Source organism: Streptomyces sp. NPDC032161, assembly GCF_040636995.1.
Lineage (GTDB): Bacteria > Actinomycetota > Actinomycetes > Streptomycetales > Streptomycetaceae > Streptomyces.
In genome coordinates, this window is the sequence record NZ_JBEZVN010000002.1 from 1 (window position 1) to 113,432 (window position 113,432).

Below are 113,432 nucleotides of genomic sequence, written 5' to 3' on the forward strand. Positions count from 1 at the left end.
GTCCAGGCTTTCCTCCGGGCTTTTCCCTTCGGTCTTGCGTTTCCGACTCTATCAGACTCTTTCGCGTCCGATTCCCGGTCGAAGCGGGTTCGCCTTCCAGGTCCCACGATCTCGCGCTTTTCCCTTTCAGCAGTTCCAACCTTACCAGATTCTATCTCCGTTCCGTTTCCGGTCCGAATTTCAATTCTGGTGGCCGCTGGAGGACCTTCGCCTTTCGGCGTGGCCACTACGTTAACCGATTTCTCGGACCGCTCATAATCGAGCCAAATCAATCCGAATTACGGCATGACGAAAACGCACCCTGAGGGTGTGTGTCGTAGGTAGTGGTTTGCCGCTTCGAGTTGCTTCGGTCGACCCTATGGATCGCACCGACAACAGTGCCCGTTTCAAACGGCTCGGACTACATTAGGTGGTCCGCATGGGCGAGTCAAGTTGCGCGGCGACGTGGCACATGGGCCCGGTAGGGGCTCACCGTGGGGTCGCCGTCGATCCAGAACCGCCACGGATGTGTGGCTCCGTCGCCGCCGACTCCGGTACGCGGACCATTGCGTACCCGGTCGCGGGGCGGTGGGGTGCCGTGCAGCAGGTGCAGCGCGTTGCCGGGGTGGGCGATGGCATCGGTGCCGTCGAGCGCGCGGTCGATGTCGAGGGCGGTGGCCAGCCTGGCCGGTCCTTTGGCCAGTTCCTTGTCGTTGCGGGCTGACGTCCGGCGCACCCGGGTGAGTTCGGCGCCCACCTGGATCTCGCCCGCGCGGAGCAGGACACCGCCGGCCCTGCCCTCCGGGCCACACACCAGGTTGAGGCAGTGCCACATGCCGTACGTGAAGTAGACGTACGCGTGACCGGGCGGTCCGTACATGACGCTGTTGCGTGGAGTGCGGCCCCTGAAGGCGTGCGATCCGGGGTCGGCCTCGCCCGCGTACGCCTCGACCTCGGTGAGGCGGAGCTCGATGGGGCCGTCGGGTGTGGTGCGGACCAGGATCCGGCCCAGCAGGTCGGGGGCCACGTCCAGTACGGGGCGGTCGAAGAAGTCGCGGGTGAGCGGTGTACGTTCCAGACCCTCGGTCATGACGTTCGAGGGTACCGGGAACCGACCGCGGTCCTGGCGCGTATCTAGGGGTCAGGATCTAGGAGGAGAGAACATGGGCTTCAAACGGCTGCTCGCGAGCCTGGGTGCCGGCGGTGCTTCGGTGGAGACCGAGCTCAGCGAACTCAACGTCGTACCGGGCGGGGTCGTCCAGGGCGAGGTGCGGATCCAGGGCGGCAGCGTGGATCAGCAGATCGAGGGGCTCTCCGTGGGGCTGCAGGCCCGGGTCGAGGTCGAGGGGCAGGACACGGAGACCAAGCAGGACATCGAGTTCACCAAGCTCCGGCTCGGTGGCGCGTTCCAGGTGCAGGCCGGTGCGGTGCATGTCGTTCCGTTCGGGCTCGAGATCCCGTGGGAGACGCCGATCACGATGTTCGCCGGTCAGCACCTGCACGGCATGCACATCGGCGTGACCACGGAGCTGGAGATCGCCCGGGCGGTGGACTCCGGCGACCTGGACCCCGTCAATGTGCATCCGCTGCCGGCCCAGGAGGCGATTCTCGACGCCTTCGGGCGGCTCGGTTTCGGTTTCCGCAGCGCGGACATGGAGCGCGGCCACATTCGCGGTACGCGCCAGCGGCTGCCGTTCTATCAGGAGATCGAGTTCTACCCGCCGCAGCAGTACCGCGGGCTCAACCAGGTGGAACTGTCGTTCGTCGCGGACGACCGCGAGATGGACGTCGTCCTGGAGATGGACAAGAAGCCGGGACTCTTCAGCGAGGGCAGCGACACCTACCGTTCCTTCAAGGTCGGGCTGAACGACTTCCACACGACGGACTGGGCGGCGTACCTCAACCAGTGGCTCGCCGAGGTCGGCGGTCGGCGCAACTGGTTCTGACAATCCGGTTCCGGTGCCGTGGCCGGCGGTGTCCGCCCCGCGGACACCGCCGGCCACGGCACTAGGGTCGGGGAAAGACCTGCCGACGGCGGCAGGGCGATCAGGAGAGGTGCTGACGTGACCGAGCAGAAAAGGGCGCCGCTGCCGCACGACTTCCACCCCGAGGTGCCGTCGTTCACGGTGGTGAGCGACGATCTCGCCCCCGGGGCCGTGCTGGCCGACGCGCAGGTGCTGGCGGCCGGGAACGCTTCGCCGCAGCTGCGGTGGGAGGGCTTCCCCGCGGAGACCAAGAGTTTCGCCGTGACCTGCTTCGACCCCGACGCCCCCACGGGCAGCGGGTTCTGGCACTGGGTGCTCTTCGACATCCCGGCCTCGGTCACCGAGCTGCCGGCCGGTGCGGGCAGCGGGGAGTTCGCCGGACTGCCCGCCGGGGCCGTGCACGCCCGCAACGACTACGGGACGAAGGACTTCGGCGGCGCCGCGCCGCCGGCCGGCGAGAACCACCGCTACGTCTTCACCGTGTACGCCGTCGACAGCGAGAAGCTCGGGGTCGACAGCGACACGTCGCCCGCGGTCGTCGGGTTCAATCTGCGGTTCCACGCGCTGGGGCGTGCCCAGCTGATCGGTGAGTACGAGGCCCCGGCCGCGTAGCCGCCGAGCCGTCACCGGGAGACCGCCCCGGGCGGGCGGCCCGAGAGGTCGCCGAAACTCAGAGTTCCCCCGTTGTTCGCCCTGCCCTGGTCCTGAAGCGATCGGGGCAGGGCATTTTTTATTGCGTTGTCCCTCACAGCCTGCCCGGCCAGAGTTGTTCCGGGCCTGCCAGGGGGCGGGCGGCACACGGGAGGTGGGCGAGATGCGGGACACGCTGGTGCTGAACGCGAGCTTCGAGCCGCTGTCGACGGTGACGCTGAACCGTGCGGTGGTGCTGGTGCTGCAGGACAAGGCCGTCGTCGAGCAGTCCCACCCCGATCTCCGCATGCGTGGCGCCGCCGTGGACATCCCGGTGCCCAGGGTGATCAGGCTCTGCCGGTACGTACGGGTGCCGTTCCGAAGACAGGCGCCGTGGTCCAGGAGGGGCGTGCTGATACGGGACCAGCACCGGTGCGCGTACTGCGGACGGCGGGCGAGCACCGTCGACCACGTGGTGCCGCGGGCCCAGGGCGGTCAGGACACCTGGCTGAACACGGTGGCGTCCTGCGCCGAGGACAACCACCGCAAGGCGGCCCGGACGCCGGAGCAGGCCGGAATGCCGCTGCTGCGGCAGCCGTTCGTCCCCTCCCCCGCGGAGGCGATGCTGCTGGCGATGCGGACCGACGACCGGTCCGCGCTGCCGGAATGGCTGGATCACGCCGCCGCGTAGTCGGCGTACGCGCGGCACCCACCGGGACATACGCGTCGAAACGTGCGGAAGCCCGTCCTCCTGCGAGGGCGGGCTTCCCTTGTGGGGGCAGTCTCAGCGGAGCAGCAACTGGACGATGGCGACCGTGCCGACCACGACGATGAGGGTGCGCAGGACGGTGGGGCTGAGGCGGCGGCCGACCTTCGCACCGATCTGGCCGCCCAGGGCGGAGCCGACCGCTATCAGCACGACCGCCGTCCAGTCGAAGTCCGCGACGAAGAGGAAGAAGAGCGCGGCGATGCTGTTGACGACGGCTGCCAGGACGTTCTTGACGGCGTTGAGCCGCTGCATCGTGTCGTCGAGCAGCATCCCCATCAGGGAGAGGTAGATGATCCCCTGGGCGGCGGTGAAGTAGCCGCCGTAGACACTGGCGAGCATCAGCCCGGTGAAGAGGAGGGGGCCGCCGTCGGTGCGGGTGGGACCGCCGTTGTGCTCGCGTCGTCGCTGGACGGCCCTGCTGATGCGCGGTTGCAGGATGACCAGGATCAGGGCCAGCGTCACCAGGACCGGCACGATCGTCTCGAAGGCCGTGGAGGGCAGGGACAGCAGGAGCGTGGCCCCGGTGAGACCGCCGACCAGGGCCGCGACGGCCAGTTTGAGGACTCGGCGGCTCTGCCCCGCGAGCTCCGCGCGGTAGCCTATGGCGCCGCTGACCGAGCCGGGGATCAGGCCGAGCGCGTTGGAGACGGTCGCGGTGACCGGGGGCAGCCCGGTGGCGAGCAGCACCGGGAAGGTGATCAGCGTTCCGGATCCGACGATCGTGTTGATCGTGCCGGCGCCGATGCCCGCCGCGAAGACGGCGAGCATCTCCCAGATGGTCATGGCGACTCCCCCGTGCATGGTCGATGCGTCGTGCACCGATCATGCACGAGGGCATGTACGCATCATTCGACCGGGGGCTGTTCCCGCCGCTCCTTGCCGCCGGTGTCGAATCCGGGGGCGCCGTTGCCGAGGTTGCCGAAGGCGCCGCTGAGGCCCTTCAGTGCGTCACCGATCTCGCTGGGCACGATCCAGAGCTTGTTGGCATCGCCCTCGGCGATCTTCGGGAGCATCTGGAGATACTGGTACGAGAGGAGCTTCTGGTCCGGGTCACCGGCGTGGATGGACTCGAAGACCGTACGGATGGCCTGGGCCTCGCCCTCCGCCCGCAGGGCGGACGCCCTGGCCTCACCCTCGGCGCGCAGGATGGCGGACTGCTTCTCGCCCTCCGCGGTGAGGATCGCGGACTGACGGGTTCCTTCGGCCTGGAGGATCGCGGCGCGCTTGTCGCGGTCCGCGCGCATCTGCTTCTCCATCGAGTCCTGGATGGAGGTGGGCGGCTCGATCGCCTTGAGTTCGACGCGGTTGACGCGGATGCCCCACTTGCCGGTCGCCTCGTCGAGGACTCCGCGGAGCGCGGCATTGATCTCCTCGCGGGAGGTCAGCGTCCGTTCCAGGTCCATGCCACCGATGATGTTGCGGAGCGTGGTGACCGTCAGCTGCTCGATCGCCTGGATGTAGCTGGCGACTTCGTACGTGGCGGCCCTGGCGTCCGTCACCTGGTAGTAGATGACGGTGTCGATGTTGACGACCAGGTTGTCCTGGGTGATCACCGGCTGGGGCGGGAACGGGACGACCTGTTCACGCAGGTCGATGCGGTTCCTGATCGTGTCGATGAACGGAACGACGATGTTCAGGCCCGCGTTGAGCGTACGGGTGTAGCGGCCGAAGCGCTCCACGATGGCGGCGCTGGCCTGCGGAATGACCTGGATCGTCTTGATCAGGGCGATGAAGACGAGCACCACCAGAATGATCAGGACGATGATGATCGGTTGCATCGTGGTTCCTCATTGCCCTTCGGTTGCCGACGGATCGCGGGTGATCGAGGTCGAGATCGAGTGAAGAGATCGAAAACGGCTGCGCCCTCGATCTCGTGATGATCGACTTCGAGTCTGACAGAACGCGCGCTGCGGTGGGGGTGATTCGGTCACATGACGACTGCTGTTGCTCCGTCGATGTCGACGACATCGACCTGCTGGCCCGGATCGAAGCTCTGGTCCCCGTCGAGTGCCCGGGCGGACCAGATCTCGCCGGCCAGCTTGATCCTGCCGCCGTTGCCGTCGACCCGTTCCAGGACGACTGCCTGACGGCCTTTCAGCCCATCGATGCCCGTGGCGAGTTGGGGCCGGTCCGCGCGGTGCCTGGTGGCGATCGGGCGCACCACGGCGATGAGCGCCACGGAGACCACGAGGAACACCAGCACCTGGACCACGATGCCGCCGCCGAGCGCCGCGACGACCGCGGCGGCGACCGCTCCGACGGCGAACATGCCGAATTCGGGCATCGCGGTCAGGACGAGCGGGATGCCCAGCCCCGCCGCGCCGATCAGCCACCACACCCACGCGTCGATGTCCACGTGGTCATGGTAGGACCGCGAGTGCCCTCGCGGACAGTGCGCAAGCGAACAGGCTCGACGGCCTTACGGCCCGGGCGGCCCATGGCCGACGGCGGACGGTGGGCGATGGCAGCGGGGGCGATGACCGTCGGGCGGTCGGCGGCTTCCGCTCTCCCCGGGAACGACGTACCGGGAGAGACGTCTCAGGAGGGACGTCTCGGCGCGGACGCCCTCGATACGGACGCCTCGGCACGGACGCCTCAGGACAGCGGGAGTCCGTGGGCCGTGTAGCGGTCGCCCGTGTGCTCGACGACGAGCGGCAGGCCGAAGCAGAGCGAGAGGTTGCGCGAGGTGAGCTCGGTCTCCATGGGCCCGGCGGCGAGTACCTTGCCCTGGCGGATCATCAGGACGTGGGTGAAGCCCGGGGCGATCTCCTCGACGTGGTGGGTGACCATGATCATGGAGGGGGCGTAGGGGTCGCGGGCCAGTCGGCCGAGGCGGCGGACCAGGTCCTCGCGTCCGCCGAGGTCGAGTCCCGCCGCGGGCTCGTCGAGAAGCAGCAGTTCGGGGTCGGTCATCATGGCGCGGGCGATCAGCGTCCGCTTGCGCTCGCCCTCGGACAGGGTGCCGAACTTGCGGTCGAGGTACTCGTTCATGCCGAGGCGGTCGAGGAAGGCGCGGGCGCGCTCCTCATCGACGGCTTCGTAGTTCTCGTGCCAGGTGGCGGTCATGCCGTAGGCCGCGGTGAGCACGGTCTGCAGGACGGTCTGGCGCTTGGGCAGCTTCTCGGCCATGGCGACGCCCGCCATGCCGATGCGGGGACGGAGATCGAAGACGTCGGTGCCGACGCCGCCGAGTTGTTCGCCGAGGATGCTGACGGTGCCGGTGCTCGGGAAGAGGTAGCTGGACGCGATGTTGAGGAGGGTGGTCTTGCCCGCGCCGTTCGGGCCGAGGATGACCCAGCGCTCCCCCTCCTTGACCTGCCAGGAGACGTCTTCCACCAGAGCACGTCCGTCGCGGACCACGGATACGTCCACCAGCTCCAGTACATCGCTCATGGCGCGTTGTCTCCCCATGCAGTGTCGAGGTCGTCGCGTGCCTGTGGGCACAGCTCCCAGGGAAATCTACGCCACCGCGGGAGCGTGCCCGGCGCTGGGCCCGAGTGCCCCCGGGCCGCCCGCCTGTTCCCTAGGCTGTCCCCATGCTTTCGGAACCACGCTCAGGTTTGCTGGCCGCTTGGGGAAACGCGCTGCTCGCGGGACTCGTGTCCCCGGACGACGCGGTGCTCGCCATCGTCGGGGAGGACGCGGTGCACCGCGTGGAGGGGCTGCCGGGCGAAGCGGGGCCGGTGGGGCTGACGCTGGCGCTCGGGCGGTTGCGCGCCCTGGGGGTGAGCGGGTTCCGGGTCGCGCTGCCCGCCCCGGGGCATCCGCTGGGGCTGAGCGGTCCGCCGGAGTTCAACGCACGGGCGCTGGAGGCGGAGGAGGCGGTGATCGCCTCCGGTGCCCCCTACGGGCTGGTTCCCGAGGTGGGCGAGCGGGGCCCGGAGGGGGATCTTCACGTCGAGGTGGTGTGGCACTGTCTGCCGGTGCGGCAGGCTCCGCCGGCCGATGTGCCGTCGCTGGGCGAGGCGGAGCGGGAGCTCGCCGAGGCGCTGCGGGACGCGACGGAGGTGCTGTCGCGGCTGGACGTGGCCGGTTCCGGGCCGATGGCGGAGGCGGCGGTGGACGCGTACCGGGCGCGGGCGGAGCGGAGCCGCGAGGTGCTGGCTCCGGGGTATCCGCCGCGTGCGGTGCGGGTGCTGGAGCTGGCACAGCGGGTCGGGCTGCTGATCTCGGTGGCGTACGGGAACGAGCACGGCGGGGCGGTGAGCGCCTCGGAGATCGCGGCACGTGCGGAGGCGCTGCGGCCGGTCGAGCGGGTGGCCCGGAGGGCGCAGGTCGCCGCGTACAACGCCTGCGTGGAGGAGCGCGAGCGGGAACGGTAGGTCCGCCGGGCACCACGGCGGGGCAGGTCGGCGCCCGGCCCGGGGGCGCGGGAAGACCCGAGTGCGCGGGAGGGACGGTCGCGTCCGCGTGGCCGGGCCCCCCGCCGGACGGGCGGCGCGCGCACCGACCGGCGGTCTCATGTCGCGGCGCGCACCGTGCGACGGCGTCCGGTCGCGGCGCGCACACCGTCCGCGACGTGCGCATCGTCCGGGGTGCTCCCCTCCGACCGTGCCCGGTCGCGGGCGCGTGCGCCGTCGGGGTGCGCCCGGTCACGGTGCCGTTCCGCTCAGCCGGCCGGCACCGTCCGGGGTGCGCCCGGTAGCGGTGCCGCTCGGCTCAGCCGGCCGCCCCGTTCCGTACGGCCCAGAGGGCCGCCTGGGTCCGGTCCGAGAGGTCCAGCTTCATCAATATGTTCGAGACGTGGGTCTTGACGGTCTTTTCGGAGAGGACCAGGGCCCGTGCGATCTCGCGGTTGGAGCGGCCGTCGGCGATCAGGCCCAGTACCTCCCGTTCCCGTTCGGTGAGGGTGCTCCCCCGGCCCGTGCCGCCGCCTTCGTCCTGGGTGAGCAGGGCTCCCGCGACCTCCGGCTGGAGGAGCACGTGTCCGGCGTGCACCGAGCGGATCGCCCCTGCCAGGGCGTCGGGGTCGACGTCCTTGTACACATAGCCGGAGGCCCCGGCCCGGAGGGCGGGCACGACGGTGCGCTGTTCGGTGAAGCTGGTGACGATCAGGACCTTGGCCGGGTTCGCCAGCTCACGGAGTCTGCGCAGGGCCTCGATCCCGTCGGTTCCGGGCATCTTGATGTCCATCAGGACGACATCGGGACGGAGTTCCTCGGTCCTGGCCACGCCCTCGGCGCCGTCGGACGCCTCGCCCACCACCTCTATGTCGTCCTGGATCTCCAGGAACGTACGCAGACCGCGGCGGACCACCTGGTGGTCGTCGACCAGCAGCACCCTGATGATCTTGTCAGCCACCGGGTATCTCCATCTCGATCGTGGTGCCCTTGCCGGGCGCCGATTCAACGGTGAGCCTTCCGCCGACCCCGCTCGCGCGGTCCCGCATCGACACCAGGCCCAGATGGCGGCCCGCCTGCCTGGTCGCCGCGGGGTCGAAGCCGCCGCCGTCGTCGGTGATGCGCAGCCGTGCACCGTTGCCGTGCCGGGTCAGGGTGACGTCGACGTGTGCGGCGCCCGAGTGGCGCAGGGCGTTGTGCAGGGCTTCCTGGGAGACCCGGAGCAGCGCTTCCTCCTGGGCCGCGGGCAGGGCGCGTACGCCCTTGCCGGTGAAGGTGACCCGGGCCGTGTGGGCGCGGTCCAGGACCTGGATCTGGGTGCGCAGCGTGGCGACCAGGCCGTCCTCGTCGAGGGCGGCCGGGCGCAGTTCGACGACGGCCGCGCGCAGTTCGTCCACGGCTTCGGCGGCGAGCGCGGCCACCTGGTGGAGCTCTCCCTTGGCGCGGACAGGGTCGCGGTCGATCAGGGCGGTGGCCGCCTGGGCCGTGAGGCGCAGCGAGAACAGCTTCTGGCTGACGGCGTCGTGCAGCTCATGGGCGAGCCTGGAGCGCTCCTCGGCGATGGTCAGTTCCCGGCTGCGTTCGTACAGCCGGGCGTTGGTGAGGGCGATCGCCGCGTGCTGGGCGAGGATCGACAGCAGTTCCTCGTCCTCGGCGGTGAAACCGCAGCTGCCCTCCGGTTTCGGGCAGCGCTTGTTGGCGAGGAAGAGCGCGCCGAGGGTCGCGTCGCCGTCCCGGATGGGCAGGCCGAGGAAGTCGGACATGTCGGGGTGGGCGGCGGGCCAGCCCCCGAAGCGGGGGTCCTTCCGGACGTCGGCGAGGCGCTCGGGCCGCGCCTCGTGGAGCATCGCGGCGAGGACACCGTGCTGCCGGGGCAGCGGGCCGATGGCCCTCCACTGCTCGTCGCTGACGCCGTCGACGACGAACTGGGCGAAGCCTCCGTGGTCGTCGGGGACGCCCAGCGCGGCGTACTCGGCGTCCAGCAGTTCGCGGGCCGAGGCGACGATCGTCTTCAGGACGTCGCGTACTTCGAGTGGCCGGCTCATGGCGAGGAGTGCGGCACTCACCGCTGCGAGGCCCGACGGTGGGCGATGGCTCATGGCCTCACCGTACAAGCGGGACGCGTACGCCGTATCGGCCTGTGGACGGCTGCCGCTTAGGGCTCGGGGACTAGGCCCTGTCGTCGAAGTGCCGCCTGCCGTGCGACGCACGGCCTGGGCCCTTTCGTCGGACCGCCGCTGCCGCACGGCAGGGCCGGTGCGGGCGCTCTCGGGGGCTCGTGCCCCGACTCCTCACCCTCCGAATTGCTTGAGCAACGGTTGGTGAGTTTGCCGGACGGCCAATGTGAGGCCGGGCATAGGACCCACATCACTTACGAAGGATGCTAGTGGACGCATAAGCGCGGCATCACTGGGCAGGAGCGCGGGCCGCCCCGATCGAGATCCTCCCCGGTCCACTATCCGGGGTCGTACGTCACACCTTTGCCAGCGAATTTTGCTGGCGCTAAGAATTGCTCTCGTCCCCGACGGAGGTGCGCATCGCAGCGCTTCCCGTCTTCGTCCTCCGTGAGGACTTCCGCGATTCGAAGAGGTATCTCTGCATGACCGTGTCCAGCGTCCCCGCCCGTCGTAGTCGTCTGAACAAGGCCCAGAAGTTCTCCCTCGCAGGTATCGCAGCCGCTGCCGTCGCGTCCCTCTCGTTCTCGCTCGTCCCCGCCAACGCCGAGTCCAAGCCCGAGGCCGAGGCCGCCGCGTCCACCGCGCCCGTGGTGTTCGGTTCCGTCGTCGGCAACCCGCACGCCAAGACGCTGCAGGCCGGCCTCATCGAGCAGAACTCGACCGCCGAGAAGCTGGTGAAGGCCGCCGACCAGGCCCGCGCCAAGGAAGTCGCGGTCAAGAAGAAGGCCGAGGCCGCCGCCAGGGCGAAGGCCGCCGCCGTCGCCGAGGCCAAGGCCCGGAGCCAGGTCAAGGACGCCCCCGCGAGCCGCTCCACGGTCCGTACCCCGGTCTACGCGAACAACCTGGACGGGTGGATCCGGGAGGCGCTGGACGTCATGAGGGCGCACGGCATCCCCGGCAGCTACCACGGTCTGCACAAGAACATCATCCGGGAGTCCTCCGGCAACCCGTACGCGGTCAACGACTGGGACATCAACGCCCGCAACGGCGTCCCGTCCCGCGGCCTGCTCCAGGTCATCCAGCCCACGTTCGACGCGTACCACGTGCCCGGCACCTCGAAGAACATCTACGACCCGGTCGCCAACCTCACGGCCGCGGCCAACTACGCCGCAGACCGCTACGGCTCGATCGACAACGTCAACAGCGCGTACTGACCGGATCAAGGCGTACGGCGTACGTCCCCCGTCCGACGCGCATACGCCGGAGGGCGGCCCCCAGTGCTGGGGTGCCGCCCTCCGGCGTCGTGCGTGCCGATGCCCGGTGGCGGCCACGGCACGGCCGTCCGCGCACGGGCCCGTGGGGCTACTTGCGCATGACCTCCGGCTCGTGGCGGCGCAGCAGTCGCGCGACCGCGAAGCCGCAGACGATGCCGAGGAACAGCAGCACCGAGACGTCCATCGCCCACTGACCGGCCGTGTGCTCCCACAGCGGGTCCAGGTCGGTCGGGTCCTTGGGGTCCCACGGCGCCATGAGGTGCGAGAGGTCGAGGGTGGCACCCGCGCCGGCGATGGCCCAGCGGGACGGCATCAGCCAGGCGAACTGCTCCAGGCCCGGCGAGCCGTACACCTGGAAGAGGATGCCGGTGAAGACGACCTGGACGATCGCGAACATGACCAGCAGCGGCATGGTCTTCTCGGAGGTCTTCACCAGCGAGGAGATCACCAGGCCGAACATCATCGAGGTGAAGCCGAGCACGATGATGGTCACGCACAGCTCGACGGCGGGCGGCATGATCAGGCCCTCGGCGGGCAGCTTGCGGGTGGCGAAGCCGATGCCGCAGATGATGACGCCCTGGAGGGCCGTGATCATTCCGAGGACGATCACCTTGGACATCAGGTAGGCCGAGCGGGAGAGGCCGGTCGCCCGTTCCCGTTCGTAGATGACGCGTTCCTTGATCAGTTCTCGTACGGAGTTGGCCGCGCCGGAGAAGCACATGCCGACCGCGAGGATCAGCATGATCGTTCCGGCGGCTCCGTTGAACCGGGACGGCGGCTCCGGCGCCGCCAGGCCGAACTTGGCCGGGATGACCACGCTGACGAGGCCGAGCACGGCGGGCAGGATCACCATCAGACCCATGAAGCCCTTGTCGGACGCGATCACCGAGAGGTAGCGGCGGATCAGTGTCCACAGCTGGGCCGACCAGCTCTGCGGCTTGGGCGGGCGTATCTGCTGCGGGGTCGGCATGTGGACGGGCTGGGCGGCGACGGCGTCGATGTCCGCGGCGTACATCTGGTAGTGCTGGGAGCCGCGCCAGCGGCCCGCCCAGTCGTAGTCGCGGTAGTTCTCGAACGCGGAGAACACGTCGGCCCAGGTGGTGTAGCCGAAGAAGTTGAGCGCCTCCTCCGGCGGGCCGAAGTAGGCGACGGACCCGCCCGGCGCCATGACGAGCAGCTTGTCGCAGAGCGCCAGCTCGGCCACGGAGTGGGTGACGACGAGGACCGTGCGCCCGTCGTCGGCCAGACCGCGCAGCAGCTGCATGACGTCACGGTCCATGCCCGGGTCGAGGCCGGAGGTCGGCTCGTCCAGGAAGATCAGCGACGGCTTGGTCAGCAGCTCCAGCGCCACGGAGACGCGCTTGCGCTGGCCTCCGGAGAGCGAGGTGACCTTCTTGTCCTTGTGGATGTCGAGCTTGAGCTCGGCCAGCACCTCGTGGATGCGGGCCTCGCGCTCGGCCTCGGTGGTGTCCGCGGGGAAGCGGAGCTTGGCGGCGTACTTGAGGGCCTTGGTGACGGTGAGTTCCTTGTGCAGGATGTCGTCCTGCGGGACCAGACCGATGCGCTGGCGCAGCTCGGCGAACTGTTTGTACAGGTTCCGGTTGTCGTAGAGCACGTCGCCCTGGTTGGCGGGCCGGTAGCCGGTGAGCGCCTTGAGCAGGGTGGACTTGCCGGAACCGGACGGGCCGATGACCGCGACGAGCGACTTCTCCGGGACGCCGAACGAGACGTCCTTGAGGATCTGCTTCCCGCCGTCGACCGTCACGGTGAGGTGGCGGGCGGAGAACGTGACCTCACCGGTGTCGACGAACTCCTCCAGCCGGTCGCCGACCAGGCGGAACGTCGAGTGACCGACGCCGACGATGTCGTTCGGGCCGATGAGCGCGGAACCGGACTTGGGGAGCGGCTGACCGTTGACGTAGGTGCCGTTGTGCGAGCCGAGGTCACGGAGCTCGAAACGGCCGTCGGGCGTCGCGTGGAATTCGGCGTGGTGCCGCGAGACCTGGAGGTCGGAGACGACCAGTTCGTTCTCCAGCGCGCGGCCGATGCGCATCACGCGGCCGAGGGCCAGCTGGTGGAACGTGGTCGGGCTGCGGTCACCGCGCACCGACGGGGCCCCCGCGACACCGCCGGGCCCGGCCGCGCCGGGTGTGGGTCCCATGCCCTGCTGGTGCGGGACCTGGGGCTGCTGGGGTTGCACGGGCTGCTGCGGCTGGTGTCCCTGGGGAGCCTGGTGCCCCTGGGGGGCCTGCTGCCAGCCCTGGTGCGGCTGCTGCTGAGCGGGCGCCTGGCCGCCCTGCCAGCCCGCACCGGCCTGCTGGGGCTGGTGGGCGGGCGCCTGCTGGGGCTGCTGGGCGGGAGGCTGCTGCGCGCCCGCGCCCTGTCCGCCGTACGCACCGGCGTCCGCGGCGGCACCCGTGTCCGCGGCGGTGAAGCTCAGCCGCGGTCCGTCATTGGCGTTGCCCAGGTGCACGGCGACGCCGGGGCCGATCTCCAACTGCTGGATGCGACGGCCCTGGGCGTAGGTGCCGTTCGTGCTGCCGTGGTCCTCGATGAACCAGCCACGGCCTCCCCAGCTGATCGTGGCGTGCCGCCACGACACCCTGGCGTCCTCGATCGTCAGGTCCCCCTGCGGATCGCGCCCCACGGTGTACGGCCTGGACGGATCGAGCGTCCAGGTCCTGCCATTCAATTCAAGTACGAGTTCCGGCACTCCGCGCCCCACTTGTCGTCCCCCGATTGACCCCGTCGCAGGGGGTCTAGGGATGCTGAACATCGTGGGGAACTATTCCAGGAGCGGTCCCGGATACGAAAGCCGGGCGGGGTGAAGACCCTGCGGGGGCGCGGGGCGGCACCACCGGGCGGGACGAACGGTCCGGAGGACGGCAAGCCGCCATGAGTCCCCCGGACGTGAGCGAAATCCGCGTGAACGTCGGCGAAGTCCGCGTGAATCACGAGGGAACGGGGCCGGTCCGCGACCGGGCGGACGACGCCGGGTGCCGGGGCCCCGGCCCGGGGAAGCCGGGCCGCGTACGCGCTCCGTCGCGGTGCGCGTACGGCGGGTCCGAGGGCCGGGAACACGGGGCGGGGCCGCTGTCCGGTCCTCGGGACGGGCCGCCGGGGCGAGGAGGCGGACAGATACGGTGGAAGCACCATGAGCGCATCGCAGCCACCTCAGTCCTCGCCGTCTCCCGTGCCCGGGGAATCCCGCCAGGGCGCCGACACCCCCACCCTTCTCGTGAAGATCTTCGGGAAGGACCGCCCCGGAATCACCGCCGGGCTCTTCGACACTCTCGCGGCCTATTCGGTCGATGTCGTCGACATCGAGCAGGTCGTCACCCGCGGCCGCATCGTCCTGTGCGCGCTGATCACCACGCCGGACGCGGCCGGCACCACCGAGGGCGATCTGCGGGCGACCGTGCACAGCTGGGCGGAGTCGCTGAAGCTCCAGGCCGAGATCATCTCCGGCACGGGCGACAACCGTCCGCGCGGCTACGGACGCTCCCACGTGACGGTGCTCGGGCACCCGCTGACCGCGCAGTCGACCGCCGCCATAGCGGCCAGGATCACCTCGACGGGCGGCAACATCGACCGGATCTTCCGGCTCGCGAAGTACCCGGTGACGGCCGTCGAGTTCGCGGTCTCCGGAACGGGCACCGAGGAGCTGCGGACGGCCCTGGCGACACAGTCCGCCGAGATCGGTGTCGACGTCGCGGTGGTGTCGGCCGGGCTGAGCCGCAGGGCGCAGCGGCTGGTCGTCATGGACGTCGACTCGACGCTCATCCAGGACGAGGTCATCGAGCTGTTCGCCGCCCACGCGGGCTGCGAGGACAAGGTCGCCGAGGTGACCGGGCGGGCGATGCGCGGCGAGCTCGACTTCGAGCAGTCGCTGCACGCGCGGGTGGCCCTGCTGGCGGGGCTCGACGCGTCGGTGGTGGACAAGGTGCGGGCCGAGGTGCGGCTGACGCCGGGCGCCCGGACCCTGATCCGTACGCTGAAGCGGCTCGGTTACCAGGTGGGGGTGGTGTCGGGCGGCTTCACGCAGGTCACCGACGATCTGAAGGAACGGCTCGGGCTCGACTTCGCCTCCGCCAACACGCTGGAGGTGGCCGACGGCAAGCTCACCGGGCGGGTCGTCGGGGACATAGTCGACCGGGCCGGCAAGGCCCGTCTGCTGCGCAGTTTCGCCGCGCAGGCCGGGGTGCCGCTGGCGCAGACCGTCGCGATCGGTGACGGTGCCAACGACCTGGACATGCTGAACACGGCGGGGCTCGGGGTGGCCTTCAACGCCAAGCCGGTGGTCCGCGAGGCCGCCCATACCGCGGTGAACGTGCCGTTCCTGGACACCGTGCTGTATCTGCTGGGCATCACCCGCGAGGAGGTCGAGGCCGCCGACGGCCTGGTGGACTGACGCGTCCGTCGCGTCCGTCGCCCCGGATGCCCCGACGACGGGAAGGGCCCCGGTGCGGAAGCTCACCGCTTCCGCACCGGGGCCCTTCCCGTGAGGCGGCCCGGACGAACGGGGTGGGCCGGACGGCGGGTCAGTCGTTGGGGGTCCAGTACTCGACGAGCCTGCCCACGCCGTGCTCCACGCCCTTCCAGGAACCGGAGAACGCGACGACGGCGAACGCGGACGTCGGGAAACCGCCGCGGTGCATCCTCGCCAGGGCGTCTCCCTCGGCCGATGCCGAGAGTGCGTCGGCGACCGCGTGCATGCCGGGGTTGTGGCCGATGACCAGAAGATCGCGCACATCGTCGGGTGTCTCGTTGATCAGGGCGATCAGCTCGCCGGGAGAGGCCTCGTACAGCCGCTCCTCGTACACGGTCCGCGGTCGTCGCGGCATCTCGTGCACCGCGAGCTTCCACGTCTCGCGCGTCCTGGCGGCGGTGGAGCAGAGGGCCAGATCGAGGTTGATCCCGGAGTCGACGAGTTTGCGGCCCGCGACGGGGGCATCCCTGCGGCCGCGTTCCGCGAGCGGCCGCTCGTGGTCGGAGTCCTGCGACCATTCCGCCTTCGCGTGCCTGAGAAGGACGATCCTGCGAGGTGTATCGACGCTCATACACCTCAGCTTCGCATGAAACGTGCCGCCCGGCGCAGGGGGTTGACGGGCTCCCGCGCAGACCGCGGGCGACGTCAGCCGGTGAACAGGGCGAGGGCTCGCGCGAGCAGCCGGCCGACCGCGGGGTCGGCCGACGCCGCGTGGGCGTCACCGGATCCCACGATCATCAGCAGGAGCGCGGCGAACGCGACCGCGGGCAGCGCGACGGCCCACCACGGCAGCCGCACGTCGAGCCCGCCCGTGGGCGCGGCCGTGGGCCGGGTAGGTGCGGGAGCCGACATGTCCGCCTCCGTGGATCGTTGGTTCCGACAACCACGAACCTACGGACGCCGGGGCACCGGTCCCATCCGGCGATCCACCCACTTCACCCTGAGCCCAGCCCCCTAGGGGATGGTGGGGCAGGCCCCACCATCCCCCGGTTCGGCCGAGGAGTCGGGCCGCTCGGGACAGGCGCCGGTGCGGGCCCGTGCCGAGCGGTACGGGTCCGACCCGGTACGGGTGTGCGGCCCCGGACCGTCAGGGGGACGCGATCGAGGCGACCACCCCGATGATCACCGTGACGAGGAGCATCGCCCCGAGCACGAGGAGAAGCTTCTTCTGACCGTTCTGGGGATTGGGGTCGAGCACAGGAGACATGGGGTCAGTCTCGCACCTCAGCACTCGTCCTCTATCGTCCGGTCCCGCCCGGCCAGGAACCCGGCCGCCATCTGCGGCACCATCAGGCCCGCCATCAGCGCGAGCGGCAGCCCCCAGCCGCCGCTGTGCTGGTACAGGACGCCGATGAGCAACGGGCCGGGGATCGAGATGAGATAGCCGACGGACTGCGCGAACGCGGAGAGACGGACCACTCCGGCCCCGCTGCGCGACCGCATCCCGATCATGGTCAGGGCGAGCGGGAAGGCGCAGTTCGAGATGCCGAGGAGCAGCGCCCAGACCCAGGCCCCGCCGGCCGGTGCGAGGTGGAGGCCCGCGTATCCGGCGAGGCCGCAGCTGCCGAGGAAGAGGACGATGGGGCCCTGGTTCCTCATCCGGGAGGCGACCTTGGGGATGACGAAGGCCAGCGGCACGCCGAGCGCCATGGTGAGGGCGAGCAGCACTCCGGCGGTGCCGGCCGAGACCCCCGCGTCGCGGAAGATCTGCGGCATCCATCCCATGGTGATGTACGCGGCCGTGGCCTGGAGGCCGAAGAAGCAGGCGAGGGCCCAGGCGGTGCGGCTGCGGGTGATCCTGAGTTCCGCGGTGTCCCGGTGCTGGACCGCGGACCGTCCCGCGGCGCCGCGGTCCCTCAGCAGCGGGATCCAGGGCAGGACCGCGACGGCGGCCAGAACGGCCCAGACGCCGAGGCCCGTCCGCCAGTTTCCGCCCAGCGCGCTGGTCATGGGCACGGTCACCGCGGCGGCCAGCGAGGTGCCGAGGGCCAGCGCCATCGAGTAGAGCCCGGTCATGGAGCCGACGCGGTCCGGGAACCAGCGCTTGACGATCACCGGCATCAGGACGTTGCTGACGGCTATGCCCATGAGGGCGAGCGCGCTGGCGGCGAGGAAGCCGGCCGTGCCGCCGACCAGGGGCCGGATCACCAGACCGGCGGTGATGGCGACCATGCCGGCGCAGACGACGGCGGCAGGCCCGAAGCGACGGGCCAGGCGCGGGGCCGTGATGCCGAAGACCGCGAAACAGAGCGGCGGCACCGAGGTGAGGACACCGGCGACGCTGCCGCTCATGTGCAGTCCGTCGCGCACCTCTTCGAGGAGGGCGCCGAGGCTGGTGATGGCGGGGCGGAGGTTGAGCGCGGTGAGGACGAGCCCGACGGCGACCAGCGGGAGCAGCCGGTTGGCGGTCGGTGCGGTCCGCGAGGTGCGGGGGGCAGGGGTTCCGGTCGGGACCTCCGGGGCGGTGGGGCTCAGGGTCCGGGTTCGGTTCTGCGGCTGGGGCTCGTCAGGCATGAGCTCATCATAGAATCATGGGATGATTACTTGTCCAATGCTCTGAGAACAGCGGGGAACGGCCGGGAACATCCGGGATGCCCCGCGCGCGACACACGTCCCGGACGCCCCACGGACCCGGCCCCCCGGGAACGCCCCCGATCGACCGAGCGACCCGAGCAAGGAGCACCATGGCGCTGACGTCCCCCCGGCGTTCGGCACTCGCCGACCAGGTGATTGCCCAGTTGAGGAATCAGATCACCTCGGGCGAGTGGCCCGTGGGTTCGCGCATTCCCACCGAGCCCGAACTGGTGGAGCAGCTGGGGGTGGCGCGCAACACGGTCCGCGAGGCCGTGCGCGCGCTCGCGCACAACGGCCTGCTCGACATCCGGCAGGGCTCGGGCACCTATGTGGTCGCCACCAGTGAACTGGCCGGGGTGATGCACCGCCGTTTCGCCGACGCCGATCCGCGTCACATCGCCGAGCTGCGCTCCACCCTGGAGTCGTCCGCGGCCCGGCTGGCCGCCGCCCGGCGCACCGAGCGGGACCTGAAGCAGCTGGACACGCTCATGGAGCGCCGCGAGGAGACCTGGGCCGACGGCGACGCCGAGGCGTTCGTCGAGGCGGACGCGACGCTGCATCTGGCCGTCGTCGCGGCCTCGCACAACGACGTGCTGACCGGCCTGTACGCCGATCTGGGCAGCCTGCTGCGGGACCGTCTCAGGAGCAATGTCGGCCGGGAGCTGCGGCCGGAGAACCACATGGACCACGGCCGTCTGGTCGAGGCGATCCGGGCGGGGGACGCCGAGACGGCGGCGGCCGAGGCCGCGAGCCACGCACTGAGCTGCCTGGTGGACCGGGTCTGACGGAACCGGGCCGGCCGCGACCGAGGTGCCCGTCCGGGTCGACGCCCCCCGCGGCGGATCACCTGGGCGGATCATCCGGGGCCGCCGGCGCGTGGTGGGTGACCCAGGCCGACGCGGCCTCCTTCCAGCAACGGCCGTCGAGCCGCACGGTCCGCCCCGGACCGACGTCGACGGGCGCGGTGTCCGCGTCCACGTCCCACCAGCGGCGGCATTCGGTGTGCAGCTGGACGCGGTCGGTGGAGGGGTACGGGTTGTGGCAGTGGGCGACGACGCGCGATCCCCGGACCGAGGTGCGGCATTCCGCTCCGGAGGGCCCGGGGGTGGGCGTCGCGGGGGCCGCCTCGCCCCCGGGCCGCCCCACCGCGGACAGGCCCACGGGGACGGCGACACCGGCGGCGAGACCGGCGACGGCCAGGGAGACCGCCGGCAGGGTCCGGCTCCGGCGAGGTGTGGAGCGCACGGCGATCTCCTCCCGCAGTCCGCCCGAAAGTCCGATTCCTCCACATTCTGCGGTGGATCGGCCGTCTTCTCGACCTGAGCGGACCGGGACCGGCCCGGCACGCGCGACGGCCGCGTACCGCCTGTTCGCAGGTGGTACGCGGCCGTCGCGTTTCAGGGCCCTACGGGGTCAGGCACCCATCATGTGCACGCCGCCGTCGACATGGATGATCTCGCCCGTCGTCTTCGGGAAGAAGTCCGAGAGCAGGGCGACGATGCCACGGCCGGCCGGCTCCGGGTCCGCCATGTCCCAGGTCAGCGGGGAGCGGGTGTCCCACACCTTGGCGAGGTCGGAGAAGCCCGGGATGGACTTCGCGGCCATGGAGCCGAGCGGTCCGGCCGAGACCAGGTTGCAGCGGACGTCGTCCTTGCCCAGGTCGCGGGCGAGGTAGCGGGAGGTGGCCTCCAGCGCGGCCTTGGCCGGGCCCATCCAGTCGTACTGCGGCCAGGCGAACTGCGCGTCGAAGGTGAGGCCGACGATCGAGCCGCCCTCGTTCATCAACGGCTTGCACGCCATGGCGAGCGACTTCAGCGAGAACGCCGAGACGTGCATCGCGGTGGCGACGGACTCGAACGGGGTGTTCAGGAAGTTGCCGCCGAGCGCGTCCTGCGGCGCGAAGCCGATGGAGTGGACGACGCCGTCGAGCGAACCGAGCTCGGCACGGACCAGGCCCGCGAGCCGGTCCAGGTGCTCGGTGTTGGTCACGTCCAGCTCGATGACCTTGGCCGGCTTCGGCAGCTTCTTGGCGATGCGCTCGGTCAGCGTGGGCCGGGGGAAGGCGGTCAGGATGACTTCGGCGCCCTGTTCCTGGGCCACCTTGGCGGCGTGGAACGCGATGGACGACTCCATCAGCACGCCGGTGACGAGGATGCGCTTGCCGTCGAGAATTCCGCTCATGGTGATCAGTGACCCATGCCCAATCCGCCGTCAACGGGGATGACGGCTCCAGTGATGTACGAAGCGTCGTCGGAGGCGAGGAAGCGCACCGCGGCGGCGATCTCCTCGGGCTGCGCGTAGCGGCCGAGCGGCACCTGGGACACGATGCCCTTGCGCTGCTCCTCGCTGAGCACCTGGGTCATGTCGGTGTCGACGAAGCCGGGTGCGACGACGTTGAAGGTGATGTTCCGCGAGCCGAGTTCACGGGCCAGCGACCGGGCGAAGCCGACCAGACCCGCCTTGGAGGCGGCGTAGTTCGCCTGCCCCGCCGAGCCGAGCAGCCCGACGACGGAGGAGATGAGGACGACGCGGCCCTTCTTGGCCCGCAGCATGCCGCGGTTGGCGCGCTTGACGACCCGGAACGTGCCGGTGAGGTTGGTGTCGAGCACGGACGTGAAGTCGTCCTCGGACATCCGCATCAGCAACTGGTCCTTGGTGATACCGGCGTTGGCGACCAGAACCTCGACGGGGCCGTGCTTGTCCTCGATCTCCTTGTAGGCCTGCTCCACCTGTTCGGCGTCCGTGATGTCGCAACGGACCGCGAGGCAACCCGCCTCGGTGAGTTCCTGGGGGGGCTCGCCGGAGCGGAAGGTGATCGCGACCTTGTCGCCGTTGGCGGCGAAAGCGCGGGCGATGGCGAGGCCGATGCCCCGGTTTCCTCCGGTGACGAGAACCGAGCGGCTCAACGGATCACCCTTTCGATAGCGGTCTGGTACCTCGGAAACCTATCGGTACCACCCGCCCCGCGAGGAATCGGCCCCTGACAGCGCCTTCCCCCCGGCACTGTGGGGTTCCTACAGTCCCCTCGGGCCCGGCGGCCTCGTCCCGTCGATCCCGGGGCACGCGCGGGCAGGCCCTTTCCCCCGGCGGTCACCGATGCCCGTTTGTCGTACGTGGCCAGGGAGTCCGGGACCGCGTACGGTGCCGCGACACCACACGCGCCCCGTGGCCCGTCCGGCGGCGGCCCGCCGCATGATTCACTGCCAGGACGCGTCAGAGGACAGATCCCATCCGAGGAGGGGAGCCCTTCGTGGCCCACGAAGTAGATCAGTCGTTCCTGGCCCTGCCCCTGCGCTCCCTGGCCGACGCGGCGCTCGCCCGGGCCCGGGCGCTCGGGGCCGCGCACGCGGACTTCCGTTTCGAGCGGGTGCGCAGCGCGTCCTGGCGGCTGCGGGACGCCCGGCCCGCCGGGAGCTCCGACACCACCGACCTCGGGTACGCGGTACGGGTGGTGCACGGCGGGGCGTGGGGATTCGCCTCGGGCGTGGATCTCACGATGGACGCCGCGGCGAAGGTGGCCTCGCAGGCCGTCGCCATGGCGAAGCTGTCGGCGAAGGTGATCGCCGCGGCCGGGTCCGACGAGAGGGTGGAACTGGCCAACGAGCCGGTGCACGGCGAGCGGACCTGGGTCTCGTCGTACGAGATCGACCCGTTCTCCGTACCGGACGAGGAGAAGGCGGGACTGCTCGCCGAGTGGAGCGAGCGGCTGCTGCGGGCGGAGGGCGTCACGCACGTGGACGCCTCACTGACGACCGTCCACGAGAACAAGTTCTACGCGGACACGGCGGGCACCGTCACCACGCAGCAACGGGTGCGGCTGCACCCCGAGTTGACCGCGGTCGCCGTGGACGGGGCCACCGGCGAGTTCGACTCGATGCGGACGCTCGCCCCGCCGGTGGGCCGCGGCTGGGAGTACCTGACCGGGACCGGCTGGGACTGGGACGACGAGCTGGAGCGGATCCCCGGGCTGCTGGCGGAGAAGATGCGGGCGCCGGGCGTCGAGGCGGGGACGTACGACCTGGTCGTCGACCCGTCGAACCTGTGGCTGACCATCCACGAGTCGATCGGCCACGCCACCGAGCTGGACCGGGCGCTGGGGTACGAGGCGGCGTACGCGGGGACGTCGTTCGCCACCTTCGACCAGCTCGGCAGGCTGGCCTACGGCTCCCCCGTGATGAACGTGACCGGCGACCGGACCGCCGAGCACGGGCTGGCGACCATCGGGTACGACGACGAGGGCGTCGAGGCGCAGTCCTGGGACCTGATCAAGGACGGCACACTCGTCGGGTACCAGCTGGACCGGCGGATGGCGAAGCTGACGGGGCTGGGCCGCTCCAACGGCTGCGCGTACGCGGACTCGCCCGGCCACGTCCCCGTGCAGCGCATGGCGAACGTGTCGTTGCGGCCGGATCCGGGCGGGCTGTCCACGGAGGACCTGATCGGCGGGGTGGAGCGCGGGATCTACGTGGTCGGCGACCGGTCGTGGTCGATCGACATGCAGCGCTACAACTTCCAGTTCACCGGGCAGCGGTTCTTCCGCATCGAGAACGGCCGGCTGGCCGGCCAGCTGCGCGACGTCGCGTACCAGGCGACGACGACGGACTTCTGGGGCTCGATGGAGAAGGTCGGCGGTCCGCAGACGTACGTCCTGGGCGGCGCGTTCAACTGTGGCAAGGCCCAGCCGGGCCAGGTCGCGGCCGTCTCGCACGGGTGCCCCTCCGCCCTCTTCCGGGGCGTGAACATCCTCAACACGACGCAGGAGGCCGGGCGATGAGCCGCGTGACCAAGCCGCACGAGATCGTCGAACGGGCACTCGACCTGTCCACGGCCGACGGGTGTGTCGTCATCGCGGACGAGGAGTCGTCCGCGAATCTGCGCTGGGCCGGGAACGCGCTGACGACGAACGGGGTGACACGGGGGCGTAGCCTCACCGTCGTCGCGACCGTCGACGGCGCGCAGGGCACCGCGTCCGGTGTGGTGTCGCGGTCCGCTGTCACCGCCGACGACCTGGAGCCGCTGGTGCGGGCGGCCGAGGCCGCCGCGCGCGGGGCCGGTCCGGCGGAGGACGCGCAGCCGCTGGTCGAGGGGGTGCCGCCGTCCCCCGGTTTCACGGACGCGCCTGCCGAGACGGGTCCGGACGTCTTCGCGACGTTCGCCCCGGCACTCGGCGACGCGTTCGCCCGTGCCCGGTCGGGCGGCCGCGAGCTGTACGGCTTCGCCCACCACCAGATGACCTCCACCTACCTCGGCACGTCGACGGGGCTGCGCCTGCGCCACGACCAGCCGAACGGGACGCTGGAGCTGAACGCCAAGTCCCCCGACCGCACCCGGTCGGCCTGGGCGGGCCGCTCCACCCGCGACTTCCGGGACGTCGACCCCCTCGAACTCGACACGGAACTGGCCGGGCGGCTGCGCTGGGCCGAACGGCGCGTCGACCTGCCCGCCGGACGGTACGAGACGCTGCTGCCGCCGTCCGCCGTGGCCGACCTGCTGGTCTACCAGCTGTGGTCGTCGTCGGCACGGGACGCCGCGGAGGGCCGCACGGTGTTCTCCCTGCCCGGCGGCGGGACACGGCTCGGCGAGAAGCTGACCGAGCTGCCGCTGTCGCTGCGCAGCGACCCGCACGCGCCGGGGCTGGAGTCGGCGCCGTTCGTGATCGCCCACGCGTCCGGGGACAGCGCCTCCGTCTTCGACAACGGTCTGCCGCTGGCGTCGACGGACTGGATCCGGGACGGCCGGCTGGAACATCTGACGACCACCCGGCACACGGCGGGGCTGACCGGGCTGCCGGTCGCGCCGACGATCGACAACCTGCTGCTCGACGGCGGCGGGGAGCGGTCCCTGGAGGAGATGGTGGCCGCGACCACCGGCCGCGCCCTGCTGCTGACCTGCCTGTGGTACATCCGGGAGGTGGATCCTGCGACGCTGCTGCTGACCGGGCTGACCCGCGACGGGGTGTATCTCGTCGAGGACGGGGAGGTCGTCGGCGAGGTGAACAACTTCCGGTTCAACGAGTCGCCGGTGGACCTGCTGTCGCGGGCCGCGGAGGCGGGCCGTACCGAGAAGACGCTGCCGCGCGAGTGGAGCGACTGGTTCACCCGGGCCGCCATGCCCGCGCTGCGGATCCCGGACTTCAACATGAGTTCCGTGAGCCCCGGCGTCTGACCCGCCAGGGGTTGCGGGACGGCCCTTAGACTGGCTGGTGCCGTCCGGCGCGCCCGACGCGTCCGGACGCACATCCGATGCACATGCGAGGAGAGAAAGTACCGTGACGGACATCGTCGACGAGCTGAAGTGGCGTGGGCTGTTCGCCCAGTCCACCGATGAGGACGCACTGCGCAAGGCTCTCGCGGACGGCCCCGTCACGTTCTATTGCGGCTACGACCCCACCGCGGCGAGTCTGCACGTCGGCCACCTGGTGCAGGTGCTCACCATGCGCCGGCTCCAGCAGGCGGGGCTCCGGCCGCTCGCCCTGGTGGGCGGGGCCACCGGTCAGATCGGTGACCCGAGGCCGACCGCCGAGCGCACGCTGAACGACCCGGCAACGGTCGCCGAGTGGGTGTCGCGGCTGCGGAGGCAGATCGAGCCGTTCCTGTCCTTCGAGGGCGAGAACGCGGCGGTCATGGTGAACAACCTGGACTGGACCGCGGGCATGTCCGCGATCGAGTTCCTGCGCGACATCGGCAAGCACTTCCGCGTCAACAAGATGCTGACCAAGGACGCCATCGCCCGGCGCCTGGAGTCCGACGAGGGCATCAGCTACACCGAGTTCAGCTACCAGCTGCTCCAGAGCATGGACTTCCTGGAGCTGTACCGGCGCTACGGCTGCACCCTCCAGCAGGGCGGCAGCGACCAGTGGGGCAACCTCACCGCGGGTCTCGACCTGATCCACCGGCTGGAGCCGGGCGCCGAGGTGCACGCGCTGGCGACCCCGCTGATGACGAAGGCGGACGGGACCAAGTTCGGCAAGACCGAGGGCGGGGCCGTCTGGCTCGACCCGACGCTGACGACGCCGTACGCGTTCTACCAGTTCTGGCTGAACGTGGACGACCGGGACGTCTCCCGGTACATGCGCGTCCTCAGCTTCCGCACCCCTGCGGAGCTGGAGGAACTGGAGAAGGTCACCGAGGAGCGTCCGCAGGCCCGGACGGCGCAGCGCGCGCTGGCCGAGGAGCTGACGACGCTGGTGCACGGCGCCGACCAGTGTGCGGCGGTCGTCGCCGCGTCGAAGGCCCTCTTCGGCCAGGGCGACCTGGGCGAGCTGGACGAGGCGACGCTGGGCGCCGCCCTGTCCGAGGTCCCGCACGCGCGGGTCGCCGAGCTCGGCCCGCTGGTGGACCTCCTGGTGGAGGTCGGCCTGGCACCGAGCAAGTCCGGTGCCCGCCGCACGGTGAAGGAGGGCGGAGCGTACGTGAACAACGTCAAGGTCACGGACGGCGAGAGCGCACCGGACCGTGAGCTGCTGCTGCACGGACGGTGGCTGGTGCTGCGCCGGGGCAAGAAGAACCTCGCCGCCGTCGAGGTCACCGGCTGATCCCGCGCCGTCCGGGGGTCGGTGGACATCCGGGCTCGCCCGGACGACCGGCCCCGGACGGCCATGTGCCCCGGACCACCGGGGTTTCTGAATGCCGGCCCGCGGCCGGGTACGTGTTGACGCGTGCCCGGCCGCGGTGCGTCGTGGTCCGGGATCAGACCCTGTGGTCGCGGCTCGCGTGGGCGCGGCCCGCGCCTCTGTTCCCGGAGCCGCGGATCCTGGCCCACAGGCCGCTGCCGATACCGACGACGACCACCGCGCCGATCAGCTGGAGCAGATGGCGGATCCAGTCGATGCCCTTGGTGTCGTGGACTCCGATCCCGGTGGCGACGGCATTGCCCAGGATGCTGCCGATGAGACCCAGGAGCGCCGTCAGCCAGAGGGGGATGTTCTGTTTGCCGGGCAGGATCGCCCTCGCGATCAGGCCGAGCACGAGTCCCACGATGATTGCCCACAGCCAGCCCATGTCGCCTCCTCGTGCGACGCGATGTCGCATCTGCGCCCCAGTGTCGGGGCGGCTGCCCCGCGTCGCATGCCGGACGCGTCCGTATGCGCGATCGCGCGGACGGGACGCGCCCCGGCCTCGAAGCCTCCGGACACCGGGCGTACCGTGGATGCGGTCCGGACCGGGACATGTCCGGCTCGGGAACGAGGTGTCCCCCGGGTCGCCGGGCGCCGGGGGAAGGGTGGTGGAGACGTGATGCGGAAGCAGAACGCCGTCGAGGTCTTCCGGATCACGGGAGCCAGGCAGGGGCTCGCGGACGACGTGCGCGGCAGGCAGCGGCGCTATGTGATCTCGATGTCCGTACGGACGGTCTCGGTGATCCTGGCCGCGGCGCTGTGGAACGTCGAGCGGTACGTGGCGATCGTGGCCCTGGTCCTCGGAGCTCTGCTCCCGTACGTGGCGGTGGTCATCGCCAACGCGGGCCGGGAAACCACTCCCGCGCTCCCCCCGACGTTCATCCCCGCTCCGGTGCGCCCGGCGCTCGACGCCCCGTCCGTGTCCGGTACGACACCGTCGGGCCCCGTCGACGACGAAAAGCGTGGCGGAGACCCCGTGTGAACCACGAGAAACCGTAGTAACGCCCTGGAGGCCGGTTTCGGTCCCCGGGAAGTCCGCGTCGAACCCGGGATTCGCGAAAACGTCAGATCAATCCCGGAGTTACGGTGCACCGCACCCCGGTCTGCGTGACATACTTCGTACGCGCTCCGCATCCCCCGTCGGAGCGACGGACCGACGCCGGGCAGCTCCCCCCGTGGCTGCTCGGCGTCGTTTTTGTTCGTCGTGGCGGGATGCGCGACGGGCGGGATGCGTGGGGACACGCGACGGGCGGGTGCCGGTCGGACGCCGGGCCCCGGGCCATCTGTACCGGGCCCACTAGGGTTGATCACGTGAACTCCCCCGATACCGCGGCCGAGAACGCCGCACCCATCTGTTCCGCCAAGGGCTGTCGGGCCGCCGCCGTGTGGGTGCTGGCCTGGAACAATCCGAAGCTGCACACCCCGGAACGCCGCAAGACGTGGCTGGCCTGCGAGGAGCACCGCGAGCACCTCTCCTCGTTCCTGGGCGTCCGCGGGTTCCTCAAGGACGTCGTGACGCTGGCCGATTGGGAGTCCGGGGCCGCCGGTCGCTGAGGGCCGCCGTCAGCCGCCGATCGCCGACATCGGCCGGTCCGGTTGCAGGAAGGACGGGTCGTCCAGCCCGGAGCCGGCCTTCTTCCCCCACATCGCCCGCGTCCAGATCCGGGCGATCTCCTCGTCCGGCGCGTCCGAGCGCAGCGCGCCGCGCAGATCGGTCTCCTCACGGGCGAAGAGGCAGGTGCGCACCTGCCCGTCGGCGGTGAGCCTGGTCCGGTCGCAGGCCCGGCAGAAGGGCCGGGTGACGGAGGCGATGACACCGACGCGGTGGGGTCCGCCGTCGACGAGCCAGCGTTCGGCGGGCGCGGATCCGCGCGCGCTCCCGTCCTCCTCGGTGAGGGTGAAGCGGGTGCGCAGCGACCGGAGTATGTCACCGGCCGTGATCATGCCTTCGCGCTTCCAGCCGTGCTGGGCGTCGAGCGGCATCTGCTCGATGAAACGGAGCTCGTATCCGTGCTCGACGGCCCAGGCGAGCAGCTCGGGTGCCTCGTCGTCGTTGAGTCCCGGCATCAGGACCGTGTTGACCTTGACCGGCGCGAGTCCGGCGTCACGGGCGGCTTCGAGGCCGGTCAGTACGTCGTGGTGGCGGTCGCGGCGGGTGAGTGCCTTGAAGACGTCGGGGCGCAGGGTGTCCAGCGAGACGTTGACCCGGTCCAGCCCGGCTTCCTTGAGCGCGCCCGCGGTGCGTCCCAGCCCGATGCCGTTGGTGGTGAGCGAGAGCCCGGGGCGTGGGGCGAGGGCCGCGCAGCGTTCGACGACGGAGACGAGCCCGGGGCGCAGCAGCGGCTCGCCGCCGGTGAAGCGGACTTCCGTGACGCCGAGGCTGGTGACGGCGATGCGGACGAGCCGGACGATCTCGTCGTCGCTGAGCAGATCGGGCTTGGCCAGCCATTGCAGGCCCTCTTCGGGCATGCAATAGGTGCAGCGCAGATTGCACCGGTCGGTCAGCGACACGCGCAGGTCGGTGGCGACCCGGCCGTATGTGTCGATGAGCATGTGGGCCCCCTCCCCGTCGTTCTCCGGTTTCCGTTTCCGGACTGTCGCGGTATCGGCCGGGCTTCCCGGGCACCGCTCCGGCCGGTCGCCGGGCGGAGCCCGTCGGCGGGACGTCCGTCCCGGCCCTCGCGGCCGGCTCTTCCGAGACTACGCGAGACCTGGGACATCGGAGGGGTGCGCTCGGCACTCGTACGGCTCCGGGAGCATCGTGGCCGGGTCGCGGATCCTGCGACACGGCCACGACGGTACGACGGCGACGGGGTTGGTGTCCCGCCCGGCTCAGTGGGCTCCGACGCCGGTGAGGGACTTCACCTCCAGTTCGGCGTACTTGCCCTTGTCGGGTTCTTCCTTGGAGAGGAGGGAGCCGATCCAGCCGAGCAGGAAGCCCAGCGGGATGGAGATCAGCCCCGGGTTCTCCAGCGGGAACCAGGCGAAGTCGACCCCCTTGAACATGGACGTCTTCTCGTTGCCGGAGACGACCGGTGAGAACAGCACCAGGATCACCGAGGTGGCCAGGCCACCGTAGATCGACCAGAGCGCGCCCCGGGTGGTGAACCGCTTCCAGAAGAGGCTGTAGAGGATGGTCGGCAGGTTCGCCGAGGCGGCGACGGCGAAGGCGAGCGCGACCAGCCCGGCGACGTTCAGGTCGCGGGCGAAGACGCCCAGGACGATCGCGACCGCGCCGATGAGGACGGTGGCCCAGCGGGCGGCCCGCATCTCCTCCTTCTCGGTGGCCTTCCCCTTGCGGATGACGTTGGCGTAGATGTCGTGCGCGAAGGAGGACGAGGAGGCGAGGGTGAGGCCCGCGACCACGGCGAGGATGGTGGCGAAGGCGACGGCCGAGATCACCGCCAGCAGCACGGCGCCGCCGGTGGAGCCCACGCCTCCGAGGTATTCGGCGAGTTGTGGGGCGGCGGCGTTGCCGGCCGGGTTCTTCGCCTTGATCTCGGCCGGGCCGATCAGCGCCGCCGCACCGAAGCCGAGCGCGATCGTCATCAGGTAGAAGGCGCCGATGATGCCGATGGCCCAGTTGACCGACTTACGGGCGGCCTTGGCGGTCGGCACCGTGTAGAAGCGGATCAGGATGTGCGGCAGACCGGCGGTGCCGAGGACCAGCGCGATGCCGAGGGAGAGGAAGTCGAGCTTCGAGGTGCCGGTGGCGCCGTACTTGAGGCCGGGTTCCAGGAACGCGGCTCCGTGGCCGCTCTTCGCCGCGGCCGTGCCCAGCAGGTCGGAGACGTTGAAGTCGAACTTCAGCAGCACCAGGAACGTCATCAGCAGGGCACCGGCGATGAGCAGGACGGCCTTGACCATCTGGACCCAGGTGGTGCCCTTCATGCCGCCGATGGTGACGTACACGATCATCAGCACGCCGACCAGCGCGACGATGAGGATCTTGCCCGCGTCGCTGGTGATGCCGAGCAGCAGGGCGACCAGGACGCCCGCGCCCGCCATCTGAGCCAGCAGGTAGAAGATCGAGACGACGATGGTGGAGACGCCGGCCGCGGTGCGGACCGGGCGCTGCCGCATCCGGTAGGCGAGGACGTCGCCCATCGTGTAGCGGCCGGAGTTGCGCAGCGGCTCGGCGACCAGCAGCAGCGCCACGAGCCAGGCGACGAGGAAGCCGATGGAGTAGAGGAAGCCGTCGTAGCCGAAGAGGGCGATGGCTCCGGCGATACCGAGGAACGAGGCCGCCGACATGTAGTCGCCGGAGACCGCGAGCCCGTTCTGGAAGGCGGTGAACTGCCTGCCTCCCGCGTAGAAGTCGGAGGCGTTCCTGGTCTGTCGGCCGGCCCAGACGGTGATGCCGAGGGTCGCGGCGACGAACACCGCGAACAGCGTGATGATCAGTGGCCGGTGCTCGGCGGTCGAGGAGGCGGCGGCCAGGTCGAGGACGGCGGGCGAGGGGTGTGCGGCGCTCATGCGTCGGCCTCCAGACGGGACTTGATGGCCTCGGCCTTCGGGTCGAGCTTCGCGGCGGCGTGGCGCGAGTAGAGCCAGGCGATGAGGAAGGTGCTGACGAACTGGGCGAGGCCGAACACGAAGGCCACGTTGATGTTGCCGTACACCTTGGTGCCCATGAAGTCGCCCGCGTAGTTGGACAGCAGGACGTACAGGAGGTACCAGAGGACGAAGGCGACGGTCAGCGGGAAGGCGAACGAGCGGTGGGTGCGGCGCAGTTCACCGAACTCCGCGCTCTCCTGGGTCGCGACGAACGCCTCGGTCGTCGGTTCGGCGGGGCGGGTGTCCGTAACGCTCTCGGGCGGTGGTGCTGCATCGGTAGTCACGGAATCTCCTCGCGACGCGGGTGCGGTGAACGGGAACGGTGGGGTTTCGCCGGGGAACCACGGCCGGCCGGGGGCGCGTGGTGCGCTCTCCCGGGGTGACGGCGGGTGCCCCTGCCTACGACACGGACGGCGTGTGACGGTGGTTCACCGCCGGTTCACACTCCCCGGACGCGTCCGTGCGCGGCTGTCCGGTCAAATCGGTCGGTCTTACTCATTGATGAACGGGGATGATCAGCGATAACTTCACTGGTCATGTACGCGACCGGGTACGGCCGGTGTCCGGTCGCCCGGCACTGATGATGTGGAGACCCCATGGCTCAGCTGGGTTCCAGACGGACGCGCACCCTGACGATCTCCGTCGGACTGGCACTCACGGCTTCGCTCGGCTTCCTGCCGACGGGGGCCGCCTCCGCCGCTCCGGCGGACGCGCAGCCCTCGGCGGCGGTGTCGACGGACGGCCCGAAGCTCTCGTACGTGGTCAACACTCGGGCCAATCACGGCACCGTCAAGCAGGTGAAGAAGGCGATAGCCGCGGCCGGCGGCACGGTGGTGATCGCCTACGAGCAGATAGGCGTGATCGTCGTCCACTCGCAGAACCCGGACTTCGCCAAGACGATCCGCCGTGCCAAGGGCGTCGACTCGGCGGGAGCCACCCGTACCAACCCCATGGTTCCGCAGGCCACCACGGACACCGGGGTCGAGCAGCCGCTCACCGCCGCGCAGGCCGAGGCCGCGGCGGCGGAGGCGACCGCCGGGCAGGACCCGATGGAGCCGCTGCAGTGGGACCTGCCGGCCATCAAGGCGGACCAGGCGCACCGCGTATCGCTGGGCAGCAGCAAGGTCACGGTCGGTGTCATCGACACGGGCGTCGACGACACCCACCCCGACCTGGCGCCGAACTTCGACCGCGGGGCCTCGGCCAGCTGCGTGTCCGGGGCGCCGGACACGTCGGACGGCGCCTGGCGTCCGAAGACCGGGGAGAGCGACCATGGCACGCACGTGGCGGGCACCATCGCCGCCGCGAAGAACGGCGTCGGGGTCACGGGCGTCGCGCCGGGCGTGAAGGTCGCCGGCATCAAGGTGGCGAACCCGAACGGCTCCTTCTACACCGAGTCGATCGTCTGCGGCTTCGTCTGGGCCGCCGAGAACGGGATCGACGTCACCAACAACAGCTATTACACCGACCCGTGGATGTTCAACTGCAAGGACGACCTCGACCAGGGCGCGCTGGTCGAGGCCGTCGCCCGCGCCACCCGTTACGCGGAGCGCAGGGGCACGGTCAACGTGGCCTCGGCCGGCAACAGCGCCTTCGACCTGGCCGCCCCCACGATCGAGGACACGACCAGCCCGAACGACACCACGGCGGTCGACCGGACGATCGACCCGCGCCAGTGCCTCGACATCCCGGCGATGCTGCCCGGTGTCGTGACGGTCTCGGCGACCGGTGCCAAGGGACTGAAGTCCTCGTACTCGAACTACGGCAAGGGCATGATCGACGTCGCCGCCCCGGGCGGTGACTCGACGATCTACCAGAAGCCCGAGGCGCCCGCCACGAGCGGTCTGATCCTGTCCACGCTGCCGGGCGGCAAGTACGGCTACAAGGCCGGTACGTCGATGGCGTCCCCGCACGTCGCGGGCGTCGCGGCGCTGATCAAGTCCAAGCACCCGTACGCCTCGGCGGCCGCGGTGAAGGCGCTCCTGGCGGTCGAGGCCGACGCCACCGCGTGCGGCGCGCCGTACGACATCGACGGCGACGGCGAGATCGACGCCGTGTGCGAGGGCGGCAAGAAGGACAACGGCTTCTACGGGGCCGGGGTCGTCAACGCGCTGAACGCGGTCCGCTGGTAGCCACAGCGAGCATCCCGGGGCGGCGGCCGGCACCGGCCGCCGCCCTCCCTTCCCGGCCGGTGGCACTCGGTGCCATAGTGCGGAGATGAATCACGCACACGTGTCCGGAACGCGGCAGGCATGGGCGGCGCTGGGCGGGGACCCCGCGCTGCTCCCACACATCGTGACGGGCGGCCCGGCGGGGCTGCTGCCCGCCCGGCTGCCGGTCATGGAGCTGGCCCGTTCCTCGGTCGCGGTCTGTTCGCTGGCCGCCGCCGAACTGGCCGCGCTCCGCACCGCGCGCCCCGTGCCCCGGGTCCGGGTCGACGACGGCGCGGTCGCCGCGGCGTTCACCAGCGAACGCCATCTGCGGATCGACGGGCGCGCGCCGACCTCCTTCGCCCCGTTGTCCCGGTTCTGGCGCACGGCGGACGGCTGGGTCCGTACGCACGCCAACTACCCGCACCACCGGGCCCGGTTGCTCGGCACGCTGGGCCTGCCCGAGGACGTCCCGGATCCGGCCGCCGCGGACGCCGTCGCCGCCTCGTTCGCCGGACGCCGGGGCGACGAGATCGAGGAGACCGTGTACGCGGCGGGCGGCCTGGCCGTCGCCGCGCGTACGCCCGGCGAGTGGGCCGCCGGTCCCCAGGGCGCCGCGGTCCGGGACACGCCGCTGGTGGACCGGGTCCGCCTCGACGACGCGCCGGTGCGCCGCACCGCGCCGCTCACCGGCGAGAACCCCCTGCTGCCCCTGGCCGGGCTGCGCGTGCTGGACCTGACCAGGGTGATCGCGGGCCCCGTCGCCACCCGTACGCTCGCGCTGCTCGGCGCGGACGTGCTGCGGATCGACGCCCCGAAGCTGCCGGAGAGCCCGGACGCGCACAGCGACACCGGTTTCGGTAAGCGGTCCGTGGACCTGGACCTCGCCGACCGCAGCGGCTCGGCCGTCTTCGACGAACTGCTGGCCGGCGCGGACGTGGTGGTCATCGGCTACCGGCCCGGTTCGGTCGAGCGGTTCGGGCTGACTCCCGAGTCGCTGGCCGCCCGCAGGCCGGGGGTGGTGATCGGCAGGCTCTCGGCGTGGGGGCACGGTCCGTGGGCGGGGCGGCGCGGCTTCGACAGCCTGGTGCAGGTGGCGACCGGCATCGCCTCGGTCGAGGCCCCGGACGGGGCGGAGCACGCACCGGGCGCGCTGCCCGCCCAGGCACTGGACCACGGCACGGGCTACCTGCTGGCCGCCGCCGTGCTGCGCGCGTTGACCGGGCAGCACGAGGAGGGTGGCTCCCGGCTGGTCACCCTCTCGCTCGCCCGTACCGCCGCGTGGCTGCTCGACGAACTGCCCGCGGCCCCCCGGCCCGGGACCCGCGACGGAGCGGCGGATCCTTACGGTCCGGAGAAGTGGCTGACGGAGACGGACGGTCCGCTCGGCCGCCTGCGTCACGCCCTGCCGCCGGTCGGCTTCGACGGTTCGCCCGCCGACTGGTCGCGCCCGCCCGGCCCGCTGGGCTCGGACGCGCCGGTCTGGCTCGGCGCGGGCTGAACGGGCCGTACGCGTCCGCGGGGTGGTTCGTCCACCGCCCGGCGGCCCCGGTGACGGGGTCACGGCCGCGGGGTGCCCGGTGCCAGGGGGACGGCCGAGGCGCGTGCCCACGGCCGCGTACCGGGCGGGAGCGCCCCGCCCGCGAGCAGGAACTGCGCGGCGATGTACGTGAGCATGATCCAGAAGTCGTGCGCGGGCAGCCGCGGCCCGTCGGCGACCCCGACGGCGATCAGTGCGTCGGAGAGCAGGAAGAGAGCCCCGCCGACGGCCGCGTACCGGCCGAGGACAACGGCGCGGTACGCCACGGCCGTGAGCAGCAGGCTGTAGCCGACCATCGGGATCCGCAGGTCGGCGGGGAGCCCCGGCCAGAGCAGCACGAGGGCGCCGGCCAGCACGACGGCGTACGCGACCGCGGCGGACCACGGGCTCCGGGCTCGTCCGAACAGCCACAGGTAGCAGACGTGTCCGACGGCGAAGGAGCCCATCCCGAGGAGGAAGGCGGTGTCGGAGTCCACCAGCAGGAACACGTCGCCGCCCCAGCCGAACAACAGCGCGGCGACGAGCAGCCGGGGGCCGCGCCGGACGGCGGCGTACCCGGCCAGCAGCGGCATCAGCAGGGGCTTGGCGACGAGACGCGCGACCGGGACGTCGGCGAGCACGGCGACGAGGTCGACGGCAGCGGCCACCAGGAAGGCGGTGAGCAGCGCGCGGGCGAGGCGTTCCCGGCGGTCCGGTCCGGTGGTGGCGCTCATCCGGCACGCTCCTCGGTGCGATGGTTCATGGAGGTCGTCGGCACCTGCGCGGTGCGGGAGTCGGAGGCAGGGGGCGTCGCCCCGGTGGTACGGGTCCGGGGGCCCCGGGAGGCCGTCGCGGTCGCCGTCGGCTGCCAGCCCGGTCCGCGGAAGATCCGCCCGGCTCGCTCGCCCCAACTGCCCGCCGCCCGCACGTCGCGGGCGATGGCGGCGTACTCGTGGGTGGCGACCCGCAGCGGGTTGTAGGTGTCGATGTTCTTGGTGAGGCCGAACACGGGCCGCTGCGTCTCGGGGGTGAAGGTTCCGAAGAGCCGGTCCCAGAGGATGAGGATGCCGCCGAAGTTGCGGTCCAGGTAGCCGCCCTGCGAGGCGTGGTGCACCCGGTGGTGCGAGGGCGTGTTCAGTACGTACTCGAACGGCCCGGGAAGCCTGCCGACGCGTTCCGTGTGCACCCAGAACTGGTAGACGAGGTTCACCGACGAGCAGAAGGCGAGCGCGGCCGGGTGGACCCCGCAGGCCACCAGCGGCACGTAGAACGGCCAGACGCTCCATGACGTCCAGGGCTGGCGCAGCGCGGTGGTGAGGTTGAACTTCCGGCTGGAGTGGTGGACGACGTGGCAGGCCCACAGGATCCGGATGACGTGGTGGCCCCGGTGGGACCAGTAGTAGAGGAAGTCCTGGGCGAGCAGCATCAGCAGGACGGTCCACCACAGCACGGGGACCCGCAGCGGCGTCAGCTCGTAGACCGCGGTGTAGATCGCGACGATGGGCACTTTCCACAGCAGGTCGAAGCCCAGGCTGCCCACTCCCATGGTGACGCTGGTGACCGCGTCCTTCGCCTCGTACCCTGCGGCTTCCTCGTCGGGATGGAAGCGGTGGAGGGCCAGTTCCAGCACGGTGAGCAGGATGAAGGCCGGTATGGACCAGAGCACGACATCGGGCAGGTTCGACGGCATGCGAGCACCGTAGAGCCGCACGTCGCCGAGGACCAGACGTTGTTACCAACAAGTATGCGAGACACGATGTCAACAGTCTTTGGCGGCTTCCACCAAATCCTCCGTCACTCCCGTCGGCGCGGGCGTCGTACGATCCCTGTGAACGGAACCACCTCGGGGGAGGAACTGTCGTGCAGGGTCTGGACGTTGCGCTGCTCCGGCTGGCCACGACGGTGGCCGGCGCGGTCGCCAGGTCGTTGGTGCGGCCGAGGACCGGCGCGGGGCTGGTCCCGGATCCGGTGCGTCCGCTCCCCCGCCCGGCGAAGCCGGACCGCCTGGCGAAGGTGCTCGGGAAGCGTCTGACGGAGTCGTACGCGGATCTCCCCGAGCACGAGCGGCTGGCCGCCGTGGACGCGGTACGGGACGCGTTCGCGGCGGCGGACGGGCTGACGGCGGACCGGCTGTTCGCACTGGACCTGGATCCGGCACGGCTGCGCGCCGAACTGCCGGTGCCCGCCGCGGGCCTCGGGGAGCGCGCGACCGACCTGTACGAGGAACTGCTGGGCCGGTGCTGCGAGCACGTCGTGGAGCAGCTGACCGCCGAGCCGTCGTTCGCGGCGCGGGCGGCGGTGGAGCAGGTCCGTTCGGCCGCGCGGACGAGGGAGCTGATGGAGGACGTCCGTTCCCGGACGGGTCCGCGCCCGGAGGCGGCGGCCCTGGACTTCGAGCAGCGGTACGCGGACTTCGTGGCCACCACGCACAGCCGGATGGGACTGTTCGGGCTGACGCTGGGCCGCTCGGCGGGCGAATGGCCGCTGGAGACGGCCTACATCGGCCTGACGGTGAGTTCCCACGACTCCTGCGGCCCGGAGTGGTGGGAACTGCCCGCCCCGGACCGGGTGACGGTCAGGGTCGAACAGGCGCTCGCGGACACCGACCGGCTGCTGCTGCGCGGTCCGGCGGGGTCCGGGAAGAGCACGCTGGTGCAGTGGCTGGCGGTGAACGCCGCGTGCCGCACCTTCGCCGACGGGCTCGCGGACTGGAACCGCTGTGTGCCCTTCGTCCTACGGCTGCGCGCCTTCACCTCGTACGAGTCCCTGCCCGTGCCCGACGACTTCCTGCGCGCGACCGGCGTCCCGCTGCACGGCGCGGCGCCCCCGGGCTGGGCGGACCGGCTGCTGGCCGAGGGCCGGGCGCTGGTCCTGGTGGACGGGGTGGACGAGGTCCCCATGCGGCTGCGCAACCGGACCGAGCGCTGGCTCAAGGACCTGATCGCGGCCTATCCGCAGGCCCGCTACGTGGTGACGACCCGGCCCTCCGCCGTCCCGGACGGCTGGCTGGACCGGCAGGACTTCGTCGCGCACTCCCTGCAGCCGATGGAACGGGAGGACGTCCGCGCCTTCATCGGGCACTGGCACGACGCGGCACGGACGGAGTGCCCGTCCGGGGACGAGCGGACGAGGCTCGACACGTACGAGGAGGCGCTGCGCCGGGCGGTCGGGGCGCGCCGGGACCTGGGCCGGCTGGCGACGAACCCGCTGATGTGTGCGCTGCTGTGCGCCCTCAACCGGGACCGGCGGATGCAGCTCCCGCGCGCCCGCAAGGAGTTGTACGACGCCGCGCTGGACATGCTGCTGGTCCGCCGGGACACCGAGCGCGAGATCGTGGGCGTGGAGGGCGTCGACCTGACCCGCGAGGAGCAGACCGCGCTGTTGCAGCGGCTGGCGTACTGGCTGATCCGCAACGGCCGGGTGGAGACGGACCGCGCGCAGGCGGTGGCGCTGGTCGGGGACTGGCTGCGGGCCATGCCGCAGGTGCGGGGCACGGCGGAGCAGGTGTTCTCGCACCTGCTGATCCGCAGCGGCCTGCTGCGCGAACCGGCCCCGGGCGCCGTGGACTTCGTGCACCGGACGTTCCTGGACTACCTGGGCGCGAAGGCCGCGGTGGAGGCGCGGGACTTCGGGGTGCTGGTGCGCAACGCGCACGACGACGGCTGGGACGACGTGGTGCAGATGGCCGTGGGGCACGCCCGGGTGGACGAACGGACCGAACTCCTGCGCGGGTTGCTGCGCCGCGCGGACCAGGACCTCGGCCTCGGCCACCGGCTGGTGCTGCTCGCGGCGGCGAGCCTGGAGCACGCCCCGGAGCTGGACCCGGACGTCCGGGAGGAGGTGGAGCACCGGACCGCGAAGCTGCTGCCGCCGAGCACCCCCGAGGACACCGAGGAGCTCGCGAAGGTCGGTGAACTGGTGCTGGGACTGCTGCCGGGCCCGGACCAGGTGAACGAGCGCGAGGCGGCCGAGATCGTGCGGACGGCGGCGGAGATCAAGGGGGACGCGGCCTACGAGGTCATCGGCCGCTTCCGGTCGGACGACCGGTTCTTGGTGACTGACGCCCTCTCCGACGCGTGGAGTTCCTTCGACGCGGAGACCTACGCGCGCGAGATCCTGGCTGACCGGTCCTGGGACTCCGGACCACACGTCTACGTACGGACCGAAGCCCAGTTGGCCGCGCTGCGTCACATCCCCACCGCGCGAGGCGTGCATGTCCAGGGAGATCACGAATGCTTCCCCGACATCACCTCCCGGAGCGATGTGGAACGGCTGTTCGTCTTCCGCAACCAGGCCCTCGGCGAGCTGAGTCACATCGCGGCCATGCCCCGGCTGCGCGAGGTGGGCCTCAGCATGTGCCCGCGGATCAGGGACCTCGGTCCGCTGGCCCGCCCCGGTCTGGAATGGCTCTCTCTGGTCGAACTGCATCCTGACCTGGAACCCGGGCCCCTGCGCGACATGCCCGATCTGCGCAGACTCACCCTGGGGCACGCCCCCCTCATCGAGTGCATCGGCGAACTTCCCGTCGGCCAACGGATCACCAACCTGACGCTCCGCGTCCAGAACCGGCCCGTGCGCCTGGAGGGACTGGAGCGCTGGACGGCCCTGCGCACACTGTCCCTCTGGGACAACACGCATCTGCTCCAGCTCACCGGTGCGCCACCACTCTCCGGCCTGGAATCGCTCATGCTGAATCGGCTGTCACCGCTCGACCTCCGACTGCTGTCACCGCTCGCCGGACTGCGCATGCTGAGCCTGTCCGGGTGCGAGGTACCCGATGGGCTGGGCCCCCTGCGCGAGCTGACCCACCTCACCTCCCTCGATCTGACGGCGCTGCCCCACCCCGTCGACCTGTCCCCGTTGAGCGATCGGCACGAGCTGACCATCACCCTCTCGCACGACGCCCGGGTCAGCGGCACCGAACACTTCCCGCCCGAACGCATCGTCCGGCGTTCCTGATCTCGGCACGCACGCATCGGGCAGCTCTCGGGCGTACCGGAGGAACACCGGGCGCAGCCCGGCCATGAGCGCGTTGCCGGTGCGCCGGGCGCCGTGAGGCCCCTACACCCCCACCGCGCCCAGCAGCTCTCCCGCCGCATAGGTGACCGCCATGGCCAGCGCTCCCCCGCCCATGTTCCTCGCCACCGCCGGCCATGGCGCCGCGTCGCCCAGGCGGGCGCTCCACCAGCCCGTCAGCGCCAGGGCCGCCAGCACCGAGAGCACGGTCACGAGCAGGCGCAGCGACGCGGGCGGCAGCACGATCGCCAGCAGTGGAAGCAGCGCGCCCACCGTGAACGCGAGGAAGCTCGCGCCCGCCGCGTGCCACGGGTTCGTCAGCTCGTCCGGGTTGATGCCGAGTTCCACCTCCGCGTGGGCGCGCAGCGCGTCGCGGGCGGTGAGCTGGAGAGCGGCCTCGCGGGCGACCTCGTGGCTCAGCCCCTTGTCCTCCAACAGGCCGGTGAGTTCGACCAGTTCCGCCTCGGGAGCCTCTGCCAGCTCGTACTTCTCGGTGGCCAGCGCGGCCCGTTCCGAGTCGCGCTGGGTGGAGACCGACACGTACTCGCCCGCCGCCATCGACATGGAGCCGGCCAGCAGCCCGGCCAGACCCGCGGTGAGCAGGGTGCCCCGGTCGCCGGTGGCGCCTGCCACGCCGACGACGAGTCCCGCCGTGGAGACGACGCCGTCGTTGGCGCCGAGGACCGCGGCACGCAGCCAGTTCAGCCGGGCGCCGAGCCCGTTGCCGTGCGGTTCGTCATGCGTCCGGATATCCGTCATCGGGGGATGGTCTCACCCCGCCCGGCCGCCGGTCGCGCGCCGCCCCGGCCCGCCGTCGCACACCCGCAGGAATAGGAGACTGTCAGTCGCGGCCCGTATTCTCTGTGACCATGCTCGACGACCGCCAGACCGCAGCACCGTGGCCGACCGCGTACCCCCGGGGGTACGCGGTCGTCGACGTGGAGACCACCGGCCTCGCTCGTGACGACCGGATAGTCTCCGCCGCCGTCTACCGTCTGGACGAGCGGGGCGACGTCGAGGACCACTGGTACACCCTCGTCAACCCGCAGCGTGATCCCGGCCCCGTCTGGATCCACGGACTGACCAGCGATGTCCTCGAAGGCGCCCCGCTCTTCCCGGAGATCGCCGCCCAGCTGTCCGAACGGCTCGCGGGCCGTGTGCTCGTCGCGCACAACGCGGCCTTCGACTGGTCGATGCTGGCCCGGGAGTACGCACGTGCCGCGGTCACCGCCCCCGTCGAGCAGCGGCTGTGCACCATCGCGCTCGCCAAGGAACTGCGGCTGCCGCTGCCCAACCACAAACTGGAGTCGCTGGCCGCGCACTTCGGAGTCGTGCAACGGCGCGCCCACCACGCGCTGGACGACGCCCGGGTGCTGGCCGAGGCGTTCCGGCCGAGTCTGCACGCGGCGGCGCACGGCGGGGTGCGGCTGCCGTTGCTGGAGTGCCGCCCGTTGACCGAGTGGTCGGACTCCCCGGTCACGCCCCGGATCGGCTACCAGCCCTCGTACGGGCAGAACAGCTGGCGCCCCTCGCGCAAGCGCCCGGCGTGCCCGTATCCGAACCCCGGCCGGTACGAGAAGGACAAGCCGCTCATGCAGGGCATGCGGGTGGCGTTCTCCGGGGACACCTCCATAGACCGCGAGCTGCTGGAGGACCGCGCCGTCGAGGCCGGACTGCACGTGGCGACCAGCGTGTCCCGTCTGACGAGTCTGCTGGTGACCAACGACCCGGACGCGGCGACCTCGAAGACGGTGAAGGCCAAGTCGTTCGGCACGCCGATCCTGGACGAGAGCGCGTTCACCCATCTGCTGCGCGACGTGGCCCCGGCGGCGACGCGGCCGCACGCGCCGTCATCGGAGTGAACCGGGGACGACTCGCCCGTCCGCCGCTCGCCCACCGCCGCCCCCGCGTCCGACCCTGTGGCGCATGGCACGTTGTGAGGTTTGCGGAAACGACTACGGCATGTCCTTCGAGGTGCACGCGCAGGGCGCGGTGCACGTCTTCGACTGCTTCGCCTGCGCCATTCACCGCATGGCACCCATCTGTGAACACTGCCGGGTCCAGATCATCGGCCAGGGCGTCGAAGTCGGCGGCCACTGGTACTGCGGCGGTCACTGCTCCCGCGCCGAGGGGAGGGTGGGCATCATCGACAAGGTCTGACCACCGGCCGCCCTCCGCTCCCCGTCACCGGCCCCGCCCCCTCGTCCCCGGCCCGTCGGCCCTCCTCTCGTCCCCGGTTCCTCGTCCCCCGCCCCTTCGGCCCGCCCCTCTTCCCCACCCCTGCGCGTTGCGCCCCATGACGCAGTTGTACGGTCGTGGGGTGTACCGCTTCCTGTTGACCCGGCAGTGGCTGCTCCTCGCCCTCCTCGTCCTCGTCCTGATTCCCACGATGGTCGAGCTGGGCTTCTGGCAGCTGCACCGGCACGAGCACAGGGTCGCGCAGAACTCCCTGATCTCGCGCAACCTCGAGGCGGCCCCCGTTCCGGTCGCCTCGCTCACCTCGCCGGGGCACACGGTCCCGCGTTCCGACTACTGGCGCACGGTGACGGCCACCGGCACGTACGACACCGCGCACCAGGTGGTCGTGCGCCGCAGGACCTCCACCGAGGACCGGGTCGGCGTCCATGTGCTGACCCCGTTCGACCTCAAGGGCGGCGGCACGATCCTGGTCAACCGCGGCTGGGTGCCCGCCGCCGCCAGCCAGCGCGCCTTCCCCGAGGTCCCGCCCCCGCCGCGGGGCGAGGTGACCGTCACCGGACGGCTCAAGGCCGACGAGACGACGGGCACCAGCGGCATCAAGGACATCTCGGACCTGCCCGACCGCCAGGTGATGCTGATCAACAGCTCCCAGGAGGCCGAGCGGCTGTCCCGGCCGGTGCTCGGCGGCTACATCGAGCAGATCTCGCCCGAGCCGTCCGGCGGCTCCCCGGAACTGATCGCGGCCCCCGACGACAGCTCGATCGGCCCGCACATGGCGTACGCCGTGCAGTGGTGGCTGTTCGCCGCCGCCGTCCCGGTCGGATTCGTGATCCTCGCCCGCCGGGAGAAGCTCGACCGGGCCAAGGCCGCGGCGGCCGGGACCACCGAGGAGCGGTCGGCGTCCGAACCGGAGCGGACGGAACCCGCCACGGTCTGACGCCCGGGTCCGGCCCGGACCCGGGCGTCGCCGGCGGGCGGCGGAGCGTCGCTCGTGGGGCGGAACTGCTTAACGGGGCCCATGTCCGGGAACACGCCAGAACGTGACACCACGCATCGAGGACTACGCCCTGATCGGCGATCTGCAGACGGCCGCCCTGGTCGGCAGGAACGGTTCCGTCGACTGGCTCTGCCTGCCCCGCTTCGACTCGGGCGCCTGTTTCGCGGCCCTGCTCGGCGACGAGGAGAACGGCCACTGGCGGATCGCGCCGCAGGGTGCCGACGCCTGTACCCGACGCGGCTACGCGGGCGAGTCCCTCGTCCTGGAGACGTTCTGGGAGACCCGTACCGGCACGGTCAAGGTCATCGACTTCATGCCGCAGCGCGACCAGGAGCCCGAGGTCATGCGGATCATCGAGGGCCTCAGCGGCAGGGTCGAGATGAGTTCCGTGATCCGGCTGCGCTTCGACTTCGGCTCGGTCGTGCCGTGGATGCGCCGCTCGCAGGGGCACCGGGTGGCGGTCGCCGGACCCGACTCGGCCTGGCTGCGCAGCGAGCCGCCGGTCAAGACCTGGGGCCAGCAGTTCTCCACCTGCTCGTCGTTCACCGTCGCCGCGGGTGAACGGGTCGCGTTCGTGCTGACCTGGCACCCCTCGCACTCCCCGCGCCCCGACCTCGTCGACCCGTTCGAGGCGCTGGAGAACACCCTGGCCGACTGGACCGAGTGGTCGGCCACCTGCCGGTACCGGGGCCCGTACCGGGAGGCGGTGATCCGCTCGCTGATCACGCTGAAGGCGCTCACCTACGGCCCGACGGGCGGCATCGTGGCGGCGCCCACCACCTCGCTGCCCGAGGAGATCGGCGGCGTACGGAACTGGGACTACCGCTTCTGCTGGCTGCGGGATTCCACGCTGACCCTCGGTGCCCTCATCTCGGCCGGATACCTGGAGGAGGCCGCGGCCTGGCGGGACTGGCTGCTGCGGGCCGTGGCCGGTGACCCCGCCGACCTCCAGATCATGTACGGCCTGTCGGGCGAGCGCCGACTGCCCGAGGCGGAGCTGCCGTGGCTGCGCGGGTACGAGAACTCCGCTCCGGTACGGATCGGCAACGCCGCCGTCCGCCAGCGCCAGCTCGACGTGTACGGCGAGGTCATCGACTCGCTGCGGCTCGCCCGCGAGGCCGGTCTGGACGACCAGCCGCACGCCTGGAACCTCCAGCTGAGCCTGCTCGGCTTCCTGGAGTCCACCTGGCGCGAGCCGGACGAGGGGCTGTGGGAGATCCGTGGGCAGCGCCGCCACTTCGTGCACTCCAAGGTCATGGCCTGGGTCGCCGCCGACCGTGCCGTGCGCACCCTGGAGAAGAACCCGGCACTGGCCGGGGACGCGAACCGGTGGCGGGCGATGCGGGACGCCGTGCACCGGGAGGTGTGCGAGAAGGGCTTCGACCCGGTGCGCAACACCTTCACCCAGTCCTACGGCTCCCGGAACCTGGACGCCGCGACCCTGCTGATCCCCCGGACCGGCTTCCTGCCCCCGGACGACCCCCGGGTGATCGGCACGGTCGACGCGGTCCGGCGGGAGCTGGGCAGTGACTGCCTGGTCCGCCGCTACAGCACGGACGGGTCCTCGATCGACGGGCTGCCCGGCCGTGAGGGAGCGTTCCTGGCGTGCTCGTTCTGGCTGGCCGACGCCCTGACGATGATCGGACGGGCCGAGGAGGCCAGGGACCTCTTCGAACGCCTGCTGAATCTCCGCAACGACGTGGGGCTGCTCTCCGAGGAGTACGACACCGTCACGCACCGGCAGGTCGGCAACTTCCCGCAGGCGTTCAGCCACATCGGGCTGGTCAGCACCGCGATGGCCCTGGTCGGCGAGGACACGACGGAGACCGACACCCTGGGGCCCGACCAGGCAGGATAGGGCGCATGGATCTTGGATTGAAGGACCGTGTGTACATCGTCACCGGCGCGAGCCGGGGGCTGGGCAACGCCACGGCGCGTGCCCTGGCCGAGGACGGCGCCCGGGTGATCATCACCGGCCGGGACGAGAGGCGTGTCGAGGCGGCGGCCGCGGAGCTGGGGCCGGACGCCGTCGGAGTCGTCGCCGACAACGCCGACCCGTCCTCGGCGCAGCGCCTGGTCGACGGCGCGCACGAACGGTTCGGGCGGCTGGACGGCATCCTCATCAGCGTCGGCGGCCCGGCGCCCGGCTTCGCCGCCGACAACACCGACGAGCAGTGGCGGTCGGCCTTCGAGTCGGTGTTCCTGGGGGCGGTCCGGCTCGCCAGGGCCGCGGCGGCCTCCCTCGGCGAGGGCGGTGTCATCGGCTTCGTGCTCTCCGGCTCCGTGCACGAGCCGATCGCCGGGCTGACGATCTCCAACGGGCTGCGCCCCGGCCTCGCCGGTTTCGCCAAGTCCCTGGCCGACGAGCTCGGCCCCCGGGGGATCCGGGTGGTGGGCGTGCTGCCGGGCCGGATCGACACCGACCGGATCCGTGAACTCGACGCCCTGTCGGGTGACGCGGAGGCCGCCCGCGCCGCCGGCGCGGCGCTCATCCCGCTGCGCCGGTACGGGGCCCCGGAGGAGTTCGGCCGGACCGCGGCGTTCCTGCTCTCTCCCGCGGCGTCCTATCTGACGGGGGTCATGCTGCCGGTCGACGGCGGCTTCCGGCACGGCTTCTGACCCGGCGCGGTTCCTGCCCCGGTCCGCCCGTCCGGGCCGAAGCCGACGGCGGCCACCACGGCCGCCACCGTCAGCTCACCCGTTCCGGGCGGTGTCCGACCGCCCCGAGCCGGACCTCGGCGGGCAGCGCGGCCAGCCCCGCGGAGTCCCGTGCGTGCGCCAGCGCCTCGTCGGCGAGCCGGCCGAGGGCCTCGTGCGGTGTCGCGTGCGGCTCCAGCAGCAGCCGCACCGCCGCACGCGGCGCGTCGCGGCGGCCGGTCAGCGCCACCCGGGCGCGGGCCACGCCGCCCAGGGCCGCCGCCTCGTCGGCGAGCGCCGTCTCCAGGGCCCGGCCCCGCAGCAGCGCTCCCTCGCCGTCGCCACTGTCCACCAGCACCTCGGCGAGACGGGCGCGGCGCGCCTGGGCCAGCAGCCACCACAGGGCGAGGACGACCACGGCGGCGAGGGCCGCGATCACCGCGGGCCACCACCAGCCCTCGTCGCGCCGGCGGACCCGGTCAACCACGCCGAGCAGCACGTCGTCCCCGCCGTGCCAGGGCCACCAGGACGGCACGGACAGGCCGAGCCCGGCGGCGAGCACCGCGCCCCCACCGCAGATCAGCAGGAGTCCGGCCAGGCCGAGCAGTACCCGGTTGACGGTCCTGAGCAACGGGCTCACCCCTTCCTCGTCGTGGGACGGCGGACGGACAGGCTCACGCGCGGCGCCCCGGCCAGTCCCAGTTCCCCGATGCCGGTGCCGATGACGGTGTCCAGGTCGGCCCGTACGTCGTCGAGGCCCCGGAAGTGCGACACCGCGCGCACCCGTACCCGCCCGCGGCCCACCCGGACCCGGGCCGACCGCACCCCGGACACCTCAAGGGCCCGGTCGCGCAGGACCAGGGCCGCCGCCGAACGGTTGATGCCGGCCCGTACACCGTGGCGGTCCCGGCGCATCGGCAACAGGCCGCGCAGCCCCGGGGACAGCGCGAGCACGAGCAGCCACAGCCCGATCGCCACCGCGAGCGCCGCTCCGGTCAGCACCCACACGTCGTGCAGCGGCCGGTCCGCGAGTTCGCGGGCCAGCACCCGGCGCCATCGCATCGCGGGCCGGCCGGCCCGTACCGCCGCCACGTCGTAGAGCAGCAGGCCCGTACCGCCGAGGACCACCAGGGCGAGCAGCGCCGCAGGGACCCGGCGCACCGACCAGAAGCGGCCGGCCGGGGCACCGCGCCGGTGCCGCGCGCGCACCGGGTCGTGCGTGGCCGAAGAGGCGGACGCGCCTGACGGGTCGGGGGCGGGGACATCGCCCTCGTCACCGGGAAGGCCCTCGGGCGGGCGCCCGGTGCCGTACCGAGGGTCGGGGGGCCCGCTCATCGGACCCTCCCGCCCACCGCCGTCGGGTGCAGGCGCTCGACCCGCACGGCCACCTCCGGCACCTCCATCCCCGTCAACGCGCTCACCCGCTCGGTGACGTGTCTGCGCACGCCGCCGCACTGTCTGCCGATGTCCGTGGGGTACGCGAGTTCCAGGCCGATCCGGACCCGGGCGGCGCCCCGGCGCACCGTGACCGTGGCACGCGGCGGGGCACCCTGCTCCGGCGGCTCGTCGATCGCCTCCCTCGCCGCCCGCGCGGCGATCTTCGCGACCACCCGGTCGGCGATCCTGGTCTCCCCGCGCTCGCCCGCGGCCACCCGGCCGCCCGCCCCCGACGACATCGACGACACCGCCAACGCCGTCACCGCCGTCGGTCGCCGCGCTGGCGACCCCGGAGGAAGTCACCGGGCGCCAGGTCGCCCTCCAGGAGCCGGCCGATGACGAATCCGACCGCCCCCAGGGCCGCCACCAGCAGGAATGCCCCGAATCCGCCGAAGTATCCTGCGAATGCGAGTACCATGCCGGCCACCATGCCGACCATCGCCATGCTCATCGTGCGCTCCTCAACTGCCTCGGTGACCGCCCGGGCCTCTGCTCGGACTCTCCGCCCGGAGATCTACTGGAGACGTGGCTCGGGCTGCTCGTCATCGGGTTCGTCGGGCAGCTTCACGTCGCTCACGGCGATGTTGACCTCGACGACTTCCAGGCCGGTCATCCGCTCGACCGCGGCGATGACGTTCTCCCGCACGTCGCGGGCGACATCGGCGATCGCCACCCCGTAGTCGACGACGATCTCCAGGTCGAGCGCGGTCTGCGACTCGCCCACCTCCGCCTTCACTCCCCGGGTGACGGACCTGCCGCCGCCCGGTACCCGGTCGCGCACCGCCCCGATCGTGCGCGAGAGCCCGCTGCCCGTCGCATGGACACCGTCCACGTCCCGCGCCGCCATGCCCGCGATCTTCTCGACGACGCCGTCCGCGATGGTCGTGCGACCACGGGTGGCGGGGTCTCCCCCGCCGCGCTTGATGAGCGTGCCCGGTTCCTCGTCGGGGTTCCCGGGACGGACCCGTTGTGTGGTGTCGGTCATCGCCACTCTTCCCTTCGGGGGCGGATTGAGCCTCTTTGCCCACATTAGGCGTGCTTGCCCCGTCTCGCGCCATGGATACGGCAGTCTGGGCCAATGACGACGGCTGACGGCCCGCACGGGGACGACACATGGGCGGCGACGATCCGGCGGCGGACCGGACTGGGGCGGCTGCTTCCGCTGGGTGGCCCGGAGGACGGCGCCTGGATCGCGGAACGGGCGGCGGTCGCGGTGCTGCGGGAGGCGGCGAGCGGGCCCGGAACGGGGCCCACGCCCATGCCGGTGCTCGGGGAACTGAGGATCCGTTCGGCCGATCCGCGCCCGGTGTCGAAGGAGTGGGTGCAGCCGCCGCCGAGTGCGTTGCCCCCGGGCCCGCTGCGGATGGAGGCGACCATGGCGGCGTTCTCCGACCCGCCGCTGCCCGCCGCGGCGGGGGCACTGCGCACGGCGCTGCTCTCGGCGGCCGACCGGCACCTGGGCCTGGTGGTGTCCGGGGTGGACCTGCGGGTGACGGAGCTGCTGGAGGCGCCGCCCGCGCCGCGTGCGACCGCGGCGGTCGGGGCGGGCGAGGTGCGTCCGGCGAAGGCGGAAGGGGAGGTGGCGGCCGTCGCCGCGGGCGTGCCCGGTGTGGCGACGCTGACCGGGGTACTGGGTGCGGCCGTGCACACGACACCCGGGCGGGTACGGGTCGAGTTCGCAGCGGAGCGGGGCCACCGGGCGCTCGACGTGGCGCGTGCGGTGCGGGGCGCGGTGGCGGACGCCGCGCCGGGTCGGCCCTCGGTGACCGTGCTGGTCACGGCGGTGGTGACGGCCACGCCCGCCGACCCGTGACGGCCCGGCACGTGACGGTCCGACTCGTGATGGTCCGTGAACCGCTCGCGGACGGCTCATGCGCCCGTGGCCGTCGACGCATCCGGGCGGGCCGCAGGACCCGGCCCGCCCGGAACGCGTACGCCGGCGGTCAGTCGGTGATGCCCGCCAGGTCGCGCAGGCGGCGGCCCTGCGCGGCACGTTCGGCAGCGCGCTGCTCCTCGTAACCGCGGGAGACGGCACCACCCAGCAGCGTCTTGGTCTCCACCACCGCGTCGCGCGGAGCGGCCAGCAGCGCGGCGGCCAGGTCACGGGCCGCCGCCTCCAGCTCGTCGACGGGCACCACCAGATTGGCCAGACCGGTGCGTTCGGCCTCCTCGGCGTGCACGAAGCGGCCCGTGGCGCAGATCTCCAGCGCGCGGGCATACCCCACCAGATGCACCAGGGGGTGGGTGCCGGTGAGGTCGGGGACCAGGCCCAGACTGGTCTCGCGCATGGCGAACTGCACGTCCTGCGCGACGATCCGCAGATCGCAGGCGAGGGCGAGCTGGAATCCGGCACCGATCGCGTGCCCCTGTACCGCCGCGACGGACACGATGTCGTTGCGGCGCCACCAGGTGAAGGCCTCCTGGTACTCGGCGATGGTCGCGTCGAGCTCGGCGTCCGTGCCGCGCGCCATGTCGAAGAAGGACGGCTCGCCCTCGAACCCCTCGGGGGTGAACGCCTGACGGTCGAGGCCCGCGGAGAAGGACTTGCCCTCGCCGCGGAGCACGACGACCCGCACCGTGCCGGGCAGCGCCCGTCCGGCCTCCGTCAACGCCCGCCACAGAGCGGGAGACTGGGCGTTGCGCTTGGCCGGATTGGTGAGGGTCACCGTGGCGACCGCGTCGTCGACGGTGAGTCGTACGCCGTCCTTGTCGAGCACGGAGTCGAGCGAGGTCATGGGGGCCTCCGGATCGGTCAGTCAGCTTGCCGAGCAGCATGCCGAACTAAGTGACTGAACAGTAACCACCCGATCGACATCACGATCGACCGGGTGGCCACGGCCGAAGCCGGTGCCCCGGGGCAGGTCCGGACGGCCTGCCCCGATCCGTGAAGCCCCTCAGAGCCTGTCGGGTGACCCCTGACCGGGCGGCCACGCCGTGGCACGCACGCTTCCGGCGTTGCCGAAATGCCCTGGTAGCTCCACTACAAGGACACCCCGACGTCTTGGAATCGCACGCACCATGCCGCATCCGCCTTCCGGTCGGAGGTCACACGACGGGCCCTGAGGCCGCGGCGGCCTTCTTGCCTCGTGTCGCCCCGCCGCGTCCGCGCAGCGTGACTCCGGACTCGCTGAGCATCCGGTGGACGAATCCGTAGGAGCGGCCGGTCTCTTCGGCCAGCGCCCGGATGCTCGCACCGGAGTCGTACTTCTTCTTCAGGTCTGCCGCGAGCTTGTCGCGCGCGGCGCCGGTCACCCGGCTGCCCTTCTTCAGAGTCTCGGCCACCCGTGCCTCCTCATGGGAAGTGCGCTCTGGACTCTCATGATCACCCCTCGGGGGCTTCCTGGCCACCCATTCGACAAGGTCCGCGCAACGGGATTCCGGGCAGGGAAACGGCCCGGTACGTTCGGAATCCCGTATTCCTCAGGGCCGCGGAGCCGGGTGAGGACGGGTCTGGAAACGAACGACCAGGTCAGGGCCACACGGGGGGCGTACCCCCCAAATGGGTGCATCGGACAACTGTCCGCCGGGCTCCGCCGACGCGGTACGAGACGGACTCACGCAGATGACGGATCACACATGAGCCGAATGATCCAGGCGGAGTGGATCAGGGACGGGCCGCGCGGGCGGCCCGCCCTGGGTCAGGCCAGGGCGACCAGGTCCTGGTAGTCCGCTCCCCAGAGGTCCTCGACCCCGTCCGGCAGCAGGATGATGCGCTCCGGCTGGAGGGCCTCGACCGCGCCCTCGTCGTGCGTGACGAGGACGACGGCGCCCTTGTACGTGCGCAGCGCGCCGAGGATCTCCTCGCGGCTGGCCGGGTCGAGGTTGTTCGTCGGCTCGTCCAGGAGCAGCACGTTGGCGGAGGACACCACCAGCGTGGCCAGCGCGAGACGGGTCTTCTCGCCGCCGGAGAGCACGCCCGCGGGCTTGTCGACGTCGTCGCCGGAGAAGAGGAACGAGCCCAGTGTCTTGCGGACGTCGACGAGGTCGAGGTCGGGGGCCGCCGAGCGCATGTTCTCCAGGACCGTGCGCTCGGGGTCGAGGGTCTCGTGCTCCTGGGCGTAGTAGCCGAGCTTGAGTCCGTGGCCCTCGACGATCTGGCCGGTGTCGGGCTTCTCGGCGCCGCCGAGGAGCCGCAGCAGCGTGGTCTTGCCCGCGCCGTTGAGGCCGAGGATGACGACCCGGGAGCCCTTGTCGATGGCGAGGTCCACATCGGTGAAGATCTCCAGGGAGCCGTACGACTTGGACAGGCCCTCCGCCATCAGCGGGGTCTTGCCGCACGGCGCGGGCTCGGGGAAGCGCAGCTTGGCGACCTTGTCGGCGACCCGCACGGCCTCCAGGCCGGAGAGCAGCCGCTCGGCGCGCTTGGCCATGTTCTGCGCGGCGACGGTCTTGGTGGCCTTGGCGCGCATCTTGTCGGCCTGCGAGTTGAGGGCCGCGGCCTTCTTCTCGGCGTTCTGCCGTTCCCGCTTGCGGCGCTTCTCGTCGGCCTCGCGCTGCTGCTGGTAGAGCTTCCAGCCCATGTTGTAGACGTCGATCTGCGAGCGGTTGGCGTCGAGGTAGAAGACCTTGTTGACGACCGTCTCGACGAGCTCGACGTCGTGGGAGATCACGATGAAGCCGCCGCGGTAGTTCTTGAGGTAGTCGCGCAGCCAGACGATCGAGTCGGCGTCGAGGTGGTTCGTCGGCTCGTCGAGCAGCAGGATGTCGGCGTCCGAGAACAGGATGCGGGCCAGCTCCACGCGGCGGCGCTGACCGCCGGAGAGCGTGTGGAGCGGCTGTCCGAGCACCCGGTCGGGCAGGCTGAGCGCGGCGGCGATGGTGGCGGCCTCGGCCTCGGCCGCGTAACCGCCCTTGGTGAGGAACTCCGTCTCCAGGCGCTCGTACTTCTTCATCGCCTTCTCGCGGGTGGCGCCCTTGCCGTTCGCCATCCGGTCCTCGTTCTCCCGCATCTTGCGCAGGATCTCGTCGAGGCCGCGGGCGGAGAGGATGCGGTCACGGGCGAGCACGTCGAGGTCGCCGGTGCGCGGGTCCTGCGGGAGGTAGCCGACCTCGCCGGAGCGGGTGATGGTGCCGCCGGCCGGGGCGCCCTCGCCCGCGAGGCACTTGGTGAGGGTGGTCTTGCCCGCTCCGTTGCGGCCGACGAGGCCGATGCGGTCGCCCTTGGCGATGCGGAAGGAGGCGGACTCGATGAGGATGCGGGCGCCGGCGCGCAACTCGATGCCGGAAGCGGTGATCACGGTAAAACTCCAGGGCGGACGGACGGCGGACGGGGCGAGGGCGGAGTCGTCTCGACGCCGTTACTCATGCACGAGGAGAATTGCCATGCGGCTCATTCTACTGGCGGTGTGCAACCGCTTTTCCTCATGCGCCGGGGCGGACGCCCGCCGTCCGTCCGGCAGCCGCCCCGGCCCGCTCCCCCGCACGGTTCGACCGGGCGTGCTGGGATGATCTCTCCCATACTCGGCGGAGGCGGACGGACCACCACGGCCGGAGCGGAGGGCGACACCCATGCAGTTCGACGACGACGCCGATCTGGACACGTCCGATGTCCAGGACGTGCGCGGCAGCCGTATCCCCGGGGGCAGGGCCACCGTGGGGGCGGCATCGTCGGTCTGATCGCACTGCTGCTGGGGCTGTTCCTCGGGGTCGGCCCCGATCAGCTCGGGCTGTCCTCCGGTGATTCGGACAGCACGGCCACCGCGTCGTCGGCGGCGCAGGTGCAGGAGTCGTGCCGGACCGGGCGGGACGCGAACACCAGGGACGACTGCCGGACGGTCGCGGTGGTCAACAGCGTGCAGGACTTCTGGACGAGCGAGTTCCGGCGGCGCGGCGGGACGTACACGGACGCGAGGACGGTCCTGTTCACCGACCGGGTCGGCACCGCGTGCGGCTCCGCGACGTCGGCGGTCGGGCCCTTCTACTGCCCCGGCGACCAGAAGGTCTACCTGGACCTGGGGTTCTTCGACGAGCTGCGGACGAAGTTCGGTTCCAGCGGCGGGCCGTTCGCCCAGGCGTACGTCGTCGCCCACGAGTACGGACACCATGTGCAGGACCTGATGGGGACGCTGGGCCGGGCGCAGGACGGGCGCGTGGGCGCGAACAGCAACGCGGTCCGGGTGGAGCTGCAGGCGGACTGCTACGCCGGGGTCTGGGCGCACCACGCGACGACCACGCCCGACGAGGAGACGGGACGGCCGCTGATCACGTCGTTGACGCAGGCGGACATCCGGGACGGGATCGACGCGGCGGAGGCGGTCGGCGACGACCGGATCCAGGAGAAGTTCCAGGGGCGGGTCACGCCGGAGTCCTGGACGCACGGATCGGCCGCGCAGCGGCAGCAGTGGTTCACGACGGGCTACCGCACCGGCGACATGGGCACGTGCAACACCTTCCGGTGAGCGGGGCCCGCCCCGTCGGACGGCGCCTCCTCGAAGGCGCGCCGTTCTCGCGGGACGGCGGCCGGACGGCCTCCCCGGCGGACCGGGGAGGGCGTCCGCGTCAGACGCCGCCGGTGTGCACCTGGAACGCGGCCCGGCGCACGGCCTTGGCCAGGGCCGGGTCCGGGTGGGCGGCGGCCAGGGCGACCAGGACCTGCACGGTGCGCGGATGGCCGACGGCCCGTACCTCGTCGAGGAGGGCGGGCACGGTGCCCTGGACGGCCGAGTCGAGGTGGCGCACCAGCAGCCCGGTCTCGCCGTGGTCGGCGACCGCCGCCGCGGTGTCCACCCAGAGCCAGGTGGCCTCCTCCCGGCTGAGGACGTCCTGGGCGTCCTCGGGATCGGCGCCCTCGTACTCGGCCAGCCACAGCAGCGCGTAGGGGCGCAGCGAGGAATCGCCGAGGACGGAGCGGACCTCGGGTTCGGCGGGCGCGCCGACCACCCGGAGCGCCTCGAAGGCGAGCCCGCGCAGCAGGGCGTCCTCGCCGCGGGCGACGGCGAGGAGTTCGGCGACGGCGCTGCCGACGGGGCGGGCGGCGAGCCAGGCGCGGTACTCGTCGCGGGCCGGGCCCGGGGTGAGCCGGGCGCAGCCGTGCAGCATGTCTGCGGCGGACTGCTCGATGTTGCCCGCCGGGCTCTGGGCGGCGACGCAGATCTGTTCCAGTTTGACCCAGACCGCCCAGTTGCCGAGCGGGGTGAGGGTGGCGTGCCCGGTGCCGAGGGTGAGCGCGCCGACGGCGGCCAGTCCCTCCAGGGCCCAGTCGAGCAGCCGCGCGACCAGGGCGGCCGGGTGTGCGGCGGGAGCCGGGACGGCCGGTTCGGGCGACGGCTCGTACGGCACCAGGCAGCGCTCCTCGTGGAGTTCCGCGACGCGCTGTTCGAGGAGGTCCAGGAGGGCGGGCACGGCGACCGGGCCGGCCGACAACTGGAGGAGCGAGAGCACCTGGGGCACCGCCTCGACGGTCTCGGCGACCGCGGTGACCTCGACGTCGTCCGGCGCCGGGTGGACGAGGGACCAGGCGTCGAACAGCGCCACCCAGCCGCGCAGCACGGCGGAGTCGTCGCGGTCCCAGGCGCGCAGGCGCCAGCCGGGGCGCGCGGTGCCGCCGTGCAGTTCCACGAGACCGGCGAGGCGGGCCCGGTCCCAGCCGGAGCGCACCTGGGCCGGGGAGAGTTCCAGGGCCGTCGCGGCCCCTTCGAGGGCCTGGGCGGCCGGGGGCGGGGCGCCCGGGAGCGCACCGTCGGCCGCCCAGCGGGCGATCCGTACGGCGTCGGCGAGGACGACCCTCGCCTGGCGGGCCAGTTCCGCCCGGGGCGGGGTGCCCTCCGGGGGGCGGGGCGCCGGCCTGGTGCGCCGGGTGGTCACGGCCTTGCGAGCGGTGGCGAGGGGTCGCGGGCGGACAAGTCGGAGCCTGGAGTCGCGCGGGGTACGGGACGTCACGGAGAGCAGTCTTGCCCCTGACGGCCCGAAAGCCCAAACGGAACCCGGATTCCCGGTGGACGGGGTGGTGACGGGGCCCGGAACCAATCACCCGATCCCGCGCATCGGGTCACATGAGGGGCGTCAGGAAGCGCCGCAGGGTCTCCTCGTAGTGGTCCGGATCGGCGTTCCACATCGCCCCGTGCGGAGCCTGCGGCACGGTGCGCAGCGCGATCAGTTCCGGTCGGCGGGCGGCGAGCTCGCGGGACGGCTGCCAGGGCGCCAGGGTGTCGTCCGGGCCGTGGAAGATCAGTGTCGGGGCGCGCAGGGCCGACGCGAGGGAGCCGTCCAGGAGGCGGGCGCCGTGCAGTCCGGTCTGTCCCTGGGCGGCGCGGACGGCGAGCGGCAGCAGGGCGGCCGGGACGCCGCGGGCGGTGGCCAGGGCGCGCAGTGTGGTGGCCCAGTCCAGTACCGGGGAGTCGAGCACGAGGCCGCTGATCCGGTCGCGCAGCGCGGAGTCGACCGCCGCGTGCAGCGCCATCGAGGCGCCGGTGGACCAGCCGTGCAGGACGATGTTCTCCGCGCCGTAGCGGACGGCGAAGCGGATCGCCGCGTCCAGGTCGCGCCACTCGGACTCGCCGAGGTGGGCGAGTCCGTCCGGGGAGCGCGGGGCCCCGGGGTCGCCGCGGTAGGCCAGGTCGAGGACGGGCAGGTGCAGGTCGTGCAGGAACGCCATGAGGTTCATGGGGTGTTCCCTGGTGGTGCCGAGGCCGTGCACGGTGATGACCCAGGTGTCGCGGGCGCCCGGCACGAACCAGGCGGGCAGCGCTCCGAGTTCGCCGGGGATCTCGACCTCCTCGTGGTCGAGGCCGAGCGCCGAGGTGGGGTCCCCGCTGTACAGCTGGGGCGTGATCCGGACCTTGGCGCCGGGCTCCAGGCTTCCCCGGTCGACGCGTTCCAGTCGGCGCACGACGGTGTCGGGGGCATGGTGGGCGTGCTCGACCACCGGGCCGACGACGGCGTGCAGGCCGTCGCCCTCCAGTCCGTACGTACCGGGCCGCAGGGAGGTGAAGGAACGGGTCAGGGTGACCCGCCCGGCCGCCGTGGCGTGCACGGTCAGTCCCCGGTCGGCGGGCAGTGGCCGCCCGGGCGGTGCCTTGAGGGCGGCGTCGCCCGCGTACCGGCCGGCCGCGACCGCTGCCGCACCGAGGCCGAGGATCGTGGTGACGGCTGCTGCCGTGACTGTTGCCGGGCGCACCGTTCCAGTCTGGTGGGGCGGGTCGCGCCCTGCCACCCGGACGGGTCCGCACGGTGCCCGGCGAGGGACGGCACGGGCCCGGGGAGGGACGGCACGGGCCACCGTCGGGCGTGCGGGGGTAGACGGAAACGGAAGACGGAAACGGCCGCTCGCCGGTGCCCGGCCGGGGGCGGAACGGGCCGTTCGCCGGGCCCGGCGGGGTCAGCGTGCCTGTCCGTATCCCTTCAGCGCCTCCCGTACGTCGTCCAGCTGGGCCGGGGTGAGCAGGGCCGGGGACAGTCCGGGTACGGAGACGGCGGCGAGCCAGAGCCGGCAGAGCCATTCCAGCTGCGCGGTCCGGTCGTACGCCTCGTCCAGGGTGGCTCCGTGGGTGACGGTGCCGTGGTTGCGGAGCAGGCAGCCGGTGCGGTCGCGCAGGGCGTCCAGCATGTTGGCGGCCAGTTCCTCGGTCCCGTAGCGCGCGTAGGCCGCCACCCGCACGGGTCCCCCGAGCATGGCGGCGGCGTAGTGGATGGACGGGACCTCGGGGACCAGGGTGGAGACCGCCGTGGCGTGCACCGCGTGGGTGTGCACGACGGCGGCCGCGTCGGTGTTCCGGTAGACCGCGAGGTGGAGCGGGAGTTCGCTGGTGGGGGTCAGTACGCCGAGGACCTGGTTTCCTTCCGGATCGACGCCGACCACGTCCTGCGGGCGGAGCCGGTCGTAGGGCACGCCGCTCGGGGTGACCAGGATCGTGTCGCCGACCCGGGCCGACACGTTGCCCGACGTGCCGACGACCAGGCCGTCCGCCGCCGTCCTGCGGGCGGTGGTGAGGAGATCGGCCCAGGTTTGTTCGATCACACCTCGTTGCTGATCGCTCGCGTCCCGTCGCTGATCGCTCATGACCGTGATCCTGTCAGCCCGCCGGGCGTACGTACACACGACCGACCGAAGGAACCACGAAGAGTGACGACGGAGCGGGGGCGGCGGACACAGTGGCCGCGAACCGCCCCGCAGCGTCCCCCGGGGACACCATGAAGCCCCGCCCAGTTCATCTCCCGTTCACCAAAGTTGCCTACCGTCAACCTGCCAATGACGTCGAACGATTGCCTGGGTAAATGGAACACATCACGCTGCTTCTCGCGATTGTGATCGTGACAGCTCTAGTGTTCGATTTCACGAACGGTTTCCATGACACCGCCAACGCGATGGCCACCACCATCTCGACCGGCGCACTCAGACCGAAGACCGCGGTGGCCATGTCCGCCGTTCTCAACCTCGTCGGCGCGTTCCTGTCCGTGGAGGTCGCCAAGACGATCTCCGGTGGGATCATCAATGAGGACGGGCTGCGCACGGAGGTCATCTTCGCGGCACTCGTCGGCGCCATCCTGTGGAATCTGCTGACCTGGCTGGTCGGGCTGCCGTCCAGTTCCTCGCACGCCCTGTTCGGCGGGCTGATCGGCGCCGCGGTCATGTCGGCCGGCTGGTCCTCGGTCAACGGCGGCACGGTCGTCACCAAGGTGCTGATCCCCGCGGTCGCCGCCCCGATCGTCGCCGGGTTCGCCGCGCTGCTGGCCACGCGGCTGACGTACCGGATCGGCGGGAAGATCCGTGACGAGGCCCAGGAGAAGGCCACCGCCAAGGGCTACCGCGCCGGTCAGATCGCCTCGGCCGGACTGGTCTCCCTCGCCCACGGCACCAACGACGCGCAGAAGACCATGGGCATCATCACCCTGGCCCTGGTCACCGGTGGTGTGCTGCACCCCGGCGCCAACCCGCCGGTCTGGGTCATCGTCTCCGCCGGTACGGCCATCGCGCTCGGCACCTACCTGGGCGGCTGGCGCATCATCCGCACCATGGGCAGCGGCCTCACCGACCTCAGGCCGCCGCAGGGCTTCGCCGCCCAGACCAGCGCGGCCACGGTCATCCTCGCCTCCTCGCACCTCGGCTTCTCCCTGTCCACCACCCAGTCCTGCTCCGGCGCCGTGATGGGCGCGGGTCTCGGCCGCCAGGGCGGCGTGGTCCGCTGGTCCACCGCCACCCGGATGTTCGTCGCGTGGGGCCTGACCCTGCCGGCCGCGGGCCTGGTCGGCGCGGGCGCCGAGTTGCTGACCAAGCAGGGCACCTGGGGCGTCGTCGTGGTCGCGGCGCTGCTGGTCGTGGGTTCCGGCTCGATCTGGCTGGTCTCGCGCCGCAAGCCGGTCGGCCACGGGGACGTCGCCCCCTCGGAGAGCGCCGTCGAACCCGCGGGCGTCGTCACCACGGCCATCGCCGCCGTCAGCCCGCCGCCCACCGTCGCGGCCACCGCCGCGGCGCAGGACCTCATGACCATCATCCCGGCCACGCCCGCGGCCGCCGCCCCGACCGCCACCGCCCAGGACCCGGCGCGTCCCGCCGCCGTCTAGGACGTATTTCGAAAGCGCCGTGACCGGCACCGGACCGAACACGCGGACCGTCCGCAGACCGTCTAAGGAAGCAGCATGAAAATCGACTGGGCAGCCCTCGGCTCCGTCTTCGGCGTCTCCCTCGTCGTCACCGTCGCGCTGGTGGGCGTCTTCACCCTCGGCATCGTCGGTCTCGCCAAGCAGCCCGAGGCGGCGGCCCGGGGCGGCTCCGGCGGATCCCGGGAGCTGGCGCGCGCGGGCGCGTACGTCTGCTTCGCGCTGTGCGTGGCGGCGGTCGCGTACGGGATCTATCTGATCGTCGCCTGAGGCCCTCCCCTGGCACCTCCTTTTCGCAGCCCCGACGGGCCGGACGCACCTCGCGCGTCCGGCCCGTCGTCGTGTCCCCGTCCCGATGTGGGCCTCAGCACACTGCACCGCCGCAGGTCAACGGCAAGTTGACGGGCGTTCGCAGAGCGTGGTGGACTGCCGGAGCCATTTACGGCGACAGCAGAGGAAGCCGGTGCGAATCCGGCGCGGTCCCGCCACTGTCACCGGGGAGCGGTCCCCCACACCGGGAAGTCACGGCACGCGCGAGCGGGCTGGAAGGCCGGGGGAATCGCGGATCCGGGAGCCAGGAGACTCTGGTCGCCGGTCACGTCGAACCAGGGCGCGGACCCTGAGTGAGGACAAGTCGCCATGCCTGGCAGCCGTGCGTCCCTTGCCCCGGCGCTCTCCCCGAGAGCCGCCCGTACGAAGGTCCTCCGAGGCACGACGGCCGACTGAGCCATGCGTGCCGATCGCGTGTTCGCGTACGGCGCCACAGCCGGTCTGATCGGCGATCTGCTGCTCGGTGACCCCCGCAGGGGGCACCCGGTCGCCGCCTTCGGGCGGGCCGCGGCGGGCGTCGAACGCCGTCTGTGGCGCGACCACCGCGGGTGGGGCGCGCTGCACACCCTCGTCTGCGCCGGAGGCGCCGTGGGCGGTGCGGCGCTGCTCACCCGTGCCGTACGCCGTCACCCCGCCGCCTCCGTCGCGCTGACCGCGGCCGCCACCTGGTCCGTGGTCGGCGGCACCTCGCTGGGGCGGGAGGCACGGGCCGTCGGCGGCGCCCTGGCCGCCGGGGACGTCGCGGTGGCCCGGGAACGCCTGCCGCACCTGTGCGGCCGCGACCCGCACTCCCTGGACGGGCCGCAGATCGCCCGCGCCGTGGTGGAGTCCGTGGCCGAGAACACCTCGGACGCCGTGGTGGGCGCCCTGGTGTGGGGGGCGCTGGCCGGTGTGCCCGGCCTCGTCGGCTTCCGCGCGGTCAACACCCTGGACGCGATGGTCGGCCACAGGTCGCCCCGCCACCGGCGCTACGGCTGGGCCTCGGCCCGCCTCGACGACCTCGTGGGATGGCCCGGCGCCCGGCTGACCGCCGTGCTCGCCGTGGCCGCCGGCGGACGGCCGCGCGAGGCGGTACGGGCCTGGCGGGCCGACGCGGCGAAGCATCCGAGCCCCAACGCGGGCCCGGTGGAGGCGTCGTTCGCGGGCGCGCTGGGCGTGCGCCTGGGCGGAACGCTGGCGTACGGGGGCCGGGTGGAGCACCGCCCGGTACTGAACGGGGAGGCGGGCCGGGCGGTGGAGACCGCGGACATCGAACGCGCGGTGCGGCTCTCGCGCCGGGTGGGCGTGCTGGCCCTCGGCGTGTGCGTGGCCGCTCGGCTGGGCGCGGGTCTCGCCGCGCGACGGCTCGCGGACGTACGGGGCACGGGACGGGGACGGATCACGGGCACCCGGCCCGCAGGTGTGGGCGGCGCCGCCGCGGGGGCCGCGCGGCTCCTGACCGCGGGACGCCCGGACACAGGACGGAGACGGACATGAGCGGCGGACTCCTGGTCGCCGGGACCACCTCGGACGCGGGCAAGAGCGTCGTCACGGCGGGCATCTGCCGCTGGCTCGCGCGCCGGGGCGTGAAGGTGGCGCCCTTCAAGGCGCAGAACATGTCGCTGAACTCCTACGTCACCCGGGAGGGTGCCGAGATCGGCCGTGCCCAGGCCATGCAGGCCGCGGCCGCCCGGGTGGAGCCGTCCGCGCTGATGAACCCGGTGCTGCTCAAGCCCGGCGGGGACCGCTCCAGCCAGGTCGTCCTGATGGGCAGGCCGGTGGGCGAGATGAGCGCGCGCGGCTACCACGGCGGACGGCAGGAGGCCCTGCTCGGCACGGTCGTGGACTGCCTGGAGCGGCTGCGGAGCACGTACGACGCGGTGATCTGCGAGGGGGCCGGCAGCCCGGCCGAGATCAATCTGCGGCGCACGGACATCGTGAACATGGGCATCGCCCGGGCGGCGCGCTTCCCGGTGGTGGTGGTCGGGGACATCGACCGGGGCGGCGTCTTCGCGTCGTTCTTCGGTACGACGGCGTTGCTCTCCGCCGAGGACCAGGCGCTGGTCGCGGGCTATCTCGTGAACAAGTTCCGCGGCGACGTGTCGCTGCTGGAGCCGGGCCTGGAGATGCTGCGCGAGATCACCGGCCGCCCGACGTACGGGGTGCTGCCCTTCGCGCACGGCCTCGGCATCGACGAGGAGGACGGGCTCCGGGTCTCGCTGCGCGGCGCCGTGCGCGAGTCGGTGGTCGCGCCGCCGCACGGCGAGGACGTGCTGCGGGTCGCGGTGTGCGCCGTGCCCCTGATGTCGAACTTCACCGACGTGGACGCGCTGGCCGCCGAACCGGGCGTCGTCGTCCGCTTCGTGGACCGCGCCGAGGAGCTGGCCGACGCCGATCTCGTCGTCGTGCCCGGCACCCGGGGAACGGTCGGGGCGCTGGCCTGGCTGCGCGAGCGCGGGCTCGCCGACGCCCTGGCCCGGCGTGCCGCCGAGGGCCGGCCGGTCCTCGGCGTCTGCGGCGGCTACCAGGTCCTCGGCGAGCACATCGAGGACGAGGTCGAATCGCGGGCCGGGCACGTCGACGGGCTCGGACTGCTGCCGCTGCGCGTCCGGTTCGACCGCGAGAAGACCCTGGCCCGGCCCGTCGGGGAGGCGCTCGGCGCGCCGGTCGAGGGCTACGAGATCCACCACGGCGTCGCCGACGTGCGCGGCGGCGAGCCGTTCTTCACCGACGGCCGGGGCCGCGCCCTGGACGGCTGCCGGGCCGGAGCCGTGTGGGGCACCCACTGGCACGGCTCGCTGGAGAGCGACGCGTTCCGCCGCCGTTTCCTGACCGAGGTGGCGCGCGCCGCGGGCCGGCGTTTCGTCCCCGCCCCCGACACCCGTTTCGCCGAGCTGCGCGAGGAACAGCTCGACCGCCTCGGCGACCTGATCGAAGAACACGCCGACACCGGCGCGCTGCTCCGGCTCATCGAGTCGGGCGCGCCGTCCGGACTTCCCTTCATCGCCCCCGGAGCACCTGGAGCACGCGTATGAACGCCCCCACGAGCACCGTGCTGTTGCTGTCGACCGCCGACACGGACCTGCTCGCCGCCCGCGCCTCCGGCGCGCCCTACCGGATCGGCAACCCCACCCGTGTCGACGTCCACGAGGAACTGCCCGCGCTGATCGAGGGCGCCTCCGTCGCCGTCGTCCGGCTGCTCGGCGGCAAGCGCGCCTGGGAGGACGGCCTGGCCGTGCTGCGGGCGTCCGGCATCCCGACCGTGCTGCTGGGCGGCGAGACCGTGCCGGACGCGGAGCTGATGGCCGAGTCGTCCGTGCCCGCCGGGGTGGTCGCGGAGGCGCTGCGCTACCTGGTGGAGGGCGGTCCGGGGAACCTGGTGGAGCTGACCCGTTTCCTCTCCGACACGGTGCTGCTGACCGGTCACGGTTTCGCCGAGCCGCAGCGGATGCCGGAGTGGGGCGTGCGCGGCGACCGGGAGTTCGTCGAGGGCCGCCCGACCGTCGGGGTGCTGTTCTACCGGGCGCACGAACTGTCCGGGAACACCTCGTTCGTGGACGTGCTGTGCGAGGCCGTCGAGGAGCGCGGCGCCAACGCCCTGCCGGTGTACTGCGGTTCGCTGCGCGGCGCGGACGCCGGTCTGTACGAGCTGCTGGGCCGGGCGGACGCCCTGGTCGCCACCGTCCTGGCGGCGGGCGGCACCCGCGCCTCGGACGCCTCCGCCGGGGGCGACGAGGAGGCGTGGGACATCGGCGCGCTGGCGGAGCTGGACCTCCCGGTGCTCCAGGGGCTGTGCCTGACCTCGACGCGCGCCGCGTGGGAGGCGTCGGACGCCGCGCTGTCCCCGATGGACGCGGCGATGCAGGTGGCGATCCCCGAGTTCGACGGCCGGCTGATCACCGTGCCGTTCTCCTTCAAGGAGCAGGGCCCGGACGACGTGCCGGTGTACCGGGCCGACCCGGAACGGGCCGCGCGGGTCGCCGGGATCGCCGTGCGGCACGCCGCGCTGCGGCACAAGACGAACGCCGAGAAGAAGCTCGCCCTGGTCTTCACCGCCTATCCCACCAAGCACTCCCGGGTCGGCAACGCGGTCGGCCTGGACACGCCCGCGTCGGCGGTGCGGGTCCTGGACGCCCTGCGCGGCGCCGGGTACACGGTCGACGGATATCCGGACAACGGCGACGAGCTGATCCACCGTCTCATCGACGCGGGCGGTCACGACGTGGAGTGGCTGACCGAGGAGCAGCTCGCGGCCGCCCCCGCGCGGGTGCCGCTGGCCGACTACCGGGCCTGGTTCGCCACGCTGGACCCGGAGTTGCGGGATTCGATGCTGGAGCACTGGGGGGAACCGCCGGGCTCGCTGTACGTGGACGGCGACGAGATCGTCCTGGCCTCGCTCCGGTTCGGGAACGTGGTGGTGCTGATCCAGCCGCCGCGCGGCTTCGGGGAGAACCCGATCGCGATCTACCACGACCCGGACCTGCCGCCGTCGCACCACTACATGGCGACGTACCGCTGGCTGGAGAACTCGTTCGGCGCGGACGCCGTCGTGCACATGGGCAAGCACGGCACGATGGAGTGGCTGCCGGGCAAGGGCCTGGGCCTGTCCGCGGGCTGCGGACCGGACGCGGTGCTGGGCGAACTCCCGCTGGTCTACCCGTTCATCGTCAACGACCCCGGTGAGGGCACCCAGGCCAAGCGGCGCGGGCACGCCACGGTGGTGGACCACCTGGTGCCGCCGATGGCGCGTGCCGACACCTACGGCGACCTGGCCAAGCTGGAACAGCTGCTCGACGAGTACGCGCTGGTCAGCGATCTGGACCCGGCAAAGGCCCCGGCGGTGCGGGCGCAGATCTGGACGCTGGTGAAGGCCGCCGAGCTCCATCACGACCTGCATGTCGACGAGCAGCCGGACGACGACGCGTTCGACGAGTTCGTCATGCACATCGACGGCTACCTGTGCGAGATCAAGGACGTGCAGATCCGCGACGGCCTGCACGTCCTGGGCGGCGGCCCGGTGGGCGAGGCGCGGGTCAACCTGGTGCTGGCGGTGCTGCGCGCGTCCCAGGTCTGGGGCGGCACGGCGAACGCGCTGCCGGGTCTGCGGGCCTCGATCGCGGCCCACTTCGGGCTGAGCGAACGGGAGTTGCTGGCCGAGCCGGGCGCCCCGGTGAAGGTGCCGGCGGAGCTGACCGAGCTGGTCGACGGTCCGGCGCGCACCGGAGCGGACGCGATCGATCTGCTGGAGAAGCTGTGCCGCCGCCTCGCGGAGGGCATGGAGGAGCGCGGCTGGGACGTGGCGGGCGCGGCGGGGCTGGTGCGGGAGGCACTGGGCCGCGAACTCCCGGACGCCATCGCCGTGCTGGGCTTCGCGTGCGAGGAGGTCGTGCCCCGGCTGGCCCGGACGACGGACGAGATCGGTCACATCCTGCGGGCGCTGCGCGGCGGCTTCGTCCCGGCGGGCCCGTCCGGCTCGCCGACGCGCGGTCTGGTCAATGTGCTGCCGACGGGCCGGAACTTCTACTCGGTGGATCCGAAGGCGATTCCGTCCCGGCTGAGCTGGGAGGTCGGGCAGTCGCTCGCGGACTCGCTGATCGCCCGCTACCTCGCGGACACGGGCGAGTACCCGAAGTCGGTGGGTCTGACCGTGTGGGGCACGTCCGCGATGCGCACGCAGGGCGACGACATCGCGGAGATCCTGGCGCTGCTGGGCTGCCGTCCGGTGTGGGACGACGCCTCGCGCCGGGTGACCGGCTTCGAGGTGGTGCCCCTGAACGAGCTGGGGCGTCCGCGCATCGACGTGACGGTGCGCATCTCCGGGTTCTTCCGGGACGCCTTCCCGCACGTGGTGGGGCTGATCGACGACGCGGTGCGGACGGTGGCGGAGCTGGACGAGCCGACCGGGTCCAACTACGTGCGGGCGCACGCCGACGAGGACACCGCGGTCCACGGCGACCGGCGCCGGGCCACGGCCCGCGTCTTCGGTTCGAAGCCGGGGGCGTACGGGGCTGGGCTGCTGCCGCTGATCGACGCCCGGAACTGGCGCTCGGACGCGGATCTGGCCGAGGTGTACGCGGTGTGGGGCGGTTACGCGTACGGGCGCGGGCTCGACGGGCGGGCGGCGCGCGGGGACATGGAGACGGCGTTCCGGCGGATCGCGGTGGCGGCGAAGAACGTCGACACCCGCGAGCACGACCTGGTCGACGCGGACGACTACTTCCAGTACCACGGCGGCATGGTCGCCATGGTGCGGCACCTGACCGGCACCTCGCCCGAGGCGTACGTCGGGGACAGCGCCACGCCGGACCAGGTGCGCACACGGACGCTGGGCGAGGAGACGCACCGGGTGTTCCGGGCGCGGGTGGTGAACCCGCGCTGGATGGCGGCGATGCGGCGCCACGGGTACAAGGGCGCCTTCGAGATGGCCGCGACCGTGGACTACCTCTTCGGGTACGACGCCACGGCCGGCGTCGTCGACGACTGGATGTACGAGAAGCTGTCGGCCGAGTACGTCTTCGACGAGACCAACCGCGACTTCATGAAGAAGTCCAACCCCTGGGCGCTGCGCGGGATCTCGGAACGGCTGCTGGAGGCGGCCGAGCGCGGGCTGTGGGCGGAGCCGGACGCGAAGACCCTGGAGCGGCTGCGGGCCACGTACCTGGAGCTCGAAGGCGATCTGGAGGGCGACGAGTGAGCGCCCGCAGGTTTCCCGGAGCGCGGCACGCGGGAGCCCGGAGGCGGTCCGACGGGCCGTGGGCGAGCGCCCGGAGGCTCCCCGTCCCCGCGCCGGGGGCAGTGACATCACGCCGTTCGCCCAAGGAGGCATCGTGAACACGCCGTACCCTTTCACCGCCCTCGTCGGGCAGGACGATCTGCGGCTCGGGCTGCTGCTGAACGCGGTCTCGCCCGCGGTCGGCGGCGTGCTGGTGCGCGGCGAGAAGGGCACCGCCAAATCCACCGCCGTGCGGGCGCTCGCCGCGCTGATGCCCGAGGTCGACGTGGTTCCGGGCTGCCGGTTCTCCTGCGACCCCGCGGCGCCCGATCCGGCGTGCCCGGACGGCCCGCACGAGACCGGGTCCGGGGCGGCACGGGCCGCCCGGACGGTGGAGCTGCCGGTCGGCGCGTCGGAGGACCGGCTGGTCGGGGCGCTCGACATCGAGCGGGCGCTGTCCGAGGGCGTGAAGGCGTTCGAGCCGGGGCTGCTCGCCGACGCCCATCGCGGGATCCTGTACGTCGACGAGGTCAACCTGCTCCACGACCATCTCGTGGACCTGCTGCTGGACGCGGCGGCCATGGGCGCCTCGTACGTGGAGCGCGAGGGGGTCTCGGTCCGGCATGCCGCCCGGTTCCTGCTCGTCGGCACGATGAACCCCGAAGAGGGCGAGCTGCGGCCGCAGTTGCTGGACCGGTTCGGGCTGACCGTGGAGGTCGCCGCGTCCCGCGACACCGACCAGCGGGTCGAGGTGGTGCGCCGGCGCCTCGCGTACGACGCCGATCCCACCGCCTTCGCCGCGAAGTGGGCCGACGAGGAGGCGGCGCTGCGGGCGCGGATCGCCGCCGCGCGGGCACTGCTTCCCGGGGTGCGGCTCGGCGACGGGGCGTTGCGGCAGATCGCGGCGACCTGCGCGGCGTTCGAGGTGGACGGGATGCGCGCGGACATCGTGATGGCGCGGACCGCCACCGCGCTGGCCGCCTGGGCGGGGCGTACGGACGTGCTGGCCGAGGACGTGCGGCAGGCCGCCCTGCTCGCGCTCCCGCACCGCCGCAGGCGCAACCCGTTCGACGCTCCGGGCCTGGACGAGGACAAGCTCGACGAGGCGCTGGAGCAGCACGGCGGCGAGGACGACGACCCGGACCCGGACGGCCCCGACGGCGGCGGCCGGCCCCCGCGGGGCGACGGCCCGGACACTCCGCCGCGGCCCGACGCGGAGGCCGGTGACACGCCCGCCCCCGCCGTTCCCGAGCAGGGCGGCGAGCAGGAGCAGGGGCGGTCGTCCGGCGGCGGTGAGCAGCAGCCGGTACGGGCCGCCGAGCCGTTCCGCGCGAAGACGCTGAGCGTGCCCGGTCTGGGCGAGGGCGCGGCGGGGCGGCGCTCCCGGGCACGCACCGAGCACGGGCGCACCACCGGCGCGCGGCGTCCGCACGGGGCGCTGACCAAGCTGCACCTGTCGGCGACCGTACGGGCCGCGGCCCCGCACCAGCGGGCGCGCGGGCGGTCGGGGCCGGGGCTGGTGGTGCGGCGGGACGATCTGCGGCAGGCGACCCGGGAGGGGCGCGAGGGCAACCTGGTGCTGTTCGTGGTGGACGCCTCCGGGTCGATGGCCGCCCGGCAGCGGATGGGCGCCGTGAAGGGCGCGGTGCTGTCGCTGCTGCTGGACGCGTACCAGCGGCGGGACAAGGTCGGGCTGGTCACCTTCCGGGGCCGGGACGCCGAGGTGGCGCTGCCGCCGACGTCGTCGGTGGACGCGGCGGCGGCACGGCTGGAGGCGCTGCCGACCGGCGGGCGCACCCCCGTCGCGGCCGGGCTGCTGAAGGCCCATGAGGTGCTGCGCGTGGAGCGGATGCGCGATCCGTCGCGGCGTCCGCTGCTGGTCGTGGTGACCGACGGCCGGGCGACGGGCGGGCCGGAGCCGGTGGCGCTGGCGTCGCGGGCGGCGCGGCTGCACGCGGCGGAGGGCACCGCCTCCGTCGTCGTGGACTGCGAGTCGGGCCCGGTACGGCTCGGGCTCGCGGCGGATCTCGCCCGCGATCTGGGCTCGGTCGCCGTCACGCTCGACGAGCTGCGGGCCGACTCGATCGCGGGTCTGGTCAAGGACGTCAGGGGAACCGACAGGAGGGCGGCGTAATGCCGAAGGGACAGCCGGTCAGCGTGCCGGACGACGGGCTCACCACCCGTCAGCGCCGCAACCGTCCGCTGCTGGTGGTGCACACCGGCATCGGGAAGGGGAAGTCGACGGCGGCCTTCGGGCTCGCGCTGCGCGCCTGGAATCAGGGCTGGCCGATCGGGGTCTTCCAGTTCGTCAAGTCGGCGAAGTGGAAGGTCGGCGAGGAGAACGCGCTGAAGGTCCTCGGCGCCAGCGGCGAGGGCGGCACCGTCGCCTGGCACAAGATGGGCGAGGGCTGGTCGTGGGTGCAGCGCGACCGGCAGCTGAACAACGAGGAGGCGGCCCGCGAGGGCTGGGAGCAGGTCAAACGCGATCTGGCCGCCGAGACGTACCGGCTGTACGTCCTCGACGAGTTCGCGTACCCGATGCACTGGGGCTGGGTCGACACCGCCGAGGTGGTCGAGGTGCTGCGGAGCCGTCCCGGTACCCAGCACGTCGTCGTCACGGGTCGCAACGCGCCGCCGGAGCTGGTGGACGCCGCCGATCTGGTGACCGACATGTCGAAGGTCAAGCACCCGATGGACGCCGGTCAGAAGGGCCAGCGGGGCATCGAATGGTGACGGCCTCGCCCACGATCGGCCGTGGGAGAAGGAGCGGGCGCCGGGCGCGCGCCGGGCGAACCGTGAGTGGTGTCCGGTGAACGTTCCGCGTCTGGTGATCGCCGCGCCCGCGTCGGGGAGCGGCAAGACGACCGTGGCCACGGGACTGATGGCGGCCTTCGCGGGGCGGGGTCTGACCGTGTCCCCGCACAAGGTGGGGCCCGACTACATCGACCCCGGCTACCACGCCCTGGCCACGGGCCGGCCGGGTCGCAACCTCGACGCGTACCTGTGCGGCCCGGAGCTGGTGGCTCCGCTGTTCGCGCACGGGGCGCGCGGCTGCGACCTGGCGGTCGTCGAGGGCGTGATGGGCCTGTACGACGGCGCCGCGGGGAACGGCGAGCTGGCATCGACCGCGCAGGTGGCGAAACTGCTGCGGGCGCCGGTGGTGCTGGTCGTCGACGCCTCGTCGCAGTCCCGCTCGGTGGCCGCGCTGGTGCACGGCTTCGCCTCGTGGGATCCGGAGGTGCGGATCGGCGGGGTGGTCCTCAACAAGGTCGGTTCGCCGCGCCACGAGGCGCTGTTGCGGGAGGCGTTGGACGAGTCGGGCGTGCCGGTGCTGGGGGTGCTGCGGCGGACGGAGCAGGTGGCGGTGCCGTCACGGCATCTCGGGCTGGTGCCGGTGGCCGAGCGGCGGGGCGACGCGCTGGACGCGGTCGCGGCGATGGCGGACCGGGTGCGGGCGGGCTGCGACCTGGACGCGCTGTGGGCGCTGGCCCGCTCCGCGCCCGGCGTGCCCGGCGAGGCGTGGGACCCGGCGGCGGCGGTGGACGCGTGCGGCGGACCCGTCGCCCGGCCCGCCCCGGGTTCGCGCAGGGTCGCCGTCGCGTCCGGGGCCGCGTTCACGTTCTCGTACGCCGAGCACACCGAACTGCTCGCCGCCGCCGGTGCCGAGGTCGTCCCGTTCGACCCGCTGCGCGACGAGGCGCTGCCCGAGGGCGCGCGGGGGCTGGTGATCGGCGGGGGCTTCCCGGAGGTGTACGCCTCGGAGCTGTCCGCCAACGCGGCGCTGCGCGGGGCCGTCGCCGCGCTGGCACGGTCCGGGGCTCCGGTGGCCGCCGAGTGCGCGGGCCTGCTGTATCTGGCGCGTTCGCTCGACGGGCTGCCGATGTGCGGGGTGCTGGACGCCGAGGCACGGATGTCGGAGCGGCTGACGCTGGGCTACCGGGACGCCGTGGCGGTCTGCGACAGCGTGCTGGCGGCGTCCGGGACCCGGACGCGCGGGCACGAGTTCCACCGCACGGTCCTGGAGCCGGGCGCGGGAGAGCGTCCCGCGTGGGGCCTGCACCAGCCGGAGCGGCGCGTGGAGGGATTCGTACGGCGGGGCGTGCACGCGAGCTATCTGCATACGCACTGGGCCGCCACGCCCGCTGCGGCCCGTCGATTCGTCGAGAGGTGCGAGGGATGAACCACGGTCAGGGTGGAAGCAGGCTGATCGGCGTCGGTGTCGGGCCCGGTGACCCGGAGCTGGTGACCGTCAAGGGCGTGAACGCGCTGCGGGACGCCGCGGTCGTCGTCGTACCGGTGATGGACACCGGTGAGCGGGGGCGGGCCGAGGCGACCGTGCTGCACTACGTGCCCCCCGAGAAGGTCGTGCGCGTGGTGTTCGCGCTCAACGAGCGCAGCGACCGGGCACGCCGGGAGGCTGCGTGGGACGCGGCCGGTGAGCGGGTCGCGGAACTGCTGCGGACGCACGGCTCGGTGGCGTTCGCGACGATCGGCGACCCCAACGTGTACTCGACGTTCACGTATCTGGCCCAGACGATCGGCGCGCTGCTGCCGGGGACGGCCGTGGAGACGGTGCCCGGGATCACGGCCATGCAGGACCTGGCCGCCCGCAGCGGCGCGGTGCTGACGGAGGGCACGGAGCCGTTGACGCTGGTGCCGGTGACGGCGGGCGCGGCGGTGCTGAGGCGGGCGCTGGAGGGCCCGGGAACGGTCGTCGCGTACAAGTTCGGCCGACTGGCGGCGGAGGTGGCCGCGGCGCTGCGGGAGACCGGCCGCACCGAGGACGCGGTGTGGGGTTCGGCGCTCGGGCTGCCCGAGGAGTCGATCCGGCCGGCGGCGGACCTCGACGAGGGGCCGTTGCCGTATCTGTCGACGCTGATCGCGCCCGCGCCGCGCGACGGCGGGCGCGGCGGGAAGCTGTGAGGCGCGCGCGGGCGGTGTCGCGGTGTCCGGTCGGCGCCGGCGGGCGCCGCGCGCACCGCTCGCGGCCCTCGTCGGCCGGTCGACGCCCTGGGGCACGTCCCGGTGGACCCGCCCCGTCACCCGCCGCTCCTGCCCCGGCCTCTCCCCTCCGCCCCTGATCCCCCGCCGTCCCCCTGCCCCGCAGGCCCCGTACGCCCTGTGGGCCCCGCATGTTCCCCTTTCTGAAAGGACCCGTCCCATGTCCGAAGCAGCCGACGCGGCCACAGCCGTCGACACGGTCGACACGTCCGCAGCGGCCGACGCGCCCGCCCGGGGCCGGGTGACGTTCGTCGGTGCCGGACCCGGTGCCGCCGATCTGCTGACCTTCCGGGCGGCGCGGGCCATCGCGGACGCCGACGTCGTCATCTGGGCGGCGAGCCTGGTGCAGGCGGAGGTCCTGGAGCACGCCCGGGAGGGCGCGGAGATCCTCGACTCGGCGCGGATGTCGCTGGAACAGGTCGTCGCCGTGTACGAACGCGCCGCCGCCGAGGGGCTGAAGGTGGCCCGCATCCACTCCGGCGACCCGGCGCTGTGGGGCGGCACCCAGGAGCAGATCGACCGGTGCGCCGAGCTGGGCGTGGCGGTCGAGGTCGTGCCGGGGGTGTCGTCCTTCTCGGCGGTCGCGGCGATCGCGCAGCGGGAGCTGACAATCCCGGAGGTCGCGCAGTCGGTGATCCTGACCCGGCTCGGCGGCGGCAAGACGCCGATGCCGCCGGGCGAGGAGGTGCGGGAGTTCGCGCGCCACGGCACCACGATGGCGCTGTTCCTGTCGGCGGCCCGCTCCGGCCAGCTCACCCAGGAGCTGCTGGAGGGCGGATACCCGACGTCGACGCCGGTCGTGATCGCGTACCAGGCGACCTGGCCGGAGGAGCTGATCCTGCGCTGCACGGTCGGAACCCTGGAGGAGACGGTCAAGGAGCACAGGCTCTGGAAGCACACCCTCTTCCTCGTCGGCCCGGCGCTGTCGTCGTCGGGGACGCGCTCGCACCTCTACCACCCGGGCCACTTCCACGGCTTCCGCAAGGCCGACAGGGCGGCGCGGGCCGAGTTGCGCGCCCAGCGGTCCGGCTCGTGAGCGGCGCTCACGGTACGGGGACCGGCGCGCGGACGGCCGCGCCGATCCGGGTCTTCGGCACGGGGACGGGCGAGCCGCTCGGCCCCGAGGCCCGGGAGGCGCTGGAGGCGGCCACGCTGGTGCTCGGCGCCCGGCGCCACCTGGAGGCCGCGTACCCGGGCACGGGCACGCGGGACGCCGGGCATGTCGGGCGGATCGTGCTCGGTCCGCTGGCGCCCGCGCTCGACCGGGTCGCCGAACACCTGGCCCGGGACGAGGCACGGGTGGTCGTGCTGGCCTCCGGCGACCCGGGATTCTTCGGGATCGTGCGGGCGCTCGCCGAGCGGTTCGGGGCGGACGCGCTCGATGTCCGGCCGGGTGCGCCGTCCGTCGCGGTCGCCTTCGCCCGGCTCGGGCTGACGTGGGACGACGCGGTCGTGGTCAGCGCGCACGGACGGGACCCGCGCACCGCCGTCCACGCGTGTCTGGCGCACCCGAAGGTGGCCGTGCTGACCGGCCCCGGCGCCGGACCGGCGGAGCTCGCGGCCGGGCTGGTCCACGGGGCCGGGGGGCGCACGCTCGTCGTGGCGACGGCGCTCGGCGATCCGCGACGCGAGCGCGTCGAACGGCTCACCCCCGCCGAGGCGGTGGCCCGCGACTGGCCGGATCCGGTGAGCGTGGTGCTGTGCCTGGACGAGTCCCGGGTGCTGTCCCCGGCGCGGACCCTCGCGGGGCCGTCCGCGGGGCCGGGCCGATGGGCGCTGGAGGAGACCGAGTTCGAGCACCGCGACTCGATGATCACCAAGTTCGAGGTGCGGGCCCTGGCCCTGGCCCGGCTGGGCCCGCGCACCGGTGATCTGGTGTGGGACATCGGTGCCGGATCGGGTTCGGTGGCGGTGGAGTGCGCGCGGCTCGGCGCCGCGGCCGTCGCCGTGGAGAAGGCCGCGGACGGGGTCGGGCGGATCCGGGCGAACGCGTCCGCGCACGGGGTGTACGTCGACGTGGTGCACGGTTCGGCCCCGGCCGTGCTCGACGATCTGGCCGACCCGGACGCCGTGTTCGTCGGCGGTGGCGGGCGCGAACTGCCCGCCGTCGTGACGGCGTGCGCCCGGCGTGCGCGGCGCACGGTGGTGGTGGCGCTGGCCGCCCTGGACCGGGTGCCGCAGGTGCGTGCGGCGCTGGCCGGTGCCGGGCTGGAGCCCGAGGGCGTGCTGCTGCAGTCCTCCCGGCTGGCGCCGCTGCCCGGTGAGGTGACCCGGCTCGCCGCGACCAATCCGGTATTTCTGCTGTGGGGCAGTCGCCCCTCGGCCCAGGCAGGCGAGCGTGCGGGCATGGTTGCCGCGCGTGTCGGCGCAAGTGAAGGAGCGACCCAGTGATCGGCCTGATTTCCGCGACGGCGGCGGGCGCCGCCGCCCGCGACCGGCTGGCCGCGGCCTGGCCCGGCCGTGCCGTGGTCTACGAGGGGCCGGTGCGCGAGGCCGTGCACCGGGCGTTCGCCGAGTGCGAGCAGCTGGTCTGTTTCCTGGCGACGGGGGCCGTGGTGCGGCTGCTCGCGCCGCTGCTGTCCGACAAGTCCGCGGACCCGGGCGTCGTCTGTGTCGACGAGGCGGGCCGCCACGCGGTGGCGCTGCTGGGCGGGCACGCCGGCGGGGCGAACGCGCTGGCCGAGGCGGTCGGCGAGGTCCTGGGCGCGGCCCCGGTCGTGACGACCGCGACGGACGCGGCCGGACTTCCGGGCCTGGACATGCTGGGCCTCCCGGTGGAGGGCGATGTGGCCGGGGTGTCACGGGCGATGCTCGACGGCGCCCCGGTGGAACTGCGGGCGGACGCGGTGTGGCCGCTGCCCGCGCTGCCGCCGAACGTGGCTCCCGGTTCCGCGCTCCCGGACCCGGCGGACGTCGCGGTGCTGCACATCACCGACCGGGTCGTGGAGTCCGGGGCACGGCGGGCCGTGGTGCGGCCCGCGTCGCTCGCGGTCGGCGTCGGCGCGTCCAGGGGGGCGCCGGTGGACGAGGTCGTGGGCCTGGTCCACGACGCCCTGCGCGAGGCCGGGCTCTCGCCGCTGAGCATCGCCGAGCTGGTGACGGTCGACGCGAAGGCGGACGAACCCGGGATCGTCGCCGCCGCCGCGCGGCTGGGCGTTCCGCTGCGGACGTACGCGGCCGAGGCGTTGGCCCGGGTCGAGGTGCCCAACCCGTCGGGCGCGCCGCTCGCCGCCGTCGGGACGCCGTCGGTCGCGGAGGCCGCCGCGCTCGCGGAAGGGGGCGAACTCCTCGTGCCGAAGCGGAAGTCGACGCCGCCTCCCGGGTCCGAGGGACGCGCGGCGATGGCGACGTGCGCGGTGGTGCGCCGGGCCCCGCGCGGGCGGCTGGCCGTGGTCGGTCTGGGACCGGGCGCGCGCGACCTGCTGACGCCCCGGGCCCGGGAGGAGCTGCGGCGGGCCTCGGTACTGGTCGGGCTCGACCAGTACGTGGACCAGATCAGGGATCTGCTGCGGCCCGGCACCACGGTCCTGGAGTCGGGGCTGGGCGCCGAGGAGGAGCGGGCCCGCACCGCGGTCGCCGAGGCGCGCGAGGGCCGTGCGGTGGCGTTGATCGGCAGCGGTGACGCGGGCGTGTACGCGATGGCGTCGCCCGCGCTCGCCGAGGCCGGTGCCGACATCGACGTGGTCGGCGTGCCGGGGGTGACGGCCGCGCTGGCCGCCGCCGCGGTCCTGGGCGCCCCGCTGGGCCACGACCACGTGTCGATCAGCCTCTCCGACCTGCACACGCCGTGGGAGGTCATCGAGCGCCGGGTGCGGGCCGCGGCCGAGGCCGACATCGTCGTGACGTTCTACAACCCGCGCAGCCGGGGCCGCGCCTGGCAGCTTCCCGAGGCGCTGTCGATCCTGGCGGAGCGCCGGGATCCGGCCACTCCGGTCGGTGTGGTGCGCAACGCGTCGCGCCCGGACGAGAGCGCCCGGGTGACCTCCCTGGCCGCCCTGGACCCGGCGACCGTGGACATGATGACGGTGGTGACGGTCGGCAACACGGCCACCCGGCAGATCGCGGGCCGCATGGTGACGCCGCGCGGCTACCGCTGGCAGTCGGCCGCCGGGACCGGGGAGGGCGGGCGATGAACCGTCCCTGGGAGCGGACCGTCCACCCCATCGAGCAGGAGTCCTACCGGCGGCTGCGCGCCCGCCTGGACACCTCGCACTTCCCGCCGCTGACCCGGGCGGTCGTGGAGCGGGTCATCCACTCCGCGGCGGACCTCGACTACGCCACGGACCTGGTCTGCGACGAGGCGACGCTGACCACCGGGCACGCGGCGCTGCACTCCGGGGCGCCGGTCGTCACCGACGTGGAGATGGTCGCGGCGGGCATCACCCGGCGCGAGACCGTGTGCCGTCTGCGTCAGGCCGCCTCCGGCCCCGGCCTGACGCGTTCGGCCCATGCGATCCGGCTCGCGTACGAGGAGGTCGGGCCCGGCGCGATCTGGGTGATCGGCAACGCGCCCACCGCGCTGGAGGAACTGCTCGTCCTCGATGCCGCGCCCGCGCTCGTCATCGGGCTGCCGGTCGGTTTCGTCGGCGCGACCGAGTCGAAGGCGGCGCTGCGCGAGAGCGGTCTGCCCGCCGTGAGCAACGTGTCCGAGAAGGGCGGTTCGGCCGTCGCGTCGGCCGCGCTCAACGCCCTGCTGTACCACTCCCCCGAATCCCCGTGAACCACCGTGAATCACACCGAGGAGAACCTGTGACCATCCCCGCCAGCCCGCCCGACCGGCCCGCCCTGCTCGTCGCCGGTCACGGCACCAGGGACGACGGCGGCGCCGCCGCGTTCCGCGAGTTCGTCGCCGAACTGGGCCGCCGCAGGCCCGAACTGCCCGTCGCGGGCGGTTTCATCGAGCTGTCCCCGCCGCCGCTCGGCGACGCCGTGACCGAGCTGGTGGAGCGCGGTGTCCGGCGCTTCGCCGCCGTGCCGCTGATGCTGGTGTCGGCCGGGCACGCCAAGGGGGACATCCCCGCGGCGCTGGCCCGCGAGAAGGACCGCCACCCCGGCATCGCGTACACCTACGGCCGTCCGCTCGGCCCGCACCCGGAGCTGCTGAAGGTGCTGGAGCGCCGGGTGGACGAGGTGCTGGGCGACACCGACCGCTCGGAGACGACCGTGCTGCTGGTCGGGCGCGGTTCCACCGACCCGGACGCCAACGCCGAGGTGTTCAAGGCGGCGCGGCTGTTCTGGGAGGGCCGCGGCTACGCGGGCGTGGAGACGGCGTTCGTCTCGCTCGCGGCGCCGGACGTGCCGTCGGGTCTCGACCGTTGCGTCAGGCTGGGTGCCCGGCGCATAGTCGTTCTGCCGTACTTCCTCTTCACGGGTGTCCTGCCGGACCGGGTCCGTCATCAGGCCGAGGAGTGGGCCGCCGCCCACCCGGAGCCCGACGTCCGCTGCGCCGAGGTCATCGGTGCGGCCGAGGAGTTGTACGACCTGGTCATGGAGCGCTACGGGGAGGCGGTCGAGGGCGATCTGCGGATGAACTGCGACTCATGCGTGTACCGAATCGCGCTGCCGGGCTTCGAGGACAAGGTGGGGCTGCCACAGCAGCCGCACTTCCACCCCGATGACGACGGCCACCATCACCACCACCACGGCGGTCATGCACACTCCCACTGAAAGTCCCGACGCGACAGGCGCGGGCACGTACGACCTGCGGCACCACGGTGACGCGGAGGTACGGGGACGGGGCCGGGATCTGACCGATCTCGCCGTCAACGTACGGGCGGACACTCCCCCGGCCTGGCTGAGGGAGCGGATCGCCGATGCGCTGGGCTCGCTCGCCGCCTACCCGGACGGGCGTCCGGCGCGGGCGGCGGTCGCGGCCCGGCACGGGCTGCCCGTCGAGCGGGTCCTGCTGACGGCGGGCGCGGCGGAGGCGTTCGTGCTGATCGCGCGGGCGCTGCCGGCCCGCCGCCCGGTCGTGGTCCACCCGCAGTTCACGGAGCCGGAGGCGGCGCTCTGCGCGGCCGGGCACGAGGTGCGGCGGGTGCTGCTGCGGGCCGAGGACGGTTTCCGGCTGGACCCGGCGGCCGTGCCGAAGGACGCGGACCTGGTGGTGGTCGGCAACCCGACCAATCCCACCTCGGTCCTGCATCCGGCGGCCGTGCTGGAGGAACTGGCGCGCCCCGGGCGGACGCTGGTGGTCGACGAGGCGTTCATGGACGCGGTGCCGGGCGAACGCGAGGCACTGTGCGGGCGGACGGACGTGCCGGGCCTGGTGGTGCTGCGCAGCCTCACCAAGACGTGGGGACTCGCGGGGCTCAGGATCGGTTACGTGCTGGCCGCCCCGGAGACGGTGGCCGCGCTGGAGGCGGCGCAGCCGCTGTGGCCGGTGTCGTCCCCGGCGCTGGCCGCGGCCGGGGCGTGCATGGAGCCGCGGGCCCTGGCCGAGGCCGCCGCCGCGGCGGAGCGGATCGCGGTGGACCGGGCCCATCTGGTCGCGGGGCTGCGGGAGTTCACCGAGGTGGAGGTCGCGGAACCGGCCGAGGGCCCGTTCGTTCTGATGCGGCTGGAACGGGCCGCCGAGGTGCGCGAACGCCTGCGGGTGCTGGGGTTCGCGGTGCGTCGCGGGGACACGTTCCCGGGGCTCGGGCCGCAGTGGCTGCGGCTGGCGGTGCGCGGGCGCACGACGACCAACTGCTTCCTCCAGTCGCTCGACCAGGCGTTGCAGTCGCTGACGTCCGTGCGCTGACGTCCGTGCGCCGGTGTCCGTGCGCCGACCGCCGTCACGCACGGACCCGTCCGCCACGGCGGACGGCCGGCTCCCCGCCCTCGCGCACGGACGGCTCCGGGCACCGCCGGGCACGGCCGGACCCGACCACCGTCGCCCGCGGACGGGGCACATGACGTCACGCGTGGACGGGGACGTCCGTCGCGGACCCCGGGGCCGGAGGGACCGGCCGGCCCCGGGGTCGCTCGCGAGCCCGCTCAGCCACGGGCACGTTCGGTCACGGACGCGTTCAGTTCCGCGCGCGGCGCCTGGCCAGGACCGTCGCCCCGGCGCCCACCGCCAGCAGCGCGGCGGCGCCGCCCGCGATGTACGGCGTGGCGGAACTGCCTCCGGTCTCGGCGAGGTTGCCGTCCGGGGCGTGGCCGGTGCCGGTCTGGGGCTTCACGTCGCCGCCGGTGGAACCCGCGCTGCCGCCGCCGTTCCCGGAGGCGCCGCCGTCGCTCGAACCGCCGCCGTTGCCCGACCCGCCGTTCCCGGAGCCGCCGCTGTTCGCGCCACCGGTGTTCGAACCACCGCCGTCCGTACCTCCGTTGCCCGATCCGCCGTTGTCCGATCCGCCGGAGCTTCCGCTCCCCCCGTTGCCGGAGCCGCCGTCGCTGCCGCCGCCCGTCCCGGTGTCCTTGGGGGTCTCGCAGGTCGCCTGGACGAGGGTGACCTCGCCCTGCACGTCGGCGACGTTCAGCTTGAGCGGGTTGACGGAGACCTTCAGTCGCAGCGCGGTCGCCGCCGCGGTGCGCGAGGTGGTGCTCTTCTTCGACAGGTCGAGGGTCACCTCGCCCACGGCCGGCACCTCGATGTGCGTCGTGCCGCCCGCGGAGAGGTCGACCCGCTGTCCCAGGATCGTCACGTGGCCCAGCACATTCGACTCGGCGACCGGCTTGCGGCCCACCTCGCAGACCGCCTTGGACGTGACCTTCTCGACCTCGACCAGCGGCAGCGCCGGCAGCCCGGGCACGTGGATCCGGGCCTTCACCACGTTGCTGTAGCCCTCGGCCCGGCGCTTGTCGACGGTCGCGTCCGAGGTGGCCACGTCGGCGCTGAGCACGTTGACCGGCCGGCCGCCGTCCACCCCGTCGAGCCGCACGCTGAGCGCGGTCTGCTTGGCGTCGGCCGGTGCGTGCACCTCGTTGAGCGAGGCCCTGAGCGGCACTTCGACCGCCTTGTTCAGAAGAGAGACGTCGAGCGCGGCGCGGAGCACGACCGCGCTCGCCTTCCCGTCGCCGTCGGTCGCGGTGGTCGCGGCGGCGGCCTGCGCCGGGAAGGCGGCCAGCAGGGCGACCGGAGCGGCGGCGACCGCCAGGGCGGCCAGGCGGAAGGTGTTGCTGTTCAAGATGGTGGAACCCCCACAAGAGACATGGAGCCACCGGTACCGCCCAATGGGGGACATCGCGGGCACCGGTGGCCTCGACCCCGACAGCTTTACGCACAGAGGGTGAACCGGCAGACACCTGACGTGAGTTCACCCTAAAGGGGCGTTTCCGCGCCTCTATTCGAATATCTCTGTACGCCCGTTCCTCCGGCTCACCCGTTCCGCCGAGCGCGGACGGCGCGGAGGCCGACCGCGACGGGGAGCACGCGAAAGTGCTTCGACGGGACGGCACGCGTTCGGCGACCGTCCGTCGACGCCGCGCGTCCCCGGCCGCCGTCAGCCGATCACGCGGCCGTTCAGCACGACGCGTCGCGGCGCCGCCAGCACCCGCACGTCCGCCCGCGGGTCGTCGTCGTAGACGACCAGGTCCGCCGGGGCCCCCTCCTCCAGCGCCGGCCGCCCGAGCCACGCGCGGGCGCCCCAGGTGGTCGCGGACAGCGCGTCCAGGGGCGGAATGCCCGCCTTCACCAGTTCGGCGACCTCGTCCGCCACCAGACCGTGGGCCAGCACCCCGCCCGCGTCCGTGCCGACGAAGACCGGGACCCCGGCGTCGTAGGCGGCGCGCACCGTGTCGTAGCGCCGCTCGTGCAGCCGCCGCATATGGGCCGACCAGCGCGGGAACTTGGCGTCGCCGCCCGCCGCGAGCGAGGGGAACGTGGCGATGTTGACCAGGGTCGGGACGATCGCGACACCGCGCTCGGCGAACAGCGGGATCGTCTCCTCGGTCAGCCCCGTTGCGTGCTCGACGCAGTCGATCCCGGCCTCGACGAGATCGCGCAGCGAGTCCTCCGCGAAGCAGTGCGCGGTGACCCGGGCGCCCAGCCGGTGCGCCTCGGCGATGGCCGCCTCGACCGCCCCGCGGGGCCAGCAGGCGGCCAGGTCGCCCACCTCGCGGTCGATCCAGTCGCCGACCAGCTTGACCCAGCCGTCGCCCCGGCGCGCCTCCTGCGCGACGTACGCGACGAGGTCCTCCGGCTCGATCTCGTGGGCGTAGTTCCGGGTGTACCTGCGCGGCCTGGCGATGTGCCGCCCGGCCCTGATGATCTTCGGCAGGTCCTCGCGGTCGTCGATCCACCGGGTGTCGGCGGGCGAACCCGCGTCCCGCAGCAGCAGCGCCCCCGCCTCCCGGTCGTCGACCGCCTGCTTCTCGCTGGTCACGGCGTCGACGGCGCCGTGCAGGTCGAGCCCGACATGGCAGTGGGCGTCGACCAGCCCCGGCAGCGCCCAGCCGGTGACCGTCACCGCCTCGTCGGCCCCGGCCGGCCGCTCGTGGGTGATCCGCCCGTCGACGGCCCAGAGTTCGTCCCGGACGTCGTCGGGTCCGACGAGCACCCGCCCCTTCACGTGCAGCACCCTCGCTGCTCTGCGATCACTCATGAACAGCACTGTACGAGCCCCCTTCCAGGCCCCTCGGTACGCTTCGACGGTAGCCCCGTCCGTTCACGGCACCGCCGCGCACGGCCCCCGATCCGAAGAGAGCACCACCGTGACGCACCCGTTCCTCGACCTCGCCCCGCTCACCGCCGCGCGCTTCGCGGCCATCGAGCAGCGGGTGGCCGGCCTCCTGACCACCGAGCAGGACGTCGTCATCATGCAGGGCGAGGCGCTGCTCCCGCTCGAAGGCTGCATCCGGGGCGGCGCCCGGCCCGGTTCGACCGCGCTGAACGTCGTCACCGGTCCGTACGGGAAGACCTTCGGGAACTGGCTGCGGGACTGCGGCGCCGAGGTCGTCGACCTGGTGGTCCCGTTCCACACCGCGGTCACCGCCGACCAGGTCGCGCGGGCGCTGGACGAGCACCCGGAGATCGACTTCGTCTCCCTGGTCCACGCCGAGGCGGCGACGGGCAACACCAACCCGGTCGCGGAGATCGGCGAGGTCGTCCGCGCGCACGGGGCGCTGTTCATGCTGGACGCCGTCGCCTCGGTGGGCGCCGAGCCGCTGCTGCCCGACGCATGGGGCGTCGACCTCTGCGTGATCGGCGCCCAGAAGGCGATGGGCGGCCCGGCCGGGGTGTCGGCGGTGTCGGTGAGCGGGCGCGCCTGGGAGCGGATCGCGGCCAACCCGAGGGCCCCGCGCCGCTCGTACCTCTCGCTCCTGGACTGGAAGGAGCGCTGGATCGACGGTGGCCGCAAGGCACTGCTGCACGCCCCCGCCCAGCTGGAGATGCTGGCCCTGGAGGCGTGCGTGGACCGCATCGACGGCGAGGGGCTGGACGCGCTGATGGCCCGGCACGCCTCGGCCGCCGCGGCGACGCGCGCGGGCGCGCTGGCGCTCGGCGGCGGGCTGACGCCGTACGTCCACGAGGCGAGGGACGCGGCGCCGGTCGCGACGACCCTGCGCGCGCCCGAGGGGACGGACGCGGCGGAGCTGGTCGCCCGGGCGCTGGCGGCCGATCCTTCGCTGCCGCTGATCGCGGGCGGGGGTGCGTTGTCCAAGGAGATGATCCGGGTCAATCACTACGGTGTGGACGCGACGCGGGGCGCGGTGCAGTCCTCGCTCGCGGCCCTGGGGGCGGCGCTGGCCGACACGGGCCGGCAGGTCGACTTCGAAACTGCCCGCAAGGCCGTTTCGGAAACCTGGCCGAGCGCATAAATACGCGCCGTTCACGCGATATTCAATAAATGCGGGGAGCTGCTTTATCCAGGGCAGCTCCCCGCATTCTTCTGCCCGCTTTCCTCGACCCTAAACACCCGACTTCCCAGGGACTTCTCCCGGCGCCGATCCACACAATTCCGTTGCGTGATCCGAGAGTTACGACCTTGTGACCGACTCCACAGCGCGACCGTTATGCCGGACAAAATGACCTCAAAACGGTGGAAAGCGCAGCCCGGTCGCGCCAGTGCGCGCGCCCGCCTGATAACACAGGCGATCTTCCTGTCCAACCCCTCACGTCGATGCAATTTGAGAATTTGCTGGGTAAATTCAATTTGCATGACCGCCGCACCAGCAGATTTTGCACGTGCCCGAAGCGAATTCCTCACCATCGACACCCCACGAGTGGAGGACGGGGCCGCGATCTGGCGCATCGCCCGCGACTCCGAGGTCCTGGACCTCAACTCCTCGTACAGCTACCTGCTGTGGTGCCGTGACTTCGCCGCCACCTCCGTGGTGGCCCGCGACGGTTCCGGCGAGCCCGTCGCCTTCGTGACGGGCTACCTCCGGCCGGACCGCCCCGGGACGCTCGTCGTCTGGCAGGTGGCCGTCGACCGCGCCCACCGCGGATCCGGACTGGCGGGAAGGCTGCTGGACGCGCTGACCTCGCAGGTCGCCGACGCGCTGAGCCTGTCCCGTGTCGAGACGACCATCACCCCGGACAACTCCGCGTCGGACCGGCTGTTCACCTCGTACGCACGACGCCACGCGGTCGCCCTGGAGCGCGAGGTGCTCTTCGACGGCGAGCTGTTCCCCGAGGGAACGCATCTGCCCGAAGTCCTGTACCGCATCGGCCCGTTCCCCTCCTGAGCGATCCGGAACGCATGACGCCACCCGTCACCCCCCTCAAGCAGGAGAACCCCCTGTGACCATCACCCCGCCCGCGCTGAGCGTCTTCGAGACCCTGGAGTCGGAGGTACGGAGCTACTGCCGCGGCTGGCCCGCGGTGTTCGACCGTGCGCAGGGCTCCCGTCTGACCGACGAGGACGGCCACGACTACCTCGACTTCTTCGCCGGCGCGGGATCCCTCAACTACGGCCACAACAACCCCGTGCTGAAACGCGCGTTGATCGACTACGTCGAGCGCGACGGGATCACCCACGGCCTCGACATGGCCACCACCGCGAAACGCGCCTTCCTGGAGTCCTTCCAGCACCATGTGCTGCGCCCGCGCGACCTCCCGTACAAGGTGATGTTCCCCGGCCCCACCGGCACCAACGCGGTCGAGGCGGCGCTGAAGCTGGCCCGCAAGGTGAAGGGGCGCGAGTCGATCGTCTCGTTCACCAACGCGTTCCACGGCATGTCGCTGGGCTCCCTGGCCGTCACCGGCAACGCGTTCAAGCGGGCCGGGGCCGGCATCCCGCTGGTGCACGGGACCCCGATGCCGTTCGACAACTACCTCGACGGCCGGGTGCCCGACTTCCTCTGGTTCGAGCGGCTCCTGGAGGACCAGGGGTCGGGTCTCAACCAGCCCGCCGCCGTGATCGTCGAGACGGTACAGGGCGAGGGCGGCATCAACGTGGCGCGCGCCGAGTGGCTGCGAGCGCTCGCCGACCTGTGCCGGCGCCGCGACATGCTGCTGATCGTCGACGACATCCAGATGGGGTGCGGGCGCACGGGGGCCTTCTTCTCGTTCGAGGAGGCCGGCATCGTCCCCGACATCGTCACCCTGTCGAAGTCCATCAGCGGCTACGGACTGCCCATGTCGCTCTGCCTGTTCAGGCCGGAGCTGGACATCTGGGGGCCGGGCGAGCACAACGGCACGTTCCGCGGCAACAACCCGGCGTTCGTCACGGCCGCCGCCGCGCTGGACGCCTACTGGGCGGACGGCCAGACGGAGAAGCAGACCCTGGCCCGGGGCGAGCAGGTCGAACAGGCGCTCCTCGCGATCTGCGACGAACACGCCGGGCTCGGGGCGCGGTACCGGGGCCGCGGTCTGGTCTGGGGGGTGGAGTTCACCGACCCCTCGCGCGCCGCCGCGGTCTGCGCCCGCGCGTTCGAACTGGGCCTCCTGGTCGAGACCTCCGGTCCGCAGAGCGAGGTCGTGAAGCTGCTGCCGCCGCTGACCGTCACTCCCGAGGAACTGGACGAGGGGCTGCGCACACTGGCCCGCGCGATCCGCGAGACGGCCTGACCCCGGGCCGCACCGGTACGGGACGCGTCGGATCCCGCCCCGTACCGGACCGGCCCGCACCGTCCCGCAGTTCCCCGGCCCGGCCGCGAGGACGAGTCCCGCACCGGGCGGCGCCGCACAGAGAACCGAGCACAGAGAACAGAGAACAGAGAAAGGCGACCCATCCACCGTGATCGTCCGATCCTTCAGCGACATCGAGAACACCGACCGGCACGTGAAGGCCGCTTCCGGCACCTGGGAGAGCAAGCGCATCGTGCTGGCGCAGGAGAAGGTCGGCTTCTCCCTCCACGAGACCATCATGTACGCGGGCACCGAGACGACCATGTGGTACGCGAACCACATCGAGGCCGTCCTGTGCGTCGAGGGCGAGGCCGAACTCACCGACGAGGAGACCGGTGAGAAGCACTGGATCACCCCCGGCACGATGTACCTGCTGGACGGCCACGAGCGCCACACCATGCGGCCGAAGACCGACTTCCGCTGCGTCTGCGTCTTCAACCCGCCGGTCACCGGACGGGAGGAACACGACGAGAACGGCGTCTACCCGCTCCTGACCGAGGAGGGCTGAACCCCATGACCACCGACACACGCACGGCCGTACGCACCGGCGCACGCCCCGACCTCTACCCCACGCGCGGCACGGCCGAGATGGTCACCCCCCGGCAGGACCCGGTCGTCTGGTCCGCGCCCGGCACCCCGGGGCCGATCGCCGTGAAGGACCTCCAGGACTTCGACCGCGACGGCTTCCTCTCCGTGGACCGGCTTATCGCCCCCGACGAGGTCGCCACCTGCCGCGCCGAGCTGGACCGGCTGATCGCCGACCCCGCGGTGCGCGCCGACGAGCGCTCGGTGATCGAACCGAAGTCGCAGAAGGTCCGGTCGGTCTTCGAGGTCCACCGGATCAGCGAGGTCTTCGCCCGGCTGGTCGCCGACGAGCGGGTGGTGGGCCGGGCCCGTCAGATCCTCGGCTCGGACGTGTACGTCCACCAGTCCCGGATCAACGTGAAGCCGGGATTCGGCGCATCGGGGTTCTACTGGCACTCGGACTTCGAGACCTGGCACGCCGAGGACGGTCTGCCGCGCATGCGGACGGTGTCCGTGTCGATCGCGCTGACCGAGAACCACGACACCAACGGCGGGCTGATGATCATGCCCGGTTCGCACAGGTCGTTCCTCGGCTGCGCCGGCGCGACCCCGCAGGACAACTACAAGCAGTCCCTGCGCATGCAGGACGCCGGCACCCCGTCCGACGAGGCGCTGACCGGGCTGGCCGACCTGCACGGCATCAAGCTCTTCACGGGACCGGCGGGCTCGGCGACCTGGTTCGACTGCAACTGCATGCACGGCTCGGGCGACAACATCACCCCGTATCCGCGCAGCAACGTGTTCATCGTCTTCAACAGCGTGGAGAACGCCGCCGAGGAGCCGTTCGCGGCACCGGCGCGGCGTCCGGAGTTCATCGGGGCACGGGACTTCACGCCGGTGGGGTGACGCCCCCGGCGGGCCGGACAGGGGCGGGGGCGCGAACGCCCCCGCCCCGCGCGCAATTCGATGGAGCCGTCGCGGCCGAACTCAACAGCCGACCACGCAAAACGCTCGGCTGGGAAACCCCAGCCGAGCGTCTGTCTGAACTGCTCGCCACCACACGTCAGTGATCACGTGTTGCGACGACCTCTGGAATCCGCCCTTGGCCGCACGGGGCGTTTTGTTGTCTGCGTGGTCAGCGCCGAGGGGTCCAGCGCATCGCGGGAAGCTCGTTCCACTGTGCGCGCTGCGGGTACTGGCGGGCGTGGTCGGCGCACGCCCAGTGCGTGAACCCTGCCCCGCTGTTGCTCTGCACTTCGCCGATGATCACGGGTCTACCCACGTACGGAAACGGGCCCCGCCGTGTCCGGTTGTCCACGCTTCCCCTATGAGTCCGAGCATTGACTACGAAGCCCCTGCACCGCTGTATCAGCAGATCGCGGCGGAGATCATCCGGGATATCAAGTCGGGCACTCTCGCCGTGGACCGCCCGATCCCCTCGGAGTCCGCGTTGATCCAGCGATGGGGCGTGGCGCGGGACACCGCCCGCCGTGCGGTCAGGCACGGACGGGGCCGACCAGGCGACCGCTTACGCGGTCATGGGCTCGAAGTAGCCCGGCGTCCGGAACAGACCCGCGAACGTGCCAGGGCGGTGGCGGTCGTCGAGCCATGCCCCGAGCGTCGTCGTGTCGCCGCTGATGATGGCCGCGAGCAAGCGCGTGTGGCACTCGTATTCCTCCCCCGGGGCGAACTCCCCGAGGAAACGCAAGTACCGGCGGTTCACGCCTATTTCGTAGTTCCGGAGCGCTGCGGCGTATTGCGTCCGCTCCGCGCTTTCCGGCACGTCCACCGCTCGCCGGCTGTCCTCTTCGGTGAGCGTTCCTGTCACGTCCCGGAAAGCGAGTGCGCCGAGAACGTCTGAGGGTTCTGTGATGCCAAACCGTTCAGCGGTCTTCCAGGTGATGGAGCGCGCTTCCCTGTCGCACGCGCCCTCCATGACGATTCCCAGGTTCCGCGTGTGGCGGCTTCCGCGTTCGTCGGCAACCGAGTAGGACTGTCCGGTTGCGCGGCGGTAGTTGATTCCGTACTGGGTGCGGACGGGCAAGCCTGCCACTTCCACGTACCGCCGACGCGATCCGTAATGAAGGCAGTCATGGGCGTACGCGCGCAGCAGGTCGAGCAGCGCCAGGGCGGGGTGCTCGGGATTTCGCCGTTCCATGGGGCCGTGCATGGTGATGACGGCGACCATTTGGAGATGCCGGTAACCCTGGTCCGGGTGGTGGAATCCGCCAAAGGCCCCGGCGCGCGAGGAATCGCAACCGACCAACACGCGGTCGAGCGGCAGCATCCGCGACAGCCCATAGCCCGCGTACCGGCGCTTGGAATCCCCCACACCAGCGTGGAAAGGCGTGGTGTCGATACCGTCCGCCGCCCATCGGCTGAGTATTTCCGAAAGCGGGCGGAACACGTGGGCGGGGTGCCTTCCCGTGAGCTGGGACGCATCGGCACGCATGACGGCAAGGGCCGCCATTGCCCGCGCTCCCGTGACCGACTCGTTCGGCGCGAGTTCCGTTAAGTCGGGGACCCCGACTTGATGAGCTGAATGTGAGACTCTTGCATCCCCTCCGGGAGCATGTCCGGGCTGAACCACTTCGCCTCCAGAATCTCGAAGCCGTCGATCTTGAGCGTTCCACCCACGTGCAGAGCCTCATACGCGATCTCCACGCGGAGTTTGTAGCCGCTGGTTACCTGAACGAGCCGCCCCGGCACCACGTCAAGGCCCGTTTCTTCCCGGACCTCCCGAACGATGGTCTTCGGGAATTCCTCACTCTTGATGGCGTATCCGGTAGGAAGACCCCACGGGCGGTCAGCGGGCCACATTCGGTGTTTCAGAAGCAAGACTTCTCCCGCCTCATTTCGCACAATGCCCGTGACGCCGACCATGAATTTGGCGTGCGCGAACCACAGAACGCGCCATTGCAGCGGGCCGCGGATGAGCTTCCACATCCGGGCAATGATTCGCTTCATATGCACCCTTTCGATAAGGCAAGCGTGTCCAGCGCTTGCGATGCTGGCTCAACCTATGCCGTGGGGTGCAGGTCACGCCCAGGCTTCCGCGAGCCCGCCCCGGCCGCTCGACCTGTCCAGGGTTTCCACCACCGGGGCGGGATCTTGGCCCACCCCCGATGACTCGACCGTCCATTGAGGAATCACCGGGGGTGGAGTTGGAGCCCGTCCCCCTCGGGGGCCTGCGCAATCAGCACGGGGGGAGCTGTGCGGCACCGTGAGGGGGACGGGGGATCAGAGGCGACCGGTAGCCGCCAGCGTCGGAATCGCCGTGGCCAGCGCGGCGACGGTGGAGACGAACACGGACCATCCGAACCGGCGTGCATGTTTCACGAGTTCCCCCAGAGCGGTACGCAGTTGGGGCAGTCGTGGTGACGGGCGTTCGTGGGGTGCGTCGGACCCGGCAGTTAGACCACGCCGGTAGCGCTGACCGCCCCGCCGTACTGGTCCCACCAGCCGGCCGGAGAGTCCGCGTACGGCCCATGGGGATCGTCCACGAGGCTGACCAGATCCGGCGGCGGGAGAGGCCGCGTACGAGGCTGCTGCGGGCGCACTGCGGGTCCGGTCATCCGTGAGCGTCCGCGAGGTGGCGAGTCATCCTGACGTTGCAGTCGCTCTGCTTGTCCCGTCGCCGTTCGCCTCGCCCGGTCGCGCTCCATGGCGATGTTGTCGCAGTGAGCGCACCCAAGGGAGACATTAAATCGTCTCGAAGTTGCGTTCGATGAACTGGCTATGAAATACCCCGTGTCTCCCCCGCAAGACTTGCTCGAAAGAGTACGCAAGCATTCTGCGTATGTGGCTCACCTCATGGATGCACGCATGACGCTTGCGGAACAGCGCCACCTTTATGTGGTCGGAGGCTGGTTCCAACTTTTGGGCGCCACGTTGCACATTGACCTAGACCAGGAGCACGCCGCGACGGCCCGATTGCAGACTGCGGCCACCCTCGCGCAGCACGCAGAGCACCGCGAAATTGAGGCGTGGTGTTATGAGACAGATGCTTGGCGAGTGCTCACGGATGGCGACTATTCCCTCGCGCTAGAACTCTCCCTGACCGCACAGGAATTGGCACCGGCCGGAACCTCCGCTGCAATCCAGGCGACGGCGCAAGAGGGGCGGGCGAGAGCGCGGCTCGGAGAGGGGCCCGAAACATACGCGGCCATAGACAGAGTTCAACGAATGTCGTCTGCGATGTCCCCACGCAAGGGCACTGAACATCACTACCAATACGATCCGGGTAAGGCGCTGGCCTATACGGCGACAACCCTTGCATGGATCGGAGATTCCGCAGCGGAGGACTACGCCCGTCAGGTAATCGCCAGACTGGCACCCGTTGATGACGTGGAGAAATGGCCACGTCGAGTGGCTTCAGCGAATATTGACTTGGCGCTGGCATTGCTTGGCGGCGACCGACTGGACGAGGCGTGCAACGCAGCACAGCGGGCCATACTTTCCGGCCGTATCGTTCCGTCGAATCACTGGCGCGCGCTTGAGGTCGTGAGGGCCGTGGAGCGGCGACAGCTTCCGGAAGCATCCGACCTGCGAGAGGCTTACCAGGGATTGAAGGCATTCCCAAAGGGAGACTGAATGGTCCGCGTACACCTGAGAACGCAGGAACCCCGCACCCGTCGCCCTGGTGGGTGACGAGCGCGGGGGCTCTGTGGTGCTGCGGGTCAGTCCCAGACGTCCGAGTCGTCATGGTCGGGCTCGGGGGCCGTGATGGCGGCGGGCGCTTGGCGAAAGGCCCAACTCCCGTACGTTCCATGCGAGTTGCGCCCGGTACTGGCCTGCGATGGTGGTAGCGCCGTTCTTCTGCCATCCACGCTCGCCCCGGACGAGCGAGCCGTTTTCGGATAGCTTCCGTTCGCACTGGTCGATCCGCGCGGCAGAAATGCGGTAGTCCCTAAGGACAGTGGTGTCTACCTCACCGAGTCCAACCGCGAGTTTCAGCACAGGGACGACGCGCTGCCATTCGCGCGAGGCGACCGCACGGCAGCGGGAGTTCACCGATTCCTGTTTCGGATCGCTCACGCTGCGGAAGGTCTCGCGCCAATCGGGCTCGGGTCAGTTCCGAGGGCGGTACGGCAGCGCGCCCGTGGCGGGAAGGCGCGCCCCCTCGGGGCCCGTCGGCGCGGCGGTCAGAGCCCCGCGCCGAGGACGTCCAGCCACGCCGTGCCGTCCGCGCCCCCGCCGGCCCGGGGCAGCGACAGCTCCGCCCAGATGACCTTTCCCTGCGGGGTGTAACGGGTGCCCCAGCGTTCGGCCACTCTGGCGACGAGGAACAGGCCACGGCCTCCTTCGTCCATCAGAGCGGCGTCGCGCAGATGGGGCGAGGTGCTGCTGGCGTCGGCCACCTCGCAGGTCAGGGTGCGGTCGTACAGCAGTCGTACGGTGACCGGCGCGGAGCCGTAGCGGATGGCGTTGGTGATCAACTCGCTGAGGACCAGCTCCATCGGGAACGCGAGCGCGGGCAGGCCCCAGTCGTCGAGCTTCCGGGCCGCGGCGGCGCGCATCCCCGCCACCGCGGCGGGGTCGAACGGTACGTCCCAGTCGGCGACGCGGTCGGGCGGGATCGCCCGCGTCCGGGCGATGAGCAGCGCCACGTCGTCCTTCGGCCGACTGGGCAGGAGCGCGTCGAGCACCGCCTGGCAGCTGTCCTCCGGCGACCGGCCGGGGTGGCCCGCCAGGGCTTGGCGCAGCAGTTCGATCCCCACGTCGATGTCCCGGGTCCGGTCCTCGATGAGCCCGTCGGTGTAGAGGACGAACTGGGTGCCCTCCGCAACCGTCAGTTCCGCGGTCTCGAAGGGCATGCCGCCCAGGCCCAGGGGCGGGCCGGCCGGCAGATCGGGGAAGGAGACGTCGCCGTCGGGCCGGACCAGGGCGGGCGGGGGATGCCCGGCCCGCGCCACGGCGCAGTGGTGGGAGACGGGGTCGTAGATCACGTAGAGGCAGGTGGCTCCCATGACGCCCGCGCCGACGGCGGTCTCCGCCTCCTCCTGGTCGATGCGCGCGACCAGGTCGTCGAGGTGGCCGAGGATCTCGTCGGGCGGCAGGTCGAGGGTGGAGAAGTTGTGCACGGCCGTACGCAGCCGTCCCATCGTGGCGGCCGCGTGCAGGCCGTGGCCGACGACGTCCCCGACGACCAGCGCCACCCGGCTGCCCGGGAGCGGGATCACGTCGAACCAGTCGCCGCTCACCCCGGAGATCGCGGGCAGGTAGCGATGGGCGACATCGAGCGCGCTCTGTTCGGGCAGGGCCCGCGGGAGCAGGCTGCGCTGCAGCGTCACGGCCATGACGTGCTCACGGGTGTAGCGGCGGGCGTTGTCGATGCTGACGGCCGCCCGGGCGACCAGTTCCTCGGCCAGGGACAGATCGTCCTCGTCGAACGGCTCGGGCTTCCCGGAGCGCCAGAAGTTGGCCATGCCCAGGATGACGCCCCGTGCCTGGAGGGGCACCGTGATCAGGGAGTGGATGCCGTAATCGACGATCCTCCGGGTCAGCTCCGGGTCCTGGGCGAGCCAGCCGGGCGCGGCGGACAGGTCGGGCACCAGCTCCGGCCGGCCGGTGGCGAAGGCCCGTGCCTGCGGGGTGGAGGGGAGGAAGCTGGTCAGGCGGCCGGGGCGGTAGAGGGGGTGGTCGTCCCGGATGCCGTGGACGGCGGTGCGGCGCATGTCCGCGTCCGTACCGGTCGGCTCGTCCCCCCGCAGGACCGGGTCGGCCAGGTCGACGGTGGCGAAGTCGGCCAGCCGGGGGACCGCGACCTCGGTCAGCTCCTCGGCCGTGCTCACCACGTCGAGGCTGGTTCCGATGCCGAGGCCGGCGTCGTACAGCAGCCGCAGCCGCTCGCGGGCGCTCTCCGCCCTGCCGGACAACGCCCGCAGTTCCGTGGAGTCACGCAGGGTCGCGACCGTCCCCTTGGGTCCGCCGTGACGGTCCGTGGTCCGCTGGTTCACCGCGAGCAGCCTGTCCCCCACGAGGTGCACCTCGTCCGTGGCCGTGCGCCCCGAGGTCAGCAGTGCTGCCATGCCGGGGTCGAGACCGGGCACCTGCGAGATGTGCCGCCCCTCGGCGTCGAGCGGCAGGTCCAGCAGCCGTCTGGCCTCGTCGTTGGCCAGCAGCAGCCGGCCGTCGTTGCCGACGATGAGCACGCCCTCGCGCACGGAGTGCAGCACCGCGTCGTGGTGCTCGTACATTCGGGTCATCTCGGCCGGGCCGAGCCGGTGGGTCTGCCGCCGCAGCCGCCTGGCCACCAGCGCCGTCCCGGCCGTGGCCATGGTGAGCGCGGTCGCGCCCGCGCCCAGGATGATCGGGATCTGGCGCGTGACCGCTCCGGCCACGTTCTCGGCCTTCATCCCGGCGGCCACCAGGCCCACGACCTTGTGCGCGGGATCGCGGACGGGGACGATCGCCTGCACCTCGCGGCCGAGCGGGCCGTTGACGCTCTCGGTGTACACCTGGCCGGCCAGCGGCGGTCCGATGTCGCCGACGATCCGCTTCCCGATCAGTTCCGGCCGGGGATGCGTGTAGCGGATCCCCTGCGTGTCCGTCACGACGATGAAGTCGACGTCCGCCGCCTTCCGCCCCGCCTCGGCGAGCGGCTGGAGCACCCGGGAGGGGTTGGGGTCGCGCAGCGCGGCCGGGAGGCCCGGTGCGTGCGCGAACGTCTGCGCGACGGCGATGCAGCGGCGCCTCGCCTCGGTCTCGCTGTCGTACCGGGAACCCACGACGAGCGCCAGCATCGCGGCGGCCACCAGGAGCACGACCACGGCCACCTGAAGGGCGAAGACCTGGCCCGCGAGGCTCCGGGGGTGCTTGCCCACGAGTGACCGAAGCTGAGCGCTCCGGAATCGGCCGCGACGACTGACCACATTGCCCTTTTTAACACCGCGGGGTCGAAGGCGCGTGCGGCGGATCCGGTCGGCGCCCGCCCGGTGCGGGAGCGCGCGACGGCGCCCGCGCCGGTCCGGCGGCCATGGGGCCGGACCGGCTCCGGGACGGTACGGGTGACGCGGCGGTCCGCCGTCGTGGCGGGCCCGTTCACGCAACCGGGTGCCGCCCTCTCGCGGCCGTCAGGACCGGACGGTGTCCAGCGCCGGGTAGTCGACGTATCGATTGGTGTCCCTGCCGAAGAAGGTGGACGGGTCGGGGGTGTTGAACGGGCCGTTGGCCCTCAGCCGGGCGGGCAGGTCCGGGTTGGCGATGAACAGCGCGCCGTAGGAGATGACGTCGGCGGTCCCGTCGTCGACCAGCGGGTGGTCGTCCGGCCCGGTCGGTCCGTCCGTGTGCGCGTTGAGGAGAACCTCTGCCGGGAGGCCGCGGGGTCCGCGGACTGCCCCGGGCGCCGCTGTCCCCTGCCGAACCGGGGACGCGAGCACGGCCCGGTCGCCCTCGCGGACTCAGCGCGCGAGCACGTCCAGGGCCCGGTCCGCGTCGGCCTGCGTGTTGTACAGGTGGAAGGCCGCGCGCAGACTCCCCGCCCGGTCCGAGACCACCACCCCGGCCCGCGCCAGCTCGGCCGCCCGTCCGCCGAGTCCGGGCACGGCCACGATGGCCGACTCCCCGGGCACCGCCTCGTGCCCCAGCCCGGCGAGCCCCTCCCGGAAGCGGGCCGCGAGCCCCGTGACGTGCGCATGGACGACGTCGACACCGACCTCGCCCAAAAGGGCGAGGGAGTGCTCGGCCCCGTGGTACGAGAGGAAGGACAGCGGTTCGTCGTAGCGGCGGGCGCTCCGCGAGAGCCGCAGAACCGGGCCGTACGTGCTGTTCCAGGGGTCGTCGGAGGCGGCCCACGCGGCGAAGAGGGCCGGGAGGGTGCGCTGAGCCTCCTCGGTGACGGTGAGGAACGAAGTGCCCCGCGGACCGAGCAGGAACTTGAAGCCGCCGACGACGACGTAGTCGTACGCCCCGGCGTCCAGCGGGAGCCAGCCGGCCGACTGGGTGGCGTCGAGCAGGGTCCGGGCGCCATGGGCCGCCGCCGCCTTCCGCACCGCGTCGAGGTCGGCGATCCGGCCGTCGGCGGACTGCACGGAGGAGAAGGCGACGAGCGCGGTCCCGGGCCGCACCGCATCGGCCAGCGCCTCCAGCGGCACGTACCGCACCCGCAGGTCGCCACGGACCGCGAACGGGGTGACGATGGAGCTGAACTCCCCCTCGGGTGCGAGGACTTCGGCCCCCGCCGGGAGCGAGGCCGCGATCAGCCCGACGTGCACGGAGACGGAACCGCCGGTGGCCACCCGGTCGGCGTCGACCCCGACGAGGCGGGCGAATCCGGCCCGGGCCGCCTCCACCGCCTCGAAGTCGCCGGAACCGACCCTGCGCCCCGTGGCGAGTTCGTCGACGAGCTTCTTCACGGCCTCCACCGCACGGCGGGGCAGCAGGCCGCAGCTGGCGGTGTTGAGGTACGTGGTCTCCGGAGCGAACTGGTCTTCCGCCACACGGCTGAGCGAATCAGTCTCCATGCGTCCAGCCTGAAGCCGACTTGAACGCCCGTCAATCACTGACGATCAGCGAAGATCGCCGACGATCAGAGGGAATCCAGAACGACACTCCCCCGTCCACGCTCGCCACACAGACGCGGCCCGGGTCCGCCGCCCACGCCGGGACGGCCGGGACTGCCGCCCACGCACCCGAACTGCCGGGATTGCCGGGACTCAGGAGGCGCCGCCGCCGTTCTGCGGGACCTCGCAGGCGCCGTCGGCGTCGCAGGCCGCGGCGTCCCCGCCGATCGCGGTCAGCGGCCGGTCCTTCCACGCCTGTTCGAGCGCCTGCGCGAAGACCTCGGCGGGCTGACCGCCGGAGACCCCGTACCGCCGGTCGAGCACGAAGAACGGCACCGCGTTGGCCCCCAGCTCGGACGCCTCCCGCTCGTCCGCCCGCACCTCGTCGGCGTAGGCCTCCGGATCGGCGAGCACGGCCCGCGCCTCGTCCGCGTCGAGTCCGGCCTCGACGGCCAGCTCGACCAGCACATCGGCGTCGTAGACGGAACGCTCCTCGGCGAAGTTCGCCCGGTAGGCGAGGGTCAGCAGCTCGTCCTGGCGACCGCGGGCCTTGGCCAGGTGGAGCAGCCGGTGGATGTCGAAGGTATTGCCGTGGTCGCGCCCCTCGGTGAGGTAGCCGAGCCCCTCGGCCCGGGCGTTGGCCGCGACGTTCTCCTCCATGGCCCGCGCCTCGTCGGGGGTGCGACCGTACTTCCGCGCCAGCATGTCGACCACCTGCACGGTGTCGCCCTTGGCGTGTCCGGGGTCGAGCTCGAAGGACCGGTGCACGACCTCGACCTGATCACGGTGGGCGAACCCCGCCAGGCCCTTCTCGAAGCGGGCCTTGCCGATGTAGCACCAGGGGCAGGCGATGTCGCTCCAGATCTCGACGCGCATGTCTTCTTCTCTCCGGGAGTCGGGGGCTGGGGTCCGGCCCCCGGAATCCGGGGTCCGGTGGCCGGGGCCGGGCAGCGCGAAGCACTTCTCCGCGCACCGGGACGAACACCACGACGGCCCCGCGCATTCCCGGAACACGAACCGGCCAGTGCGAGGCACGGGCACCCCGCGCGCCTCGGCGCAGCCGTCGCGACGCGGGCCCTGTCGGCCGACGCGTTGTCGGGCTACAGGCTCGTGTCGTCGCGTCGGCAGTGGCCGCGTTGTGCCGTGAGGTGCCCACTTGCCGCCGCCTTTTGACTGACGCGGGTGAATGACACGAACTGTTCGTTCCTCAGATGCGGATATTCACCCGATTGATGTACTGGCCGCCGAAGGAGTTCGGCAGTCGAGGGAAGAAATCCTCCCGCGCCTGCGCCGTAATACTCAATGCACGCCGAGGAATGTAGCGTGCTGCCCGGTCCAGACCGGGGGCCCAGTCGCGAGGAGCCGAAAATGCTCAAGGGGTTCAAGAACTTCATGATGCGCGGCGATGTCGTCGTCGTAGCTGTAGGCCTCATTGTCGCATTGGCCTTCAGTACCTTGATCAAGGCGTTCACCGATTCCGTGATCAATCCCATTATTGCGCGCGCTCAGGGCGGCCGTTCAGTCGGATTGGGGTGGCAACTCGGCCAGGCGGGCAACAAGGCTACGTATCTCGATATCGGTTCCTTCATCTCGGCAGTCATCTACTTCATCATCTTCATGGCCGTCGTCTACTTCCTCATCGTCGTACCGTACAAGCGATATTCGGCGCGGCACGGTGTGGTGGTCTTCGAAGAGCCGGGGCCTGTCAAGACGTGCCCGGCCTGCCTGTCCGAGGATCTGCCGGCCGCTGCCACCAAATGTCGGTACTGCGGCATCGAGCAGCCGCCGACGACCAGAACGCCACGCCCCTGATCGGACGGGGGGATCACGACCGTTCCGGGGTGCTTCCAGGAAGCGAAGGGCCGGGGCGGCCTGGACCACTACGACGACGCGACGCGCGGCAGGAACCTCCGGGCGCCCCGGCCCAAGCGATCTCTCCCGGGCCGCACAGGCATGGCCTTCGTGCGCTCGCCCCCACAACTCAACAGCCTCATCGGCGCCTGAACCATCACGGCACGGACAGAGGGCTCCAAACACCTGCGCGAACGCAGGGTGCGTGATGTGATCCAACGGGGACGAAGGTCACGATCGAGGGGGAGCCTGATGATTTCCGAGCCGGAGATGACGGGCGACTTCGCCCCCACCGCCTCCCGCGAGGTGATGGACGGTTTCGGAAGCGAACCCGCCGGGGGATCCGGGAAGCACCGACCGTGGCTGTGGGCGCTGGGCGGGGCCGTCATGGCCACTGTCCTCTGGGCCGGGGCGTTCTTCCAGTACGGACTCGGCGACCGGAGACCGGACTTGCACGGGTACCGGCTGGACAAGGACCCTTGCCCGTCCCTGCGGCTGAAGTCGATGGGCGCGGCGATCGGACCGAGAGAGAAGGCCGATCCCGGACCACGGCTTCTGAACCATGCCGCCCTCGACCAGGCGCGGTGTTTCATCTCGCTCAGGCCGACGGGCGCGGCCGACGAGCCCGGCAAGGGCTGGTCGATCGGGTACGGCGTCGGAATCACGGTGTCGCTGCACAAGGAGTCGGACCCCGGAGCCGAGTTCGAAGCCCTACGACGGGTGACCGACACGGGCATCGACCCGGAAGTGAAGCTGGAGACGGTGCCGAATCTCGGCGAACGGGCCTACCTGCTGACCGCTGACGACGGATCCTCGGAACTCCGGGTGCGGGAGGGCGGCGCGGTCTTCTCCCTGAATCTCTACATCTCCACCCAGTACATGGACGACGGCTCGCACGAACAGCCCACCGACGACGAACCGGAGGTGCCCAAAGTGTCCGCCTACCACTCGGCCATGATCAGTGACATGCGTGACCTCATGGCGATGCTCAAACACTGAGGGCCTGCCCCCGCGCCCCGGTGGTCACGGCACGGACCTCGGCCCATACCGTCTTCCCGGACGGTGGGCACGGGTCCACGCCCCAGTCCGCGGCGAGCGCCTCGACGATGATCAGCCCTCGCCCGCCTTCGTCCGCCTCCCGGGGCACGGCGGAGAGGTCGCGTTCACCGCGCGGGTCGGTGACCTCGATCCGCAGCCGGCCGTTCGGCAGCATGGCCAGCCCGAGACGGAACCCCCGCCCCTCCAGCCTCCCGTGCACGGCCGCGTTCGCCGCCAGTTCGGCGACGACGAGCGCGGCAGCGTCGGTGCGCTCCCCGTCACGCGGCCATCCCCACGCCGCCAACTGCTCCACCGCGAGCAACCGGGCCAGGCGGGCACCTCGGCGCGTGGCACTGAACAACTGCGTGAACTGCTGTGCGGATGCCGCTGGTTGCGGGGCATCGATCTGTACGGATTCACTCGTCACGCCACTCAGCGTGGTCGAGCGGCCGTACGCTGACCAGCAACGACGACGGTACGCAGCGTGCATGTACCGGTACGCACGGCGACCGGTACCGCCCGTCCCCCGTGACGAAGGGATGGGCTGTGACGGGCACGGTGGGCCGATGAGCGACGAAGGCGGGCAGCACGATGGAGTTGGACGGCGCGATCGACGGCAGCGACGACTCGGAGGAAGCCGCGGACCTGTTCCGTGTGGTCGGCCGTCAAGTCCGGCTGCTGCGCGAACGGGCCGGCCTCACACAGCGGGAGCTGGGCGAACGCCTCGGGTACAGCGAGGAGCTGATCCGTTCGCTGGAACGCGGACGCAGAACGCCACAGCCCGAATTCCTGGACGCGGCCGACGACTTGCTGAGCGCGGGCGGACTGCTCCGGTCCACGATGGAGGACGTGAAGCGCGCGAAGGCGCGGGCACGCGTGAAGCATCCGGCGTGGTTCAAGGATTACGCGAGGCTGGAGGCGGACGCTGTCGAGCTTTGCTACTACAGCAATCACACGGTGCCTGGCCTGTTTCAGACCGAGGCGCACACACGTGCCCTGTACGCCATGCGCAAGCCCCTGCTGGACGACGAGCTCATCGAACAGCGGGTGACGTCCCGCCTGGCTCGACAGACCGTCCTGACGAAGCGCCCCGCCCCAATGGTGAGTTGCGTCGTCGAGGAAGCGATCCTCCGACGCCCCATCGGTGAATGGGACGTTCACGAGGAGCAGCTCCAAGAGCTGGTCAGGCTCGGCGGTTTGCGAAACGTGGAGCTTCAGGTCATGCCGTTGGACCGGCCCGAACACGCGGGCCTCGGTGGCCCGTTCATCCTCCTCACTCCGACACGTAAACCACAGGTCGGCTACCTTGAGGTACAGAACATCAGCCGGTTGATCACCGACCCGGAGGAAGTTCGTATTCTGGCCGCACGATACGGGTGCATCCGATCGCAGGCGCTCACACCGCGTGAGTCCTTGGCTCTGATCGAAAGGTTGCTGAAAGACCGATGAAGCCCGACATCCGGGTTCAGCGCCCGGCAGACGACTCGTGGTTCAAGAGCAGTCACAGCTCCAACGAGGGCGGCGAGTGCGTCGAGGTATCCGTCGCCGAACAGGCCGTCCTCGTCCGCGACTCGAAGGACACCGCCCGCTCCCACCTCACCCTCACCCCGACCGCCTGGACGCACTTCGTGCGATACGCGGCGAAGTGAGCACGCCCCGGCGTCCCCGTCCCGACAGAAAACTGCCACCCTCGCGCCCCCACTGAGGTGAGTCCGGCGTCCGAGGACGCCATGGCAGGGCGCGGCAGGCTCGTCGGCCGACGGGGCCGGGCGGCCGGGTCACTCGGCTGGCCTGGTGCGGTCGCCACGCGGTGGTCGCGGGTTCACGCTGTGAACGTGGCGGAAGCGCGGCCGGGTTCCGCTTCCGCACCACGGTGTGCGGCGACGACCGCGCCGGCGACGAAAGGTGACAGCCATGGCGAGCATGCCCAGTGGTGTGCGACAGGACACGACGGGCTCCCGGGACGGCGGACGGGTGGCCGGACCGGCGATGTTCGTCGGCGTGGCGCTGGTCCTCAGCGGGGTGCTGAGCGTGCTCCAGGGCATCACCGGCATCGCCCGCGACAGGCTGTACGGCGTACCGCTGCACTACGAGTACCGCTTCGACCTCACCACCTGGGGCTGGATCCATCTGATCGTGGGAATCGCCCTGCTGGTCGGTGGTTTCGGAGTGCTGCGGGCCATGAGCTGGGGTCGTTCGGCCGGTATCGGGCTCGCCGCCATCAGCCTGGTCACCCAGTTCATGTTCATCCCGTACTACCCGCTATGGGCCATCAGCGTGATGACGCTGGACCTCATCGTTCTCTGGGCACTGATCAGGCTTGCCATCTGAGCCCGACCTCCCGCATCGCCCGGTCGTTGGTTCCGCATCGTCGTCCGCCGGGCGGGACGGCGAGGGTCACGCGCGGCGGCCGTCCACACTGCGGGGCAGGTTCAGCGGGTTGCCCTCGCGGAGTTCCGGCGGGAGGAGCGCGTCGGGGGTCGACTGGTACGTGAGCGGGCGCAGCCAGCGTTCGATCGCGGTGGCGCCGACCGAGGTGGATGTGGATGTGGTGGCCGGGTAGGGGCCGCCGTGGTGCTGGGCGGGGGCGACGGCGACGCCGGTCGGCCAGCCGTTGACGAGGACGCGCCCGGCCAGCGGGGTGAGGGCCGCGAGGAGGGCGGGGGCGTCGGTGTCGGGCCCGTCGGTGGCGGTGTGGAGGGTGGCCGTGAGGTTGCCGGGGAGGCGGGAGAGGACGGCGTCGATCTCGTCGTCGGAGGTGTAGCGGGCGACGACCGTGACCGGCCCGAAGCACTCCTCCAGGAGCGCGTCGTGCGGGCCGTCGGCGGCGAGGAGGTGTGCCGGAACGGTGAGGAAGCCGGGTGCGACGGTGTGGTCGCCGCCCGCGCCGGGGATGACCGGGGCCTCGACACCGGGGAGCGCGGCCCGTTCGCCCACCCCTGAGAGGAAGGCGTCGCGCATCCGGTGGTCGAGCAGGGCCCCGGCCTCGCTGCCGCTGACCGCGTCGGTGAGCGCCTTCAGGAGCCGGTCGCCGCTCTCCCCGGCCGGGGCCAGGACGAGTCCTGGCTTGGTGCAGAACTGGCCCAGGCCCAGGGTCATCGAGCCCGCGAGCCCGGCACCGATCCGCTCGCCGCGCTCGGCGGCGGCGGCCTCGGTGACGACCACGGGGTTGAGGGAGCCCAGTTCGCCGTGGAAGGGGATGGGGACGGGGCGGGCGGCCGCCGCGTCGTGCAGGGCGCGTCCGCCGCGTACCGAGCCGGTGAATCCGGCGGCGGCCACCAGCGGGTGCCTGATCAGTTCGAGGCCCGCGTCGAAGCCGTGCACCAGGACCAGCACGTCCTCGGGCAGTCCGGCCCGTGCGGCCGCCCGGCGCAGTACGGAGGCGCAGAGTTCGGCGGTGGCGGGGTGGTCCGGGTGCGCCTTGACGACAACGGGGCAGCCGGCGGCCAGCGCGCTCGCGGTGTCACCGCCGGGGACGGAGAAGGCGAGCGGGAAGTTGCTCGCCGCGTACACGGCGACCACCCCGAGCGGAACCTTGTAGCGGCGCAGGTCGGGCCATGGCGGGGTTTGGGTGGCGTCCTCGTGGTCGATGCGGATGTCGAGGTAGGCGCCCTCGTCGGCGACCTCCGCGAACGCCCTCAACTGGGCGGCGGTCCGGGCGAGTTCGCCGGTGAGCCGGGCCGGGCCGAGCGCGGTCTCCGCGTCGGCGGCCTCGATGACGCGCTCCCCCGCCTCGGTCAGCAGGTCGGCCGCGGTGCGCAGGAAGGCGGCGCGTACGGCACGGTCGGCGAGGGTGCCGCGTACGGCGTGGGCGGCCCGGACGGCGCGGTCGACCTCCTCCGACGATGCCTCCACCGCAACCTGCTCGCGCGGGTTGCCGGTGCGGGGGTCGACGCTCAGGACGGGTGCTGCTGCCACCGTGATTCCTTCCGCTCCGCTGCCACACATCAGAATTCGTTCGGTATTCTGAACACAGTTCGCGATCTTGAATATGGCCGACTCTATTTCCGGGCTTCGGGAGTTGGCAAGGAGCCGTACGGCCAAGGAGCCCCCGGATTCCGGAGAGGCCGGGGCCGAAGGCGCCGGGGCGGGAAGCCACGGGGCTCGTCAGCGGACGGACGGCGTGGGACGGGGAGGGGTGCGGAACGATGTCTGCCGCCGAATCGGGTGGGGCACAGGTCAAGTCCGCCGTGCGCACGGTGGAACTGCTGGAGTACTTCGCCGGACGGCCCGGCATGCACTCGCTCGCCACGGTGCAGGAGGCCGTCGGCTACCCCAAGTCCAGCCTCTACATGCTGTTGCGCACGCTCGTGGAGCTGGGCTGGGTGGAGACCGACGCGACGGACACCCGGTACGGGATCGGCGTACGGGCCCTGCTGGTCGGCACCTCGTACATCGACGGCGACGAGGTCGTCGCTGCCGCCCGGCCGACCCTGGACCGGCTGGCCGACGACACCACGGAGACCATTCACCTGGCCCGCCTCGACGGCACGGACGTGGTGTACCTGGCGACCCGGCAGTCCCAGCACCATCTGCGTCCGTTCACCCGGGTCGGCCGACGGCAGCCCGCCCACTCCACCGCGCTCGGCAAGGCGCTCCTGGCCACCCACAGCGACGAGCAGGTCCGCGAGATGCTGCCGGAAACGCTGCCCGCGCCGACCGGGCACACCATCACCGACCGCGAGAGGCTCATCGAGGAGCTGCACGCCGTACGCGAGCGGGGGTACGCGGTGGACCGCGAGGAGAACACCCTCGGCCTGCGCTGCTTCGGTGTCGCCGTCCCGTACCGCACCCCGGCGCGCGACGCCATCAGTTGCTCGGTTCCGGTCGCCCGGCTCACGCCCGCGCACGAGCAGATGGTGAAGGACGCGCTGTTCGACGCGCGGGACCGGCTCGCCCTCGCCACCCGGAGGCTGTGAGCCGGGCTTTCCCCACGGGCCGGATCGTGCCCGCTCCGTTCGTGTGCGGCCCCGCGCCCCGTGCGGTTCCGTCGTGTGTGCCCCGTGCAGGTCCCGGTCGGGGGGGTCCGGCTCCGGTCGCATGCGTACCGTCCTGCCCCGCCCCGTCGTGCCCGTTCCGACCTGGTCGCACCGTTCATGAGGAATCGGTGAGAATCGGCGCGACCTGGAACGACGCGCGATACCCCGCACGTCCTCCTGCGGGATGAACAAGACCATCAGGCGGACCTCGGTCTTCTGTCTGCTCCTGGTCCTCGCCCTGCTGGTGCGGGCGACCTGGCTGCAGGCGTATCAGGCACAGGCACTCGCAGACGACGACCACAACCGGCGGAAGATCATCGCGCAGTACGCGCAGCCGCTCGGCGACATCATCGTGGCCGGGAAACCGGTCACCGGCTCGAAGAGGACGGTGGACAGCGACCTCGCGTACAAACGCACCTACACCCAGGGCGCGCTCTACTCGGCCGTCACCGGCTACAGCTCGCAGGCTTTCGGCACCACGCAGCTCGAAGGGATCTACAGCCATGTGCTCGACGGCACCGACGACCGGCTGAAGAACCCGCTGGACGCGTTGACCAACGAGCAAGCGGCCCCGGGCGACGTCCTGACCACGATCGACCCCGATGTGCAGAAGGCCGCGTACGAGGCGCTCGGCGACGACAAGGGCGCGGCGGTCGCGATCGACCCGGGCACCGGGCAGATCCTGGGCATGGTCTCCACCCCGTCCTACGATCCGTCGACGATCAGCGGGACGACGGACGGCGACGCCTGGCAGGAACTGCTGCACGACAAGGACAAGCCACTGGTCAACCGGGCGCTGCGGCAGCCGCTGGCGCCCGGTTCGACGTTCAAGCTGGTGGTGGCCGCCGCGGCGCTGGAGGACGGACTGTACGACTCCGTCGACGAGCGCACGGACAGCCCGAATCCGTACCGCCTGCCCGGCAGCAGCAGGGACCTGGAGAACGAGAACGCCTCCGCCCCCTGCGAGAACGCCACGCTGCGCACCGCGCTCCAGTACTCCTGCAACAACGTCTTCGGGAAGATGGCCGTCGATCTCGGCCAGGACAAGGTCAGGGCGATGGCTGAGAAGTTCGGCTTCAACGACGAGAAGCTCGACGTGCCGGTGCGCGCCTACGAGAGCGTCTACCCGTCCGGCATGGACAAGGCGCAGACCGCGTTGTCGGGCATCGGGCAGTTCGAGGTGACCGCGACGCCGTTGCAGATCGCCATGGTGTCGGCCACCCTCGCCAACGGCGGCGAACTCGCCGCGCCGCACATGGTGTCGAAGGTGATGGACGCCGACGGCGACACCCTGCAGGAGTACGCCGACGGGGACACGAAGCGGGTGGTCTCGAAGTCCACCGCCGAGCAGCTGCGCAGCGCGATGGTGACGGTCGTCGAGGAGGGCACGGGCAGCAACGCCCGGATCGCCGGGGCCGAGGTCGGCGGCAAGACGGGGACCGCGCAGAACGGTGTGGGCAACAGCAGGACGCCGTACGCCTGGTTCACCTCGTACGCGAAGGACCGGACCAGCGACAAGGAGGTCGCGGTCGCGGTGATCGTCGAGGACTCGGGCGCGGCCCGCTCGGAGGTCAGCGGCAACGGCCTGGCCGCGCCGATCGCCCAGAAGATGATGAAGGCCGCCCTGGCGCGCTGACAGCCGGGCGGGCCGGCAGGGAGGGGCGGGGTCGGCAGGGCGGTGCGTACGCCGGTCCCGGCGCGGTTTCCCCCCTTCTCCTCCCCGCTCTCGCTCCGCCCGTGCCGCCTCCGCTTCCGATTCCGTTTCCGCTTCCTTTCCCAAGCCCCGGGCGCACGCCCGCGCCGGGGCCGTATCGGGCATCCGCCTTACGGGCGATACCGGGACCGCGGGCGCGGCCGGTACGGAATAAGGCATCCTCCCGATGCCCCCGGGCTTCCTCAGTCACCAGCCTGGACGCGTCACACAGGAACGGGTTCCGGAGGATTGTCGTGGTGGGTACGAGGCCGGGTCCGGCGACGGTGAGGGTGTTGCGGGACCGTACGGCGGGGCTGTTCCTGACGGCGGTCGTCGTCTCCGGGTTCGGGACGTCCGCGATGTGGCTGGCGGCCGGGGTCTGGGTGAAGTCGCTCACCGGCTCCGCCAGCCTGGCGGCGCTCGCCGTCTTCGCGATGTGGCTCCCGGTGCTGGTCGGACCCGTGCTCGGGGCGGTCGCCGACCGGCTCCCCCGGAAGCCTCTGCTGATCTGGGCGAACCTGCTGATGGCAGGGCTGATGACCACGCTCCTCCTGGTCGACTCGGCAGGGCGGGTCTGGATCGTCTTCGTCGTGCTCGTCCTGTACGGAGCGGTCTCCGTCCTGACGGAGGCGGCCGAGTCCGCGCTGGTCACCGGGGCCGTCGACGCCCGTCTGCTGGGCGATTTCAACGGGCTGCGGATGACGGCGAACGAGGGCATGAAGCTGCTGGCCCCGCTGGCCGGTGCGGGGCTGTACACCCGGTTCGGGGGCGGTGCGGTGGCGCTGCTGGACGCGATGTCGTTCGCGCTGGCGGCCGGGATCTGCGCGCTGCTGCCGGTGCGTGAGCCGGCCGGGGACGACGGCGCGGCCCGTCGGCGCGACGCAGAACGCCGTTCCGGGATGCGCGAGCTGTGGCGGTCCCCGGTGCTGCGGCCACTGGTGCTGACGGGTTCGGCGACGATGCTGTGCGCGGGGATCAACGGGGCGGCGATCTACGCCTTCATCGACACCCTCGGGCACTCCCCCTCGTACGCGGGCGCGCTCTACGCGGTGCAGGGCGCCGGATCCGTCGCCGTCGGACTGCTGGCGGGGCCGCTGCTGCGGCGGATGGACGAGCGGGTGTTCGCGGCGGCCGGAACCGTGGTGTTCGCGGGGGCGATCGCGCTGCGGGCGCTGCCCTACGACGCGGTGGCGCTGGCGGGCAGCGCGATCATCGGATTCGGCCTGCCGTGCGTGCTGATCGCCGCGATGACGGCGGTGCAGCGGGAGACCCCGGACGCGGTGCTGGGCCGGACCTCGGCCACCGCGAACACGCTGATGATGGTGCCGAACGCGGTGGCACTGGCGCTGGGCGCCGGACTGATCGCGCTGGTGGACGTCCGGGTGCTGCTGCCGCTGACCGGTGCGGCGGCGCTGCTGGCTCCGGTCCTGCTGCTCACGGGGCGGCGGACGGCACGGGGCGCGGGTCGGCTCGCGTCGCGGCGGAACGGGGAAGCAGGGTCACGGGTACGTCAAGGCGGGTGAAGGTAAGGGAACGGCAAAGCCGGGTCGTTCGTTACCCGGTGCATGACCGCTATGACCCCTGGCTCGAACATCCCTCTGTCCGCCGCCCGCGTGGCAGTGGACGTCTCCGCCCCGGTGCGGCTCGACGTTTCGGGCCTGCTTCTCACCGCCTCCGGCAAGGTGCGCTCCGACGACGACTTCGTCTTCTACAACCAGCCCGTCGGCCCCGGCGTGACGTACCGCTCGGGCGGCGGTACGTCGCCGGACGCGATCGTGGTGGACACCGCCGCGGTGCCGCCCGGGATCGAGAAGATCGTCGTCACGGCGAGCCCGGACGCGGCGGGACAGACCTTCCAGGGCATCGAGCCCACGGCGACCGTGCGCAACGCCGACGACAACAGCGTGCTGGCCACGTTCACCCCGCCCCGGCTGACGACCGAGACGGCGCTGGTGGTCATGGAGGTCTACCTCCGCAACGGCGCCTGGAAGGCCCGCGCGGTCGGTCAGGGCTATGCGAACGGCCTGGCAGGCATCGCGACGGACTTCGGCGTCTCGGTCGAGGACGAGCCCGCGCCGACCGCCACACCGGCACCCGCACCGGCACCGGCACCGGCACCGACTGCCGTGCCCAGCGCGCCGCCCGCTCCGGCCGCCGCGCCCCCGATGCCCTCCGCGCCCCCCGTGGACCCGCGGATCGCCGCTCCCCCGGCCCCCGCCGCCCCGTCGGCCGCACCCGCACCCGCCCCTGCGCCCTCCGGCCGGATCAACCTCGACAAGGGCCGGGTCAGCCTCCAGAAGAACCAGACGGTGTCCCTGGTCAAGGGCGGCCGTCCGCTGCTCTCCCAGGTCAGGATGGGCCTCGGCTGGGAACCCGCGTTCCGCGGCAAGGACATCGACCTGGACGCCTCGGTGATCGCCTACGGCCCCCAGCGCAACCACCTGGACAGCTGCTACTTCGGCAAGCTCTCCATCCTGAACGGGGCGATCAAGCACTCCGGCGACAACCTCACGGGCGAGGGCGCCGGGGACGACGAGGTGATCACCGTCGACCTGGGCCGGATCCCGGCCGAGGCGACCGGCCTGGTCTTCACGGTGAACTCGTTCACGGGCCAGAAGTTCACCGAGGTCGCCAAGGCGTACTGCCGGCTGATCGACGCGGTCACCGGCGAGGAGCTGGTCCGCTTCGACCTGACCGGTGCTCAGCCGCAGACCGGCGTGATGATGGCGAAGCTGATCAGGCAGTTCTCCGGCGAATGGGAGATGACGGCCATGGGCGAATTCATCAAGGCCCGCACCGTCCGCGGCATGGTGAAGCCCGCCGCCCAGGCGCTGTAGTGCCGCATCAGGCAACGTTCGCCCCGTCGCGACGCCCGGCCACCGCCCCGCCCGTGGTCGAGACGGCCGGGGCGGGGCCGTGAGGCCCGCACCGGCCGCCCGCGGGGTTGTCGCTCAGGCCCGGTCCGGCTCCGGACGGCTCCAGGGCCAGTCCGCGTCGCGACCGGCCTCCAGCAGCGGCACCATGCGGAACGCCGCGTCGGACAGGCCGCCGAAGACGTGCCGGTTCGCGCCGCCCGACGGGGCGTGCCCGCTCCGGTACCCGGCCAGGTTCCAGGTGTAGACGGGCACGGTGGACGGCACGGCCGCCGTGGCGTCCGCCGCGTACGAGAACGACGCCTGCTCGTCGGTCACGATCAGCACCCGGTCGTGCTTCCGGTAGTGGCGGCGCACCGCCTCCGCGGTGTTGGTGCCGCCGAGGTCCCCGAAGCGCTCCAGCACCTTCAGCACGGACTCGGCGCGCCGGAACTTCACCCGCGCACTGCTCGTGCCGAACTGCACCAGGTCCGCCTCCTCGGCCCGCAGCGCCAGCGCCGTGCCGAAGATCGCGGCGGCGTCGGCACGGTTGAGCTGCGAACGGTCCGAGAGCGGCGACCACATCGATCCCGAGCGGTCCACCAGGATCAGCGTCCGCCCCGGCAGTCCGGGCACACTGGCCAGGGAGTGCCCGAGCGCCTTCTCCAGCGCGTGCGCCCAGCGCAGCGAGGGCGCGTGCTGGTACGCCGCGAGGTAGCGGAACGGGAACTGCCGGGACGCGGCGACCACCTCCGGGTCGCTGATCCTCGCCGCCACCCGCGCGGCGGCCTCGTCCGAGACGCCGGCCTCGTCGAAGTTCCGCAGATTGCGGACGAGCGCCATCGCGCCCATGGACGGAATCATCGCTTCCCAGGCCGCGGCGTCCATCGGTCCCTGCAACCAGCCCGCCAGCGCCTCCCAGGTCATGCCCGCGGCGGCCAGCCGGTCCGCGCCGTCCGCTCCGGTGACCACGGCTCGCCGCTCCCCGACCGGGATCTCCCTCAGCGCCTGGTGGGCCGTGAGGGTGCGGTCGGCGGCGGGCAGCACGGCCGTCTCCGGGTGGTGGCGGCGGTCGAGGGCGTACCGGAACAGCTCGCCCTGCCACGGCTTGGCCGGGTCGGGCGAGGCGTGCACCAGGTTCAGGACGTCGCCGAAGCGGTAGCCCTTGGACGCGGTGTCGTACTTCAGCAGCGACCTGCCGTCGTAGAGACGGCGCACGGCGTCGGCGATGCCGCGCTTGACCGGCTTGGGCACGGCACGGCCGTGGCGCGAGGTCCAGTACCCGAGGAATTCGCCGGGCTCGTCGGCGCGCAGGAGGACGGAGTCGACGACCCGCCTGTTGGAAGGGCCGTCCTCGGCACCGGCGTCGAGACGCGCCTTCACGTACTCGGCGGCGCCGACGAGCGAAGCGGTACGCATCTGTCCGTCGCGGCGCAGCCAGTGGAGCAGACCGGCGGTCCATTCCGGATCGCCGACGGCGAGTATCCGTACCAGCTCGGCGAAGCGGTCGTCGCGCTGCTCGCCGTCCTCGTAAAAGGTCTGCTGCGAGACGAAGTTGGCGACCGCGAGCAGAAAGAGCTCGGAGCGGTTGTCGCGCAGGAAGCCCAGGCCGCCCTGATGGTTCGGCGCGGTGCGCCCGGTCGTCCTCACCGGCGAGGCGGCCCGGCGGCTGTCCGAACGGGACGGGTTGGTACGGGACTTGGTGGGGCGGAGGTTGAAGCGTGCCATGTGAATTCCCGCGAATTCGTTGGGAGAAGGCACAGCGAGGGGAGGGCGCCCGAGATCAGGATCGACGACGGAATTGTCCGATGCTCTTCCGAGTTGAGCTACCGACCGGGGCCGGGCGGGATTCGAACCCGCAACCGTCGGATCCGGGAAGTATCCGTCGTCTTCGCACCGGGCACCCTCCCGGCTCTGTGCCTCCCGAGATCAGAGTCGGCGGCGGCGATTTCGTTTGAGGAAGGAGCCGCAGCCCGCGCACCGGGAGGTGCATGCAGTCATTGCTGATGCAGTTGTGGTGCCCAGAGAACCAGGTCGGCGGAACCGACGATGGTGCTCTTGCCACTGAGCTACACCGGATCGAGATCCGGTGGCGGGAATCGAACCCGCGGCCTCCCCATTAAGAGTGGAAGTAGGTCCTGCCTGCGCACCTGGGCACGAACAGGACTCTAAAGGGGAAGCCGCGTCGGACGCGAGGGATTTACGCACGCACGTACGAGCGCACACGCGTGCGAGCTCGTAGGCATCGCGGGAGTGGCCCGTACGCGGAAGGGGAATCGTACGCGGCCGGGTCCGTACGGGCCCGGCCGCGCGGACGGTGCGTCAGTGGCGGTTCGGCTGCCGCTTCCAGGGGCCGGTGATGGCGAGCATGATGCCCGGGTCCTGGATGTTGGCGTACAGCGTCCGGCCGTCGGGCGAGAACGTCACGCCGGTGAACTCGCTGTACTCCGGCTCCTGTTCGCTGCCGATGTTCAGCTCGTTGCGGGCGATCGGGTACGTGCGGCCGCTCTCCGTCGCCCCGAACAGGTGCTGGAGGCCGTCGCCGTCCTCGGCGATGACCAGACCGCCGTACGGCGAGACGGTGATGTTGTCCGGGCCGTCGAAGGCGCCTTCCTTCGACGGATCCGCGTTCACGCCCAGCAGCACCTTCAGCGTCAGCGTGCGGCGCTTCGGCTCGTAGAACCAGACCTGGCCGTCGTGCCGGCCAGGGCTCTCCGCGCGGGCGAACGAGGAGACGATGTACGCGCCGCCGTCACCCCACCACATGCCCTCCAGCTTGCGCGCGCGGGTGACCTCGCCGTCCGCGAACTGCTTGCGCACCGAGACGGTCTTCGCGTCGCGGTCGGGGACGTCGACCCAGTCCACCCCGTACACCGTGCCGATCCGCGTGGCCCGGGACAGGTCGTCGACGAACGCCCCGTTGCGGTCGAAGCACTTGAACGCCTGGAGCACACCGGCGTCGTCGGCGAGCGTGCGCAGCCTGCCGCGGCCGTGCCGGAAGCCGTGCGGCGGCACCCAGCGGTAGAGCAGCCCGTTCGGGCCCGAGGCGTCCTCGGTCAGGTAGGCGTGGCCGCGCCTGGGGTCGATGACGACGGCCTCGTGAGCGTACCGGCCGAACGCCTTGATCGGGCGCGGGTCGCGATTGGCGCGCCGGTCGTACGGGTCGACCTCGAAGACGTAGCCGTGGTCCTTGAGCAGGCCGTTCTTGCCCGCCTTGTCCTCGGTCTCCTCGCAGGTGAGCCAGGTGCCCCACGGGGTGGCGCCGCCCGCGCAGTTGGTGGAGGTTCCGGCGATGCCGACCCACTCGGCGGTACGGCCGTCGCGGCGGGTCTCCACGACCGTGCAGCCACCGGCCGCGACCGGGTCGTAGACCAGGCCCTCGGTCAGCGGCACGGGGTGCTCCCAGCCGGCGCGGGTGCCGCTCAGCTCGTGGTTGTTGACGAGCAGGGTGACACCGCGGGGGCCCTCGAAGGCGGCCGTGCCGTCGTGGTTGGACGGGGTGTACTCGCCGGTCTCCAGCCTGGTGACACCGCAGTGGGTGATGACCTCGTAGGAGAACCCGGCGGGCAGCGCCAGGACGCCCTTCGGGTCGGAGACCAGCGGTCCGTAGCCGGGCTCGTCCGGGTGACCGTGCCCGTGCCCGTGTCCATGGCCGTTGCCGTGACCGTGCTTCGGGTCCCCGGCGGCCAGGGCGCCGGGAGCGGTGGCCAGCGCGGCGACCGTACCGGTCAGCGCGATGCCGGCACCGGTGAGGGCGGACTGTCTGGTGAATTCCCTGCGCGTGAAGGACATCACGTCACTCCTGGAACGACTGTGCGGGTTGTTGGCGCGCCCACAGTGACGCTCCTGCCCCAACTCCAGTTGAACTGCGGGCGACGCCCCGGGGCATCCTTCCTGTGCAGTTGACCGAATGCGATCGGCCGAAAGTATGCGAACGGCCGAAAGTCCTTGTCCGGCTGCCGCGTTCGGGCGACCGGACGGCCGCCGCGACGGCCGAGCGGGTCCGGTCGCCGCAGCTGCCGGACCCGCCCGTCACGCCCTGTTCACCCCCGAGCGCCGGTCGTCGACGTTCCTCAGGCGCCCGCCCACGAGCGGGACGTGAGACGTTCGCGCCTCGCTCGATCGTGCGGCCTGCCTCAGGCGCCCGCGCGCGAGCGCGCCTTGAACGCCGCCTTGCGGGCCTCCTTGGCCTTCTTCTTGTCGCTGTGCAGCTGCCCCATCGCGTCGAGGACGTCCGCCGTCGCGGGGTGCTCCACCCGCCACACCTCGTCGAAGAAGCCGCTGTGCCGGTCCGCCAGGCTCTCGACGAGGCCCTGGAGCTCGTCCAGATCGCCCTCGGCCTCCAGTTGGGCCGCGATGGTGTCGACCGCGAGCCAGAAGATCATCGGCTCCGGCGGCGCGGGCACGTCCGCCGCGCCCAGCTCCACGAGCCAGACCCGGGCGAGGCCGCCCAGCTCGGGATCGTCCAGCACCGCGCGCACCGCGGGCTCCGCCTCCGCGCCGACCAGGGAGAGCGCCTGCTGGCAGTGGAGCCGACGCAGGGGCGCCTCCTGGTCCGTGCCCCGCGCCGCCGCGAGGAGTTCGGCCGCGGCACCGTCCGCGCCGCGGCGGGCGAGCCACAGTTCGGACTCGGCGCGGGCCGCCGCCTCGGGGTAGTGGGCGATGCCGCCGAGGAGCGCGTCGGCCCCCTTGTCCACGAGGTCACCGACCGCCGGGGCGTCCACGCCCGCCTCCAGCATCCGGGCCCGGATGCCGTACAGGCCGAGAGGGGTCAGCTTCACCATGCCGTACCGGGTGACGTCCTCGTCGTCGGCCTGCGGGTCGGCGTCCTCGCCCTCCTCGACCAGCAACGCCTCGTCCACCGGCTGGTACTCGACGATCCCGATGGGTTCGAGGACCCGGAACTGGTCGTCGAGCCGCATCATCGCCTCGGACACCTCTTCGAGGATGTCGTCGGTGGGTTCGACCATGTCGTCCGGCACGATCACCGAGGCGGCGAGCGCGGGCAGCGGCACCGGGGGCGTCTGTGCGCCGCCGTCACCGGCGCCGTCGCCGACGGTGAGCAGGTACAGGTTGCCGAGGACCCCGTCGAGGAACTCCGCCTCGGCCTCCGGGTCCCAGTCCAGGGCGTCGAAATCGACCGAACCGTCCTCGGAGACGAGGTCGGCCAGGTCGTCGAAGACCGGCGCGGTGGCATCGGCGTAGACGGCCTCCAGGCCGTCGAGCCAGATCGAGAGGACGTCCCGCGGGGAACCTCCGATGATCAGCGCCAGGTTCTCGCCCGCGGCGGCGGTCCCCTCCGCGTCCGGTCCGGCGTCCTCGTCCGGGTCCTCGACGTCGACGAGCCCCGTGTCGACCGCGAGCCGCCACGCCTCGCTCGCCTCCGCCGCGCCCTCCTCGTCCGCCGCGAGGCCGAGGTACTCGGCCGCAGCCGGCAGCTGTGCCTCGACCAGCTCTCCACCGGCACCGACCCTGGTCTCCGGGCCGGCCCAGCGCGCGAGCCGGACGGCGCGGGCCAGCAGCGGTGCGGCGAGCGCGTCCCGCGCCAGCTCGGCCTCGGTGTGCAGCCGTACGGGCGGCAGGGTGGGGCGCTCTGCGGACATCTGGTGATTCTCCTCGGGCGTACGGGGCGTACCGGGTCAGGCGGCCCAGCGTAGACGCATTTCGTCCCATGCCGCCCGGCTCGGGCGAAGGACGACGGCGGGACTCCCGGGGGCCCTTGACAACTGCCCGGCGCACACACGAGATTGACGCGCGTAGATCCACCTGGAGGCCATCGGCTCCTCTCGCAGGCCGTCGGTCCCTCGCGCGGACAACCGACCGTACGGGCTACGGCCCGTACGCGCTCCCGTACCGGAGGCGGCCCCGAACCCGGGGACAACCCTGTCCGGGCGCGCTCCCGATCCGCGCGGGGTCCCGCCCGTCCGCGCCGTTCCTCCCGAGCCCCTGACCTCCCTCGACACCGCCGACATCTGTCACAACCCCTGGCCTCCCCCGACCTTCCTCGACGACCCTCGACCTCCCGGAGCCCGTGATGCCCGCCGCATCGTCCAGAACGACCGCCGTCTCCGCCGTAGTCACCGCCGCGCTCGCGGCGGGCCTGCTCACCGGCGCTGCCACCACCTCCGCGTCCGCCGCCTCCTCCGCATCCGCCGCTTCTCCGTCCTCCCCCAGCTCCGGCCCCTCCGGCTCCTCCGCCGACGGCCCGGTCAGGATCCACGACATCCAGGGCTCCACCCGCATATCCCCGCTCGTCGGCCGGCAGGTGAGCGGTGTCACCGGCATCGTCACGGGGGTGCGGACCTACGGTTCGAAGGGCTTCTGGTTCCAGGACCCGCGCCCGGACGCCGACCCCGCCACCAGCGAGGGGATCTTCGTCTTCACCTCGTCCGCGCCGACGGTCGCGGTCGGAGACGCGGTCACGGTCTCCGGCACCGTCACCGAGTACGTCCCGGGCGGTGTCGCCTCGGGCAACCAGTCGCTCACCCAGATCAGCAGGCCCACCGTCGAGGTGGTGTCCTCCGGCAACCCGCTGCCCGCGCCGGTGACGATCTCCGCACGCTCGGTCCCCTCCCGGTACGCGCCGGCCGGAGACCCGGCGGCGGGCGGTTCCATCGACGCGCTCCTCCTCGCTCCCTCGCGCTACGCCCTGGACCACTACGAGTCGCTGGAGGGCATGAACGTCCGGATCGGTTCCGCGCGGGTGGTCGGCGCCACCGACCCGTACGCCGAGCTGTGGGTGACGGTGAAGCCGCGCGAGCACGCCAACCGGAGGGGCGGCACCGTCTACGGCTCGTACGACGCGCAGAACACCGGCCGGCTCCAGATCCAGTCGCTGGTTCCGCTCGCCGAACGCCCCTTCCCGACCGCCGACGTCGGTGACGTGCTGTCCGGCACGACCGAGGGGCCGCTCGACTTCAACCAGTACGGCGGCTACACGCTGACCGCCCGCACACTGGGCGAGGTCACCGGCAAGGGCCTGCGCCGGGAGACGACCCGCGAGCAGCGCCGCGGCGAACTGGCGGTGGCGACGTACAACGTCGAGAACCTCGACCCGACCGACCCGCGGGAGAAGTTCGACGCGCTCGCCGCCGCGGTGGTGAACAACCTCGCCTCGCCCGACATCGTCGCGCTGGAGGAGATCCAGGACGACAACGGCGCCAAGGACGACGGCACGGTCTCCGCCGACCGCACCGTCGCGAAGTTCGTCGACGCGATCGTGGCCGCGGGCGGTCCGGCGTACCAGTGGCGTTCCGTCGACCCGCAGGACAAGAAGGACGGCGGCGAGCCCGGCGGCAACATCCGCCAGGTGTTCCTCTTCAACCCGGAGCGGGTGTCGTTCACCGACCGCGCGGGCGGCGACGCCACGACGGCGACCGGCGTCGTGCGGGAGCGGGGCCGGGCGGCGCTGACCCACTCCCCCGGCCGGATCGACCCGGCGAACGCGGCGTGGGAGAACAGCCGCAAGCCGCTCGTCGGGGAGTTCGCCTTCCGCGGCCGCACGGTCTTCGTCGTCGCGAACCACTTCGCGTCCAAGGGCGGCGACGAGTCCCTCGTCTCCCGGCACCAGCCGCCGACCCGTTCGTCCGAGGTGCAGCGGCACGCACAGGCCGGGGTCGTCAACACCTTCGTCAAGAAGCTGCTGAGCGTCCAGAGGAACGCCGACGTGCTGGTCGTCGGCGACATCAACGACTTCGAGTTCTCCGGTACGACCAAGGCGCTCACGGCCGGTGGCGTGCTGTACCCGGCCGTGAGGTCGCTGCCGCGCGCGGAGCGCTACTCGTACGTCTACCAGGGCAACAGCCAGGTCCTCGACCAGATCCTGACCAGCCCGTCGATCGACGACTTCGAGTACGACAGCGTGCACATCAACGCCGAGTTCGCCGCGCAGAACAGCGACCACGACCCGCAGGTGCTCCGCTTCCGTCCGTGAGCCGTGGCGGGGGGACGGCCCCGAGCCGACCGGAGCGGAACGGGACGGGACGGTTGAACCGGACGGGACGGTCCCGAGCCGGCCGTGGCGGGCCGGGACGGTCCCTTGCCGGCCGGGCGCGGCCGACCGCGTTCACCCCGGCGGCTCACGGCCCTCCCGCCCGTTCCGCGCCCCGCGTACCCCACGCACCACCTGCTACGCGCCCGTCCTCGGCCCGATG

The 113,432-nt window shown here is 72.1% G+C and carries 97 protein-coding genes, 1 tRNA gene, 6 pseudogenes and 1 riboswitch (1 of these 105 running past the window's edge); of the genes and pseudogenes, 54 read left to right on the forward strand and 50 right to left on the reverse strand.

Annotated elements, in window-relative coordinates:
• Positions 1-427: 427 nt before the first annotated feature.
• Entirely contained in the window at positions 428-1,069 is a 642-nt protein-coding gene (locus AB0E67_RS05795) for a DNA-3-methyladenine glycosylase (RefSeq protein ID WP_362021528.1), read from the reverse strand.
• A gap of 73 nt (positions 1,070-1,142) precedes the next feature.
• On the opposite strand from AB0E67_RS05795, the gene AB0E67_RS05800 reads away from it, so the two are divergent.
• From AB0E67_RS05800 to AB0E67_RS05810, 3 genes are all read left to right on the forward strand, one after another.
• Complete coding sequence (locus tag AB0E67_RS05800) at positions 1,143-1,925, forward strand: sporulation protein (protein ID WP_351526179.1); 783 nt, start codon at positions 1,143-1,145, stop codon at positions 1,923-1,925.
• 117 nt (positions 1,926-2,042) lie between these two features.
• A complete protein-coding gene (locus tag AB0E67_RS05805; protein ID WP_351525026.1) occupies positions 2,043-2,576 on the forward strand; it encodes a YbhB/YbcL family Raf kinase inhibitor-like protein in 534 nt (177 codons plus the stop codon).
• A gap of 202 nt (positions 2,577-2,778) precedes the next feature.
• Complete coding sequence (locus AB0E67_RS05810; protein WP_073788343.1) at positions 2,779-3,285, forward strand: HNH endonuclease; 507 nt, start codon at positions 2,779-2,781, stop codon at positions 3,283-3,285.
• Positions 3,286-3,378: 93 nt separating this feature from the next.
• Here AB0E67_RS05810 and AB0E67_RS05815 read toward each other — a convergent pair whose 3' ends face one another.
• The 4 genes from AB0E67_RS05815 to AB0E67_RS05830 all read right to left on the reverse strand — a co-directional run bounded on the left by AB0E67_RS05815 (position 3,379) and on the right by AB0E67_RS05830 (position 6,756).
• On the reverse strand, positions 3,379-4,146 hold the full coding sequence (locus AB0E67_RS05815) for a sulfite exporter TauE/SafE family protein (protein ID WP_362021532.1): 768 nt from the start codon (positions 4,144-4,146) through the stop codon (positions 3,379-3,381).
• Positions 4,147-4,208: 62 nt separating this feature from the next.
• Positions 4,209-5,141, reverse strand: a complete 933-nt coding sequence (locus AB0E67_RS05820; RefSeq protein WP_351525028.1) for an SPFH domain-containing protein — start codon at positions 5,139-5,141, stop codon at positions 4,209-4,211.
• A gap of 149 nt (positions 5,142-5,290) precedes the next feature.
• Complete coding sequence (locus AB0E67_RS05825) at positions 5,291-5,719, reverse strand: NfeD family protein (protein ID WP_073788349.1); 429 nt, start codon at positions 5,717-5,719, stop codon at positions 5,291-5,293.
• 239 nt (positions 5,720-5,958) lie between these two features.
• Entirely contained in the window at positions 5,959-6,756 is a 798-nt protein-coding gene (locus tag AB0E67_RS05830; RefSeq protein ID WP_362021535.1) for an ABC transporter ATP-binding protein, read from the reverse strand.
• Positions 6,757-6,899: 143 nt separating this feature from the next.
• Between AB0E67_RS05830 and AB0E67_RS05835 the strand changes: the two genes are divergently transcribed.
• Entirely contained in the window at positions 6,900-7,685 is a 786-nt protein-coding gene (locus tag AB0E67_RS05835; RefSeq protein ID WP_362021538.1) for a hypothetical protein, read from the forward strand.
• Positions 7,686-8,022: 337 nt separating this feature from the next.
• Here AB0E67_RS05835 and AB0E67_RS05840 read toward each other — a convergent pair whose 3' ends face one another.
• Entirely contained in the window at positions 8,023-8,664 is a 642-nt protein-coding gene (locus tag AB0E67_RS05840; RefSeq protein ID WP_360118774.1) for a response regulator transcription factor, read from the reverse strand.
• Positions 8,657-9,802: a GAF domain-containing sensor histidine kinase gene (locus AB0E67_RS05845; RefSeq protein WP_362021540.1), complete on the reverse strand. Its 1,146-nt coding sequence runs from the start codon at positions 9,800-9,802 to the stop codon at positions 8,657-8,659. Before AB0E67_RS05845 ends, AB0E67_RS05840 begins: the two co-directional genes overlap by 8 nt.
• Positions 9,803-10,302: 500 nt before the next feature.
• On the opposite strand from AB0E67_RS05845, the gene AB0E67_RS05850 reads away from it, so the two are divergent.
• Positions 10,303-11,034, forward strand: a complete 732-nt coding sequence (locus tag AB0E67_RS05850) for a transglycosylase SLT domain-containing protein (protein WP_362021543.1) — start codon at positions 10,303-10,305, stop codon at positions 11,032-11,034.
• A gap of 148 nt (positions 11,035-11,182) precedes the next feature.
• Here the strand turns inward: AB0E67_RS05850 and AB0E67_RS05855 are convergent, their stop codons facing one another.
• Entirely contained in the window at positions 11,183-13,819 is a 2,637-nt protein-coding gene (locus tag AB0E67_RS05855) for an FHA domain-containing protein (protein ID WP_362021545.1), read from the reverse strand.
• Between the two features lie 429 nt (positions 13,820-14,248).
• On the opposite strand from AB0E67_RS05855, the gene serB reads away from it, so the two are divergent.
• The gene (serB, locus tag AB0E67_RS05860) at positions 14,249-15,505 is read left to right on the forward strand and encodes a phosphoserine phosphatase SerB (protein ID WP_362021548.1); all 1,257 of its coding nucleotides are present in this window, start codon (positions 14,249-14,251) and stop codon (positions 15,503-15,505) included.
• Between the two features lie 130 nt (positions 15,506-15,635).
• On the opposite strand, the gene AB0E67_RS05865 is transcribed toward serB, so the two are convergent.
• The 4 genes from AB0E67_RS05865 to AB0E67_RS05880 all read right to left on the reverse strand — a co-directional run bounded on the left by AB0E67_RS05865 (position 15,636) and on the right by AB0E67_RS05880 (position 18,097).
• Positions 15,636-16,154: a histidine phosphatase family protein gene (locus AB0E67_RS05865; protein WP_362021551.1), complete on the reverse strand. Its 519-nt coding sequence runs from the start codon at positions 16,152-16,154 to the stop codon at positions 15,636-15,638.
• Between the two features lie 74 nt (positions 16,155-16,228).
• Entirely contained in the window at positions 16,229-16,435 is a 207-nt protein-coding gene (locus AB0E67_RS05870; RefSeq protein ID WP_362021554.1) for a hypothetical protein, read from the reverse strand.
• A 235-nt stretch (positions 16,436-16,670) separates the two neighbouring features.
• Complete coding sequence (locus AB0E67_RS05875; protein WP_351525507.1) at positions 16,671-16,781, reverse strand: SGM_5486 family transporter-associated protein; 111 nt, start codon at positions 16,779-16,781, stop codon at positions 16,671-16,673.
• A gap of 26 nt (positions 16,782-16,807) precedes the next feature.
• Positions 16,808-18,097, reverse strand: coding sequence for an MFS transporter (locus AB0E67_RS05880; RefSeq protein ID WP_362021557.1), 1,290 nt, complete (start codon positions 18,095-18,097; stop codon positions 16,808-16,810).
• Between the two features lie 170 nt (positions 18,098-18,267).
• Here AB0E67_RS05880 and AB0E67_RS05885 point away from each other — a divergent pair, with 170 nt between their 5' ends.
• On the forward strand, positions 18,268-18,942 hold the full coding sequence (locus AB0E67_RS05885; RefSeq protein WP_362021559.1) for a FadR/GntR family transcriptional regulator: 675 nt from the start codon (positions 18,268-18,270) through the stop codon (positions 18,940-18,942).
• Between the two features lie 58 nt (positions 18,943-19,000).
• Here AB0E67_RS05885 and AB0E67_RS05890 read toward each other — a convergent pair whose 3' ends face one another.
• From AB0E67_RS05890 to fabG, 3 genes are all read right to left on the reverse strand, one after another.
• On the reverse strand, positions 19,001-19,402 hold the full coding sequence (locus AB0E67_RS05890) for a hypothetical protein (protein WP_362021562.1): 402 nt from the start codon (positions 19,400-19,402) through the stop codon (positions 19,001-19,003).
• Between the two features lie 168 nt (positions 19,403-19,570).
• The gene (gene fabI, locus AB0E67_RS05895) at positions 19,571-20,338 is read right to left on the reverse strand and encodes an enoyl-ACP reductase FabI (protein ID WP_362021565.1); all 768 of its coding nucleotides are present in this window, start codon (positions 20,336-20,338) and stop codon (positions 19,571-19,573) included.
• Between the two features lie 5 nt (positions 20,339-20,343).
• Complete coding sequence (fabG, locus tag AB0E67_RS05900) at positions 20,344-21,063, reverse strand: 3-oxoacyl-[acyl-carrier-protein] reductase (RefSeq protein WP_351525504.1); 720 nt, start codon at positions 21,061-21,063, stop codon at positions 20,344-20,346.
• Between the two features lie 344 nt (positions 21,064-21,407).
• Here fabG and AB0E67_RS05905 point away from each other — a divergent pair, with 344 nt between their 5' ends.
• The 3 genes from AB0E67_RS05905 to tyrS all read left to right on the forward strand — a co-directional run bounded on the left by AB0E67_RS05905 (position 21,408) and on the right by tyrS (position 25,691).
• Positions 21,408-22,931, forward strand: a complete 1,524-nt coding sequence (locus AB0E67_RS05905; protein WP_362021568.1) for a TldD/PmbA family protein — start codon at positions 21,408-21,410, stop codon at positions 22,929-22,931.
• Complete coding sequence (locus AB0E67_RS05910) at positions 22,928-24,322, forward strand: metallopeptidase TldD-related protein (protein WP_362021571.1); 1,395 nt, start codon at positions 22,928-22,930, stop codon at positions 24,320-24,322. The genes AB0E67_RS05905 and AB0E67_RS05910 overlap by 4 nt, the downstream gene beginning before the upstream one ends.
• Positions 24,323-24,425: 103 nt before the next feature.
• Positions 24,426-25,691 carry a tyrosine--tRNA ligase gene (gene tyrS, locus AB0E67_RS05915; RefSeq protein ID WP_351525959.1) on the forward strand — a complete coding sequence of 422 codons (1,266 nt, stop codon included), beginning with the start codon at positions 24,426-24,428 and terminating at the stop codon, positions 25,689-25,691.
• Positions 25,692-25,845: 154 nt separating this feature from the next.
• On the opposite strand, the gene AB0E67_RS05920 is transcribed toward tyrS, so the two are convergent.
• On the reverse strand, positions 25,846-26,157 hold the full coding sequence (locus AB0E67_RS05920; RefSeq protein ID WP_362021574.1) for a GlsB/YeaQ/YmgE family stress response membrane protein: 312 nt from the start codon (positions 26,155-26,157) through the stop codon (positions 25,846-25,848).
• Positions 26,158-26,391: 234 nt separating this feature from the next.
• Between AB0E67_RS05920 and AB0E67_RS05925 the strand changes: the two genes are divergently transcribed.
• Entirely contained in the window at positions 26,392-26,754 is a 363-nt protein-coding gene (locus AB0E67_RS05925; RefSeq protein WP_362021577.1) for a DUF3099 domain-containing protein, read from the forward strand.
• 329 nt (positions 26,755-27,083) lie between these two features.
• The gene (locus AB0E67_RS05930; RefSeq protein ID WP_073788395.1) at positions 27,084-27,326 is read left to right on the forward strand and encodes a hypothetical protein; all 243 of its coding nucleotides are present in this window, start codon (positions 27,084-27,086) and stop codon (positions 27,324-27,326) included.
• Positions 27,327-27,335: 9 nt separating this feature from the next.
• On the opposite strand, the gene moaA is transcribed toward AB0E67_RS05930, so the two are convergent.
• From moaA to AB0E67_RS05945, 3 genes are all read right to left on the reverse strand, one after another.
• Positions 27,336-28,325, reverse strand: a complete 990-nt coding sequence (gene moaA, locus AB0E67_RS05935) for a GTP 3',8-cyclase MoaA (RefSeq protein WP_362021580.1) — start codon at positions 28,323-28,325, stop codon at positions 27,336-27,338.
• 279 nt (positions 28,326-28,604) lie between these two features.
• Positions 28,605-30,248 carry a cation acetate symporter gene (locus tag AB0E67_RS05940; protein ID WP_362021583.1) on the reverse strand — a complete coding sequence of 548 codons (1,644 nt, stop codon included), beginning with the start codon at positions 30,246-30,248 and terminating at the stop codon, positions 28,605-28,607.
• Positions 30,245-30,613, reverse strand: a complete 369-nt coding sequence (locus AB0E67_RS05945; RefSeq protein ID WP_362021586.1) for a DUF485 domain-containing protein — start codon at positions 30,611-30,613, stop codon at positions 30,245-30,247. The genes AB0E67_RS05940 and AB0E67_RS05945 overlap by 4 nt, the downstream gene beginning before the upstream one ends.
• A 312-nt stretch (positions 30,614-30,925) precedes the next feature.
• Between AB0E67_RS05945 and AB0E67_RS05950 the strand changes: the two genes are divergently transcribed.
• Positions 30,926-32,461 (forward strand): S8 family serine peptidase, encoded by a 1,536-nt coding sequence (locus AB0E67_RS05950; RefSeq protein WP_362021589.1) that lies wholly within the window; start codon positions 30,926-30,928, stop codon positions 32,459-32,461.
• An 85-nt stretch (positions 32,462-32,546) separates the two neighbouring features.
• A complete protein-coding gene (locus tag AB0E67_RS05955) occupies positions 32,547-33,980 on the forward strand; it encodes a CoA transferase (protein ID WP_362021591.1) in 1,434 nt (477 codons plus the stop codon).
• 59 nt (positions 33,981-34,039) lie between these two features.
• Here the strand turns inward: AB0E67_RS05955 and AB0E67_RS05960 are convergent, their stop codons facing one another.
• A complete protein-coding gene (locus AB0E67_RS05960; protein WP_362021593.1) occupies positions 34,040-34,732 on the reverse strand; it encodes a lysoplasmalogenase in 693 nt (230 codons plus the stop codon).
• Entirely contained in the window at positions 34,729-35,688 is a 960-nt protein-coding gene (locus AB0E67_RS05965) for a sterol desaturase family protein (RefSeq protein ID WP_362021596.1), read from the reverse strand. The genes AB0E67_RS05960 and AB0E67_RS05965 overlap by 4 nt, the downstream gene beginning before the upstream one ends.
• 170 nt (positions 35,689-35,858) lie before the next feature.
• Here AB0E67_RS05965 and AB0E67_RS05970 point away from each other — a divergent pair, with 170 nt between their 5' ends.
• On the forward strand, positions 35,859-38,957 hold the full coding sequence (locus AB0E67_RS05970; protein WP_362021598.1) for an NACHT domain-containing protein: 3,099 nt from the start codon (positions 35,859-35,861) through the stop codon (positions 38,955-38,957).
• A 102-nt stretch (positions 38,958-39,059) separates the two neighbouring features.
• On the opposite strand, the gene AB0E67_RS05975 is transcribed toward AB0E67_RS05970, so the two are convergent.
• Positions 39,060-39,773: a VIT family protein gene (locus AB0E67_RS05975; RefSeq protein ID WP_362021601.1), complete on the reverse strand. Its 714-nt coding sequence runs from the start codon at positions 39,771-39,773 to the stop codon at positions 39,060-39,062.
• A gap of 104 nt (positions 39,774-39,877) precedes the next feature.
• Between AB0E67_RS05975 and AB0E67_RS05980 the strand changes: the two genes are divergently transcribed.
• The 5 genes from AB0E67_RS05980 (at position 39,878) to AB0E67_RS06000 (ending at position 44,829) form a co-directional block, all read left to right on the forward strand.
• Complete coding sequence (locus tag AB0E67_RS05980) at positions 39,878-40,876, forward strand: DEDDh family exonuclease (protein WP_362021604.1); 999 nt, start codon at positions 39,878-39,880, stop codon at positions 40,874-40,876.
• 64 nt (positions 40,877-40,940) lie between these two features.
• Entirely contained in the window at positions 40,941-41,174 is a 234-nt protein-coding gene (locus AB0E67_RS05985) for a hypothetical protein (RefSeq protein WP_073788416.1), read from the forward strand.
• A gap of 160 nt (positions 41,175-41,334) precedes the next feature.
• On the forward strand, positions 41,335-42,150 hold the full coding sequence (locus AB0E67_RS05990; RefSeq protein ID WP_362023486.1) for an SURF1 family protein: 816 nt from the start codon (positions 41,335-41,337) through the stop codon (positions 42,148-42,150).
• Between the two features lie 103 nt (positions 42,151-42,253).
• The gene (locus tag AB0E67_RS05995) at positions 42,254-44,068 is read left to right on the forward strand and encodes a glycoside hydrolase family 15 protein (protein WP_362021607.1); all 1,815 of its coding nucleotides are present in this window, start codon (positions 42,254-42,256) and stop codon (positions 44,066-44,068) included.
• A gap of 5 nt (positions 44,069-44,073) precedes the next feature.
• Positions 44,074-44,829 carry an SDR family oxidoreductase gene (locus tag AB0E67_RS06000; RefSeq protein WP_362021609.1) on the forward strand — a complete coding sequence of 252 codons (756 nt, stop codon included), beginning with the start codon at positions 44,074-44,076 and terminating at the stop codon, positions 44,827-44,829.
• A gap of 70 nt (positions 44,830-44,899) precedes the next feature.
• Here AB0E67_RS06000 and amaP read toward each other — a convergent pair whose 3' ends face one another.
• The 5 genes from amaP to AB0E67_RS06025 all read right to left on the reverse strand — a co-directional run bounded on the left by amaP (position 44,900) and on the right by AB0E67_RS06025 (position 47,269).
• Positions 44,900-45,478: an alkaline shock response membrane anchor protein AmaP gene (gene amaP, locus AB0E67_RS06005; protein ID WP_362023488.1), complete on the reverse strand. Its 579-nt coding sequence runs from the start codon at positions 45,476-45,478 to the stop codon at positions 44,900-44,902.
• 5 nt (positions 45,479-45,483) lie between these two features.
• The gene (locus AB0E67_RS06010) at positions 45,484-46,182 is read right to left on the reverse strand and encodes a DUF6286 domain-containing protein (protein ID WP_362021612.1); all 699 of its coding nucleotides are present in this window, start codon (positions 46,180-46,182) and stop codon (positions 45,484-45,486) included.
• The gene (locus AB0E67_RS06015) at positions 46,179-46,523 is read right to left on the reverse strand and encodes a hypothetical protein (protein ID WP_362021614.1); all 345 of its coding nucleotides are present in this window, start codon (positions 46,521-46,523) and stop codon (positions 46,179-46,181) included. The genes AB0E67_RS06010 and AB0E67_RS06015 overlap by 4 nt, the downstream gene beginning before the upstream one ends.
• A gap of 20 nt (positions 46,524-46,543) precedes the next feature.
• The gene (locus AB0E67_RS06020; RefSeq protein WP_362021617.1) at positions 46,544-46,735 is read right to left on the reverse strand and encodes a hypothetical protein; all 192 of its coding nucleotides are present in this window, start codon (positions 46,733-46,735) and stop codon (positions 46,544-46,546) included.
• A 63-nt stretch (positions 46,736-46,798) separates the two neighbouring features.
• Positions 46,799-47,269, reverse strand: a complete 471-nt coding sequence (locus tag AB0E67_RS06025) for an Asp23/Gls24 family envelope stress response protein (protein WP_362021619.1) — start codon at positions 47,267-47,269, stop codon at positions 46,799-46,801.
• A 93-nt stretch (positions 47,270-47,362) separates the two neighbouring features.
• Between AB0E67_RS06025 and AB0E67_RS06030 the strand changes: the two genes are divergently transcribed.
• Positions 47,363-48,097 (forward strand): hypothetical protein, encoded by a 735-nt coding sequence (locus AB0E67_RS06030; protein WP_362021621.1) that lies wholly within the window; start codon positions 47,363-47,365, stop codon positions 48,095-48,097.
• A gap of 130 nt (positions 48,098-48,227) precedes the next feature.
• On the opposite strand, the gene AB0E67_RS06035 is transcribed toward AB0E67_RS06030, so the two are convergent.
• The 3 genes from AB0E67_RS06035 to AB0E67_RS06045 form a co-directional block, all read right to left on the reverse strand.
• Positions 48,228-49,019 (reverse strand): enoyl-CoA hydratase/isomerase family protein, encoded by a 792-nt coding sequence (locus tag AB0E67_RS06035; protein ID WP_362021623.1) that lies wholly within the window; start codon positions 49,017-49,019, stop codon positions 48,228-48,230.
• A 310-nt stretch (positions 49,020-49,329) separates the two neighbouring features.
• Positions 49,330-49,566, reverse strand: coding sequence for a helix-turn-helix domain-containing protein (locus tag AB0E67_RS06040; RefSeq protein ID WP_362021626.1), 237 nt, complete (start codon positions 49,564-49,566; stop codon positions 49,330-49,332).
• A gap of 356 nt (positions 49,567-49,922) precedes the next feature.
• Positions 49,923-51,521, reverse strand: a complete 1,599-nt coding sequence (locus AB0E67_RS06045; protein ID WP_351518263.1) for an ABC-F family ATP-binding cassette domain-containing protein — start codon at positions 51,519-51,521, stop codon at positions 49,923-49,925.
• Between the two features lie 271 nt (positions 51,522-51,792).
• Here AB0E67_RS06045 and AB0E67_RS06050 point away from each other — a divergent pair.
• Positions 51,793-52,682: pseudogene (locus AB0E67_RS06050) on the forward strand (neutral zinc metallopeptidase).
• Positions 52,683-52,782: 100 nt separating this feature from the next.
• Here the strand turns inward: AB0E67_RS06050 and AB0E67_RS06055 are convergent.
• The 3 genes from AB0E67_RS06055 to AB0E67_RS06065 form a co-directional block, all read right to left on the reverse strand.
• Complete coding sequence (locus AB0E67_RS06055) at positions 52,783-54,087, reverse strand: hypothetical protein (protein ID WP_362023491.1); 1,305 nt, start codon at positions 54,085-54,087, stop codon at positions 52,783-52,785.
• 184 nt (positions 54,088-54,271) lie between these two features.
• Positions 54,272-55,399: a hypothetical protein gene (locus AB0E67_RS06060; RefSeq protein ID WP_362021629.1), complete on the reverse strand. Its 1,128-nt coding sequence runs from the start codon at positions 55,397-55,399 to the stop codon at positions 54,272-54,274.
• A gap of 201 nt (positions 55,400-55,600) precedes the next feature.
• Positions 55,601-56,281 carry a class II aldolase/adducin family protein gene (locus tag AB0E67_RS06065; RefSeq protein ID WP_362021631.1) on the reverse strand — a complete coding sequence of 227 codons (681 nt, stop codon included), beginning with the start codon at positions 56,279-56,281 and terminating at the stop codon, positions 55,601-55,603.
• A gap of 215 nt (positions 56,282-56,496) precedes the next feature.
• On the opposite strand from AB0E67_RS06065, the pseudogene AB0E67_RS06070 reads away from it, so the two are divergent.
• Positions 56,497-57,459, forward strand: a pseudogene (locus tag AB0E67_RS06070) (inorganic phosphate transporter); the annotation flags it as partial.
• A gap of 110 nt (positions 57,460-57,569) precedes the next feature.
• Here AB0E67_RS06070 and AB0E67_RS06075 read toward each other — a convergent pair.
• Positions 57,570-57,713, reverse strand: a pseudogene (locus tag AB0E67_RS06075) (hypothetical protein); the annotation flags it as partial.
• A 145-nt stretch (positions 57,714-57,858) separates the two neighbouring features.
• On the opposite strand from AB0E67_RS06075, the gene AB0E67_RS06080 reads away from it, so the two are divergent.
• From AB0E67_RS06080 to cobC, 14 genes and pseudogenes are all read left to right on the forward strand, one after another.
• Positions 57,859-58,089 carry a hypothetical protein gene (locus AB0E67_RS06080; protein WP_362021634.1) on the forward strand — a complete coding sequence of 77 codons (231 nt, stop codon included), beginning with the start codon at positions 57,859-57,861 and terminating at the stop codon, positions 58,087-58,089.
• A 182-nt stretch (positions 58,090-58,271) separates the two neighbouring features.
• Positions 58,272-58,404: riboswitch (cobalamin riboswitch) on the forward strand.
• 144 nt (positions 58,405-58,548) lie between these two features.
• On the forward strand, positions 58,549-59,625 hold the full coding sequence (locus AB0E67_RS06085; protein WP_362021637.1) for a cobalamin biosynthesis protein: 1,077 nt from the start codon (positions 58,549-58,551) through the stop codon (positions 59,623-59,625).
• Positions 59,622-61,163 (forward strand): cobyric acid synthase, encoded by a 1,542-nt coding sequence (locus tag AB0E67_RS06090; RefSeq protein ID WP_362021639.1) that lies wholly within the window; start codon positions 59,622-59,624, stop codon positions 61,161-61,163. Before AB0E67_RS06085 ends, AB0E67_RS06090 begins: the two co-directional genes overlap by 4 nt.
• Entirely contained in the window at positions 61,160-64,822 is a 3,663-nt protein-coding gene (gene cobN / locus AB0E67_RS06095) for a cobaltochelatase subunit CobN (RefSeq protein WP_362021642.1), read from the forward strand. Before AB0E67_RS06090 ends, cobN begins: the two co-directional genes overlap by 4 nt.
• A 133-nt stretch (positions 64,823-64,955) precedes the next feature.
• Positions 64,956-66,974 carry a putative cobaltochelatase gene (locus AB0E67_RS06100; RefSeq protein WP_362021645.1) on the forward strand — a complete coding sequence of 673 codons (2,019 nt, stop codon included), beginning with the start codon at positions 64,956-64,958 and terminating at the stop codon, positions 66,972-66,974.
• The gene (gene cobO / locus AB0E67_RS06105) at positions 66,974-67,573 is read left to right on the forward strand and encodes a cob(I)yrinic acid a,c-diamide adenosyltransferase (RefSeq protein WP_351518273.1); all 600 of its coding nucleotides are present in this window, start codon (positions 66,974-66,976) and stop codon (positions 67,571-67,573) included. The genes AB0E67_RS06100 and cobO overlap by 1 nt, the downstream gene beginning before the upstream one ends.
• Positions 67,574-67,649: 76 nt before the next feature.
• Positions 67,650-69,020, forward strand: a complete 1,371-nt coding sequence (locus AB0E67_RS06110) for a cobyrinate a,c-diamide synthase (protein WP_362021648.1) — start codon at positions 67,650-67,652, stop codon at positions 69,018-69,020.
• Complete coding sequence (gene cobI, locus AB0E67_RS06115) at positions 69,017-69,763, forward strand: precorrin-2 C(20)-methyltransferase (protein ID WP_362021651.1); 747 nt, start codon at positions 69,017-69,019, stop codon at positions 69,761-69,763. The genes AB0E67_RS06110 and cobI overlap by 4 nt, the downstream gene beginning before the upstream one ends.
• A 238-nt stretch (positions 69,764-70,001) precedes the next feature.
• The gene (gene cobM, locus AB0E67_RS06120; RefSeq protein WP_362021654.1) at positions 70,002-70,877 is read left to right on the forward strand and encodes a precorrin-4 C(11)-methyltransferase; all 876 of its coding nucleotides are present in this window, start codon (positions 70,002-70,004) and stop codon (positions 70,875-70,877) included.
• A 44-nt stretch (positions 70,878-70,921) separates the two neighbouring features.
• Entirely contained in the window at positions 70,922-72,232 is a 1,311-nt protein-coding gene (gene cbiE / locus AB0E67_RS06125) for a precorrin-6y C5,15-methyltransferase (decarboxylating) subunit CbiE (protein ID WP_362023493.1), read from the forward strand.
• Positions 72,229-73,974, forward strand: a complete 1,746-nt coding sequence (cobJ, locus tag AB0E67_RS06130; RefSeq protein ID WP_362021657.1) for a precorrin-3B C(17)-methyltransferase — start codon at positions 72,229-72,231, stop codon at positions 73,972-73,974. The genes cbiE and cobJ overlap by 4 nt, the downstream gene beginning before the upstream one ends.
• Positions 73,971-74,561 (forward strand): precorrin-8X methylmutase, encoded by a 591-nt coding sequence (locus AB0E67_RS06135; protein WP_362021660.1) that lies wholly within the window; start codon positions 73,971-73,973, stop codon positions 74,559-74,561. The genes cobJ and AB0E67_RS06135 overlap by 4 nt, the downstream gene beginning before the upstream one ends.
• A gap of 35 nt (positions 74,562-74,596) precedes the next feature.
• Complete coding sequence (locus tag AB0E67_RS06140) at positions 74,597-75,508, forward strand: sirohydrochlorin chelatase (protein WP_362023496.1); 912 nt, start codon at positions 74,597-74,599, stop codon at positions 75,506-75,508.
• Positions 75,441-76,583: pseudogene (gene cobC, locus AB0E67_RS06145) on the forward strand (Rv2231c family pyridoxal phosphate-dependent protein CobC); the annotation flags it as partial. The gene AB0E67_RS06140 and the pseudogene cobC, both read left to right, overlap by 68 nt.
• A gap of 268 nt (positions 76,584-76,851) precedes the next feature.
• Here the strand turns inward: cobC and AB0E67_RS06150 are convergent.
• Together AB0E67_RS06150 and AB0E67_RS06155 are read right to left on the reverse strand one after the other, a co-directional pair.
• Complete coding sequence (locus AB0E67_RS06150) at positions 76,852-77,952, reverse strand: SCO1860 family LAETG-anchored protein (protein WP_362021663.1); 1,101 nt, start codon at positions 77,950-77,952, stop codon at positions 76,852-76,854.
• Between the two features lie 315 nt (positions 77,953-78,267).
• Positions 78,268-79,344, reverse strand: a complete 1,077-nt coding sequence (locus AB0E67_RS06155) for an amidohydrolase family protein (protein ID WP_362023499.1) — start codon at positions 79,342-79,344, stop codon at positions 78,268-78,270.
• A gap of 133 nt (positions 79,345-79,477) precedes the next feature.
• On the opposite strand from AB0E67_RS06155, the gene AB0E67_RS06160 reads away from it, so the two are divergent.
• The 6 genes and pseudogenes from AB0E67_RS06160 to AB0E67_RS06185 form a co-directional block, all read left to right on the forward strand.
• Positions 79,478-80,584 carry an aminotransferase class V-fold PLP-dependent enzyme gene (locus AB0E67_RS06160; protein ID WP_362021666.1) on the forward strand — a complete coding sequence of 369 codons (1,107 nt, stop codon included), beginning with the start codon at positions 79,478-79,480 and terminating at the stop codon, positions 80,582-80,584.
• Positions 80,585-80,923: 339 nt separating this feature from the next.
• Positions 80,924-81,454, forward strand: coding sequence for a diaminobutyrate acetyltransferase (gene ectA, locus AB0E67_RS06165; protein ID WP_362021670.1), 531 nt, complete (start codon positions 80,924-80,926; stop codon positions 81,452-81,454).
• Between the two features lie 55 nt (positions 81,455-81,509).
• On the forward strand, positions 81,510-82,778 hold the full coding sequence (ectB, locus tag AB0E67_RS06170; RefSeq protein ID WP_351518291.1) for a diaminobutyrate--2-oxoglutarate transaminase: 1,269 nt from the start codon (positions 81,510-81,512) through the stop codon (positions 82,776-82,778).
• A 169-nt stretch (positions 82,779-82,947) separates the two neighbouring features.
• A complete protein-coding gene (locus AB0E67_RS06175) occupies positions 82,948-83,346 on the forward strand; it encodes an ectoine synthase (RefSeq protein ID WP_351518293.1) in 399 nt (132 codons plus the stop codon).
• 5 nt (positions 83,347-83,351) lie between these two features.
• Positions 83,352-84,269, forward strand: a complete 918-nt coding sequence (gene thpD, locus AB0E67_RS06180; protein ID WP_362021673.1) for an ectoine hydroxylase — start codon at positions 83,352-83,354, stop codon at positions 84,267-84,269.
• A 421-nt stretch (positions 84,270-84,690) separates the two neighbouring features.
• Positions 84,691-84,852: pseudogene (locus AB0E67_RS06185) on the forward strand (GntR family transcriptional regulator); the annotation flags it as partial.
• A gap of 39 nt (positions 84,853-84,891) precedes the next feature.
• Here AB0E67_RS06185 and AB0E67_RS06190 read toward each other — a convergent pair.
• A complete protein-coding gene (locus tag AB0E67_RS06190; protein WP_362021676.1) occupies positions 84,892-85,833 on the reverse strand; it encodes a hypothetical protein in 942 nt (313 codons plus the stop codon).
• A 41-nt stretch (positions 85,834-85,874) separates the two neighbouring features.
• Positions 85,875-86,330, reverse strand: a complete 456-nt coding sequence (locus AB0E67_RS06195; RefSeq protein WP_362021679.1) for an NUDIX domain-containing protein — start codon at positions 86,328-86,330, stop codon at positions 85,875-85,877.
• A gap of 858 nt (positions 86,331-87,188) precedes the next feature.
• Here AB0E67_RS06195 and AB0E67_RS06200 point away from each other — a divergent pair.
• Positions 87,189-87,956: a hypothetical protein gene (locus AB0E67_RS06200; protein ID WP_362021682.1), complete on the forward strand. Its 768-nt coding sequence runs from the start codon at positions 87,189-87,191 to the stop codon at positions 87,954-87,956.
• A 108-nt stretch (positions 87,957-88,064) separates the two neighbouring features.
• Here the strand turns inward: AB0E67_RS06200 and AB0E67_RS06205 are convergent, their stop codons facing one another.
• From AB0E67_RS06205 to AB0E67_RS06225, 5 genes and pseudogenes are all read right to left on the reverse strand, one after another.
• Positions 88,065-88,400, reverse strand: coding sequence for a P27 family phage terminase small subunit (locus AB0E67_RS06205; RefSeq protein ID WP_362021685.1), 336 nt, complete (start codon positions 88,398-88,400; stop codon positions 88,065-88,067).
• Between the two features lie 107 nt (positions 88,401-88,507).
• Complete coding sequence (locus AB0E67_RS06210) at positions 88,508-91,237, reverse strand: SpoIIE family protein phosphatase (RefSeq protein ID WP_362021688.1); 2,730 nt, start codon at positions 91,235-91,237, stop codon at positions 88,508-88,510.
• 201 nt (positions 91,238-91,438) lie between these two features.
• Positions 91,439-91,669, reverse strand: a pseudogene (locus AB0E67_RS06215) (alkene reductase); the annotation flags it as partial.
• 96 nt (positions 91,670-91,765) lie between these two features.
• Positions 91,766-92,827 (reverse strand): aminotransferase class V-fold PLP-dependent enzyme, encoded by a 1,062-nt coding sequence (locus AB0E67_RS06220; protein WP_362021691.1) that lies wholly within the window; start codon positions 92,825-92,827, stop codon positions 91,766-91,768.
• A 192-nt stretch (positions 92,828-93,019) separates the two neighbouring features.
• On the reverse strand, positions 93,020-93,742 hold the full coding sequence (locus AB0E67_RS06225) for a DsbA family oxidoreductase (protein ID WP_362021693.1): 723 nt from the start codon (positions 93,740-93,742) through the stop codon (positions 93,020-93,022).
• A gap of 492 nt (positions 93,743-94,234) precedes the next feature.
• Here AB0E67_RS06225 and AB0E67_RS06230 point away from each other — a divergent pair, with 492 nt between their 5' ends.
• On the forward strand, positions 94,235-94,678 hold the full coding sequence (locus tag AB0E67_RS06230; protein ID WP_362021696.1) for an MscL family protein: 444 nt from the start codon (positions 94,235-94,237) through the stop codon (positions 94,676-94,678).
• Positions 94,679-94,969: 291 nt separating this feature from the next.
• Positions 94,970-95,716 (forward strand): hypothetical protein, encoded by a 747-nt coding sequence (locus AB0E67_RS06235; RefSeq protein ID WP_362021698.1) that lies wholly within the window; start codon positions 94,970-94,972, stop codon positions 95,714-95,716.
• Here the strand turns inward: AB0E67_RS06235 and AB0E67_RS06240 are convergent.
• On the reverse strand, positions 95,706-96,182 hold the full coding sequence (locus tag AB0E67_RS06240) for an ATP-binding protein (RefSeq protein WP_362021700.1): 477 nt from the start codon (positions 96,180-96,182) through the stop codon (positions 95,706-95,708). The two genes, AB0E67_RS06235 and AB0E67_RS06240, sit on opposite strands and share 11 nt — an antisense overlap.
• Before the next feature lie 164 nt (positions 96,183-96,346).
• On the opposite strand from AB0E67_RS06240, the gene AB0E67_RS06245 reads away from it, so the two are divergent.
• The 3 genes from AB0E67_RS06245 to AB0E67_RS06255 all read left to right on the forward strand — a co-directional run bounded on the left by AB0E67_RS06245 (position 96,347) and on the right by AB0E67_RS06255 (position 98,086).
• Complete coding sequence (locus AB0E67_RS06245) at positions 96,347-97,204, forward strand: helix-turn-helix transcriptional regulator (RefSeq protein WP_362021702.1); 858 nt, start codon at positions 96,347-96,349, stop codon at positions 97,202-97,204.
• The gene (locus AB0E67_RS06250; RefSeq protein WP_362021704.1) at positions 97,201-97,404 is read left to right on the forward strand and encodes a DUF397 domain-containing protein; all 204 of its coding nucleotides are present in this window, start codon (positions 97,201-97,203) and stop codon (positions 97,402-97,404) included. The genes AB0E67_RS06245 and AB0E67_RS06250 overlap by 4 nt, the downstream gene beginning before the upstream one ends.
• A 265-nt stretch (positions 97,405-97,669) precedes the next feature.
• The gene (locus AB0E67_RS06255) at positions 97,670-98,086 is read left to right on the forward strand and encodes a hypothetical protein (RefSeq protein WP_362021707.1); all 417 of its coding nucleotides are present in this window, start codon (positions 97,670-97,672) and stop codon (positions 98,084-98,086) included.
• Between the two features lie 66 nt (positions 98,087-98,152).
• Here the strand turns inward: AB0E67_RS06255 and AB0E67_RS06260 are convergent, their stop codons facing one another.
• Positions 98,153-99,673, reverse strand: a complete 1,521-nt coding sequence (locus AB0E67_RS06260) for an aldehyde dehydrogenase (NADP(+)) (RefSeq protein ID WP_362021710.1) — start codon at positions 99,671-99,673, stop codon at positions 98,153-98,155.
• A 230-nt stretch (positions 99,674-99,903) separates the two neighbouring features.
• Here AB0E67_RS06260 and AB0E67_RS06265 point away from each other — a divergent pair, with 230 nt between their 5' ends.
• The 4 genes from AB0E67_RS06265 (at position 99,904) to AB0E67_RS06280 (ending at position 105,264) form a co-directional block, all read left to right on the forward strand.
• On the forward strand, positions 99,904-100,674 hold the full coding sequence (locus AB0E67_RS06265) for an IclR family transcriptional regulator (RefSeq protein ID WP_362021713.1): 771 nt from the start codon (positions 99,904-99,906) through the stop codon (positions 100,672-100,674).
• A 244-nt stretch (positions 100,675-100,918) separates the two neighbouring features.
• Positions 100,919-102,370, forward strand: a complete 1,452-nt coding sequence (locus AB0E67_RS06270; protein ID WP_362021716.1) for a penicillin-binding transpeptidase domain-containing protein — start codon at positions 100,919-100,921, stop codon at positions 102,368-102,370.
• Positions 102,371-102,711: 341 nt separating this feature from the next.
• The gene (locus tag AB0E67_RS06275) at positions 102,712-103,950 is read left to right on the forward strand and encodes an MFS transporter (protein WP_362023502.1); all 1,239 of its coding nucleotides are present in this window, start codon (positions 102,712-102,714) and stop codon (positions 103,948-103,950) included.
• 42 nt (positions 103,951-103,992) lie between these two features.
• Positions 103,993-105,264, forward strand: a complete 1,272-nt coding sequence (locus AB0E67_RS06280; RefSeq protein ID WP_362021719.1) for a TerD family protein — start codon at positions 103,993-103,995, stop codon at positions 105,262-105,264.
• A 114-nt stretch (positions 105,265-105,378) separates the two neighbouring features.
• Here the strand turns inward: AB0E67_RS06280 and AB0E67_RS06285 are convergent, their stop codons facing one another.
• The 4 genes from AB0E67_RS06285 to AB0E67_RS06300 all read right to left on the reverse strand — a co-directional run bounded on the left by AB0E67_RS06285 (position 105,379) and on the right by AB0E67_RS06300 (position 110,882).
• Complete coding sequence (locus tag AB0E67_RS06285; RefSeq protein WP_362021721.1) at positions 105,379-107,007, reverse strand: TROVE domain-containing protein; 1,629 nt, start codon at positions 107,005-107,007, stop codon at positions 105,379-105,381.
• Between the two features lie 356 nt (positions 107,008-107,363).
• Positions 107,364-107,433, reverse strand: a tRNA-Lys gene (locus AB0E67_RS06290).
• A gap of 168 nt (positions 107,434-107,601) precedes the next feature.
• Positions 107,602-109,071, reverse strand: a complete 1,470-nt coding sequence (locus AB0E67_RS06295; RefSeq protein WP_362021724.1) for an alkaline phosphatase PhoX — start codon at positions 109,069-109,071, stop codon at positions 107,602-107,604.
• A 344-nt stretch (positions 109,072-109,415) separates the two neighbouring features.
• A complete protein-coding gene (locus AB0E67_RS06300; RefSeq protein ID WP_362021727.1) occupies positions 109,416-110,882 on the reverse strand; it encodes a hypothetical protein in 1,467 nt (488 codons plus the stop codon).
• 431 nt (positions 110,883-111,313) lie between these two features.
• On the opposite strand from AB0E67_RS06300, the gene AB0E67_RS06305 reads away from it, so the two are divergent.
• Positions 111,314-113,212, forward strand: a complete 1,899-nt coding sequence (locus AB0E67_RS06305; protein ID WP_362021730.1) for an endonuclease/exonuclease/phosphatase family protein — start codon at positions 111,314-111,316, stop codon at positions 113,210-113,212.
• A gap of 195 nt (positions 113,213-113,407) precedes the next feature.
• Here the strand turns inward: AB0E67_RS06305 and AB0E67_RS06310 are convergent, their stop codons facing one another.
• A protein-coding gene (locus AB0E67_RS06310) for an antibiotic biosynthesis monooxygenase (RefSeq protein WP_362021732.1) crosses the window boundary here: on the reverse strand, positions 113,408-113,432 show its 3' portion. It continues 689 nt past the right edge of the window; the window shows 25 of its 714 coding nt (coding positions 690-714); its start codon lies beyond the right edge, outside the window; its stop codon occupies positions 113,408-113,410.

What these genes read in the sequence shown, in the direction of transcription:
- AB0E67_RS05795 (WP_362021528.1), bottom strand. Translation starts at nt 1,069, where the DNA reads ATGACCGAGGGTCTGGAACGTACACCGCTCACCCGCGACTTCTTCGAC.
- AB0E67_RS05800 (WP_351526179.1), top strand. Translation starts at nt 1,143, where the DNA reads ATGGGCTTCAAACGGCTGCTCGCGAGCCTGGGTGCCGGCGGTGCTTCG.
- AB0E67_RS05810 (WP_073788343.1), top strand. Translation starts at nt 2,779, where the DNA reads ATGCGGGACACGCTGGTGCTGAACGCGAGCTTCGAGCCGCTGTCGACG.
- AB0E67_RS05815 (WP_362021532.1), bottom strand. Translation starts at nt 4,146, where the DNA reads ATGACCATCTGGGAGATGCTCGCCGTCTTCGCGGCGGGCATCGGCGCC.
- AB0E67_RS05820 (WP_351525028.1), bottom strand. Translation starts at nt 5,141, where the DNA reads ATGCAACCGATCATCATCGTCCTGATCATTCTGGTGGTGCTCGTCTTC.
- AB0E67_RS05830 (WP_362021535.1), bottom strand. Translation starts at nt 6,756, where the DNA reads ATGAGCGATGTACTGGAGCTGGTGGACGTATCCGTGGTCCGCGACGGA.
- AB0E67_RS05835 (WP_362021538.1), top strand. Translation starts at nt 6,900, where the DNA reads ATGCTTTCGGAACCACGCTCAGGTTTGCTGGCCGCTTGGGGAAACGCG.
- AB0E67_RS05845 (WP_362021540.1), bottom strand. Translation starts at nt 9,802, where the DNA reads ATGAGCCATCGCCCACCGTCGGGCCTCGCAGCGGTGAGTGCCGCACTC.
- AB0E67_RS05850 (WP_362021543.1), top strand. Translation starts at nt 10,303, where the DNA reads ATGACCGTGTCCAGCGTCCCCGCCCGTCGTAGTCGTCTGAACAAGGCC.
- serB (WP_362021548.1), top strand. Translation starts at nt 14,249, where the DNA reads ATGAGCGCATCGCAGCCACCTCAGTCCTCGCCGTCTCCCGTGCCCGGG.
- AB0E67_RS05865 (WP_362021551.1), bottom strand. Translation starts at nt 16,154, where the DNA reads ATGAGCGTCGATACACCTCGCAGGATCGTCCTTCTCAGGCACGCGAAG.
- AB0E67_RS05870 (WP_362021554.1), bottom strand. Translation starts at nt 16,435, where the DNA reads ATGTCGGCTCCCGCACCTACCCGGCCCACGGCCGCGCCCACGGGCGGG.
- AB0E67_RS05880 (WP_362021557.1), bottom strand. Translation starts at nt 18,097, where the DNA reads ATGCCTGACGAGCCCCAGCCGCAGAACCGAACCCGGACCCTGAGCCCC.
- AB0E67_RS05885 (WP_362021559.1), top strand. Translation starts at nt 18,268, where the DNA reads ATGGCGCTGACGTCCCCCCGGCGTTCGGCACTCGCCGACCAGGTGATT.
- fabI (WP_362021565.1), bottom strand. Translation starts at nt 20,338, where the DNA reads ATGAGCGGAATTCTCGACGGCAAGCGCATCCTCGTCACCGGCGTGCTG.
- AB0E67_RS05910 (WP_362021571.1), top strand. Translation starts at nt 22,928, where the DNA reads ATGAGCCGCGTGACCAAGCCGCACGAGATCGTCGAACGGGCACTCGAC.
- AB0E67_RS05920 (WP_362021574.1), bottom strand. Translation starts at nt 26,157, where the DNA reads ATGGGCTGGCTGTGGGCAATCATCGTGGGACTCGTGCTCGGCCTGATC.
- AB0E67_RS05925 (WP_362021577.1), top strand. Translation starts at nt 26,392, where the DNA reads ATGCGGAAGCAGAACGCCGTCGAGGTCTTCCGGATCACGGGAGCCAGG.
- moaA (WP_362021580.1), bottom strand. Translation starts at nt 28,325, where the DNA reads ATGCTCATCGACACATACGGCCGGGTCGCCACCGACCTGCGCGTGTCG.
- AB0E67_RS05940 (WP_362021583.1), bottom strand. Translation starts at nt 30,248, where the DNA reads ATGAGCGCCGCACACCCCTCGCCCGCCGTCCTCGACCTGGCCGCCGCC.
- AB0E67_RS05950 (WP_362021589.1), top strand. Translation starts at nt 30,926, where the DNA reads ATGGCTCAGCTGGGTTCCAGACGGACGCGCACCCTGACGATCTCCGTC.
- AB0E67_RS05955 (WP_362021591.1), top strand. Translation starts at nt 32,547, where the DNA reads ATGAATCACGCACACGTGTCCGGAACGCGGCAGGCATGGGCGGCGCTG.
- AB0E67_RS05960 (WP_362021593.1), bottom strand. Translation starts at nt 34,732, where the DNA reads ATGAGCGCCACCACCGGACCGGACCGCCGGGAACGCCTCGCCCGCGCG.
- AB0E67_RS05965 (WP_362021596.1), bottom strand. Translation starts at nt 35,688, where the DNA reads ATGCCGTCGAACCTGCCCGATGTCGTGCTCTGGTCCATACCGGCCTTC.
- AB0E67_RS05975 (WP_362021601.1), bottom strand. Translation starts at nt 39,773, where the DNA reads ATGACGGATATCCGGACGCATGACGAACCGCACGGCAACGGGCTCGGC.
- AB0E67_RS05985 (WP_073788416.1), top strand. Translation starts at nt 40,941, where the DNA reads ATGGCACGTTGTGAGGTTTGCGGAAACGACTACGGCATGTCCTTCGAG.
- AB0E67_RS06000 (WP_362021609.1), top strand. Translation starts at nt 44,074, where the DNA reads ATGGATCTTGGATTGAAGGACCGTGTGTACATCGTCACCGGCGCGAGC.
- AB0E67_RS06010 (WP_362021612.1), bottom strand. Translation starts at nt 46,182, where the DNA reads ATGAGCGGGCCCCCCGACCCTCGGTACGGCACCGGGCGCCCGCCCGAG.
- AB0E67_RS06015 (WP_362021614.1), bottom strand. Translation starts at nt 46,523, where the DNA reads ATGTCGTCGGGGGCGGGCGGCCGGGTGGCCGCGGGCGAGCGCGGGGAG.
- AB0E67_RS06020 (WP_362021617.1), bottom strand. Translation starts at nt 46,735, where the DNA reads ATGAGCATGGCGATGGTCGGCATGGTGGCCGGCATGGTACTCGCATTC.
- AB0E67_RS06025 (WP_362021619.1), bottom strand. Translation starts at nt 47,269, where the DNA reads ATGACCGACACCACACAACGGGTCCGTCCCGGGAACCCCGACGAGGAA.
- AB0E67_RS06030 (WP_362021621.1), top strand. Translation starts at nt 47,363, where the DNA reads ATGACGACGGCTGACGGCCCGCACGGGGACGACACATGGGCGGCGACG.
- AB0E67_RS06035 (WP_362021623.1), bottom strand. Translation starts at nt 49,019, where the DNA reads ATGACCTCGCTCGACTCCGTGCTCGACAAGGACGGCGTACGACTCACC.
- AB0E67_RS06065 (WP_362021631.1), bottom strand. Translation starts at nt 56,281, where the DNA reads ATGAGCGATCAGCGACGGGACGCGAGCGATCAGCAACGAGGTGTGATC.
- AB0E67_RS06080 (WP_362021634.1), top strand. Translation starts at nt 57,859, where the DNA reads ATGAAAATCGACTGGGCAGCCCTCGGCTCCGTCTTCGGCGTCTCCCTC.
- AB0E67_RS06085 (WP_362021637.1), top strand. Translation starts at nt 58,549, where the DNA reads ATGCGTGCCGATCGCGTGTTCGCGTACGGCGCCACAGCCGGTCTGATC.
- AB0E67_RS06090 (WP_362021639.1), top strand. Translation starts at nt 59,622, where the DNA reads ATGAGCGGCGGACTCCTGGTCGCCGGGACCACCTCGGACGCGGGCAAG.
- cobN (WP_362021642.1), top strand. Translation starts at nt 61,160, where the DNA reads ATGAACGCCCCCACGAGCACCGTGCTGTTGCTGTCGACCGCCGACACG.
- cobO (WP_351518273.1), top strand. Translation starts at nt 66,974, where the DNA reads ATGCCGAAGGGACAGCCGGTCAGCGTGCCGGACGACGGGCTCACCACC.
- cobI (WP_362021651.1), top strand. Translation starts at nt 69,017, where the DNA reads ATGAACCACGGTCAGGGTGGAAGCAGGCTGATCGGCGTCGGTGTCGGG.
- cobM (WP_362021654.1), top strand. Translation starts at nt 70,002, where the DNA reads ATGTCCGAAGCAGCCGACGCGGCCACAGCCGTCGACACGGTCGACACG.
- AB0E67_RS06135 (WP_362021660.1), top strand. Translation starts at nt 73,971, where the DNA reads ATGAACCGTCCCTGGGAGCGGACCGTCCACCCCATCGAGCAGGAGTCC.
- ectA (WP_362021670.1), top strand. Translation starts at nt 80,924, where the DNA reads ATGACCGCCGCACCAGCAGATTTTGCACGTGCCCGAAGCGAATTCCTC.
- thpD (WP_362021673.1), top strand. Translation starts at nt 83,352, where the DNA reads ATGACCACCGACACACGCACGGCCGTACGCACCGGCGCACGCCCCGAC.
- AB0E67_RS06190 (WP_362021676.1), bottom strand. Translation starts at nt 85,833, where the DNA reads ATGGCGGCCCTTGCCGTCATGCGTGCCGATGCGTCCCAGCTCACGGGA.
- AB0E67_RS06195 (WP_362021679.1), bottom strand. Translation starts at nt 86,330, where the DNA reads ATGAAGCGAATCATTGCCCGGATGTGGAAGCTCATCCGCGGCCCGCTG.
- AB0E67_RS06200 (WP_362021682.1), top strand. Translation starts at nt 87,189, where the DNA reads ATGACGCTTGCGGAACAGCGCCACCTTTATGTGGTCGGAGGCTGGTTC.
- AB0E67_RS06220 (WP_362021691.1), bottom strand. Translation starts at nt 92,827, where the DNA reads ATGGAGACTGATTCGCTCAGCCGTGTGGCGGAAGACCAGTTCGCTCCG.
- AB0E67_RS06225 (WP_362021693.1), bottom strand. Translation starts at nt 93,742, where the DNA reads ATGCGCGTCGAGATCTGGAGCGACATCGCCTGCCCCTGGTGCTACATC.
- AB0E67_RS06230 (WP_362021696.1), top strand. Translation starts at nt 94,235, where the DNA reads ATGCTCAAGGGGTTCAAGAACTTCATGATGCGCGGCGATGTCGTCGTC.
- AB0E67_RS06235 (WP_362021698.1), top strand. Translation starts at nt 94,970, where the DNA reads ATGATTTCCGAGCCGGAGATGACGGGCGACTTCGCCCCCACCGCCTCC.
- AB0E67_RS06245 (WP_362021702.1), top strand. Translation starts at nt 96,347, where the DNA reads ATGGAGTTGGACGGCGCGATCGACGGCAGCGACGACTCGGAGGAAGCC.
- AB0E67_RS06250 (WP_362021704.1), top strand. Translation starts at nt 97,201, where the DNA reads ATGAAGCCCGACATCCGGGTTCAGCGCCCGGCAGACGACTCGTGGTTC.
- AB0E67_RS06255 (WP_362021707.1), top strand. Translation starts at nt 97,670, where the DNA reads ATGGCGAGCATGCCCAGTGGTGTGCGACAGGACACGACGGGCTCCCGG.
- AB0E67_RS06265 (WP_362021713.1), top strand. Translation starts at nt 99,904, where the DNA reads ATGTCTGCCGCCGAATCGGGTGGGGCACAGGTCAAGTCCGCCGTGCGC.
- AB0E67_RS06270 (WP_362021716.1), top strand. Translation starts at nt 100,919, where the DNA reads ATGAACAAGACCATCAGGCGGACCTCGGTCTTCTGTCTGCTCCTGGTC.
- AB0E67_RS06280 (WP_362021719.1), top strand. Translation starts at nt 103,993, where the DNA reads ATGACCGCTATGACCCCTGGCTCGAACATCCCTCTGTCCGCCGCCCGC.
- AB0E67_RS06285 (WP_362021721.1), bottom strand. Translation starts at nt 107,007, where the DNA reads ATGGCACGCTTCAACCTCCGCCCCACCAAGTCCCGTACCAACCCGTCC.
- AB0E67_RS06295 (WP_362021724.1), bottom strand. Translation starts at nt 109,071, where the DNA reads ATGTCCTTCACGCGCAGGGAATTCACCAGACAGTCCGCCCTCACCGGT.
- AB0E67_RS06300 (WP_362021727.1), bottom strand. Translation starts at nt 110,882, where the DNA reads ATGTCCGCAGAGCGCCCCACCCTGCCGCCCGTACGGCTGCACACCGAG.
- AB0E67_RS06305 (WP_362021730.1), top strand. Translation starts at nt 111,314, where the DNA reads ATGCCCGCCGCATCGTCCAGAACGACCGCCGTCTCCGCCGTAGTCACC.